This is a genomic window from Bartonella sp. PS7NMGDW, assembly GCF_042193585.1.
GTDB classification, from domain to species: Bacteria; Pseudomonadota; Alphaproteobacteria; order Rhizobiales; family Rhizobiaceae; genus Bartonella; species Bartonella grahamii.
Window position 1 is genome coordinate 1 of the sequence record NZ_JBHILX010000001.1, and the last position, 115,343, is coordinate 115,343.

At 38.0% G+C, this 115,343-nt stretch carries 96 protein-coding genes, 1 tRNA gene and 2 pseudogenes (1 of these 99 running past the window's edge); 37 read left to right on the top strand and 62 right to left on the bottom strand.

The genetic code is table 11. From position 1 onward, the window contains the following. Window positions 1-250: 250 nt before the first annotated feature. From ACFIKJ_RS00005 to virB11, 5 genes are read left to right on the top strand one after another with little or no spacing between them, the layout of a single operon-like run. Window positions 251-394 (top strand): TrwH protein, encoded by a 144-nt coding sequence (locus tag ACFIKJ_RS00005; protein ID WP_273791747.1) that lies wholly within the window; start codon window positions 251-253, stop codon window positions 392-394. Next, window positions 391-1,092 (top strand): virB8 family protein, encoded by a 702-nt coding sequence (locus ACFIKJ_RS00010; RefSeq protein WP_375651692.1) that lies wholly within the window; start codon window positions 391-393, stop codon window positions 1,090-1,092. The genes ACFIKJ_RS00005 and ACFIKJ_RS00010 overlap by 4 nt, the downstream gene beginning before the upstream one ends. A gap of 13 nt (window positions 1,093-1,105) precedes the next feature. Then, entirely contained in the window at window positions 1,106-1,912 is an 807-nt protein-coding gene (virB9, locus tag ACFIKJ_RS00015; RefSeq protein ID WP_375625983.1) for a P-type conjugative transfer protein VirB9, read from the top strand. Further along, the gene (virB10, locus tag ACFIKJ_RS00020) at window positions 1,912-3,069 is read left to right on the top strand and encodes a type IV secretion system protein VirB10 (RefSeq protein WP_375625985.1); all 1,158 of its coding nucleotides are present in this window, start codon (window positions 1,912-1,914) and stop codon (window positions 3,067-3,069) included. The genes virB9 and virB10 overlap by 1 nt, the downstream gene beginning before the upstream one ends. Then, window positions 3,044-4,105, top strand: a complete 1,062-nt coding sequence (gene virB11, locus ACFIKJ_RS00025) for a P-type DNA transfer ATPase VirB11 (protein ID WP_375625987.1) — start codon at window positions 3,044-3,046, stop codon at window positions 4,103-4,105. Before virB10 ends, virB11 begins: the two co-directional genes overlap by 26 nt. A gap of 3,152 nt (window positions 4,106-7,257) precedes the next feature. On the opposite strand, the gene ACFIKJ_RS00030 is transcribed toward virB11, so the two are convergent. The 7 genes from ACFIKJ_RS00030 to rimM all read right to left on the bottom strand — a co-directional run bounded on the left by ACFIKJ_RS00030 (window position 7,258) and on the right by rimM (window position 13,378). Further along, a complete protein-coding gene (locus ACFIKJ_RS00030; protein ID WP_273723297.1) occupies window positions 7,258-8,037 on the bottom strand; it encodes a succinate dehydrogenase iron-sulfur subunit in 780 nt (259 codons plus the stop codon). 15 nt (window positions 8,038-8,052) lie between these two features. Continuing rightward, complete coding sequence (sdhA, locus tag ACFIKJ_RS00035) at window positions 8,053-9,897, bottom strand: succinate dehydrogenase flavoprotein subunit (RefSeq protein WP_375670127.1); 1,845 nt, start codon at window positions 9,895-9,897, stop codon at window positions 8,053-8,055. A gap of 6 nt (window positions 9,898-9,903) precedes the next feature. Next, complete coding sequence (gene sdhD / locus ACFIKJ_RS00040) at window positions 9,904-10,290, bottom strand: succinate dehydrogenase, hydrophobic membrane anchor protein (protein ID WP_375625992.1); 387 nt, start codon at window positions 10,288-10,290, stop codon at window positions 9,904-9,906. Window positions 10,291-10,308: 18 nt separating this feature from the next. Further along, complete coding sequence (sdhC, locus tag ACFIKJ_RS00045; protein WP_375625994.1) at window positions 10,309-10,710, bottom strand: succinate dehydrogenase, cytochrome b556 subunit; 402 nt, start codon at window positions 10,708-10,710, stop codon at window positions 10,309-10,311. Window positions 10,711-11,186: 476 nt separating this feature from the next. Continuing rightward, complete coding sequence (rplS, locus tag ACFIKJ_RS00050) at window positions 11,187-11,627, bottom strand: 50S ribosomal protein L19 (RefSeq protein ID WP_375648235.1); 441 nt, start codon at window positions 11,625-11,627, stop codon at window positions 11,187-11,189. Window positions 11,628-11,836: 209 nt separating this feature from the next. Next, window positions 11,837-12,535, bottom strand: a complete 699-nt coding sequence (gene trmD / locus ACFIKJ_RS00055; RefSeq protein WP_375626287.1) for a tRNA (guanosine(37)-N1)-methyltransferase TrmD — start codon at window positions 12,533-12,535, stop codon at window positions 11,837-11,839. 285 nt (window positions 12,536-12,820) lie between these two features. Next, window positions 12,821-13,378: a ribosome maturation factor RimM gene (gene rimM, locus ACFIKJ_RS00060; protein WP_375625997.1), complete on the bottom strand. Its 558-nt coding sequence runs from the start codon at window positions 13,376-13,378 to the stop codon at window positions 12,821-12,823. A gap of 132 nt (window positions 13,379-13,510) precedes the next feature. Between rimM and ACFIKJ_RS00065 the strand changes: the two genes are divergently transcribed. Next, the gene (locus ACFIKJ_RS00065) at window positions 13,511-14,332 is read left to right on the top strand and encodes a SapC family protein (RefSeq protein ID WP_015857041.1); all 822 of its coding nucleotides are present in this window, start codon (window positions 13,511-13,513) and stop codon (window positions 14,330-14,332) included. Between the two features lie 3 nt (window positions 14,333-14,335). Next, on the top strand, window positions 14,336-15,304 hold the full coding sequence (locus tag ACFIKJ_RS00070; protein ID WP_375670128.1) for a tyrosine recombinase XerC: 969 nt from the start codon (window positions 14,336-14,338) through the stop codon (window positions 15,302-15,304). An 18-nt stretch (window positions 15,305-15,322) separates the two neighbouring features. Here ACFIKJ_RS00070 and ACFIKJ_RS00075 read toward each other — a convergent pair whose 3' ends face one another. Then, window positions 15,323-15,595 carry a BolA family transcriptional regulator gene (locus ACFIKJ_RS00075; RefSeq protein WP_015857043.1) on the bottom strand — a complete coding sequence of 91 codons (273 nt, stop codon included), beginning with the start codon at window positions 15,593-15,595 and terminating at the stop codon, window positions 15,323-15,325. 125 nt (window positions 15,596-15,720) lie between these two features. Between ACFIKJ_RS00075 and ACFIKJ_RS00080 the strand changes: the two genes are divergently transcribed. The 3 genes from ACFIKJ_RS00080 to cobT all read left to right on the top strand — a co-directional run bounded on the left by ACFIKJ_RS00080 (window position 15,721) and on the right by cobT (window position 19,432). Continuing rightward, entirely contained in the window at window positions 15,721-16,341 is a 621-nt protein-coding gene (locus ACFIKJ_RS00080; RefSeq protein WP_375626002.1) for a J domain-containing protein, read from the top strand. A 200-nt stretch (window positions 16,342-16,541) separates the two neighbouring features. Beyond that, window positions 16,542-17,522, top strand: a complete 981-nt coding sequence (cobS, locus tag ACFIKJ_RS00085) for a cobaltochelatase subunit CobS (protein ID WP_375670129.1) — start codon at window positions 16,542-16,544, stop codon at window positions 17,520-17,522. Between the two features lie 14 nt (window positions 17,523-17,536). Next, the gene (gene cobT / locus ACFIKJ_RS00090) at window positions 17,537-19,432 is read left to right on the top strand and encodes a cobaltochelatase subunit CobT (RefSeq protein WP_375653503.1); all 1,896 of its coding nucleotides are present in this window, start codon (window positions 17,537-17,539) and stop codon (window positions 19,430-19,432) included. Between the two features lie 64 nt (window positions 19,433-19,496). On the opposite strand, the pseudogene ACFIKJ_RS00095 reads toward cobT, so the two are convergent. The 6 genes and pseudogenes from ACFIKJ_RS00095 to rpmB all read right to left on the bottom strand — a co-directional run. Further along, window positions 19,497-20,150 (bottom strand): annotated as a pseudogene (locus ACFIKJ_RS00095) (HaeIII family restriction endonuclease); the annotation flags it as partial. 253 nt (window positions 20,151-20,403) lie between these two features. Beyond that, window positions 20,404-20,781 (bottom strand): DNA adenine methylase, encoded by a 378-nt coding sequence (locus ACFIKJ_RS00100; protein ID WP_375653501.1) that lies wholly within the window; start codon window positions 20,779-20,781, stop codon window positions 20,404-20,406. Window positions 20,782-20,818: 37 nt separating this feature from the next. Beyond that, window positions 20,819-21,256, bottom strand: coding sequence for a DNA adenine methylase (locus tag ACFIKJ_RS00105; protein WP_375626318.1), 438 nt, complete (start codon window positions 21,254-21,256; stop codon window positions 20,819-20,821). 41 nt (window positions 21,257-21,297) lie between these two features. Further along, the gene (locus ACFIKJ_RS00110) at window positions 21,298-21,477 is read right to left on the bottom strand and encodes a transposase (RefSeq protein ID WP_375626350.1); all 180 of its coding nucleotides are present in this window, start codon (window positions 21,475-21,477) and stop codon (window positions 21,298-21,300) included. Window positions 21,478-21,813: 336 nt separating this feature from the next. Further along, a complete protein-coding gene (locus ACFIKJ_RS00115; protein ID WP_375651684.1) occupies window positions 21,814-22,497 on the bottom strand; it encodes a VUT family protein in 684 nt (227 codons plus the stop codon). 119 nt (window positions 22,498-22,616) lie between these two features. Further along, window positions 22,617-22,934 carry a 50S ribosomal protein L28 gene (gene rpmB, locus ACFIKJ_RS00120; protein WP_273787609.1) on the bottom strand — a complete coding sequence of 106 codons (318 nt, stop codon included), beginning with the start codon at window positions 22,932-22,934 and terminating at the stop codon, window positions 22,617-22,619. A 298-nt stretch (window positions 22,935-23,232) separates the two neighbouring features. Here rpmB and ACFIKJ_RS00125 point away from each other — a divergent pair, with 298 nt between their 5' ends. From ACFIKJ_RS00125 to ACFIKJ_RS00135, 3 genes are all read left to right on the top strand, one after another. Beyond that, window positions 23,233-24,015 (top strand): SURF1 family protein, encoded by a 783-nt coding sequence (locus tag ACFIKJ_RS00125; protein ID WP_375653498.1) that lies wholly within the window; start codon window positions 23,233-23,235, stop codon window positions 24,013-24,015. A 689-nt stretch (window positions 24,016-24,704) separates the two neighbouring features. Beyond that, window positions 24,705-26,324, top strand: a complete 1,620-nt coding sequence (gene purH, locus ACFIKJ_RS00130) for a bifunctional phosphoribosylaminoimidazolecarboxamide formyltransferase/IMP cyclohydrolase (RefSeq protein WP_375653496.1) — start codon at window positions 24,705-24,707, stop codon at window positions 26,322-26,324. A 349-nt stretch (window positions 26,325-26,673) separates the two neighbouring features. Beyond that, window positions 26,674-26,826 (top strand): DUF1127 domain-containing protein, encoded by a 153-nt coding sequence (locus ACFIKJ_RS00135; protein ID WP_273787606.1) that lies wholly within the window; start codon window positions 26,674-26,676, stop codon window positions 26,824-26,826. 914 nt (window positions 26,827-27,740) lie between these two features. Here ACFIKJ_RS00135 and ACFIKJ_RS00140 read toward each other — a convergent pair. The 3 genes from ACFIKJ_RS00140 to htpX form a co-directional block, all read right to left on the bottom strand. After that, complete coding sequence (locus ACFIKJ_RS00140; RefSeq protein WP_375626324.1) at window positions 27,741-29,486, bottom strand: heparinase II/III family protein; 1,746 nt, start codon at window positions 29,484-29,486, stop codon at window positions 27,741-27,743. A gap of 64 nt (window positions 29,487-29,550) precedes the next feature. Next, window positions 29,551-30,915, bottom strand: coding sequence for an RsmB/NOP family class I SAM-dependent RNA methyltransferase (locus ACFIKJ_RS00145; RefSeq protein ID WP_375670130.1), 1,365 nt, complete (start codon window positions 30,913-30,915; stop codon window positions 29,551-29,553). A gap of 47 nt (window positions 30,916-30,962) precedes the next feature. Beyond that, window positions 30,963-32,009 (bottom strand): zinc metalloprotease HtpX, encoded by a 1,047-nt coding sequence (gene htpX / locus ACFIKJ_RS00150; protein WP_375626328.1) that lies wholly within the window; start codon window positions 32,007-32,009, stop codon window positions 30,963-30,965. Window positions 32,010-32,092: 83 nt separating this feature from the next. On the opposite strand from htpX, the gene ACFIKJ_RS00155 reads away from it, so the two are divergent. Next, entirely contained in the window at window positions 32,093-32,308 is a 216-nt protein-coding gene (locus ACFIKJ_RS00155) for a DUF1674 domain-containing protein (RefSeq protein WP_375651681.1), read from the top strand. Between the two features lie 135 nt (window positions 32,309-32,443). Here ACFIKJ_RS00155 and rpsP read toward each other — a convergent pair whose 3' ends face one another. The 4 genes and pseudogenes from rpsP to ACFIKJ_RS00175 all read right to left on the bottom strand — a co-directional run bounded on the left by rpsP (window position 32,444) and on the right by ACFIKJ_RS00175 (window position 35,643). Continuing rightward, complete coding sequence (rpsP, locus tag ACFIKJ_RS00160; protein ID WP_273787601.1) at window positions 32,444-32,818, bottom strand: 30S ribosomal protein S16; 375 nt, start codon at window positions 32,816-32,818, stop codon at window positions 32,444-32,446. A 16-nt stretch (window positions 32,819-32,834) separates the two neighbouring features. Then, a pseudogene (locus tag ACFIKJ_RS00165) lies at window positions 32,835-33,163 on the bottom strand (chorismate mutase). Window positions 33,164-33,187: 24 nt separating this feature from the next. Then, the gene (ffh, locus tag ACFIKJ_RS00170; protein ID WP_375626291.1) at window positions 33,188-34,756 is read right to left on the bottom strand and encodes a signal recognition particle protein; all 1,569 of its coding nucleotides are present in this window, start codon (window positions 34,754-34,756) and stop codon (window positions 33,188-33,190) included. Window positions 34,757-34,986: 230 nt separating this feature from the next. Next, entirely contained in the window at window positions 34,987-35,643 is a 657-nt protein-coding gene (locus ACFIKJ_RS00175; protein ID WP_375653489.1) for a carbonic anhydrase, read from the bottom strand. A 274-nt stretch (window positions 35,644-35,917) separates the two neighbouring features. Here ACFIKJ_RS00175 and ACFIKJ_RS00180 point away from each other — a divergent pair, with 274 nt between their 5' ends. Beyond that, the gene (locus tag ACFIKJ_RS00180; RefSeq protein ID WP_375653486.1) at window positions 35,918-40,627 is read left to right on the top strand and encodes an NAD-glutamate dehydrogenase; all 4,710 of its coding nucleotides are present in this window, start codon (window positions 35,918-35,920) and stop codon (window positions 40,625-40,627) included. A 1,039-nt stretch (window positions 40,628-41,666) separates the two neighbouring features. Here ACFIKJ_RS00180 and ACFIKJ_RS00185 read toward each other — a convergent pair. From ACFIKJ_RS00185 to ACFIKJ_RS00200, 4 genes are all read right to left on the bottom strand, one after another. After that, on the bottom strand, window positions 41,667-42,722 hold the full coding sequence (locus tag ACFIKJ_RS00185) for a DUF2125 domain-containing protein (protein WP_375626293.1): 1,056 nt from the start codon (window positions 42,720-42,722) through the stop codon (window positions 41,667-41,669). A gap of 422 nt (window positions 42,723-43,144) precedes the next feature. Then, on the bottom strand, window positions 43,145-43,891 hold the full coding sequence (locus tag ACFIKJ_RS00190) for a glutamine amidotransferase (protein ID WP_375626031.1): 747 nt from the start codon (window positions 43,889-43,891) through the stop codon (window positions 43,145-43,147). A gap of 146 nt (window positions 43,892-44,037) precedes the next feature. Continuing rightward, the gene (locus tag ACFIKJ_RS00195) at window positions 44,038-45,597 is read right to left on the bottom strand and encodes a heme biosynthesis protein HemY (RefSeq protein WP_375670131.1); all 1,560 of its coding nucleotides are present in this window, start codon (window positions 45,595-45,597) and stop codon (window positions 44,038-44,040) included. Between the two features lie 11 nt (window positions 45,598-45,608). Then, entirely contained in the window at window positions 45,609-46,793 is a 1,185-nt protein-coding gene (locus tag ACFIKJ_RS00200; protein WP_375670133.1) for a COG4223 family protein, read from the bottom strand. Window positions 46,794-47,177: 384 nt separating this feature from the next. Between ACFIKJ_RS00200 and tsaD the strand changes: the two genes are divergently transcribed. From tsaD to ACFIKJ_RS00215, 3 genes are all read left to right on the top strand, one after another. Then, on the top strand, window positions 47,178-48,272 hold the full coding sequence (gene tsaD / locus ACFIKJ_RS00205) for a tRNA (adenosine(37)-N6)-threonylcarbamoyltransferase complex transferase subunit TsaD (RefSeq protein ID WP_375626036.1): 1,095 nt from the start codon (window positions 47,178-47,180) through the stop codon (window positions 48,270-48,272). A 614-nt stretch (window positions 48,273-48,886) separates the two neighbouring features. Further along, window positions 48,887-49,321 (top strand): EVE domain-containing protein, encoded by a 435-nt coding sequence (locus ACFIKJ_RS00210; RefSeq protein ID WP_375626040.1) that lies wholly within the window; start codon window positions 48,887-48,889, stop codon window positions 49,319-49,321. A 457-nt stretch (window positions 49,322-49,778) separates the two neighbouring features. Beyond that, window positions 49,779-50,459 (top strand): response regulator transcription factor, encoded by a 681-nt coding sequence (locus ACFIKJ_RS00215; RefSeq protein WP_375626042.1) that lies wholly within the window; start codon window positions 49,779-49,781, stop codon window positions 50,457-50,459. Window positions 50,460-50,603: 144 nt separating this feature from the next. On the opposite strand, the gene ACFIKJ_RS00220 is transcribed toward ACFIKJ_RS00215, so the two are convergent. The 5 genes from ACFIKJ_RS00220 to argH all read right to left on the bottom strand — a co-directional run bounded on the left by ACFIKJ_RS00220 (window position 50,604) and on the right by argH (window position 57,057). After that, window positions 50,604-51,374, bottom strand: coding sequence for a class I SAM-dependent methyltransferase (locus tag ACFIKJ_RS00220; RefSeq protein WP_375626043.1), 771 nt, complete (start codon window positions 51,372-51,374; stop codon window positions 50,604-50,606). A 221-nt stretch (window positions 51,375-51,595) separates the two neighbouring features. Continuing rightward, window positions 51,596-54,025, bottom strand: coding sequence for a TIGR02302 family protein (locus tag ACFIKJ_RS00225; RefSeq protein WP_375626045.1), 2,430 nt, complete (start codon window positions 54,023-54,025; stop codon window positions 51,596-51,598). Between the two features lie 116 nt (window positions 54,026-54,141). Then, a complete protein-coding gene (gene lysA, locus ACFIKJ_RS00230; protein ID WP_375626342.1) occupies window positions 54,142-55,416 on the bottom strand; it encodes a diaminopimelate decarboxylase in 1,275 nt (424 codons plus the stop codon). A 9-nt stretch (window positions 55,417-55,425) separates the two neighbouring features. Continuing rightward, entirely contained in the window at window positions 55,426-55,605 is a 180-nt protein-coding gene (locus ACFIKJ_RS00235) for an LPS translocon maturation chaperone LptM (RefSeq protein ID WP_375626049.1), read from the bottom strand. Between the two features lie 51 nt (window positions 55,606-55,656). After that, window positions 55,657-57,057: an argininosuccinate lyase gene (gene argH / locus ACFIKJ_RS00240; RefSeq protein WP_375649207.1), complete on the bottom strand. Its 1,401-nt coding sequence runs from the start codon at window positions 57,055-57,057 to the stop codon at window positions 55,657-55,659. A 32-nt stretch (window positions 57,058-57,089) separates the two neighbouring features. Between argH and ACFIKJ_RS00245 the strand changes: the two genes are divergently transcribed. Then, window positions 57,090-57,785 (top strand): TlpA disulfide reductase family protein, encoded by a 696-nt coding sequence (locus ACFIKJ_RS00245; RefSeq protein WP_375626052.1) that lies wholly within the window; start codon window positions 57,090-57,092, stop codon window positions 57,783-57,785. A 1-nt stretch (window position 57,786) separates the two neighbouring features. Here ACFIKJ_RS00245 and ACFIKJ_RS00250 read toward each other — a convergent pair whose 3' ends face one another. The 7 genes from ACFIKJ_RS00250 to ACFIKJ_RS00280 form a co-directional block, all read right to left on the bottom strand. Then, a complete protein-coding gene (locus ACFIKJ_RS00250; RefSeq protein WP_375649209.1) occupies window positions 57,787-58,263 on the bottom strand; it encodes a YaiI/YqxD family protein in 477 nt (158 codons plus the stop codon). Between the two features lie 31 nt (window positions 58,264-58,294). Beyond that, the gene (locus tag ACFIKJ_RS00255) at window positions 58,295-59,149 is read right to left on the bottom strand and encodes a YihY/virulence factor BrkB family protein (RefSeq protein ID WP_375626054.1); all 855 of its coding nucleotides are present in this window, start codon (window positions 59,147-59,149) and stop codon (window positions 58,295-58,297) included. A gap of 410 nt (window positions 59,150-59,559) precedes the next feature. Then, the gene (locus ACFIKJ_RS00260; RefSeq protein WP_375626056.1) at window positions 59,560-60,489 is read right to left on the bottom strand and encodes a prephenate/arogenate dehydrogenase family protein; all 930 of its coding nucleotides are present in this window, start codon (window positions 60,487-60,489) and stop codon (window positions 59,560-59,562) included. Between the two features lie 1,934 nt (window positions 60,490-62,423). Continuing rightward, window positions 62,424-63,464 (bottom strand): DNA polymerase III subunit delta, encoded by a 1,041-nt coding sequence (gene holA, locus ACFIKJ_RS00265; RefSeq protein WP_375653474.1) that lies wholly within the window; start codon window positions 63,462-63,464, stop codon window positions 62,424-62,426. Between the two features lie 4 nt (window positions 63,465-63,468). Continuing rightward, window positions 63,469-64,263, bottom strand: coding sequence for an ABC transporter ATP-binding protein (locus tag ACFIKJ_RS00270; protein ID WP_015857078.1), 795 nt, complete (start codon window positions 64,261-64,263; stop codon window positions 63,469-63,471). Further along, window positions 64,256-65,152, bottom strand: a complete 897-nt coding sequence (locus ACFIKJ_RS00275; protein WP_375653472.1) for an ABC transporter permease — start codon at window positions 65,150-65,152, stop codon at window positions 64,256-64,258. Before ACFIKJ_RS00275 ends, ACFIKJ_RS00270 begins: the two co-directional genes overlap by 8 nt. Window positions 65,153-65,214: 62 nt before the next feature. Then, the gene (locus ACFIKJ_RS00280; protein ID WP_375626061.1) at window positions 65,215-66,192 is read right to left on the bottom strand and encodes an ABC transporter substrate-binding protein; all 978 of its coding nucleotides are present in this window, start codon (window positions 66,190-66,192) and stop codon (window positions 65,215-65,217) included. A gap of 185 nt (window positions 66,193-66,377) precedes the next feature. On the opposite strand from ACFIKJ_RS00280, the gene ACFIKJ_RS00285 reads away from it, so the two are divergent. Further along, window positions 66,378-66,452: transfer RNA gene (locus ACFIKJ_RS00285), tRNA-Gly, on the top strand. 373 nt (window positions 66,453-66,825) lie between these two features. Here ACFIKJ_RS00285 and ACFIKJ_RS00290 read toward each other — a convergent pair. After that, window positions 66,826-67,104, bottom strand: coding sequence for a hypothetical protein (locus ACFIKJ_RS00290; RefSeq protein ID WP_375648287.1), 279 nt, complete (start codon window positions 67,102-67,104; stop codon window positions 66,826-66,828). A gap of 125 nt (window positions 67,105-67,229) precedes the next feature. Here ACFIKJ_RS00290 and ACFIKJ_RS00295 point away from each other — a divergent pair, with 125 nt between their 5' ends. Then, the gene (locus ACFIKJ_RS00295; protein ID WP_375653469.1) at window positions 67,230-67,712 is read left to right on the top strand and encodes a GNAT family N-acetyltransferase; all 483 of its coding nucleotides are present in this window, start codon (window positions 67,230-67,232) and stop codon (window positions 67,710-67,712) included. A 1,966-nt stretch (window positions 67,713-69,678) separates the two neighbouring features. Here the strand turns inward: ACFIKJ_RS00295 and thiD are convergent. Beyond that, window positions 69,679-70,533, bottom strand: a complete 855-nt coding sequence (thiD, locus tag ACFIKJ_RS00300; RefSeq protein ID WP_375626066.1) for a bifunctional hydroxymethylpyrimidine kinase/phosphomethylpyrimidine kinase — start codon at window positions 70,531-70,533, stop codon at window positions 69,679-69,681. 129 nt (window positions 70,534-70,662) lie between these two features. Here thiD and ACFIKJ_RS00305 point away from each other — a divergent pair, with 129 nt between their 5' ends. From ACFIKJ_RS00305 to ACFIKJ_RS00315, 3 genes are all read left to right on the top strand, one after another. Beyond that, window positions 70,663-71,460 carry a lysophospholipid acyltransferase family protein gene (locus ACFIKJ_RS00305; protein ID WP_375626067.1) on the top strand — a complete coding sequence of 266 codons (798 nt, stop codon included), beginning with the start codon at window positions 70,663-70,665 and terminating at the stop codon, window positions 71,458-71,460. A gap of 719 nt (window positions 71,461-72,179) precedes the next feature. Then, a complete protein-coding gene (locus ACFIKJ_RS00310) occupies window positions 72,180-73,271 on the top strand; it encodes a D-alanyl-D-alanine carboxypeptidase family protein (protein ID WP_375653467.1) in 1,092 nt (363 codons plus the stop codon). Between the two features lie 411 nt (window positions 73,272-73,682). Then, window positions 73,683-74,744, top strand: a complete 1,062-nt coding sequence (locus ACFIKJ_RS00315) for a CobW family GTP-binding protein (RefSeq protein ID WP_375670134.1) — start codon at window positions 73,683-73,685, stop codon at window positions 74,742-74,744. Between the two features lie 1,569 nt (window positions 74,745-76,313). Here ACFIKJ_RS00315 and ACFIKJ_RS00320 read toward each other — a convergent pair. The 3 genes from ACFIKJ_RS00320 to ACFIKJ_RS00330 form a co-directional block, all read right to left on the bottom strand. Further along, window positions 76,314-77,063 (bottom strand): L,D-transpeptidase family protein, encoded by a 750-nt coding sequence (locus ACFIKJ_RS00320; protein WP_375651674.1) that lies wholly within the window; start codon window positions 77,061-77,063, stop codon window positions 76,314-76,316. Between the two features lie 40 nt (window positions 77,064-77,103). Next, complete coding sequence (locus tag ACFIKJ_RS00325) at window positions 77,104-78,060, bottom strand: acetyl-CoA carboxylase carboxyltransferase subunit alpha (protein ID WP_375651673.1); 957 nt, start codon at window positions 78,058-78,060, stop codon at window positions 77,104-77,106. A gap of 90 nt (window positions 78,061-78,150) precedes the next feature. Continuing rightward, window positions 78,151-79,077, bottom strand: coding sequence for a site-specific tyrosine recombinase XerD (locus ACFIKJ_RS00330; protein WP_375625547.1), 927 nt, complete (start codon window positions 79,075-79,077; stop codon window positions 78,151-78,153). Window positions 79,078-79,337: 260 nt separating this feature from the next. Here ACFIKJ_RS00330 and ACFIKJ_RS00335 point away from each other — a divergent pair, with 260 nt between their 5' ends. From ACFIKJ_RS00335 to ACFIKJ_RS00350, 4 genes are all read left to right on the top strand, one after another. Beyond that, window positions 79,338-79,970, top strand: a complete 633-nt coding sequence (locus tag ACFIKJ_RS00335; protein ID WP_375626296.1) for a shikimate kinase — start codon at window positions 79,338-79,340, stop codon at window positions 79,968-79,970. After that, the gene (aroB, locus tag ACFIKJ_RS00340) at window positions 79,945-81,078 is read left to right on the top strand and encodes a 3-dehydroquinate synthase (protein ID WP_375625546.1); all 1,134 of its coding nucleotides are present in this window, start codon (window positions 79,945-79,947) and stop codon (window positions 81,076-81,078) included. The genes ACFIKJ_RS00335 and aroB overlap by 26 nt, the downstream gene beginning before the upstream one ends. Before the next feature lie 417 nt (window positions 81,079-81,495). Next, window positions 81,496-81,891 (top strand): MliC family protein, encoded by a 396-nt coding sequence (locus tag ACFIKJ_RS00345; protein ID WP_375626078.1) that lies wholly within the window; start codon window positions 81,496-81,498, stop codon window positions 81,889-81,891. Window positions 81,892-81,908: 17 nt separating this feature from the next. Then, a complete protein-coding gene (locus tag ACFIKJ_RS00350) occupies window positions 81,909-82,301 on the top strand; it encodes an MliC family protein (RefSeq protein WP_375626080.1) in 393 nt (130 codons plus the stop codon). 16 nt (window positions 82,302-82,317) lie between these two features. On the opposite strand, the gene mnhG is transcribed toward ACFIKJ_RS00350, so the two are convergent. The 7 genes from mnhG to ACFIKJ_RS00385 all read right to left on the bottom strand — a co-directional run bounded on the left by mnhG (window position 82,318) and on the right by ACFIKJ_RS00385 (window position 89,096). Next, window positions 82,318-82,728, bottom strand: coding sequence for a monovalent cation/H(+) antiporter subunit G (gene mnhG, locus ACFIKJ_RS00355; RefSeq protein ID WP_375626082.1), 411 nt, complete (start codon window positions 82,726-82,728; stop codon window positions 82,318-82,320). Continuing rightward, the gene (locus ACFIKJ_RS00360) at window positions 82,725-83,006 is read right to left on the bottom strand and encodes a K+/H+ antiporter subunit F (RefSeq protein WP_375625542.1); all 282 of its coding nucleotides are present in this window, start codon (window positions 83,004-83,006) and stop codon (window positions 82,725-82,727) included. Before ACFIKJ_RS00360 ends, mnhG begins: the two co-directional genes overlap by 4 nt. Then, window positions 83,003-83,488: a Na+/H+ antiporter subunit E gene (locus ACFIKJ_RS00365; protein ID WP_375626084.1), complete on the bottom strand. Its 486-nt coding sequence runs from the start codon at window positions 83,486-83,488 to the stop codon at window positions 83,003-83,005. Before ACFIKJ_RS00365 ends, ACFIKJ_RS00360 begins: the two co-directional genes overlap by 4 nt. Beyond that, window positions 83,485-85,107 (bottom strand): monovalent cation/H+ antiporter subunit D, encoded by a 1,623-nt coding sequence (locus ACFIKJ_RS00370; RefSeq protein WP_375626086.1) that lies wholly within the window; start codon window positions 85,105-85,107, stop codon window positions 83,485-83,487. The genes ACFIKJ_RS00365 and ACFIKJ_RS00370 overlap by 4 nt, the downstream gene beginning before the upstream one ends. Continuing rightward, complete coding sequence (locus ACFIKJ_RS00375; protein WP_375626088.1) at window positions 85,107-85,448, bottom strand: Na+/H+ antiporter subunit C; 342 nt, start codon at window positions 85,446-85,448, stop codon at window positions 85,107-85,109. The genes ACFIKJ_RS00370 and ACFIKJ_RS00375 overlap by 1 nt, the downstream gene beginning before the upstream one ends. Then, complete coding sequence (locus tag ACFIKJ_RS00380; protein WP_375626090.1) at window positions 85,448-88,369, bottom strand: monovalent cation/H+ antiporter subunit A; 2,922 nt, start codon at window positions 88,367-88,369, stop codon at window positions 85,448-85,450. Before ACFIKJ_RS00380 ends, ACFIKJ_RS00375 begins: the two co-directional genes overlap by 1 nt. A gap of 229 nt (window positions 88,370-88,598) precedes the next feature. Continuing rightward, window positions 88,599-89,096 (bottom strand): BA14K family protein, encoded by a 498-nt coding sequence (locus ACFIKJ_RS00385; RefSeq protein WP_375625539.1) that lies wholly within the window; start codon window positions 89,094-89,096, stop codon window positions 88,599-88,601. A 167-nt stretch (window positions 89,097-89,263) separates the two neighbouring features. On the opposite strand from ACFIKJ_RS00385, the gene ACFIKJ_RS00390 reads away from it, so the two are divergent. After that, window positions 89,264-90,361 carry a carboxynorspermidine decarboxylase gene (locus ACFIKJ_RS00390; protein ID WP_375626298.1) on the top strand — a complete coding sequence of 366 codons (1,098 nt, stop codon included), beginning with the start codon at window positions 89,264-89,266 and terminating at the stop codon, window positions 90,359-90,361. A 53-nt stretch (window positions 90,362-90,414) separates the two neighbouring features. Further along, window positions 90,415-91,653: a saccharopine dehydrogenase NADP-binding domain-containing protein gene (locus tag ACFIKJ_RS00395; RefSeq protein ID WP_375653452.1), complete on the top strand. Its 1,239-nt coding sequence runs from the start codon at window positions 90,415-90,417 to the stop codon at window positions 91,651-91,653. A 1,057-nt stretch (window positions 91,654-92,710) separates the two neighbouring features. Here ACFIKJ_RS00395 and lpdA read toward each other — a convergent pair. From lpdA to ACFIKJ_RS00435, 8 genes are all read right to left on the bottom strand, one after another. Beyond that, window positions 92,711-94,117: a dihydrolipoyl dehydrogenase gene (gene lpdA / locus ACFIKJ_RS00400; RefSeq protein WP_375625538.1), complete on the bottom strand. Its 1,407-nt coding sequence runs from the start codon at window positions 94,115-94,117 to the stop codon at window positions 92,711-92,713. 31 nt (window positions 94,118-94,148) lie between these two features. Continuing rightward, on the bottom strand, window positions 94,149-95,360 hold the full coding sequence (odhB, locus tag ACFIKJ_RS00405; RefSeq protein WP_375625537.1) for a 2-oxoglutarate dehydrogenase complex dihydrolipoyllysine-residue succinyltransferase: 1,212 nt from the start codon (window positions 95,358-95,360) through the stop codon (window positions 94,149-94,151). 32 nt (window positions 95,361-95,392) lie between these two features. Then, complete coding sequence (locus tag ACFIKJ_RS00410; protein ID WP_375670135.1) at window positions 95,393-98,392, bottom strand: 2-oxoglutarate dehydrogenase E1 component; 3,000 nt, start codon at window positions 98,390-98,392, stop codon at window positions 95,393-95,395. Between the two features lie 164 nt (window positions 98,393-98,556). Then, window positions 98,557-99,459 (bottom strand): succinate--CoA ligase subunit alpha, encoded by a 903-nt coding sequence (gene sucD / locus ACFIKJ_RS00415; RefSeq protein WP_375625535.1) that lies wholly within the window; start codon window positions 99,457-99,459, stop codon window positions 98,557-98,559. 3 nt (window positions 99,460-99,462) lie between these two features. Beyond that, window positions 99,463-100,659, bottom strand: a complete 1,197-nt coding sequence (gene sucC, locus ACFIKJ_RS00420) for an ADP-forming succinate--CoA ligase subunit beta (RefSeq protein WP_375651668.1) — start codon at window positions 100,657-100,659, stop codon at window positions 99,463-99,465. 90 nt (window positions 100,660-100,749) lie between these two features. Further along, window positions 100,750-101,712, bottom strand: a complete 963-nt coding sequence (mdh, locus tag ACFIKJ_RS00425; protein WP_375651667.1) for a malate dehydrogenase — start codon at window positions 101,710-101,712, stop codon at window positions 100,750-100,752. A gap of 288 nt (window positions 101,713-102,000) precedes the next feature. Continuing rightward, complete coding sequence (zapE, locus tag ACFIKJ_RS00430; protein ID WP_375651666.1) at window positions 102,001-103,200, bottom strand: cell division protein ZapE; 1,200 nt, start codon at window positions 103,198-103,200, stop codon at window positions 102,001-102,003. Window positions 103,201-103,298: 98 nt separating this feature from the next. Further along, entirely contained in the window at window positions 103,299-103,844 is a 546-nt protein-coding gene (locus ACFIKJ_RS00435) for an AprI/Inh family metalloprotease inhibitor (protein WP_375670136.1), read from the bottom strand. Window positions 103,845-104,078: 234 nt separating this feature from the next. Between ACFIKJ_RS00435 and dapF the strand changes: the two genes are divergently transcribed. From dapF to ACFIKJ_RS00470, 7 genes are all read left to right on the top strand, one after another. Then, window positions 104,079-104,930: a diaminopimelate epimerase gene (gene dapF, locus ACFIKJ_RS00440; protein ID WP_375625532.1), complete on the top strand. Its 852-nt coding sequence runs from the start codon at window positions 104,079-104,081 to the stop codon at window positions 104,928-104,930. Beyond that, complete coding sequence (gene mtaB / locus ACFIKJ_RS00445) at window positions 104,930-106,213, top strand: tRNA (N(6)-L-threonylcarbamoyladenosine(37)-C(2))-methylthiotransferase MtaB (RefSeq protein ID WP_375670137.1); 1,284 nt, start codon at window positions 104,930-104,932, stop codon at window positions 106,211-106,213. Before dapF ends, mtaB begins: the two co-directional genes overlap by 1 nt. 14 nt (window positions 106,214-106,227) lie before the next feature. Next, the gene (ftsY, locus tag ACFIKJ_RS00450; protein ID WP_375626104.1) at window positions 106,228-107,481 is read left to right on the top strand and encodes a signal recognition particle-docking protein FtsY; all 1,254 of its coding nucleotides are present in this window, start codon (window positions 106,228-106,230) and stop codon (window positions 107,479-107,481) included. Beyond that, window positions 107,478-108,164, top strand: a complete 687-nt coding sequence (locus tag ACFIKJ_RS00455; protein ID WP_375626106.1) for a septation protein A — start codon at window positions 107,478-107,480, stop codon at window positions 108,162-108,164. Before ftsY ends, ACFIKJ_RS00455 begins: the two co-directional genes overlap by 4 nt. Before the next feature lie 62 nt (window positions 108,165-108,226). Beyond that, the gene (gene gloB, locus ACFIKJ_RS00460; RefSeq protein WP_375626108.1) at window positions 108,227-108,988 is read left to right on the top strand and encodes a hydroxyacylglutathione hydrolase; all 762 of its coding nucleotides are present in this window, start codon (window positions 108,227-108,229) and stop codon (window positions 108,986-108,988) included. A gap of 65 nt (window positions 108,989-109,053) precedes the next feature. After that, window positions 109,054-109,452, top strand: coding sequence for a hypothetical protein (locus tag ACFIKJ_RS00465; protein WP_375626110.1), 399 nt, complete (start codon window positions 109,054-109,056; stop codon window positions 109,450-109,452). Between the two features lie 74 nt (window positions 109,453-109,526). Next, window positions 109,527-110,039, top strand: coding sequence for a hypothetical protein (locus ACFIKJ_RS00470; RefSeq protein WP_375626112.1), 513 nt, complete (start codon window positions 109,527-109,529; stop codon window positions 110,037-110,039). A gap of 409 nt (window positions 110,040-110,448) precedes the next feature. Here the strand turns inward: ACFIKJ_RS00470 and ACFIKJ_RS00475 are convergent, their stop codons facing one another. The 5 genes from ACFIKJ_RS00475 to mnmE all read right to left on the bottom strand — a co-directional run. Further along, window positions 110,449-111,354, bottom strand: coding sequence for a ParB/RepB/Spo0J family partition protein (locus ACFIKJ_RS00475; RefSeq protein WP_375648197.1), 906 nt, complete (start codon window positions 111,352-111,354; stop codon window positions 110,449-110,451). Between the two features lie 32 nt (window positions 111,355-111,386). Beyond that, window positions 111,387-112,184 carry a ParA family protein gene (locus ACFIKJ_RS00480; RefSeq protein ID WP_273722360.1) on the bottom strand — a complete coding sequence of 266 codons (798 nt, stop codon included), beginning with the start codon at window positions 112,182-112,184 and terminating at the stop codon, window positions 111,387-111,389. A gap of 6 nt (window positions 112,185-112,190) precedes the next feature. Then, entirely contained in the window at window positions 112,191-112,838 is a 648-nt protein-coding gene (rsmG, locus tag ACFIKJ_RS00485) for a 16S rRNA (guanine(527)-N(7))-methyltransferase RsmG (protein WP_375625523.1), read from the bottom strand. Further along, complete coding sequence (gene mnmG, locus ACFIKJ_RS00490; protein ID WP_375670138.1) at window positions 112,838-114,706, bottom strand: tRNA uridine-5-carboxymethylaminomethyl(34) synthesis enzyme MnmG; 1,869 nt, start codon at window positions 114,704-114,706, stop codon at window positions 112,838-112,840. The genes rsmG and mnmG overlap by 1 nt, the downstream gene beginning before the upstream one ends. A gap of 106 nt (window positions 114,707-114,812) precedes the next feature. Then, a protein-coding gene (mnmE, locus tag ACFIKJ_RS00495; protein WP_375670139.1) for a tRNA uridine-5-carboxymethylaminomethyl(34) synthesis GTPase MnmE crosses the window boundary here: on the bottom strand, window positions 114,813-115,343 show its end. 777 nt of this gene lie beyond the right edge of the window; the window shows 531 of its 1,308 coding nt (coding positions 778-1,308); its start codon lies off the right edge, out of view; it ends in the stop codon at window positions 114,813-114,815.

Genomic DNA, 115,343 nt, shown 5'->3' on the forward strand with positions numbered 1-115,343 from the left:
GAGACATAGAAACTAGATGAGATAAAAAGCAATGGTTCCCGTAACAGACGCCCTTAATATCCATATGACAAAATAACAAGGATATCCAATCCTAAAGTAAAAAATATTCGCCGAAATTGAGCTGTTTTCATAAATTAAAATAGAATAAAAAAGTAAAATAATTACACACAACGTACTTTACTTTATGTTCAAAATAATAATAATGACAAAAAATATCAGGATGTATATAACAATAAAGAGTCATATTAAAATGAAGTCGATCATTCTTGTAATTTTGATTGCAAACCTTTTATCGGCTTGTGCATTAGCACCAAAGCTAAAACAGCCAAATGATAGGAACCGTGTGCCTATTAATAAAACAATCCCTGCCGAAATTAAGCGAGGAGACAGATGAAAACAAAACAAGTAAAACCAGTGAAAGCCGAAAAACTTAGCAGTTATTATGAAGAAAGCCGTGGCTTAGAACGTGATCTTATAAATGAATTTATAAGGTCGCGCAGAACGGCATGGCGTGTAGCGAGTACTGTTGGTCTTTTTGGCTTGTTCGGTATGATATGTGGAGTCGTTGGGTTTTCTCAACCAGCTCCAACTCCCTTAGTATTGCGCGTTGATAACACGACGGGTGCGGTTGATGTTATCTCAATCATGCGTGAACACGAGACCAGCTATGGTGAAGTTGTAGATAGATATTGGCTAAACCAATATGTGCTTAACCGTGAAAATTACGACTACGATACCATTCAACTGAACTATGACACAACAGCACTTTTAAGTGCGGCATCTGTTCAACAAGAATATTATAAAATCTATGATGGAGAAAATGCACGGGATAAAGTGCTTTCCAATAAAGCACGTATCACAGTCAAAGTACGATCAATCCAGCTTAATGGACTAGGTCAAGCAACTGTACGTTTTACGACTCAGCAACTTGACAGCAACGGTGCTGCTACTGGACCAAAACAGCACCAGATTGCAACAATTGGTTACACCTATGTCGGTGCACCCATGAAATCATCTGATCGATTGCTTAACCCCCTTGGTTTTCAAATAACAAGTTACCGTTCTGACCCAGAAATACTGTTAAATGATTAAGGAATTGATTGTTATGAAAAAACTTGCGTTCATTGTTCTATTGTCTTCGTTTTCTTCTCTTTATACAGTACCTGTGCAGGCGCTCAAAAGTCCATCAAATTCACAATATGACCACCGCATTCGCTATATAACATATAACGAAGCTGATGTGGTTCAAATTGAAACAGTTCTTGGTGTGGCAACACATATTATTCTTGAAGAAGGTGAACAGTATATCACTCATGCCTTTGGCGATTCTGAAGCCTATGCCTTTGCTCATAAAGGGCGGCATATTTTTATTAAACCAAAAGCAGAACTTGCTAATACCAATCTCATCGTTGTAACTGACAAACGGAGTTACAAATTCCGACTACAATTTCGAAATGACCGTGCGGGATCAACATATGAATTAGCTTTCCATTATCCCGATTCAAATGATGAAAAGTCAGAAGAAAACAACCGGCGCCTTGCGATTGAACGTGGTTTTCACCAAAGCGTCAATGGCTATAATCTCAGTTACACCATGAGCGGTCACCAAGATATTGCTCCGATAAATGCTTGGGACAATGGGCGTATTACTTACTTCAAATTTCCCGCTAACATGGATATGCCATCGATTTATGTCGTAGATGCTGAAGGCAATGAAAGCTTAATACCACGCACCGTTATCGGCAGTTCTAATGATATTATCGCCGTCCATAAGGTCAATCCTAAATGGCTCATACGGCTTGGTAAACGCGCTCTAGCTGTTTTTAATGAAGCCTATGACCCCAATGGCGTACCAAACACAACAGGGACAGTATCTTCGGTGGTTTATCGTATCAATAAAGGAGGAAAATGATGTTTGACAATAAGGAAGGAGAGGGAAAAGGTACAAAACTGGACAACGTCGAGCAAAAACATATTGAAGGTACTTATGGAGGATCGGAACTAGGTTCTGAACGTCGTCCGACAATTCCAGGTACCCGTGCATTGTTAGTGGTAGGACTTATTGTCATAGTAACGATACCGATTGCCTTGACTTGGAAAGCTTTTAAAATGCGTAATACCGTGGAAGTTGAGGAAGAAAACCCACAACAAATAGTACAGCAAATTATACCAAACTACGTCCCTCGGATTATAGAAGAGCCAAAGATTGTAGAAGAAGCAGAAAAACCAGCACAAATTGAAGATTCAAACCTAGATATTCCACCGGCCTTGAGTAAGCTTCTTCAAACAGCCATTCCTCCACACATGCTCCAAGATTCTGAAGAATTAGCACGCAAACGTATGCTCAGTTCTAGCCTTAACAGCGGTGGTAGCGAAGGATCTACAGATACCAATAGTAAAGCATCGAATAATGATAGAGGTAGTGGCGGATTATTTGATAACCTTCAGCCCGTGCGTTTAGGTCAATCACATGCGGCGCAACTTCGTAACCGTGACTTTTTGATTACGCAAGGAACACAAATAGATTGCACGTTAGAAACAAAGATCATTACATCACAACCCGGAATGACGACATGTCATTTAACACGCGATATTTATTCCACAAGTGGTCGTGTTGTTTTGCTTGACCGTGGTTCTAAAGTCGTTGGTTTTTACCAAAGTGGCATACAACAAGGACAAACGCGTGTGTTTGTGCAATGGTCACGCATCGAAACACCTTCTGGTGTTGTTGTCAATCTTGACTCACCTGGCACAGGTCCTCTGGGTGAAGCGGGTATTGGTGGCTGGGTTGACAGACGCTTTTGGGAGAGATTTGGTAGTGCAATTATGGTAAGCATTATCGGTGATTTAGGAGAATGGGTAAAAGGAAAAGTTAGTAAAATCAGCAAAGAAAATAAAGAGAACTCACAAAATAAAGGTAATCAGAATGCTGAATCTATAGCAATCGATGTCCTTCAAAATTCCATCAATATCACACCAACACTTTACAAAAACCAAGGCGAACGAGTAAATATTTTTGTTGCTCGTGATCTGGATTTCAGCGATGTCTACAGTCTTGTCACACGTTAACCCAATACAGAAAGATCAAGCAGTTTTTCAGCTTCTACAACCGCTTGATTGTTTCTTAGAAGATCCATCGATCACTGAATTATCGATTTGCCGCCCCTGCGAAGTATGGACGAAAAGCTTTAAGGGTTGGCAAGTACATAGCGTACCAGAGTTAACAACCAATTTTTTGCAAACGCTCATTACAGCTATTATCGTTTATAACGGTATGGCTCCCAGAAGTATTAATTATGTGCTATTACCTGGTGGACAACGTGGTACAATTATACAAACGCCAGCTGTCGTTGATGGTGCTCTTTCCTTTGTGATTCGTAAACATTCTCTTATAGTTAAGACGTTAGAAGAACTCAAAGAAGAAGGTGCATTTGATGATTTCTCTGATGTAAGTTTTAACAAACCTTCAAAAAAAGAAGCAAATGACTTGTTATCGAAGCAGGACTTCACAAGGTTGGAACCATTTGAAGTTGAACTCTTGCAACATAAACGTGATGGAAAAATTCTTGAATTTTTACAAGAATGTGTCCTTCATAAACGCAACATTATTATTGCAGGCAAGACAGGATCTGGTAAAACAACATTTGCTCGCTCTTTAATTGAAAAGGTCCCTGTAGAGGAGCGTATCATCACAATTGAAGATGTTCATGAGCTTTTTCTACCCAATCATCCCAATCATGTACATATGATTTATGGTAACAATGTAGGCCGTGTTTCAGCTGAAGAATGCCTAGATGCGTGTATGCGTCAGTCGCCCGACCGAATTTTTCTCGCTGAATTGCGAGGTAATGAAGCGTGGGAATATCTCAATTCACTCAACACTGGTCATCCCGGATCGATTACAACGACGCATGCCAACAGCGCTTTGCAGACATTTGAACGATGTGCCACTTTGATTAAAAGATCAGAAGTTGGCCGGCAACTCGAGTTAGAAATGATAAAAATCGTCCTCTATACAACAGTTGACGTCGTGTTGTTTTTTAAAGATAGAAAACTCTCTGAAGTCTTTTACGACCCGATTTTTGCTAAATCAAAAATCGCTTAAGGGGAGCTTCCTCTCTCGATAATATGATGCAAACAAAAAATAGCCGTAACTAATTGTTACGGCTATTTATTTAACTCTTCCTATTCTCTTTGCTTCTCCAATGGATTTTCTACACTCTTCATGAATAAAAGAAGAAAAAAGTTAATAGACAACAACTTTACAAGAAAACCAAATATACATAAGGCTCTCTCTATTCTCTTACCTTTGATCATTTTTTCCATTTATCTTTTGAAAAGGTATGTTTGATGAAAAAAAATAGCTGCGAAATAAATATTTCAAAAAAAGAAAAGAATAAATTTTGATTCGCCTATCAATGAAAGCTTCGTAAAATAGATACTTCGATCATCACAAATAATGATCGTCATCAAGACCAAAACTTATCGTTTAAAAATTCTAAGTGCTATTTTCAAGTGATTAATAAATATGTTTTTTAACCAAAAAATCTCCAGATACGGAAAAGCTTATACGAAATAAACTATCATTTCGATTTAGCATCTATAAACCACTTTCTATTTGGTAATAAAAAGTATAGTTGCATATCAACATCTTCTTCGGACGAAGAAAGATTTTTAACCTCCAGCTGTTCGTAAACAATCAAGTTTCTCTTAAACAAGCTTTGCTAACCATATCACGTGGTTTATATCCCTATCCTAAAGACGATATCCATAGATTACACAAGATAAGCTCTACTCTGAATATTCCTGTTCTCTTTTCTGCGCCTCAAAAAACAAAAACTCCTAAAAGCACAGATCTAAAATCCCACTTCTTAAGATGCATCACATTAATTTATAAAGAGTGTTCATTGTTTTGCATGTTGGATAAAAGATCTTAGTACCGTAAGATTCTCTCATTTTATGTCTCTTGCACATTACAAGTAAATAAAGCCGTATAGAATGAAACTCTATAAAAAAGAACTAAAAATGCCTCTTATAAACCGTCGCAAACGCCAAAAACTGTCGCAACATTGGGAGTTAGCAAAGTGTATAACGGCGCCCAGCTTGTTCTTTTATGAAGTGTGGATATATAGAGATACTCTATAAATTGTATATTGTTCATCGGGACTTTACCATTATACCATCTACAAGCACTGTCGCAAAATGAGCTTGGGAACCTTAAAGAAAGGTTTTTTCAAAACAAGCGCATAAATTGACAAGCCAAGTGTATTTGGTTTGGGGCGTTCTGTTTTGCATAAGGGTTGTGATCTTATTTGTGATCTTTTTAAAGAACGAGAGAAACAAAAGCGTGAAGCAATGCGTAATCTCTATTATTTAAAAGACATTACTCTAGACGCTTTTGAAAGTCATAAAACTGAACTAAAATGGAAACTGGTTTACACCTTTACAGCTTCATATTCCCCCAAAATTAGGAGACTGTATACCGGTTTCAGAGATTATGCCAACAGAGAGATAAGTAATACTCTTAACTCCCATCTGATAGGTAAAAGCTGCAACAGCAAAAGCTCTTTTAGAGAAACAACGCCATAAAGTCATTAATAAACCGACAATGAATTGGAGAAATGTTCTAGATTTTTATCAAGCACTCTGCAAAGCAAAAATAATGATACAACTGGCTTTGCGTCTGCTTATTCTTACAGGTGCTCGTACCCATCTCTTACATCAATTCGTGAAGATCAGATTGAAGAGGATATATAGACAATTCTTGGCTCGAGAATATGAAAGGTCTGCGTGATACTACAGGAGATTTCGCGTGCCCTTATGATCAGAAGCATTAAAAATTTTAAAACAAACACGCTTGTTTTTTCACAATGATTTCTTTTTTCTGTAACCGGTCATGGTCCTTATTAAGGTGAATTTCCTATCACAATATATAAGAGAGATTAGACTAAAAACCTGTCCACGTAGATTTCGCTCTCGTTTACGTAATTGGCTAACAGACTCCACCTATCACACCTCAAAGGACGAAGCCTCTTAACACACAAACTAATATGCAAACAATCCGCCCCTTCGCCTAGCAGATTTCAAACCACTTTAATTACCACATCCTAAATACGATAGTGTTTTATGGCACAACAGAATAAATACCAAAACATAATAAATAAGATCTAAACCTAGAAATCTCTATGTTTTTATAGATAAAAACATATAAAATCAAAACCTCCGAAACTCGTCAAAATATAACATATTTGCTTTGATGATTGAATTCATTCAACTCAAACTAACCTATAAACATCCCTTATTCTACATTCGCAACACGTGTTCTTAGAATTCTCACTACCGTTTTCTAAATTTTTAGAAAAAACTATAAATTTGATATTTTTTAAAACGTCTTATCTGCTCTTTAATGAATTTAAATCTATGATGTTACAATAGTTTTAAATTACTGCCCCTTTAACTGTATGCTCTATCTCTACAATAGATAGGGATTTTTCGTTCTCCATTTTGAGAACTATAAATTTTGTTTTTTAATGCGATTAACAATCCAATCTTTAAAAGAAAAAATATGACCTTTAAATATATAATGATGTTATCAAAAATTCCTAATCCCTGAATATTAGCAATGTTTTCGATATTATAATAAACGTATCGTAAAATGACGAACTGTCATAATGACTACTCCTTTGTATTTCATTTGAATAATTTACATGCGTTATAATATTTGTATCAGCATTTATTTTTTGTGCTCTATTTATACAGAGTTATCTTTTTTATAAAAAATGATTAATTGAATCTGCATTAAAGTGCAAATTCTGATACGAATTTAATAAAAATAAAAACACATGGCATATTGATTTTATTATTTTTATATAGAACGCTATTTAAAGTATCGTCTACCCGAAAGGCTAATGCCTTTATTAAAGGTGATAATAACTATGCTAACCGCCTCATAGAAGCCAATAAATTTTTAGAGATTAAGTTTCGAGAAGCACGAAAAACACGCACAATTTTCTATTTTTCTTTTTACTGTTCGTTAATCGGTCAATTTTCAAAGTAATATTCAACTATGAGTTTTCTGCTCAGCCATTGCAAGGATTGCTCCTACAAGGATTGGTTAGTTTTTAGAGATTACTGCGCTTTTAGAATGATTATAGCTACTGCGCCCCCATAAGCAGCCAATCTTCTTTTAGAGATTTAATTGCTAAAAGGAGATACAATTTTCTACCTTGCGCTTTATTTTCATCAATCAGTAAATTTTCAAAGGCGGCGTTCAACCATGAGTTTTTTAATTTCAGCAATCGCTTTCGCTGGATTTAATCCCTTTGGACAAGTTTGCGCACAATTCATAATCGTATGGCACCGATAAAGGCGGAAAGGATCTTCTAAATTATCAAGACGTTCACCACACATCTCATCACGTGAATCCGCAATCCAGCGATAAGCTTGAAGCAAAACAGCGGGGCCCAAATAACGATCACCGTTCCACCAATAACTTGGACATGAAGTCTGACAACACGCACACAAAATACACTCATAAAGGCCATCGATTTTTTGGCGATCGGAGTGACTTTGTAACCATTCTTTTGCAGGTTCAGGAGAAACTGTTTGCAACCAAGGCTCAATGACTCGATGTTGCGCATAAAAGCGCTTCAAGTCAGGAACCAAGTCTTTAACAACCGGCATGGAAGGCAAAGGATAGACTTTAATGGGGTGTTTTACATCATCCATTCCTTTGGTACAAGCCAATGTATTGGTTCCATCAATATTCATCGCACATGAACCACAGATGCCTTCACGGCAAGATCGACGAAGTGTCAAAGTTGGATCAATATGGTTTTTAATAAACAAAAGCCCATCAAGAATCATTGGACCACAAGCAGAACGATCCACATAATAAGTATCCAGACGAGGATTATTCTCATCATCAGGCGACCAACGGTAAACATGAAATTCTGTCAGTTTTGTCGCACCTTCAGGTTTAGGCCAAACCTTCCCCGGTTTTACTTGAGAGTTTTTGGGAAGCTTAATTTGTACCATAATTCGTGTCTCCCCTTAATAAACCCGTTTTTTAGGTGCAATGCGCTTTAAATCGATCCCACCATCAGCTTCAGATGTTAACGGATCCACATGGACAGGTCGATATGATAACGTCACCTTACCCTCTTTTGACAAATGTGAAAGCGTATGTTTACGCCAGTTTTTATCATCACGCTCTGGATAATCTTCACGAGCATGAGCGCCACGGCTTTCTAAACGGGCTTGTGCAGAATGAACAGTCGTGATTGCATTCGCCATGAGATTTTCAAGCTCTAATGTTTCAACCAAATCAGAATTCCATATCAGAGAACGATCTGTGACTTTGAGGTCAGACAATTCCCCCCAGATTTTATTCATCCGTTGACATCCTTGTTGCAAAGAATCTTCTGTACGGAACACTGCCGCATCTTCTTGCATCGTGCGTTGCATTTTTTCACGCAATAGAGCTGTCGGTATCGCCCCTTGTGCAAAACGTAAACGATCAAAACGCCCTATAATTTCGTCAACAGCTTCTTCATTGATGGGTGGAATTTCTGCATTCCGATCAATAACTTCACCCGCGCGAATGGCAGCAGCACGACCAAACACCACCAGATCAATTAATGAATTTGACCCTAAGCGATTAGCTCCATGAACAGAAGCACATCCTGCTTCTCCTACCGCCATCAGCCCTGGTTGAATACGATCAGGCGAATCAGCCGTTGGGTTGAGAACTTCCCCGTAGTAATTGGTAGGAATCCCACCCATATTATAATGAACCGTTGGCAAGATGGGGATAGGCTCTTTTGTTACATCCACACCTGCAAAAATCCGTGCTGATTCCGAAATTCCCGGTAAACGTTCGTGCAAGATTGCAGGATCAATATGATTGAGAACCAAATGAATATGGTCCTTCTTAGGTCCAACGCCACGTCCTTCACGAATTTCAAGTGTGATACAACGTGAAACCAAGTCACGTGAAGCCAAATCCTTAAAGGAGGGTGCATAGCGCTCCATAAAGCGTTCACCTTCAGAATTGATTAAATAGCCTCCTTCACCACGAGCTCCTTCTGTAATTAAGCAGCCAGAACCGTAAATCCCTGTAGGATGAAATTGTACAAACTCCATATCCTGAAGTGGCAATCTAGCGCGTGCGATCATTCCACCACCATCACCCGTACAGGTATGCGCCGATGTCGCGGAAAAATAAGCTCGTCCATAACCACCAGTTGCAAGAACAACCATTTTGGCAGAAAAACGATGTATTGTACCATCATCGAGATTCCATGCCACAACCCCCGTACAAACCCCATCCGTCATGATGAGATCGAGTGCAAAATATTCAATAAAAAATTGCGCATTATGCTTTAAGCTTTGTCCATAAAGCGTATGCAAAATGGCATGGCCTGTACGATCAGCTGCTGCACAAGTACGCTGAACAGGTGGACCTTCACCAAATTGTGTCGTATGTCCACCAAAAGGACGTTGATAAATTTTGCCTTCTTGCGTCCGCGAAAAAGGAACGCCATAATGTTCTAATTCGTAGACAGCAGCAGGTGCATTACGCACCAAATACTCCATTGCATCGGTATCACCCAACCAATCAGAACCTTTCACGGTATCATATAAATGCCACTGCCAATTGTCAGGTCCCATATTTGAAAGCGATGCAGCAATCCCCCCTTGTGCTGCAACCGTGTGCGAGCGAGTTGGAAAAACCTTCGTGATACAAGCTGTCTTTAATCCTTGTTCCGCCATACCAAGCGTTGCACGTAATCCTGCACCACCTGCCCCAACAACAACAACATCAAATTTATGATCTACAGTGCGATAAGGGGCGTTACCTGCTTTAGCGCCCAGAGATGATCCTGTACCCGCCATACTTGTTTAACCCCCTAATGCAATTTTCAAAAGAGAAAAAATAATGATACCACCTATGAGAAAACAAAATGAAATATTTAACGTCAAAAAGAATATCCGGAAACCTTCACGTGGAATATAATCTTCAATCACCACCTGCATACCAAGTTTCATATAATAAAGGACCGAAAAAGTCATCAATCCCATCAAAATAGCAACAATAGGATGTGCAAGTCTTGCACGCACAATGCTATAGTCCTTTCCCACAAGCGAAAGAATAAGAACAATAAAAAATATCAAAAGTGGTAGATTGATAAACCCTGTCAAACGTTCTAGCCAAAAATGCTCTGTTCCTTCATGAGCACTCCCACGCCCCCGTACTTTCCCAAGTTCCGTTCGAAAATCTTTTTTCATATCTCTTTTCACCCCCAGCTAAACAACGGTATATCCAATAATCCAAATCGCAAAAGTAACAATAAGAGAAATAAACACTGTCGCCCAAGCAGTGACTGTTGCCTTTTCTTTTGCCAAAAGGCAAGGCTTCAGATCCCAAACAATGTGGCGAACACCACCAACCATGTGATGAACCCCTGCCAAAGTATAAAGAAACAAGATACACAATCCAAACCAAGAACTATAAATCTCGTGAACCGTTCTGAATGCCTCTTCCCCACACGCAATAGCAATTAACCAAACAGCAAGAAAGACCATTCCAACATAAAGTACCATACCCGTAATGCGGTGTGCAATGGACATAGCCATAGTAATTGTCCAACGATAAATACTTATATGAGGGGAACGAGGGCGCTCTTTTATCCTAGTTGTCTCTGTCATAAAATATCCTGACCTGGTTTTTACTGCAACCGCAATGAACGAGAAAAACCGCATAAAACGACTAAATATATTATCTCGTTTTCACTTGTTTGGCATCTCAAGATACCAATATTACAGGTCGGTTGTCTCAAATAACGGATTAAAGGTCACGCATAAAAAAACCGATTACTCCACGGATATGATCCGCAAAACTTGCTTTAATCTAATACAATTTTATCTTCACGTCAAAGGTCTAACATCTTTTCTCAAATATAAAATAGGAATTTTTCCAGATTAAACTTATCTTTTTGAGGATCCACGATATATGCAATGATATCTTAAATTGACCCCATGATTAAGAATAAAAAGAGGCAAAAATTGATAGATTAAACATTTTTATGTCTCCTCCAAGCCTTTTAAAAGACAAAACGAATCACGAAAGACACAAATAAGCGGCATAAAAGCCGCTTTTGCATAAAGTTTAGCCGATATAATCTCTACTCAGCAACTTGCTTTTCAACATCTATGCTTACAGCTGCTGCTTCTACTTTCTCAACAACCTTTTCAGCTTTTTTCCGATAATCTCTCTTTTCAGCGATACGCGCAGCTTTACCTCTCAAACCACGAAGATAATAGAGTTTTGCACGGCGCACTTTACCACGGCGCACCAGCTCAACACCTTCGATCAACGGAGAATAAACAGGAAATACCCGTTCCACCCCTTCACCATAAGAAATCTTGCGTACTGTAAAGGTCTCATTCAACCCACCGCCGGAACGCGCAATACAAACACCTTCGTAAGCCTGAACACGCGTTCGCGTACCTTCCGTCACACGCACCATGACACGGACTGTATCTCCTGGCTGAAAGGCTGGAAATTGTCGCTTTTCTTCAATTTTTGCACATTGTTCAGCTTCAAGTTGTGCGATAATATTCATTTCTTTTATCCTTCATGTTCTTTATCGAACAGTCAGAGCGCTCAACTCTTACCAAAAAAGCCTTTATTAAGAATAAGAAGCTCTTTAGGCTATGCCTTACACAGGAGCGAATACACCATTCCTTCATTTTAATTTTGGAACTACAGAAAACCTTTTATAAAAAACTCTCTAAAAAGAGAGCCATGCAATACACCACCTTATCATATGAATCAAGTTTTCTGATGATTTTTATCATAACGCGCATAAAGATCAGGGCGACGTTGACGTGTTAACAATTCGGCTTGCCTTTGACGCCAATCTGCGATCGCTTTGTGATGACCTGAGAGCAACACAGGCGGGATACCCCGCCCTTCGAAAAGAGAAGGACGTGTATATTGCGGATGTTCCAGTAAGCCATTTTCAAAACTTTCACACTTTGCAGAAGCTGCATTCCCCATCACTCCAGGAAGAAGACGTATAACAGCATCTAAGATAACCAATGCGGCTGTTTCACCCCCTGAAAGAATATAATCACCAATAGAGACTTCTTCTAATTCTCGTGCTTCTATGACTCGCTCATCAACTCCTTCAAAACGTCCACAAACTAACGTTACACCCGTATCACGAGCCAAGCTATGCGCGTAAGCTTGGTCAAAAGGGCGCCCACGTGGACTCATCAACAATCTTGGCGAATCCTGTGGACAACAGTCAAGAGCAGCCGCCAATACATCCGCCCGCATTACCATACCAGCCCCCCCACCAGCAGGTGTATCATCAACGCTATGGTGTTTATCCATAGCAAAATCCCTAATCTGTACTGTCTCCAGTGACCAAATTCCGCGCTCTAAAGCTTGCCCTGCTAAAGAATACCCTAAAAAACCAGGAAACATTTCAGGATAAAGGGTTAAAACGCGCGCCTGAAACTTCATTTTATTTCTCATCCTTATTTTCTTAAACAGACTCTTAATAGCAAAAATAGCACAAACAAAATATTTAACGCTATAACGTTAAATTGAATCTCCTTGATATGCGCTTTATTCAATACGATCCTTCTAAATACTTGCACTAAAAAAAGACTCTAAAAATTCAGGACTGTCTCGAGATAAAGTGCTTACAATATCTGCTCAAAAGTGCATTTTTAATATTTCCACACTTTCCACTTTTTATTGACGAAATTAATCGGTTATTTTTTACCTTCATCTTTATTTTTAGATTCAAGCTATTTCCTTTTTATCATTGTCTCCCCCATCACTTAAACCAGCTGCCATGGGATCAACAACAAGAAAACCAGAATCCATACAAATTTCTGGTACCGCCACCTTACTAAAGGGAATAAGAACTCTTTTACCCGTATTCAAACGTATTTCAAGCAAATCACCAGCCCCGAAATTAAAGAAACCACACACTTCCCCCAAGACTTTTCCCCCACAGTCTTGAACACGAAAGCCTATTAAATCAACTTGATAAAACTCATCCTCATCCAGATCATCAATTAATTGATCACGCATCACATAAAGGCGAATACCTTTTAAAGACTCAGCAACATTACGATTTTCTACCCCTTTAAAACGTACAATCGCCTTATTTTTTTGTATGCGAAGAGTTACAATTTCATAAGAACGCCCCATATCATCATAAAGAGTGCTGTAAAACTTGAAACGCTGTGGCTCAGCACTTAGAATTTTAACAAAAACATCTCCTTTTATACCATGAGGCATACCAATAATGGCAAGATAGACTTTATTTTTAAGCTTTTCTTTATTATACTTCATGCGAAAATATTATCTCTCAAAAATGAACCCTTCAATCTTATAGTTTTCTATTCAATCTTGTTGCCATATGAGACAATCTTCTAAAAGACCTTTCTTGGTAACAAAAAACAAATTAATAAAGGAGAAAGTCTTATGGCAAATATTATGCTATTTTACAAAGATATCACACCAATCAACAAAGTTTCCCATAAAAATCTAAAATTTGCTCCTCCAAGTGATATGTCTTTTGCCAAGGATACTCACTGGGTTCCTTTAGCAAGTACTGAATATTTTCAAGCAGCACTAGACTATCCTATTTTATTTATGTGCGCCGAAGATGAACAAAAAAAACGGCACTACACATCCGCGGCTCTTGTCGGTCTTTCTAATGACGAAAATGACTATATCGCTTCTGATAAAAGTTGGAAAACCAATACTTATGTCCCTGCTTTTGTCCGTCGCTATCCTTTTGTTCTGGCGCAAATTAGCAATGAAAAAGAACTTTCTGTTTGCTTTGATCAACAGTCAGGTATGTTTAATGAAGTTGCAGGAACAGAACTTTTTAATTCCGACGGCTCTATTTCTCCTTTTATGGAAGAACGTATTCGTTTTCTTGAAAGTTTTAAAATAGCCATGGAAAAAACCTCTGAGTTTATTGATGCTCTTGTGGAAATGGATCTTCTAAGCCAAAAATCCATCAATGTGAAAAACGATAAAGGTCTCTCAGCGCAGTTAGAACATTTTTGGGTTGTTGATGAAGAAAAATTGAATAAATTATCAGCAAGCCAACTTGCCAAACTTCATAAAAATGGCTTTTTAGGATTAATTTTTGCGCATTTGATGTCAACACACAATCTCTTAAAAATACTCTCTCTCAAAGGTGAAAAGCAGCTTATCAATCGTGAAGAGCAACCCCAAAACAAGAATGGTCATTCTAACGATGAAAAATCTAAAAAGAAAGAAACTCTCAACTAGATAATGCCTATCAAAAACGACAAGAGAAAAGATAAAAATATTCCTCTCATTCCAGCAGACCATGCAATTTTAAACGCAAGGAAAAATTGGTTAGAGTGTCTCGTCCAAACACGTCGTATGTCGGCACAAACAGTGCAAGCCTATGAACGTGATACGCGGCAATTTTTGTCTTTTCTCTGTCAACACTTAAGCCATATACCAACCCTTACAGATCTTGCTCATTTACGCATCAGTGACTTGCGTGCTTATCTTGCTTATCGGCGTACAAACAATGTAAGTGCTCGCTCTTTAAGCCGCGGAGTGGCAGGCATCCGTTCTTTTTTCAAGTACCTATCACGCGAAGGTATAGTCAATGTTCCCTCGGCTCAACTTATCCGAAGCCCCAAACACCCAAGATCGCTCCCAAAACCTTTAGCGATCAAATCAGCACTTCACATAGTCAAACAAGAAAACCAGCTAGAAAATGAACCTTGGATTAGCGCTCGTAATGCGGCTGTCCTCATGCTTCTCTATGGCTGTGGAATGCGAATATCAGAAGCCTTAAGTCTCACACCAGAACAATTTTCTGATCCTAAAAAAACAAGTTTATTTATCACAGGAAAAGGCGGAAAAACACGCCTTGTTCCTCTCATCAAAATTGTTTACGAAGCTGTACAAGATTATCTCAAATGTTGCCCATATCCTTTAAGAGATAACCAACCCATATTTCGCGGAGCGCGAGGCGGTCCCCTACAACCGGCCATTATTCAGAAAACTGTACGCAACTTACGAGCAAGTCTTGGTTTACCAGAAACTGCAACGCCTCACACACTGCGCCATTCTTTTGCCACCCATCTTTTATCACGGGGAGGAGATTTGCGCACGATTCAAGAACTTCTTGGGCACGCTAGTCTTTCCACCACACAAATCTATACCCATGTCGATACAGACCATTTGTTAAAAATTTATCAAAAGGCCCATCCCCGTTCCTAAAAACGTCTCATCAAAAAATTAGAGTGTTTCAACCTCAAGTGCCAAAGCATGGACACAAGTAGCTAACTCTTCTTGTAAAACTTTATAAATCGCTCGATGTATTTCTACGCGTGTCATATTGGAAAAAGAAGAAGATAAAATTTTCACTCGAAAATGTGTTTCTCCTTTACCATCAAAAGCATGTTCATTATGAGGATGCCCCTCATGAAGATGACTTTCGTTAATCACTTCAAGCTTTTGCGGATGAAAAGCATCCTGAAGCTTTCTCTTGATTATTGTTTCTATAAACATTTTTCATTCCTCAAACAAAATGAACGTGCAAAAATACACCTTTTTCATAATAAAATTAAGTGTGAAAACAAATTTTTCAAAAGTCAATTCTTGTAAAATTAATCAATTTTGCATAAACCAAGAATATGACAATAACATCTAAATTATTCGATTCAATTCGCATAAGCTCAAATAAAAAACAAAAAGCTGAGCCAGAAGCGCAACAGTGCCAGTGGGAAGGTTGTGAAAAAACAGGATCCCATAAAGCACCAGCAGGTCGAAATCACGAAGGACAATATTTATATTTTTGTATTGAACACGTACGCGCCTATAATAAAAATTTTAATTACTTCTCTGGTCTTAGCAATAAAGATATCGCAAAATTTCAAAAGGATGCTCTTACAGGACATCGTCCGACATGGCCTACAGATCTAAGCAATGGTACAACGAAAAAAACAGCTGCTAATTATGCAAAGATTCGCTCTGGAACAGCTGCCTATCAAAATCGCATGCGCGATCCCTTCACGCTTTTTACGGAGCGGCATTCAAGCAATAACTTCTCACGAAAATTAAAGCCCTTAGAAGCAAAAGCTTTTGATACACTGGGACTACAGGCAAACGCTTCAGCAGAAGACATCAAAATGAAATATAAAGAGTTGGTAAAAAAGCACCATCCTGATTCCAATGGTGGTAATCGTGCCTCAGAAGAGCGCTTTCGTGATGTTTTACATGCTTATAATTTGCTAAAAAAGTCTGGTTTGTGCTAAAAATACGCGCTTATATGAGCCTATTTTCATTTAGACCACCATTATTTGCGCAAGATATTATTTTTTTTCAAAACATTATAGAATACGCAAAAAATCTTCCTTCAATATCTAAGGCTCTCATTATAGAGCATTGCATAAATACTCTAACTCTTGTATCGTTTCCAATGAATAAATAGCGTCCTCTCCCTTCCAGAAACACAATGACAAATCTTACCGTTGAAAATTTGCCCGATATTACACTTTTTGCTCGCGATCTATTTCATATTGAAACAGATCTGAAAGTTCCTGCTTTTAGCACAAAAACCCCCCATGTCCCTGATATTGATCCTGATTATCTTTTTGATCAGCAAACAACTTTAGCGATTCTCGCAGGTTTTACCTTTAACCGTCGTGTAATGGTTTCTGGCTATCACGGTACAGGGAAATCAACACATATTGAACAAGTTGCTGCACGCCTCAACTGGCCTTGTGTCCGAATTAATCTCGATAGTCATGTAAGTCGTATCGATCTTGTAGGAAAAGACGCTATCGTTTTAAAAGATGGCTTACAAATCACTGAATTTAAAGAAGGCATTTTGCCATGGGCTTATCAAAATAATGTTGCTCTTGTTTTCGACGAATATGACGCGGGGCGTCCCGATGTTATGTTTGTCATCCAACGCGTTCTTGAAACCTCTGGAAAATTAAGCTTACTTGATCAAAGCCGTGTCATCTCTCCACATCCAGCCTTTCGTCTTTTTGCAACAGCAAACACCATTGGTCTTGGTGATACAACCGGTCTCTATCATGGTACCCAACAGATCAATCAAGCTCAAATGGACCGTTGGTCTATTGTTACAATACTCAATTATTTACCCCATGATAAAGAAGTTAATATCATTTGTTCAAAGGTCAAATCCTTTCAAACGACTGAAGGAAAAAAGATAATTTCACAAATGGTTCATGTTGCTGATATGGTACGCCAATCTTTTATCAATGGAGATCTTTCAACTGTCATGAGTCCACGTACCGTCATTACTTGGGCAGAAAATACAACAATTTTTCAAGATGTCGGCTTTGCCTTCCGATTAACCTTTCTCAATAAATGTGATGAACTCGAACGTGCCACTGTTGCAGAATTTTATCAACGCGCCTTTGGACAAGAGCTTCCCGAATCACTCATTCATGGTGTTTCGCCTTAAGGAATCTGTCACTCATGGCTACCGATATTGGCGACAACAAAAATCTGGCAAAGGACTCTTCCAACAACACTCTTAATGCTGAAGCGTTTAAAAAAGCACTTTCCACCTGTATGCGTGCAATTGCAGGCACAAAAAACCTTGAAGTTTCCTTTAGTCATAACCGACCATCTTTAAGCGAAAGTTGTGCGCGTTTACCAGAATTATCTCAATACGCAACGAATAAAGACATCACCATTACCCGCGGATTAGGTGATTCCATGGCTCTACGCAAAGCATGGCATGATAACCGCATTCACATGCAATTTTCTCCACTAGAATCAGAAGCACGTGCTGTCTTTGATGCCTTAGAACAAACACGTGTTGAAGCAATTGGTACTTTAGCCATGGAGGGGCTTGCAAAAAATCTTGATGTCATGCTCGCCGATAAATACAAAAGAGCCCATTATCATAAGATTAGCAACCAAAGTGAAGCCCCCATCCAAGAAGCGATTGCACTTTTATTGCGTGAAAAAATAACAAAGCGCACAGCTCCAAGAGAAGCAGGTCCTGTCTTAGAATTGTGGCGTCAAGAACTCGAACAAAAAGCAGCAGCAGAACTCGATGAACTCACTCATCATATTTACAACCAACAAACTTTTGCACAGATTGTTCGCCAAATGCTTGCTACACTCAAAATGACAGTGCAACAAGCTGAAGCTTCTAACAGTGAAAACAATAAAAAATTAAAAAACGAATGTGAACCTCAAGACCAAGAAGAAGAAGAGAGTAAAAACAAAAAACACGCTCAAAGTGAAGAACAAACCAGCACTGAACAAGAAAGTGATGTGCAAGACGACGGAAAAACACAAGCGACACAATCAAACAACAATGATCAAGCTGACGGCGAACAAAAAAATGAACCTTGGCAAGAAAAGCCAAGAAGAGCCAAACGCCTTTTTTCCGATTCGGAACAAATGGAAAGACTTGGTGATTATAAAATCTTCACCCGTCAATTTGATGAAATTTTGGAAGCAACAGATTTTTGTTCTGAAAACGAGTTAGATCACTTACGCCGTTATCTTGATAAGCAAATCAATCATCTTCAAAACATCGTTGGCCGTTTAGCAAACCGTCTCCAGCGCCGCTTGATGGCGCAACAAAATCGCAACTGGAGCTTTGACCTTGAAGAAGGGTATCTTGATACAGCACGGCTTCCACGTCTAATTATTGATCCCATGCAACCCCTTTCTTTTAAAATGGAAAGCAACACCAAATTTCGGGACACGGTTGTTTCACTTCTCATTGATAATTCTGGCTCAATGCGCGGACGCCCCATTAGCGTTGCCGCAAGCTGTGCTGATATTTTGGCACAAACTCTTGAACGTTGTGCTGTCAAAGTTGAAATTTTAGGTTTTACCACTAAAACGTGGAAAGGAGGAAAATCGCGAGAACAATGGCTTACCCAAAACAAATCCCACAATCCTGGACGCCTCAATGATTTATGCCATATCATCTATAAAAGTGCTGATACCCCATGGCGTCGCGCACGACGCAATTTAGGTTTGATGATGCAAGAAGGATTATTAAAAGAAAATATCGACGGAGAAGCTTTAATTTGGGCTCATCAACGTCTTTTATCGCGGCGTGAACAACGTCGTATCCTCATGGTCATTTCTGATGGTGCTCCTGTTGATGATTCGACACTATCGGTCAACTCCAGCAATTATCTAGAAAAACACTTACGCGCAGTGATTCAAGAAATCCAAACACACTCCCCCATCGAACTCATTGCCATTGGAATTGGTCATGACGTCACACGTTATTATCAACGTGCTGTAACAATTATGAATGCTGAAGAACTCGCCGACGCCATAACAAAACAATTAGAAATACTTTTTAGTGATAAAAAGCCTCATATTCATAAGAAATAAACTTACCTTGAAACAGCCAACAATTACATCTTAAAAAATTATCTCCATCATTAAACCATCGGCATTAAACCATCGGAATTTGATGACTAACAACCTGAGAAGATAATCCCACAAACTGAATATCGAACTTTAAAGAAGCTTCTACTTTACTGGATGCATTATGAATTCTAAAAGAAATGCTCCAACCATCTTCAAAAATTATAATAAGTTTGTTTTTACTTTCTGGTTTTAGTGCAACTGATAAAATTTTGCTTGGAATTTTCCATTTACGACCATATCCCAGAGTGCCATTCAAATTAAAAGACTGAATAATAACCCGTTTTTGTTTAGATCTTGTATCTATCATAATCTTATAAAAATCATAAGAACCTATAACATACTGAAACAATAGCTTCACAAATTTATCTTGATAATCTAAACAAAGCCTTTGAAGTTCTTTAGAAAAAGCTTCTAGGATTGGAAGATAAACTCTGCTGTCTTTATCCTCTATATCTCTAAAGAACATCTTCTTATCTCTAAGCTCTGCTAAATAATCAAAAATAGGCCTAACTTCATTGAAATAAACGCTGCTACAAGAATAACCCGTCCATTCTTTACCAAAATCTATTTTACCAGAAAGGCGAGGATGTTTGATAGCGCTATGATTATGTTTTGCAGAAATACCAATAGGATTTTCAGGAACTTTTAAAATAATATCACGGACATCTCCTTTGATCCCAACAAAATCTTCCTAAAGAACAAAAGTTTTCGTGTTTCTAATATTTTTATCATGTAACTGTAAAAAAACGGCTGCTTCAATAGAAGCAAGATTTAAAAGCCTTTTTTTCAGTATTATTAAATAAATTATAAAAAGACACCGCTATTTGAAAAGACGAGTTAAACTCTATAGAAGCCTTTGTTGCTTTTTTAAAACCCATAGCCAAAGCATATTCAAAGGCTTTTCCATTTTCTTACCTGTTTCATGCAATTTCCTAAAGATCCTTACTCAAAATTACGAGTTCATTTGATTTTTTATTGTTTCCCATACCGTCAGTCCATTCAGGATTAAGTATTGTATGTCCTTTATAAAGTTCTCTAATTTCCAGACAATCATTATAAGATAAAACCCATCTGTGATGCTTTCTCAAAAGTTCAGCAAGAGCTTGATGATCAAAAGGATGATGTTTATCGCCTTTGTGACCGTAAAGTTTTTGATTAATAAGGTACGGAGGATCACAATAAAGAAAATCGTTAGAGTGTTTAGGAATACTTTCTGTAAAATCTCTGTGTTCCACTATGAAGTTTTCAATCTTAAAATCTTTAAGTCGTTCAATAGAACGATAATTGAATCGGGGGTGTCCTGGAGACATACCGCCAGAAAGTATTGTTCCGGAAAAAGAAGAACGATTAAGAGTAAGAAAAAACAGCAGTAATCTCTAATTGATTTTTAATATTCCCAAAAGTTTTTTGGAGATTATAAAACATTACGGGAGTCATATCTTCATATTCTCTTACTTTTTCTGCAAGAGCTGAAGCAGCTTTCAAAAGCATCTGCCAAAAAATAACAAGCGGCTTAAAAGCATCATAAGCATAAACCCTTGTTCCTCTTTTTGCTAAGGTTAATTCAATTGAACCGCCTCCTACAAAAGGAGAACATAAAGTTTTCTGTTTCCTTATATAGTTATTAATAATCATAGGAACAGCACGACTTTTCCCTCCCGGATAACGAAGAGGTGATTTTACAATAGGCAACTCCCTAGTCTCTCTCTGTTTTTTCAAGGAATTTAATACAAAATTATCAAATAAAGCCTCTGTATGATCTGTTTGATTTATCATTTTATTCATACTATCAGCTCCAAGTATCGCATTTTCTAACCTACAATTGTCTAAAATAAATACTCGAAGCGTTTGCCAAATTCTACAGAGATCGCATTATAACAAATTGTAAATTCATTAACATATCTGCACAAACATTTGTTACTAAAATAATGATAAATACCAGTATAACCCAATTTTAAAACTGTCAAAAAGGACTTGATACCATTGGTATTTATTTTTCTATTTATATACTACCCAAATGTATATCGAAATGTTTTTTCCTTTATAAGAACCAAGTTTCTTATAACTCAAATAATCATAAGTAAGAAATCACAATTCTTAACAAGACATTTTTGATCCTTTATAAGAGCTTGATTATCTGTTTTTAATACTGATAAGATGCTCTTATCTCATACTGAATCAGTCAAAAGCACTTCCTTACACATCATAAGCATAAATGATGTATGGATAAATACAACTTGAGAAAAGAATCAAAATCCCTTTTTTGAATCTACTCAAATTCTGTTCGCAGAAGCATAACGCACAACCTTCTCTTCTTTAGCAAAACAAAAAAACAAAGATCATTATTTGTTACAAACAAAAGAAGAATCATTCTTTGAATGACTTTGATAAAGAGGAAGCTTTACAATATTAAGAATTGTTCCATAGGGAATCAACATAAACAGGCTCATAATAATTTTTACCGAAAAATCACCAAAAGCAAGCGAGAGCCAAACTGGCATGCCTACTCCTCCCAAAACAGTACTCTCCACCAGTGAACTATCAGCGTACCCTGTTATCTTATCAAGAACAGCAAAAGAGCTAGAAAAAGCAAGAGCAAAAAACAGCATTGTATCCAAAGCCGAACCAACCAACGCTGCTGCTAAAGGGGCTTTCCACCATGTTTTACGTCGTAAAGGAGTAAAAACAACAATATCAAGGAGCTGTCCAAATAAAAATGCAAAACTAGAAGCAAGGGCAAGCCGTGGCGTCGCCAATATCCAAGAAACAAAGACCCCCGCAAAAAAACCAGCATAAACCACACGCCGCGCAGCAGATGGACCATAAAAACGATTGGTCAAATCATTGATCAGAAAAGCAAATGGATAGGTAAAAGCCCCATAAGTCAACAGCTCATTTAAATCAAACCAATAAACAGGATATTGAACAAAAATATTAGAAGCAGTGACAGCAAGGCACATTGCTAAAATAGAAAAAACAATATACCTTTTCTTTTGCTGTTCTCGTAAAAGACTGCTTGAGGGCATTTTTTAAACCTAGGATACGGAACCAATAAAATAAAACGATCAACCTGCAAAAAACTTAACGTCTAGAACAGAAAACCGGAATAAAAGCGTCAATAAACAAAAAAGAATGACGATAGCAATTACGCTGCTTGTTCAGCCTTTTGCTCACCTTCTTGCTCAGCTTTTTTCTTAATGATTTGTCGTTTTAGCAAACGCGCACGTTGCGACAACTCTTTATCGTCTGCTTTGACCAAAAAACCATCAAGTCCACCACGATGCTCAACAGAACGCAACGCACTTGCTGAAATGCGCAAGCGGTAACTTTGCTGTAACACTTCTGAAATCAATGTCACATTGCAAAGATTTGGTAAAAAACGACGCCGAGTCTTATTATTTGCATGGCTAACATTATTACCATACAGAACCGTCTTCCCTGTCAATTCACATGCACGAGACATAAACTTCACCCTTAAACTCTAAGAAACTTTCAAATTCCCATACCCAAAAGACACAATGAACGCAAAACACGCACAATGCAACCTTGAACGGGCATCATTGGGAAGTTTCTTTCTAATAGGGGGTCGACAACAAAAGGTCAAGTCTTTTATAAAACCTTTTTCATCTCTTACGGGCTCATTCTTCATCTTTTTTCTCAATTAAGGCGTGCAAATTCTGCCAAAAAGCGTACAAAATGTTTTTTTTAAATACATACCATGTTAGAATAAAAGCCTATTGTCCCGAAAGGAAGCATAAATCATGAGCAAAAAAGAGCCCCCCATGACAAAGCTTCAGGGAAATTCTTGCTGTTTTTCTTCTTTTTTGTTTGGGACTTTATGTATTTGTTTTTTTCTTCTCTTTAGCGCATTAGGTATATGGCAAGTACAACGGTTAAACTGGAAAACAAATCTTATCACCAGTGCCAATCAGCGCATTCATTTGCCCCCCATAAAAGCCCCCCTAAAAAATCAATGGTCAGATATTACTTTTGAAAAAAATGAATATCAACCTGTTGTTATAACAGGAAAATTTTTAACAGACAAAAATATTTTAGTCACTGCAGCCGCTCAAAATACTACAGGCTATTGGGTTTTGACTCCTTTACAGACTACTGATAATGCACTAATCTTTATCAACCGTGGCTTTATCCCCATGGATGAACGTAACAATTTTCAAAACCCAGAGCAATCGCATAAAAATGCCTCATCTCAGCAAAATTCTACCACGGACACAGAACAAACAACGATTATAGGTTTATTACGCATGAGTGAAAAAAATGGTTTTTTCCCGCGTAAAAATAATCCGGACAAAAATTTATGGTATACGCGCGATCTCCCCGCTATGGCACAAAAACTTGGTTTGTCCACTGTTGCCCCTTATTTCATTGATGCCAGAAAAACATCTCCACAAGCAAACCTTCCCGTCGTTGGTCTTACGATTATCCATTTTCGAAATAATCATCTCGTTTATGCAATCACGTGGTTTATTTTAGCTGCTGGTGTGTTAGGAGCTTTTCTTTTTCTGCTACGGCAAGAAAACTAAAAAAGATCTCTTCTATCTCAAGTGATAAAGAGAATAGAATCTACTAACTTGCGCCTTTGTTAAATAAAGATCATAGGCATACAATGGATCTTTATACCATCCACAAAAGATTTACGCGACACTCTTTAAAAAACCATCGTAAAACGAGGGATGATTCATTAAAAATGTAATGCCCAAAAATGTGAAACAACGCATTATCTCCACTCTTAAAAAAATTCATTCTAAAAAAACATTGTCATAAAAGCTTTTGAAAAACATAAAGCCAAATTTAAAAATGATAGGAAAGATAGGCACTCATTTTTGCTTTTATAATTTTATATTCTTGCTTCATTAGATTGTTTCCCATCTCAGAGATTACTCCAACTGATATACGCAATACTTTCGCCTTCATCTAGTATAAAAGCTAATATAGCAGAGAATATACGGATGCATTTTTTGTTTCAAAACTGCTATGAAGATGAGATGTTGAGTTATAAGCAACAAAAAAACATTTAATGTCTCAATGAGACTTTACACCCACCACCACACCTCAAATGAGAGTGTTTTTACAGGATAATAAAAAAGATGAGTCATCCTATATTCTAAAAAGACAGTTTATCCTTTCAGTGTATTTTGCTAAAGGCTTATGCTATAAATGTATAAGCGTGTTTTACTAGAATTTTAACTCTTTAATTTTTAAGGCTTCTGTTATGGGTGTTGTTGCCAAAAATTTTCCCATACCTGATCTTCATCGGGTTCGTCGTGTTCTCTTTTCTGTGTCTGATAAAACGGGTGTGGTTGCTTTTGCACAAACCCTCCATGCTACTTACAATGTTGAATTAATCTCAACAGGAGGAACAGCCAAAACCCTCATAGCGGCTGGTTTACCCGTAAAAGATGTTGCTGAAGTTACTGGATTTCCTGAAATAATGGATGGGCGTGTAAAAACACTCCATCCTTTGATTCATGGTGCTTTGTTAGGGGTAAGAGAAGATCCTAGCCATAGAGAAGCTATGGAAAAGAACAGCATTCATGGAATTGATCTTTTGGTGGTGAATCTTTATCCTTTTGAAGAGACGATCCTATCGGGAGCCGATGGACAAACGATTCTTGAAAATATTGATATCGGTGGACCGGCGATGATTCGCGCCGCGGCAAAAAATTATGCTTATACCGGTGTTGTAACAGCGATAAAAGATTATGATTCGATTCTAGCTGAATTAAAGCAGCATAATGGGTGTTTAAGCTTATCTGTGCGTCATCAGCTAGCAATGCGCGCTTATGCACACACGGCTGCTTATGATACGGCAATAGCATCGTGGTTTGCACGGGATTTAAAAATTGAAACTCCATCGTGGCAGAGTTTTTCTGGTCATCTTGAAAGTGTTATGCGCTATGGAGAAAATCCACATCAACAGGCAGCATTTTATCGCAATAATGAAAAACGTTTTGGTATTGCAACAGCAAAACTTTTACAAGGCAAAGCGCTTTCTTATAACAATCTGAATGATACAGACGCAGCCTTTGAACTTGTGGCAGAATTTGATCCGCAAAAAACCGCTGCTGTCGCTCTTATTAAACATGCCAATCCTTGTGGTGTTGCGGAAGGAGAAAATTTGAAAGAAGCTTATTTGAAAGCTCTTATGTGTGATAATGTATCGGCATTTGGTGGAATTGTTGCTTTAAATCAACCCCTTGATGAGGAATGTGCTGAAGAGATTGTTAAAATTTTCACAGAAGTGATTATTGCTCCTGATGCCACAATGGCGGCACGTGAAATTATTGCCAAGAAAAAAAATCTTCGTTTGCTCATTACAGGTGGAGTTCCTGATCCACGCTGTGCAGGACTTCTTGCGAAAACACTTGCAGGAGGCATTTTAGTGCAATCGCGTGATAACGTAGTGGTTGATGATCTTAAATTGCAAGTAGTGACAAAGCGGGCACCAACTCAAGATGAAATGCGTGATCTTCAATTTGCTTTTCGTGTAGCAAAACACGTTAAATCAAATGCTATTGTATACGCGAAAAATAGCGCAACAGTTGGAATTGGAGCCGGACAAATGAGCCGCATCGATTCAGCAAAAATTGCTGCAAGTAAAGCAGCAGAAAGTGCCCAAAGAGCAGGCTTAACAGAAACTCTCACAAAAGGATCGGTTGTTGCATCAGATGCATTTTTTCCTTTTGCAGATGGTTTATTAGCAGCAGCTGAAGCAGGAGCAACAGCAGTTATTCAACCAGGAGGCTCCATGCGTGATGAAGAAGTTATCACGGCTGCTGATGCGCAGGGTTTAGCGATGGTTTTTACAGGAACACGACACTTCCGCCATTAATAATTTTACTAATTTCCTCTTCATATGAGACAAATGTTTCAAGGAACTGTTCATAATCATCATATGACTATTGATAACTGTTGAAATGGAAGCAGTTATTCAATCCAAAGAATCTACTCGTGAAGAAGTTTATCACCACAGAAAATGCACATAATTTAATCATTATTTAGGGATAGGATATTGTCGTTGTTAATATTTTTAATGGTTTCCCTTTCACATGAGCAAAATGTTAAAAGGGTATTATTTTGTATGTAGATGCATACCTGTTATGATATTATAACACAACTCTTTTTAGTAATATGCTCTATTCTTAAACTAAAGAGTGTAATGAAAAGTTTGAGTAGAGGATATGAATATTCTACGTTTTTATAGTAATTGGCGCCGTTATCGTCGAACCGTTAATGCATTAAGTTGTCTTTCAACATATGAACTCAGCGATCTTGGAATTTGTCGAGGTGATATTGATTCGATTGCACGGCGTTATTCGCGTAAATCTTTATAAAAGTTATTTGAAGCATTTGAGAGAGTGCTTTGCTATGAAAGAACACGCATTTTGTGGTTTGTTATTATGACTTCATTTTTAGTATAATAACAAAGAGCGGAGGGGCTGTCTTTTTCGGGCGCTGCTATGTATTGTTTCTTGAATTTTCAGTGCTTCTGTGATGTATAATATTTGATTAATAATTTAGCGTTATTCATATTGAATTAGAACCCCGAATACCGAAGATTCTCCCATTCAAAATCTATGTGTGTTGAATCAACCAAAACCATTCGCTTGCACGTTACAAGCGGGGGGTCCTGTGTGGATAAAAACTATTAAGAAAATTCTAAAAATGCCTCTTATGAACCATCTCTAATGCTAAGAGCTTGTTACAAATATTGGGCACTATAAATAGTGTGATAGTGCCGAATTGCTCCTTGCGTAAAGATGAGGTGCTTCATGGATTTACCGTTATACCCATCACAGACATCGTCGCGAAATAGGCTTGGAAGTATTAAGGGATTTTTCTTTAATATAAGTCCGTGAATATGCAATAAATAGCGCTCTGTTTTTTGTGAGGAACGTAACCCTATTAATGCAACTCTCTCAGAGAGAAATATTGATCCCAACAGCACACTTAAGAACTTATCGAAGATAAGCAACAGCTTTATTTTCTCTCCGCATCTTTAAAGAATGAAGATCCTTAACCAGTACTCATCTGTCAACAATGGTCTGTTAAAAACTCTTTTTTCGGGAGCCAATCCCTCTCTCTTAGCATCACCTCATGAGATTCTATGAGCAAACCTTGCCTAAAAACATCCAACCTATACTCTAACAAAATGCTTCATGTATAAAATTTATATGATCTTCAAATTTTGAGAATATTACCACAATAAACGATGATGTTTTGCGACACGAAGATAAAACGCAATATACTATGGGTTGGAACAATGTTCTGATTTTTTATCAAACGCTTTACGGATAAAACGCCAACGAACTTTTTCCTGAAATGCAGGACGAAAATATAAAACAATCTGTTGTGTCCGTTGTGGACCTGTTAATTCTGCAAAATCAATCGAATCTTCAAGAAAAATATCTGCATCAGGCGATATAAAATACCATACTTGTTCGCTCTTCACGTTCTCGTTCTTTACGGCTAAACAGACACGTTTGCCATCATAGTTAACTTCAACTTGTGGATGAAGATGAAACCGAACAGCAACATGATTTTGTTCATTTTGCACACTCTTGTGTCTCTTTCCCCCTTTATTTGGCATAAAAAAGCGATCAAAACCTTCGATCATATCTCCATTTGTCGCCAAAATAACACCACGCTCATGAATAAGATTAAAAGGTCGCACATAACCATTATGACTCGCAATAAAACCCGTCTTCTCTGAATCCTCTATACGGCGCACTTGAACTTCCCTGGGTCCATCAAACAAAAATGGCGCGCCATTTTTCTTTTTATGATAAAAAGCACCCACTGAACAATCATTAAGCGTAGCTGTTGAATGTGCTGCAGTAACACGCCCTAAATGTCGATAATCTTCCCGACCATCAGGATTAACACCAGTATTGATAATAAAACGGTGCCCTTGTGAAGACATTTCAAAAGACAAACACCCCGAACAAGCCTGCTGTGCTACAAAGCGGGGTGGAAACTTTCCTGTATCTGCAAGCACTGTTGTTTGATTGGCTTTTAAGCGCTGAAATCCTGAATAACGGGCATAACTAAAAGGATGCCCTCCTGTTTCATCAAGCTTCAAAAGGGACGATAACCGTTCCGACACAAGGGGACCAACCCCATTAAAATGAGCCAACGTTTGATCCTCATGGATAAAGAATCGTAAAGCTGGCAACATACGCTCAACAGAATCAATCAAAATACGTGGTGCTGTTTCATTGCTACGCATAAAAAGATGCCGTAACGACAATAAATCCGATAACAAATTCAGCAAAATAACAGGACTACGAGAAATATGCCCACCATCAACTAGGATTTGACGGGAAAGCTCTTTTATAAGTGTGGTTTGTACCTTTTTTTTCACTGCCACAGAAACAGGCAAAGCAAGAGATGCGAACGTCAAAGCCGCTGCTGCTTGTAAACGTCGGTCATCATGCTCCATACTGCAAATTGTTACGCGCAAATAACGAAATTGCAAACCAAGCGCACGTAAAAAGCGTTTTTCAAACCGTTCACTTGCCCCTTCTAACAACATTTTCGAATGACAAATCCATGAAATCAAGCGCCGCGCCACAACAGGACCACTCCAAGCAAGCCCTTTTACCTTCTTTCCAGCATGGTCAAACCAATCTTCTAAAAGAGAGCGTGCATGTGCAGAAGCTAAATCACTTCCTGCTGCCTCCATATGGCGCAACCAATGAAAATCATGTAGAGCTGCTTCCCATTCTAGCGTTGGTGGAACCAATGCAAACGGCGAAACAGCACCAGAATGAACAATGTGACCAGCAAAAGCAAAACGACCATGATAAAATTCATGCGCCATCATAGGGTCTGCTACATGCAAATCCATGGGATGCGCTAAAATTTTATGAGGACGAAACCCTGAAAACCGCCAACGAAACAATGGTCCAACCCATAAACGCCGCATAATATTCTGTATCGTATCGATACAGGCTGCCACTTTTACCTGAGGAGCTTTTACCGCAACCGCCAAAATTTCATCTCCATTTATGCTGAATCAAATACAATTTCGACCATTTTTGTAAATGAAGCGTTAATTAAGCAATTTTTCGTAAGCGCGCAGCAAAAAAACCATCCATTCCTAAAAATGCGGTTTTCTCAGCATCAAAATTTTTATGACAAAAATCCGCAGGCGTTGTACGTAACATCCCCCCACAAAGCAAATGTGCCAGTGCTCCCATTTCCCCTGGATAAATAGGTTCTAAAACAATGTCATTGCGTGTCGATAAAATTTTTTCAATAAGATCTTCACCTTCTTCTCTTGCCAATGAACAATTGGAAAAAATAATCCGTCCCCCCACCTTTACCAAGGAAATTGCTGCGACAAGTAAATCATTTTGCAACGCCGCTAACTTGACGATATCATCCCTCGATTTCGTCCATAAAATATCTGGATGACGACGGATCGTTCCAGTAGAAGAACAAGGAGCATCGAGAAGAACCGCATCAAAAAGCTGTGTGGGATGGAAATTTCTCACATCACCCTGCCAAATGTGAACTGAAAAACGAAGCCGTTCCATATTTTCTTTTAAACGCTTTACGCGGTTAGCAGAAAGCTCAATTGCTGTCACCTCTGCCCCTTGTAAAGCCAATTGTGCTGTTTTTCCCCCAGGGCTTGCACAAAGGTCAGCAACTCGTTTACCCCGAAGTGTTCCTAGTAAACAAGCAGGCAACGCTGCAGCGAAATCTTGAACCCACCAAGTTCCTTCACTATAGCCTGGTAAATCAGAAACAGAACTCTCTAGACGATTTAATCGAACAGAACCATTGGGCAACACCACACCGCCAAGCCTTTTAGCCCATCCAACACTGTCAGATTTCACTGTCAAATCGAAAGGGGGTTCCACACTTTGAATTGCTATAATCTGATGCGCCTTTTCTGTTCCATAAGCTGATATTAAAAGCTGTCCAAACCACGCTGGCACACCTTCAATGGTAGGAACTTGTTGACGTAAAGGCTCTGCCTCACGTGCAACATTGCGCAAAAGAGCATTCACCACCCCTGAAAAACGGCGCATTCGAGGATCAAGTTTCGCCACACGCACAGCTAAATCAATAGCCGCATGATCGGGAATATCAAGATAAAGAATTTGTGCAACACTGATATGCAAAAGATGCTGAAGTGAAAGTGCTTGTGAAGGCAAAGGACGCGCCAAAAAGCGTGAAAGAGCCGCCATAATCTGCCCTCGATGACGCAATGAAGCTGTTAAAATAGCCCGACATAACAAACGATCTCGCTGTGAAAGCTTTAAATATTGTGGATGTCCGTGTTCATTATCCGTCAAACCAGACAGAGGCGTGTACTTATCAACTACCGCCCCCAAAAGACGCACACACACCTGTCGAACAGCTAACCCTGGAACATTTTTTTCAGACACATGCCCCGCTTTTTTGTGTTTCAAAACACCACCTTTATATCACTATTTCCTTAAAAAATCCCTCAATAACTCTATGAACGAGATCTTTTTGAATTTTCATAACGAAGCCAAGAAGGACGCTTTGTAACACGCTGAAAAGGACTGTTTTCTTGCTCACCTAATGTATGAGCCTGACCACTATGAAAATCCGCATAGCTCATCCCGCTGCTTTTTTCATGTATAGCGTCTTCTTTATTCCATCCCACACTTTTGGCAAGAGCCCCTTTCATCTCTTCTGCTTGCTGATAAAGAGCAGCAATACGATTTGCAGTTGCTGGATGTGTCGAAAAAAGACTATCCGCTCCCTCACCGCTCAAAGGATTAATAATAAACAGATGCGCGGTTGCTGGATTATGCTCTGCTTCTTCATTATATACCCCACGTCCCCCATCAGCAATCTTACGCAATGCCGAAGCCAACCATAAAGGATTACCACATATTTCAGCCCCTCTCCGATCCGCAGCATATTCCCGCGTACGGCTAATCGCCATTTGCACCAGCATCGCTGCAAAAGGTGCCACGAGCAATGCAATAAATCCTCCAATTGCCCCAGCGCCATGAGAATCTTCTGAAGAGTTCCGCGGTCCTCCCATAAAGAAAGCAAAATTACCAAGCATTGAAATTGCCCCTGCAATCGTCGCGGTTAGAGTCATTGTTAAGGTATCACGATGCTCAATGTGTGCAAGCTCATGCGCCATAACGCCGGCAATTTCCTCTGAACTCAACCGCTCTAACAACCCAGTACTTGCAGCAACAGCAGCATTTTGCGGATTACGTCCCGTCGCGAAAGCATTTGGCTGTGCATTCTCAATAACATAAACCTTTGGTTGAGGAAGAGAAGCCCTTTGTGCTAAATCGCTTACAATCTTATAATAAACTGGTGCTGAATGCTGATCAACTTCACGCGCCCCGTACATGCGTAAAACGATTTTATCCGAATTCCAATAAGAAAAAAAGTTTAAACCACTTGCCATCAAAAGAGCAATGACCATGCCACCGCCCCCTCCAACAAGATAACCAACTCCCATAAAAAGAGCAGTTAAAAAAGCCAAAAGCATGGCTGTACGCATTATATTCATTACTCAAAAAACTCCATGATAAAAGTCAATCAATATTATATGATGGTGTTTTCTTTCTGCTTCTTCAATGGAATAGGTGTAAAATGAATAAAAAAGATGAGAATACAAGCAAAAAAAACGCAAATGTCGTTAAACAGCAATCTCTTTCTCCCGCAGCACAACGCGCCCTTAAAGAAGCTGAAGAAAGGCGAAAAAGCGCAGCAAAAAAAGAACAACCTTTAGAAAACGGCGGACGCGGCGGAAAAGACCCTTCCCGCTATGGAGACTGGGAAATTAAAGGCCGCGCTATTGACTTTTAAAACCATTGATTTTTAAAAAACCAGCGCTGTTTAAACAAGCCACTTTTTAAAGAAAATCCGTTTTTGATAAACAAAAACGGATAATATTTATTTTTCTAAAGCTTTTAAAGACACGTTGATAAACAACCATGCTTCTTATGCTGAAGCAGATTCTGCTTCAGCCGCTGCCGCTGCTTCTTCTGCCGCTTGCTTTGCTGCTGCTATACGTTCTTGTGCTTTTTTACCCGGTTCACCTTTATGTGGATTATTACGAGTTGGACGCTTTTTCAAGCCAGCTGCATCTAAAAACCGTAAAACGCGATCTGTTGGTTGAGCCCCTTGCCCAAGCCAATATTGGATACGTTCTTCATTAAGTTTTACCCTCGGTCCATCTTTAGGCAACATTGGATCCCATGCACCAACACGCTCAAGAAACCGCCCATCGCGCGGACTACGAACATCTGCAACGACGATATGATAATAAGGACGTTTTTTTGAACCTCCACGGGACAAACGAATTTTCAATGCCATATTTTATCTCCTATTGTCAGCTCTGGCTTTCGTTTAAATTGACTTTTTTGTTTTTTGCTCTTCAGCAATAACTTCATGATGACTCACAACTTCTTTAATAATAAATTTTAAAAATCTTTCAGCAAAATCAGGATCAAGATCACTATCCATAGCCAATTGCCGCAAACGCTCTACCTGATATTGCTCACGCAGAGGATCTACTTTAGGCAAATCATAACGCGCTTTTAAGCGCCCAACAGCTTTCGTACAACGAAAACGCTCTGCTAAGATATGAATCAAAGTTGCATCAAAATTATCAATAGATGCTCGTAAATGTGCTAATTCTTTTAATACTGTTTCCTGCATCATATTCCTTTCCCTCTTCACATCTTATTTTTTCTTAGGATGCTGAGGAAATTTTCCCCTATCGGCAATGCCATTGGAAAGACCAGGAAATATAGGTCCACGCTTGGGAAGTCCGGGCAAGAACTTCTCTCCATTACCATTTTCAATTTGCTTTTGAAGCGTTGAGAATTGCTTTGGATCCAATCCTGACAAATCAGGCATAGCTGGAGAATCCCCCCCCAAATTTCCCATACCACCAAAACCCATTTTGGAACCAAGTCCTCCCAACATTTTTCCCATCAAACCACTTTTTCCTTTACCACCCATGGCTTTCATCATATCAGCCATTTGGCGATACATCTTTAAAAGTTTATTAATATCAGCTGCCGTTGTACCAGATCCCTTAGCAATTCTCTGTTTGCGGCTATGTTTTAAAAGCTCTGGATTCGCCCGCTCTTGCAGTGTCATAGATGAAATAATGGCCAATTGACGATCAAACAAACGATCATCAAACCCCGCAGCCGCAATCTGCTCTTTGACCTTCCCCATTCCTGGCAACATGCCCATAATACCGCCCATTCCACCCAGTTTTTTCATTTTCTGCAACTGTTCTGCAAGATCATTCAGATCAAATTTTCCGGCTTGCATTTTTTTTGCAAAAGCAGCAGCTTTCTCATGATCCATTGTTTCAGCAGCTTTTTCAACCAAAGAAACAATATCCCCCATTCCCAGAATACGATCAGCAATACGACTGGGATGAAATTCTTCTAAGGCATCTATTTTTTCACCAGTTCCAATTGCTTTAATTGGTTTACCTGTAACAGCACGCATAGAAAGAGCAGCGCCACCACGCCCATCACTATCCATCCGTGTTAAAATAATCCCTGTAATCCCTACACGCTCATCAAAAGAACGAGCAAGATGAACGGCATCTTGCCCCGTCAAACTATCAGCCACCAACATAATCTCATGAGGAAGGGCACATGCTTTAATTTCAGCCAATTCAAGCATCAAAGCTTCATCAATATGATTACGTCCTGCTGTGTCAAGAAGAAGCACGTCATAACCACCTAATTTAGCAGCCTGCACGGCACGTGATGCAATATCAACAGGCAGCTGACCCGCAATAATAGGCAAGCTTGCAAGTTTTGCCTGTTCTCCCAATTGGCGCAATTGCTCCTGTGCAGCGGGACGGCGTGTATCTAATGACGCCATGAGAACTTTTTTATTATGCTTATCAGTAAAACGTTTTGCAAGCTTTGCTGTTGTAGTTGTTTTTCCGGAACCTTGCAAACCAGTCATCATGATAACAACTGGAGCTGGTGCATTTAAATCACTCAGAACGCTTTCATTTCCAAGAATATGAACCAATTCATCATGAACAATTTTAACCACCATTTGGCCTGGTTTAATTGATTTAACGATTTCGGCCCCAACAGCTTTTTCCCGAACCCTATCGGTAAAAGAGCGTACAACATCAAGAGCAACATCAGCTTCCAATAAAGCGCGACGAATTTCACGCAGCGCCTCTACAACATCCTGATCCGATAAAGCGCCACGTCCCGTCAAATGAGACAGAATAGAACCAAGTCGCTCTTGCAAGGATTCAAACATCATTTACCTCATTGTTGCATAACAAACAAACCAAAATAACATCCGAGAACGCATCGCGCCGTCGGATGTTGACCTCTGAGATCTCTTTATACCCTTAAACTGGGGTCTCAGTCGGTGGCTCCAAGTTAATTTTGTCACTGAAAGCTTGCTCCTTCAAACAATAAAACCCCAGCTTTGTCAAGTTTTATCATAAAATGTCTTTTTATACGAAGAAATAAAAACAGCAAATACTATACTTCAAAACTTTCAACTTCAACACGCATAAAACAACCTGTTTCCTGTTCTATACTCCATAATTTTCCGCTAGAGATATCAAACCAAACCCCATGCAATGTCAAAAAACCTTGATCTTTGCGAAGCTTTATCCACGGAAACGTCTCTAAATTTCTCAACGAATGGCGAATAGAAAGCTGCTCTAATGCCGTCTGTTTTTCTGGCCACGACAGCGACTTATTATTCAAAACGATTTCTGCTGCTGGTGCTAAGAGACTTATCCATTGACCAATAAAATCATTTGATGATAAAGATTTATATGTCTCATTAAGAGCAGTACGAATGCCTCCACAATGGGCATGACCAAAAACGACAATATGTCTCACCTTAAGCAATTGCACAGCATATTCAAGAGCTGCTGATGTTGCGTGATATTGGTCATCAGGAGAAAAAGGAGGAACCACATTCGCCACGTTGCGCATGGTGAAAATTTCCCCTGGCTTAGCATCAAAAATCATTTCTGGTACTGCACGCGAATCACAACAAGCAATGACCAAAACTTCAGGTTTCTGCCCCTCAATCGCCAATTGCTGATAATCTGCTATTTTATATAAAAAATGATTGTTTATAAAGTTTTGGTAACCACTTAAAAGTCTTTCTGGTAAACGCGCCATTCTCTCTTTACTTTTGCTTCTTTTTTTACTTTCATTTTGTATATTTTAAAAAACAAACTATTAACATACAAAAATACTAAAAGTGCCCTTTCTTTGACGCAAAATATTTCTTTAGAGTACAAACTATTACTAAAAAATAGCAAAAACAAACTCATTCTTTCCAAATAAAGAGCTATTTTCTTCAAGAAGAAGGTGTTAGAGTATACAAAAATATAATGGTCTGCTTTTAAAAAGATGAAGAGAAGACCCCTAAGAGCAAAAAGGGAGAGTGAATGTGTTGCAACAAAAAAAAACAGAAACAAAAAACACCCAAGATAAAATAGAAGAAATCCTTTTTGCTCAAACAGATGAAGAAGATATTGTTTATTACGAAAATAAAGAACTTCAAAAAGCCGCAGCCATCGCAGTAAAAGCTTTTAATCTCCATCAGACGGGAAAAAATACTATCTACTTTGACCAAAATTTGACCCGTAATAACAAGCCTATAACCGCTATCACGCTTGTCAATGATAACAAACCCTTCCTTCTCGATTCTATTTTAAATGTTTTCAATCAACACAAAAACCATATCTATTTAATTGCGCACCCTATTCTTGATTGTACTTCTGGAAAACGCATCAGTCTGATGCAAATTCACATCGAGTCATTAAACAAACAGCAAATACAAAAACTTGAAAATGAACTCATCTTAGTTCTTGAACAGGTTAATGCTGCTGTACAAGACTGGAAACCTATGCTTGAAGAAGTTAAAAAGCATATTCATGCCTACCAAATAAGCCTTCCCCCGCACTACAAACAAGAAGGTGAAAAGGCTATTGAATTTCTTCACTGGCTAATGGACGATAATTTCATTTTCCTTGGTATGCGCACTTACAACTTCATCAAAGACCAAAAACCCCTAAAATCCTTTACAGCGAGTAATATTGAACTTGGTATACTCACGGATGCTTCTATTCATATTGTTGACGATGAAAGTATGAAAGAACCTCCTCAAGAAGTTTTATCCTTCATGGAAAGCGATAATCTGTTTATCGTGACAAAAGCTAACAGTCGCTCCAAAATTCACCGTTCTGTCTGGCTCGATTATATTGGTCTTAAAATATTTGATAAAGAAAAACAACTCTGTGGAGAATTACGCATTGTAGGGCTTTTTACCTCCTCAGCTTATACACGTTCTATTTTGCAAATTCCTTTCTTAAAAGAAAAAGCCCAAACTATTATTCAACGTCTTGGACACAATCACGCCGATTATTCAGGAAAAGCACTCGTCAGTGCTTTAGAAACCTATCCAAGAGATGAAATGTTTCGCTCTGATGTTGATACATTGACAGAAAACACTAAACTTATTCTACAATTAGATGAGCGCCCACGTTTACGGGTTCTTGCCCACACTGATTCTTTTGGGCGCTTTGTTTCTATCCTTGTCTACGTACCGCGTGACCAATATAGCAGCAGCCTGCGTGAAAAAGTTGGCGAACATTTTGTTGAGCTCTATAAAGGCGACTTTTTTGAATCTTATCCGCTATTTTTGGAAAGCACCCTTATACGTGTCTATTATATCATCCATCGCAAAGGAAACGAGACTGTTCCCCTTCACGAGCGCTCCACACTTGAACAACATGTACGTTCGATTGCACGAAGTTGGGAAGACAGCGTTCAAGCCATCGCTCTTACTCAGAAAACAACAGAGCAACAAACACGTCTAGCCAGCGAATTTCCCAACAGCTATCGTGATTTATTTTCAGCTGAAGACGCTATTAACGATGCAGGACATATTTTAAATCTTCATGATGAGAAGCCCCTTTTCGTGAACTTTTATCACACACAAAATAAAGAAAAACGTACTATTTCTCTTCGGCTTTTTCACCGCCATGAAGCTCTTGCCCTTTCCAAACGCGTACCACTCCTTGAAAACATGGGGTTTCGCGTTATTGCCGAACAAACCCTTGAATTACCAGATGGCTATGGGCACTCTGTGTATCTTCATGATATGCAGCTGGAAAGTACTTTCCAGCTCTATATCGATTTTGAAAAAAACGGTCAAAAACACGCCGAAACCTTTGAGGCAATTTGGGCACAAAATGCTGATAATGACGCTTTTAATGCACTCACCCAAACAGCTGAACTTGATTGGCATGAAATTGTTATTTTGCGCCATTATGGGCGCTATCTCCAGCAAGCTGGTATTCCTTATTCGCAAGATCGCGTTGCCCAAACTTTAAATGCTTATCCTGACATTACCCAAGATCTTTATGCTTTATTTCATTTAAAGTTTCACCAAAGCCATACAGAAAAAGAACGGGAAAAAAGCCAACAGGTTATTCAAAAGCGTATTGGAGAAAAATTACGGAAAGTGTCTGGTTTAGATGATGATCTCATCTTACGCCGTTATTGCAACCTTATCGATGCGAGTTTACGAACGAATGCCTTTACGCCTCTTGACGATGGAAGTCCACGGCGTATTTTAGCCACCAAATTAAATCCGCGCCAAATTGAGGATTTGCCTGAACCACGCCCTTACCGAGAAATTTTTGTTTATGGACCGGAAGTTGAAGGGGTACATTTGCGTTTTGGACCTATCGCTCGTGGTGGCATTCGTTGGTCTGACCGCGCATTAGATTATCGTACCGAAGTCCTCAGCTTAGTCAAAGCCCAACAAGTTAAAAATGCAGTTATCGTTCCTGCAGGTGCAAAAGGGGGTTTTTATCCCCATCGGCTTCCCCAAACAAATGACCGTGCTCTCATTATAGAAGCAGCACAACAAGCTTATACAGACTTTATCACAGCTTTGCTCTCAATCACAGACAATCTAATTAACGGCAAAATAAGTTCTCCCCCCAATGTCATCTGTCATGATGACCCTGACCCCTATTTTGTTGTCGCAGCAGACAAAGGAACAGCAACTTTTTCTGATACCGCCAACGCCATCAGCCAAGCAAATCACTTTTGGCTCGATGATGCTTTTGCCTCTGGAGGCTCAGCAGGTTACGACCACAAAGCCATTGGTATTACAGCCAAAGGTGCATGGGAAGCTGTCAAAAGACATTTTAGAGAAACATTTGATCAGGATATTCAAACAACGCCCTTCACCTGTGTCGGTGTTGGAGACATGTCTGGCGATGTCTTTGGTAATGGGATGCTACTTTCCAAACAAACAAAATTGATTGCCGCTTTTGATCACCGCGATATCTTTATTGATCCAGATCCAAGCATAGACGAAAGCTATGCAGAGCGTATGCGCCTTTTTAAACTTCCTCGCTCCAGCTGGCAAGATTACGATCAAAGCAAATTATCAAAGGGCGGTGGTATCTTCTCACGAAAAGAAAAAACCATTACTCTCTCACCTGAAGCAGCACAAGCCATTGGTTTCGAAAAACAAACAGGAACACCCTTTGAAATTATATCTGCTCTTCTCAAAGCCCCTGTTGATCTTTTATGGTTCGGCGGCATTGGTACTTATATCCGCGCAGCAACAGAAAATGATGCCCAAGTAGGTGATCGTGCGAATGATGCGATACGCATTACCGGAGAGCAAGTGCGTGCAAAAATTATTGGCGAAGGGGCTAATCTTGGTGTTACACAACGCGGACGGATTGAATATGTCTTAAATGGTGGTCGATGCAATACGGATGCCATTGACAATTCTGCTGGTGTGAATTGTTCTGATATTGAGGTCAATCTCAAAATTGTTCTTGCATCAGCACTACGTGCCAAAACGTTAACCCGCGAAGATCGCAATAAGCTCTTGAAAAAAATGACACCTCAAGTCGAGCAACTCGTTTTGCGCAACAATTATCTACAACCCCTTGCTCTTTCTTTGGCGGAAAATCAAAGCACTACTGATTTGCCCTATCAAATACGCTTTATGCACGATTTGGAACAAAAAAAGCTTCTAGATCGTAGAGTTGAAATACTCCCTGATGAGCAAATTTTACGACAAAGAACAACCCAAGGCAAAGGTCTTCTCCGTCCAGAACTCGCTGTTATTTTTGCATATGCTAAATTAACCTTAAAAGAAGAAATTGCTAATAACCCCATTGTTGATGATCACTATTTCAATACAACCTTGCTGAACTATTTTCCAACACAAATTCAAGAAAATTTTAAGAAGGAAGTCATTAACCATCAATTGCGTCGTAATATTATAGCAACGCTGATTGCCAACGATATTGTAAATCGTGGAGGCCCCACTTTTGTTAATAGACTACACGATGCAACAGAACAAAAAGCTGAAAATATTATTCGCGTTTTCATTGCCATTCGCGATGGTTTTGAAATTCCTCAATTGTCTGAGCAAATTGATAAGCTTGATAATAAAATACCCGGTCTTGTCCAAAACAAATTCTACGCAGCAATGACCCCAATGCTCTTTGAAACAACCAGTTGGGGTTTACACAACATAGATCTCTCACGTCCATTAGAAGAAATCGTAAAAACAATAAAGCAAGCCCGTAGCATTATTGAAAAAGAGCTTATGCATTCTCACGACAACGATATTAAGCAAAAGATTGAGGAAAAAGCATTACACTACAGCGAAGAGGGAGCACCAAAAGCATTAGCGAAGCAATTAGCTCTCTTAGAAGCTGCTTCAACAATCTGTGATATTTCTTTAATTGCAAAAAAAAGCAACAGTGATCTTATTAAAACCGCAGAGATCTATTTTTCACTTGCACAAATCATTCGTATAAACCGCATTAACGAAGCAAGTCGTATAATTCCTGTAGTAGATTATTATGATAGTATGGCTTTAAGCCAAGCCAAAGAAAATGTTTCTGAAAGCTTACGGCAAATCGTTATGAAAATCCTCAAAAATTATGGAAAGAAAAAAGATCCTTTTGACACTTGGAAAAAAACAGAAGAAAATCATATTCACAACATTACAAACCGCATTAGTGCCCTTATTGAAAATGATCTCAATATTTCTCGTTTTACTTTTGCAGCAGGATTGATTTCTCAACTTCAAAATACTGGCTTTAAAACCTAAAGCAGATACAAAACAACCCATTCAATCTCCCGTTCTATCCATACATGACTAATTAGTAAGGGAAGAACGGAAGCGCTATCCCGCATTTTGAGACAAAGCGCTTAAAATAAAAAATAAATTCAAATTTTACTGTCAAATATCCTTCAACATAAAAATATAATATATTGATTTACAATCATAGTTTTATTATTTTTATGTTGAAGGAGAAGCTGATATTCTAAGTTTTTCTTATTTCAAGTCTGTTTATATTCAATCAATTAAACGCATTGCCCCTTGCATATTGCAAATGAGAAAAGCGTATAGATAAAAAACATTAAAGAAAGAACTAAATGCCCCCTTCTAGCTTCTTACTCCATAAACGAAAAGATGGTGGTGCTTAATGGCTTTATCATTATACCATTCATAGGCAACATCGTGAAATAGAAAGCACTGAGAAATATTTTTTTAACAAATGCGTAAATATGCAATACAAATATATTCTGTTTTACGTGGAAGACATATGGCTGCATTAAAAAACATCAGAAACAAAAGGATATGCTTAATCCATTATTTAAAAGATATGACTGTAACTGCTTTTGAAATACGTGAAATCGAATAAAAAACGACAGTAAAAACGGACGTCCATTCTCCTCTTTACAACTTCATATTCTCATCCAACTAAGCTGTTTTACCTATTTCAAAGGTCACTCTAAACAGACATCTGCAATATGCTCAAAATTCCATACATAAAGAAAAAAGGTTCCTAACACGGCACCACACTACCTGTATAAAAAGGCAATTCAGCATACTTTAAAATGCCACTTTTTCCACACAAACACTGTTGCTATATGTAGTTTGACATAAGATTTTGTACTAAGTGAAAAGAGGTGGGATTAGTTAGGAGTAAGTGGTAATTTTTTATTTTTACAGCTATTTTTTTACCATTAAATACGCATTTTGTTAAAATAGATTTTGACACTCTAAAATTGCAAAAAAAGTGTAAAAATCAGAAAAAATCGAAATTTGGTGGTAAAAATGAAAAAAGGCTTGGGTACAAAACCTAAAGTGGAGCGAGACGACCAAGTTTTAAAAAACCTAATTTTACCCACCCATTATTAATGAGCAAGGGGAGAACGGGAGCGCCATCGGCATTTTTAGGCAGTGCACCCAAAATAAAAAATAACGCTTGAAGATTATTGTCCTGCGCGGGAAATAAGCGCTGCAAAGTGTTAAGAAGCTTCATGGGCTGAATATGGACAAGTTCGAATTCTGCTGTCAAATATCCTTCTTCATCAAAAGAAAAAGGTCCACTAATACGTAACCCACCACCTGTATGAAAAGTCAATTCACCTTGCTTTAAAAGCCCACTTTTTCCATACAGTCGCTGTTGCCAATTTTTCCCTTCATCTTCAGACAAAAAAGAGATGTCATTTAAAATCACTTTCAAGTTACCATCAATTTTTGGGACATCAACAAAAGAAGATGTAAAAACTAGAGAAACATCAAAACCGTCAAAAGTTATATTTCCCAACAAATCATTCTTTTCATGTTTCAGATCAAAGCGCAAAAATTCTGCCGTTATTTTTTGAGGCATATCTTTTGTCTCTAACGGCTGAGTAATCATGTCATGCGTATTTTGCAAAGATGCTTGATCTTCTACATTTTCCTGTGTCGTTTTTTTATCTGTTGTTTGTTCTCCTAATGCTTCTTGAGGCTTTTGATCTTCAAGGGAAGAGGAAAGAGGTGAAATTTCAAGCCCTTCAGCTATAAACTTCAATGTTTTACCCGTTTTCCAATAAGGTTCTGTTTCAATAACCAAATTGCGCCAACGCGATACTATGGAAGTTTGTCCGGAAAAAACAATTGATGCAGGAGAATGAACATTAAACTCGACCAAATGAGGTGCATAAATTGGTGCACCAGCTGTCAAACGCCCCGTCGATACAGAAACCCCATGTAAAGGCCAAGAAAATTGAAAATTGTCGCAAACAACACCGATACGTAAAGGATAACCATCCTTGCGCACATTCTCACATACCGCCGCCATATTATAGGAAGACGCTTTTGCAAATATATCAGAAACTTGCTCTTCTATTTTACGTGAAAAAAAAACCAGAGTGCGCTATAAATAAATATCAGAGCAAGACAAAGGAGCCCACAAATTAAATAGCTCAAAGAAAATCTCTTTTGTGATGACGGTATTTGAAAGGATTTAGACAACATTAAAACTTTCTTTATCTCTTAACTTCCTCCCCACCCTAAAAAGGACAAAGATTCTTAACCACAGTCAGTTTATAAACAATCCAACTTCTTAATCGACCGGATTTTATCTACTGATCACTTCAAGGAGTTCCTATACATCGTTCTAAAGTACAGTATCTCATAAGTCCACCCACCAAGATCTTTTTAAGAAAATCCATTACACTTTCTAACAAAAAATACCTCATGTGTAAAGTTTTACATGAGTTTTCTATCTCTGCCTTAAACGATACTGTTTTACAGCACAACAAGAACGATAATAAATAGTGTTTCTAACACTCACACAAATGCGGTCGGTACACAAAAAATCTGGTGTAATGCACCTTCAAACCATTGGCTTAAAGCTTGATCATAAATTAAACGACCTTTCAAATGTGCACAAGCAGGTTGAGCACCTTTTTCAGTCAATTTATGTGCCGAACGCACGACTAACCGTCGCATCATAGCACGTGTAAACTCAGCATGAAATTGCAAACCCCATGCATTGTTTCCATAACGAAAAGCTTGTGTAGGATATGTATGCCCTGTTGCCAAAAGCATTGCCTCTTTCGGTAAATCATAAATACCTTCATCATGAAAATGATAGACCATTTCTGGCCAATTCATCAATTCCTTCCCTTGAGGGGTTGCTTCTAGTGGATACCAGCCGACTTCAACAGTCCCATCACTTCTTGTACCAACGCGCCCCCCTAGATTTCGCGCTAACATTTGCGCTCCAAGACAAATACCCAAAAAAGGCTTATTTTCCTTTAGTGATAACGAAATCCAATCAATTTCCTCACCAATATAGGCTTCGCTGTCATTCACACTCATCGGCCCCCCTAAAATAACAACACCGGCATAATGCTCTAATGTATCAGGGAGTTTTTGTCCAAAAATAGGACGATAAATATCAAGAACAAAACCATTTTGTTGTAAAAATTTTCCTAAACGACCAGTATAGGTAGACCGCCGATGAATAACAACAGCAATCCTTGGTTTGTTATTTTTTTGTTTTTTATCAAGACATCTCTGATGTAAAAACATTTTTTAACCAATCACCTCTGCAACCAAGCAAAACTTCATTTTTAAAGCATAAGAGAATAATTTTATTGGACAAGACTAACGATATTTTTTCTTCTAGGTCAATTGTTTCTTCTGAGAAAACATTCGTATTATCACATTGGTGCAATTTAAAATAAACGAAATTTTTTCCTCGATAAAAATGTTTCTTCTTCTGTTTTCACCCCTGGATCATCAACATTTAAGTGAGTTTGACTGAACATTTTTACATCTTGTTCTTTTATATCTTGTTTCTCCACCTGCGCATTATGCAAAAGAGAATCGTCTATAGGTGTTAATTTTTCAAGCTTCTTATCTTCAACACCATCACTTTTTCCCATAACATACTCTTTGTCTTGCTTTTTCGGCACAATATTGTCCGCCTCTAATGTGAGAGAAGGCATACAGGGAGGCGCCTTCCATTCAAAACAGCCCAAACGTCCACTGATTGGAGAAACCGCTGACCAAGAAGAAAAAATGGACCCATCACACATCCATACTGGATCACGTTCAGCACGAAGTGCTAAAGAAAGCCATTGACGCACAGCACCTTGATTGTTTCCCTGTGCCTCTTCAATATCTGCCAACAATAAATAAACACTTTCCCGTGGATGATACTGTAATGCTTTTTTTGCCTGCTCTCTCGCTAATGCTGTTTCACCAGCATCTAAAGCTGCTTTAGCAATAAGGAAAGCCGATTCAAATGCATCTTTATTATAAGAAGCAAGTGTCTTAGCCCTTTTTAATCGCCCAATGGCTCCTTCTTCTCTTTCAAGATAAAGCGTCCCCAAATCAGGATGAGGATTCTTTTGCCAAGCCGCTATAATCATTTTATCCGCTTTACGCGTTTCATTTAACTTATAAAGAATATCAGCAGCAATAACTATTACTGGAACAAAATCAGGCGCCAATTTATGGGCTTTCAAAATGGCTTCACGTGCTTGTACAGGATGTGTATCAAACAAAGAAAGTGCCTGCCCACTTAATAGTAAAACCTGTATATGCTGCCGCTCTGGAGTCGCGCGAACAGAACGCGGGAGAGCTTTTTGCGTTCTCTCAAAAATAGTAAGTGCCTTATCCCATTTACCCTCAGTACTTAACCGATCAAGCACCGCCTGATGCGCCCATAAAAGTGCTGGCGATAAAGTCAGTGCCTCTTCGGCATATTGTTGCGCTGCCTCATAAGCTTTACTCTTCATCGCTTCACGAAACAAACCATAAAGTCCAACCAGTTTTGTTGGATCTTCCTTTCTCATCTCCTCATAAAGACCGATGGCCCGAACAGAGTTATTTTGTAAAGACAAGGTTTGCGCTTGTAAGAATTTTACCAATGGCTCTTGTTTTCCTGCAAGATATTTAGCAACCCGTGCTTCCATTTTTTGCGCAACCATACTATCACCAGCAAAAGTTGCAAGAATCCCCTTTGAAAGAGCTTCATAACCGCGCTTTTTATGGCGTTTATACAAATAATTGGAAAGAGTACTTGGTATAGAAAAAAAGAAAGACAATAACCACCATAAAAGCACCAGCGTTACAAAAAACAAAATAAGCACACTTAACACTGTAAGAAATGAAGCAGAAAATCTGAAATGCAAAAATGTGAGAACAAAAATACCATTGTGATTAGCAACCCACGTGAAAGCTAAACCGAGGATACAAACAACAAAAATATAAATAAAAACACGTATCATCTTGGGCCTATTTACATCTTTGTTGCTTTAAAAGATCCTTGTTGCACAGACAATAACAATTGCTGCAACAACTGTTGAATAGCAATATGTCTTTCAAGCTGCTTAACAAAATCCATTGAAACATCTTTTGCACTTTGAGGCAATGATTGCCATTCGCTCAAAGCCTTTTCGTAATCACCAGCTTGAATGGCAACTTCCATGCGTGCCGCAATAGCCCCAAGCGTCATCCCTTCAACATTTCCAATCGGTCGCGAAACAATGAGCCCTTTTATCCATGCTAAAATTCGGTCAAAAAAACCAGCATCTGACGCAACAAGATTTTGCGTACCAACAATTGCATCGGCAACATGAGCAAAATCAACTGAAAGTTGTGCTGAACTTGGAAGACCCACAGTAGCTGTCTTTTGCAACACATCAAGTCCATCAATCGAAGGCGATAATTGCTGTAACAGCTTTAATTCATTATTATAAGATCCACCACGCTCTACAGCATTTTTTAATGAACTAATTGCGGTAAAGAGCGCGGTATCTATTTCTTTTTTCTCACTATTTTTAACAGCAGTTTCTTCCTGTAGTGTTTCTAACTTTTGTTTTAACGCAGCAAGATCATTTGCATTGCTCTGCCCAACAGACAAAGCCGTCTCTATTTCTTTCGACTCTCTAACAAAAGTTTGTACAGTTTCTTCAAGAGCTTTTACTTTTTCCTCTAAAATTGCAAAAGCTTTTTTGCTTTCTTCTTTCGATAGTTCATCATTTTTCGTTGTTTTAAACTGTTGTGATGAAAAAGAAGAAAACTCTGTTTTTAACATATCAATTTCTTTAAAGACCCGGCTCAATTGTTCCTTTGTGTCTTTACCTTGACTTTTTGCGGCTTCAGCAATCTGCAAAGCTTTTCCCCCCCCAGCAGAATTTTCCACAAAAGGAGAAGGAAAAAAACCAGCCCATTGAAGCCCCATAAAAATTCCCAAAGCAATGAATCCCCCCAAAATCCCAGAAAGGGACAAAAAAAGCCAAGTTGTACTAGAGGTACTTTTATCCTGACCTTGCATATTCTGTTTTTCTCGCGCATGAGATTCTACAGAATTGTGGATTTTTTCCTCTGAATCATGGAGAACAGCTTCATGTTCAATAACTGGTTTCTTACGGCGCGTACCAGCATAATGTGGTTTAACTTTTGGTTTTGAAGAATCGACCATCTCTGTCACTTTTTGTGCACACTTTTTTTAATGATAAAATAATAAAATGAAAAAAGTTTTAAAAATGAAGCTTTTCTCAAATATCTTCGTTTGCTTTACATTCTTTTTATAAAGAGTATAACTTTATAAAAATTTTCCAAATCTCATTTTTCTCAATAATATTTACAATTATAGACTTTAATAGACAAGTTTTTAAAAACACATTTGCATTTTATACTCAAAAATACAGCTTTATTTTTTAATCAACAATATCATGAAATTCAAAGAAAATACCAAAACACATATTTTTCATAGAAAAATCAATTCTAAGAGAAATACTTTGCATCTTTTTCTGTTCATGATACGCACACAGGAAAGAAGCTTCAATATAAGGTTTTGTTTAAAATGCGTCTTCTAGGAATAGAAACAAGTTGTGATGAAACGGCAGCGGCTGTCATTGAATATAACAATGAATCAAACAGCCGAATTCTTTCCAATGTTGTTTGGAGCCAAATTGATCACCATGCACCTTACGGTGGTGTTGTTCCTGAAATTGCTGCTCGTGCCCATGTTGAAGTTCTTGATCATTTAATTCTGCAAGCACTAACAGAAGCAAACACAAAATTAAAAGATATTGATGGCATTGCAGCCACCAGTGGACCTGGTTTGATAGGAGGATTGTTGGTAGGCGTTATGAGCGCAAAAGCACTCTCTCTTGCCACTGGCAAACCATTTATTGCGGTAAATCACTTAGAGGGACATGCTTTAACAGCTGTCTTAACGCACAGCGTCAGCTTTCCTTATTTATTACTTTTAGTTTCAGGGGGTCATACACAAACAATCATTGTTCATGGAGTAGGCAACTACCAACGTTTAGGAACCACCATTGATGATGCATTAGGAGAAGCCTTTGATAAAACTGCAAAACTTTTAGGTCTTCCTTATCCTGGTGGACCAGCACTTGAAAAAGCAGCTTTATTTGGTGATAAAAATCGCTTTCCCCTTCCACGACCTTTAAAAGGTGAAAAACGGTTAGATTTTTCTTTTTCCGGACTAAAAACTGCTGTTCGACAAGCCGCAACAGCCATAGCTCCTCTTACAGAAAATGATATTGCTGACATTGCCGCAAGTTTTCAAGCCGCCGTAACCGATACGATACATGATCGTATTCACCTAGCCCTACAACACTTTACCCACCAATATCCTCTCTCTCATAATCAAGGAAAGCGTTCTCCTGCTTTGGTTGTCGCGGGCGGTGTTGCCGCAAACCAAGCCATTCGTTCTACGTTGCAAGAACTTGCCCATCAACATGGTTTTGAATTTATAGCCCCTCCTCTTTCCTTGTGTACCGATAATGCTGCAATGATTGCTTTTGCCGGTGCACAAAAACTCGCACGAGGAGAAACAAGCTCTCTCGACATTGCACCCCGCTCACGCTGGCCATTAGATGAAAAAGCCACGCCCTTGATCGGAATGGGACGCCGTGGAACAAAAGCATAATAAAATTGACGTCCCCCCCCACACACATCTTAAAAAACGAAGATTTCTACTCAATTCGGTCTATAGATAGTCCGAACTTTCTATCGAGCGGATTCCACCTGCTTCCCACTCACACAATTCACTTAACCCAAAGCTCGACACGCAAACCTAAATATTCACCACACATTCTAAAAAACTTTATGTTTCAAAAAACTGCCTTATATCATTACACTTCAAATGACGGTATTTTACGGCATAATAAGATCTACTCTCTCCCACAAAGCATAGATATGAAAGCCATTCTTTGACCTCATTATCTTTGATCATCTATTCGTTTCATTGCCGTTGTAATCTTAAAACTTTTTAGAATCAATTTTCTTAATTTTCTCCAAAAAACTCTTATAGTGAACGCATTTCAAGCCATAGCTGAAAAGATAAGCAAAGAGCAAAATACCTTTATACAACGTGAAATATCAATGGATCGCGTTTCTCTGCTACACGTTATTTTGAAACAAGAAAAAACAGATTATGCCCGTTCTTTACCCCATTTTAAAAATCATCGTTGATGGTGTTACAAAGATGCTTATAAAAATACACATGATGAATGCATAACAGTCTATGAAAAAGGAGAACTCATGGCTTATTGGCTTTTTAAATCTGAACCCCACAAATGGTCATGGGAGATGCAAAAGAAAAAAGGAGTTAATGGCGAACAATGGGATGGTGTACGAAATTATCAAGCCCGTAATAATATGCGCGCCATGAAATATGGCGATAAAGGTTTTTTTTATCACTCAAATAAAGGTTTAGAAATTGTAGGTATTGTAGAAATATGTGCTGAAGCACACCCTGATTCTACAAGCTCTGATCCACGCTGGGAATGTGTGGATATCCGTGCACTTTGTGACATGCCAACATCTGTTTCATTAAAACAAATTAAAGCCAATCCCAAACTAGCAAATATGGTGCTGGTTAAAGCCAGCCGCTTATCAGTGCAACCCGTGACAGAAGATGAATGGAAAGAAGTCTGTTTGATGGGCAACCTTAAGAGGGAAATGCTTGTATCTTGAAACAATAATTTTTATTCATTAACTCATATAAAAAGATGCTTCATAGCATTGCACAAAAAACCTCTTTATGATGCATCTTTTCGGTATTGCTAAAGGCAAAGCTTACTCAACGATTATAATAAGCAACACCACGAACATCACACACAAAACCCCCTCGCACACAAATGCAACGAAAAAACAAAAATAACCGTGAAATTCTCCTAAACAGTGTATATGTGTTAAGTGTTGCACAGTTCTCTTCACGCTTAAAACACGCATCATATTGAGTGTTCATTGCTTTACATGTTGGATGAGACCCCTCATACCCCAGGATTATCTCATTCCCAACCTGTTTATATTGAATCAATCAAACGCTCTTTTTTTAATTTTCCTCTTTTAATTTTTCTTGCATGAAATCTCATTTTTCACGAAACTACTCTTTACCAATCAGTGCATCAACATGCCTATAAGGAAAAACATGAACCACTATACTCTTTTAATTGTTGAAGACGATGATCTACGCCCCGTTTTAGTAGAACAATTGCAAATGCATCAAGAGTTTGAAATTTTCCAAGCAAAAACAGCAGAAGAGGGAATGAAAATAATCCAAGAAGAAAATATTGATCTCGCTATTTTGGGACTTAAATTTCCTGATCTTGATGGTTTCAAAGCCGTGAAAAAATTACGCATCCAAGGATTTCGTGCCCCCATTATCATGATAACAAATCATGATACAGACAGCGATAATATTTTAGATCTTGAAACAGGCGCCAATGATTATGTGACAAAACCCTTTCGCTTTGCGGTGTTATTAGCGAGAATTCGAGCACAGTTGCGCCAATATGAACAAAATGAAGACACAACCTTTCATCTTGGCCCCTATACTTTTAAACTGAGACAAAAACTTCTTCTTGATCAATGCAACACTAAAATCTGTCTCACAGAAAAAGAAGCAGCAATTCTTAAGTGTCTCTATTATGCCAATGATAAAATTGTTAGCCGTGAAACATTGTTAGAACAAGTTTGGGGTTATAATGAAAATATTGTCACCCATACTTTAGAAACCCATATCTATCGTTTGCGACAAAAAATCGAAAAAGATCCCTCCAATGCACAAATTCTCATAACAGATCAAAATGGTTATCGTTTAAATCTTTAATTCGAGATTTACTGTTTCAAAAATAATTTTAATATCTTAAATGAAAACAAAAACGAGATGAAAAAAACCTTCACATATAATGTGCAAAAATTAAAATAAGAAAATCCTTCTATATTTGCGGTTCTTATGCCAATGGCAAAATGATTAATTATCTTTATAAATTAAAATATTTCGCACTTGTGGTGATAACGCAGGAATAAAAACACGTCGCGATTGACGACGCTGTACCAGCAACCCCTGATAAACACGTTTTTGTGCCTGACACATTAAGAGTCCGCCAAAATAAGGCAAAAGATAGCGTGCAAATGGCTCATAAAAAAATGAGAACAACCGCGAAACATAACCCGTAGAGGGCATATAATGTACAATTTCTTGTATTGGCCCAGAAACAAAATTTGTTTTTTCGAACAAACGAGTAATTTGTTGCCGACTATAAGGCTCGCCATAACCAAAGGGCGTAGTAATATTGCGCGCCCAAAAGCCAGAGCGATTAGGTACAATAACGATCAAGTGGCCATTGGGTGCTAAAACACGCCATATTTCATTCAATGTTTCAAATGAATTTTCTGTATATTCTAATGCATGTACCAATAAAATACAATCAACTGACGCATCAGGAAGCGGCAAATCTTCTTCAAAAACAAGCGCTGTAGCAACTTGCTCAGCACAAGGCCAAGGGAAAGCACCCTGAGCAGATGGCATAAAAGCAAAACATTGTTGGGCACGTTCACGCAATGTAGAAAGATAAGGAAGTGCATAACCCAACCCCATAATCCGTTTATCCGTAAGATCAGGCCACCATAAATTCAATTGGTCACACAGCGTCTTTTGCACACGCAGCCCAAGTGCAGAAGCATAAAAATCTTTCAGCGCAACGATATCCAACTCAACATACCATGTAGAAACAAATTTCAAACATTACAGATTTTCATATACCAAACTTATATGGACTTCTGCTCTTTTTCCGCAATAGCGAACATTTCAATATTTCATATTTTAAACTTAAATGATCAAAAAATCAGTACAGCAGGATGATTTTGCGTTACAAGCGCTTTAATCATTTTCTTGGAGATGAACCCCATAGAGATTCTTCATACACTATTTCTGACATCAATTAAGAAAAAAGCCAACACTGGTTAATTAAAATGAAGCAATCTTTCAAGATAGTTTTTTTCTTCTTCTGGAATATGCTCTTTACCAAGACGTTTGCGAATTTCATCCAAAATCTGCCGCGTACGCATTTGATCACTTTTTTGTGGTAGTGCCTCACCTTCTTGTTCTTCATCTGTTTTTGAAGAAAGTGGACGTCCTAACGGATCTTTAGGACCAGAATCAGCATTTTGATCATTTCCCGTTTCTTTGAGTGTTTCGCGCATTTTTTTCAAAACATTTTGTGCACCTTGCCTCAAAGATTCCAAAGCATCAGACTGATTTTGTATAGATACCTGATGATTTCCATTATCAAGAGCATTCTCCGCAGAATTCATTTTTTCTTCTGCCCTTTTCAATGCGCCCCCTGTTTCAAATCCTTGTTCTGATAATTCTTTTTCTAATGTTGATAATTCAGACTGCAATTCAGCTTGACGTTTTTTTAAAGATTTTTTCTGTGTTTCCGGCACATTTTCTCCGCGTTTTTGTTCCATCTCTAACTGATGTGTTTCATTGAGAATTTCTTGCTGACGACGCATTAAATCTCCAAGCTGGTCCATCTTTTCTTTCATTTGTGCAGATTGGCTTTTTTCTCCCTCATTTTGATTGCCTTTTTGCACATGCAAATGATCAAGCGTCTGTTCAACTTCCGCTAAGAGTTGTTCAGCTGCTAAAGAAGAGCCCGTTTTAGCCATTTCCTCAATTAAATTTAGCTTTTCTTGTAATGTAGCTTCAGAAAGATTAGGACTTTTTGAGCTTTTAGAATTTTTAGAAACTTGACTATCTTGTGCTTTTTCAGCCAAAGCACGAATATACTCATCCATAGCTTGACGTAAATCTGCCATAAGCCGTTCAATTTCTGCCGCTGAAGCACCGTAACGCAATGCATCACGTAAAGCAGCTTGAGCTTGTTTTAAATTTTTTTGCACGGATTCAAGCTGATTATCTTCAATACCCAAAGCAATTTGCCATAAATAATCCACCACACCACGCAAATCATCTTCTGTTTGTGCTAAAGAAAGTCTTGTCCACGCACTTTGTAGAACAAGAAAATGCTTTACATTTTGCAAACCTTTTTCTGGACGCACAAGCAAAGCAGAAAGCATATCCAATACACGCTCTCTCGCAGAAGCATCAAGCGCTAATAAACGACGCAATTCACTCACCGCACGCGCGACAGGATTTGAAAAAACGTGTTGCGGTAATGTCATAACAAAAGTTTTGCTACGCCCTTTCTGCCCCGCACCATCTTCTGCCACCAAAGTAATTTTGACTTGCGAACCTGCCCATGGATGCGCTGATATATCTTGCACCATCCGCATTTTTCCCTTTCCACCACGCGGAAGAAGAAGCTCTATTTCCGGAGCATTATAAAGAGAGGAAGCACTTTTATTCTGAGAAAGAAAAGGCTCTATTTCAACAAAAGCCTTTGTCACACCATAATCATCATCCACCACATATCGTAACTCTAATGATCCCGTTAAAATCCTCCCTGGTTTTTCCAGCCAATGAATTGTCGGAAGCGTGTCCTTAATCATCTGCAAATGCCACTGCTGTTTTTTACGACGTGATGATACAAATAAATTCATTGAATGCTTTAAATGTGTTTCAAAATGAGCGATTGGATCATTCAAAGCTGTTTGTTCCGTTTTCTCTGAAAACGAAACTTCCCTCCCATCTTCTACAGACTTTGCTTTTACTGTAACGCCAGCCCCATTGACAACACGCACAACAACATTACTCCCTTCAGGGATTTCTAGTTGTGTTTTCTCATCTTTTGTCAAATAAATCGGTGCCACACCGGTATAAGCAGGTGGTGTTACCCAAGCATCAATCCGCATGAATTTTTCATCAACAACAGGACGAAAATCAAAGGCATCAGCCAAACGCCCCCCTTGTGAACCAAAAGAAAAACTAAAAGCGCACACAAAAAGAAGAACACACAAAGCCCTCAAAGCCAAAGGATCATAATCCGCACTATTAAGAGAGATAAATCCAGTTTTTAAATGGTATAATTGTTTTGCCATTCGGCGTTGATGTTCACGCCAAATAACAGCACTAAAATCTTCATCATTTTCAGAACATAAACGATCTGTCTGAATATTCAAAGGCTGATGTCTAAGATCATTGACGCGTTCAAGACGGCAATTCACTTCCCGTATTGTGGGAAACCGAAAACGAACAAGAAAAAATAAACTCGCCCCAGCACAAACAAGTATAACCCCAAGTAAGAGCAAATGTGACCAATAGCCCAAAATGCCAAAAAGTCCCAACCAGCTAAACGAACAAAAGAGACTAACAACGAGGAAAAATGGCAACAACCGTACCCACATCCGTTCAAATGAAAGGATTCCCCACATCAAAATGCGCACACACAAAAGCTTCATTGCAAAGCCTTTGATGTTTTTATTTTTCATAAACAAGCATTTATCCCCTTTTATCGTGGTGCATTAAGATCATAAACCCCATACAAGACAATTTCTAGAAAATAAATTGTTTCATCAAAGTTTAGTAAAAATAAGACCAAAAACACTTAAGAATTCTCAACCCAATCAGGAATATGATCACATCCCATCAATTGAGCATAATCAAGACGTGGACGAATAACCGCATAACACGTATCTTGAACAAGAACTTCTGGGATCAAAAGTCGGCTATTATAAGTACTCGCCATCACAGCACCATAAGCTCCAGCTTGCGTAATTGCTAAAAGATCACCGGGTGCCAAAATCGGCAAGTAACGATCTAGTGCTAAATAATCGCCAGTCTCACAAACAGAACCAACAATATCTGCACGAATAAGGGGAGCATCTTTTGCTGCTTGTTTCACAAGGACGACATTCTGCCAAGCATCATAAAGCGTTGGACGCATCAGATCATTCATCGCCGCATCTACAATAACAAAATTCCGCCCTTGTCCCCTTTTTAAATAGAGAACAGATGTCATCAGTACACCAGCTTGTCCCACAATGCTCCGCCCCGGCTCCACAACAATATTAATCCCTAAAGGAGCAATATATTTCTTTACCAGCGCAGCATAATCAAAAGGAGAAGGTACAGTATGTTGTTCACAACCATAGGCAATACCAAGCCCACCACCAATATCTATATGCGTTATTGCATAGCCATCGCTCCACAATTGACGCACACAATCTGCAATAAGAAGGAATGCTTCTTCAAATGGCTTTAAATCACAAATCTGACTGCCAATATGCATATCAATACCGCAAACCTGCAATCCAGGTAAAGAGTCCGCTTTTTTATAAGCCTCTCTTGCCAACAACAATGGAATACCAAATTTATTTTCAGATTTTCCTGTTGTAATTTTCTTATGGGTCTTTGCATCAACATCTGGATTAATGCGCAATGAAACACGTGCTATCTTTGAAAGCGCAACAGCACGTTGAGATAACTGTTCAAGTTCCGGCTCTGATTCAACGTTAAAACAATAAATATCCTGTGCAAGAGCAAAATCTATCTCTCTCATGGTTTTACCAACACCAGAATAAACAATACGATGTGCCGGAATACCAACAGCAAGGGCACGCCGTAATTCCCCTTCTGAGACCACATCAGCTCCCGCTCCATTGTTCGCTAAAAGCCGTAAAACTGCTTGATTAGAATTGGCTTTAACCGCATAAGCAAGCAGACTAGGCATCCCTTGAAAAGCCTTTTTATAGTCTTTAAAACGTGTAACCAATGCATTGGCGGAATAACAATAAAAAGGAGTCCCCACCTCCTGCGCAAGAACAGCAAGTGAACAACCCTCAGCATGAAGCATACCTTGATAGTAAGAGAAAAAATCCACACTTTCCTCCTACTTTATCAAACGATCAAGAATAAAAGGTTTATCATCTTCACTTTGAGCAACAGATGTTCCTTGCACAGACTTTTCCACACTTGTAAGAGGCATTTCCAATGACCCTTTACGCCCACACCCAGCAACACAAACGCCTCCTAAAAGGACAATCATCAACCCCTTTAATATAATTTTCATCTGTCCTCTTTCCTCATCTCGATCTCTTTTTTACCTTTAAAATACAATCACTCAAGCGTTCACAAGACACTTTTTCCAATACGCAATTTGCCGAAGAACCTCTGAAGGTGCTGTTCCCCCAAAGCTTTTGCGACTTTCAACAGATTTTTCAACGGTCAAAACATCAAAAAGTGTCGCATTGATATCAGGACAAATTGCTTGAAGTTCATCTAATGATAAATCCTGAAGGCGACACTGTTTTTTTTCTGCCAATGCCACAGCACACCCTGTGATATGATGTGCTTCGCGAAAAGGAATCCCTAAATTGCGTACAAGCCAATCAGCAAAATCTGTAGCTGTTGCATAGCCAGAATCAGCGGCTTGTTTCATAACTTCTTTATTAACTTTCAAATCAGCAATCATCCCTGTCATTGCTGCTAGTGATAATTCCAAACTCAAAGCCCCATCAAACACATATTCCTTATCTTCTTGCATATCCTTTGAATAAGCAAGGGGTAACCCTTTCATCACCGTTAACAACCCCATCAATGCGCCATTCAACCGTCCCACTTTAGCCCGCACAAGTTCGGCAGCATCAGGATTTCGCTTTTGCGGCATAATAGACGAACCCGTTGAAAAAGCATCTGATAAACGAATAAAATAAAACTGTTCACTTGACCAAAGAATTATTTCTTCTGCTAAACGTGAAAGATGCGTTGCACAAAGAGCGCCAGCGCTTAAAAATTCTAAGGCAAAATCACGATCCGAAACACTATCAATCGAATTGCGTGTAGGTTCTCGAAAGCCTAACGCTTTTGCTGTCATAAAACGGTCAATTGGAAAGCCTGTACCTGCTAAAGCAGCCGCCCCTAAAGGCGATTCATTCATGCGCTCAATCGCATCACGCATCCGCGATAAATCGCGACCAAACATTTCAACATAAGCCATCATATAATGGCCAAATGTTACCGGTTGTGCTGATTGTAAATGCGTAAAGCCTGGCATAAAGGTATCAACATGTTGTTCTGCTCGAATAAGCAATTGCTCTATCAATCCTTTTAAAGCTTGTGCTATCTTTTGCGTTGCTTCACGCACCCACAAGCGAAAATCAACAGCAACTTGATCATTGCGTGAGCGAGCCGTATGCAAACGCCCTGCTACAGGACCAATCAATTCGCTCAGCCGCGCTTCAATATTCATATGAATATCTTCAAGCTTTCGTGAAAAAACAAATTTACCGTCTTCAATTTCTTGGCGAATAAGTTTCAAACCATGAACAATTTTTTCATAATCTGATTGTGAAATGATTTTCGTTTGCGCTAACATAGCCGCATGAGAAAGGGAACCTTCAATATCTTGTCGATAAAGTTTTTGATCAAAATCAATAGAGGCATTAATTTCTTCCATAATTGCAGCAGGACCTGCCGCAAACCGACCACCCCATATTTGGTTCTTTAACTTCTCATCTGTCATATTCTGAAAACACCTATTTAAAGGACAAAATTATGATTTTTCAAATTTTCATCAGCGAAAAAAACAATAAAAAAAGGCAATTCTCCCTTGCTTTCTTTATCATTGCATTGAGTTTATACGCAACCATAAACTACGATACCAAAAGAGAGTCTTTTCTTTTCAATTTCATTTCAGCAGCACAAGCACAAAAAATAAACATTGATAAAGCACGAGCAGAAAAAATGATGGCGATCCGAAAAGCAGCAAAAGGCTTTTTTAGCCACATAAGATTTGCTGATACGCCCTCAGATATGAAGAAACTCTCTTTCAAGGACATTCGAGGAAAAGAGCGCACACTCAGCGAATTTACTGGAAAACCGATGCTGGTCAATCTATGGGCTATTTGGTGTGCACCTTGCCGCACAGAAATGCCAGAACTTGCGCAATTAAAACATGAATTAGGTGGAGAAAACTTTGATGTCATAGCTATTAATATCGATAAAACTGCTTCTCCTGAAAAAATTCAGCAATTTTTACAGAATATTCATGCGGATAATTTGCTTTACTATCGCGATGAAACAATGGATATTTTCAACAATGTTAGAAAACAGGGGCTTGCTTTAGGACTCCCCATTACATTTCTCATCGATAAAGAGGGATATCTCATTGCTTCCTTCAATGGTGCAGCTCCATGGGCCAATGACGATGCCAAAGCACTTATAAAAGCTGTTATAAAAGAAGCCCTATAACCTAATAACCGCTTCTTTTTAAACGTTGTATAACAAGATCCAGTGCTGACAAAAAGGCAGAACGGTCTTTACGAGAAAAAGGACGGGGACCACCTATTATACTGCCCTGTCCACGCAAATCTTCCATCAAATTGCGCATCGCCAAAGCCTGACCAATTGAATTTACATCAAAAATACGCCCCGTTGGCGAAAGACAAAAACCCCCAGCTTGCACAACCCGTGCTGCTAAAGGAATATCACTGGTAATAACGATACTTGCCTCATGCACATGTTCTACGATCCAATCATCAGCACAATTGAATTCACCAGCAACGACCACTCTTTCAATGAGTGCTTCATCTGGAAGGGAAAAAAAACGATTTGCCACAACAAATGTCTTAAGCTGATAACGATTCATCACACGATAAACTTCATCTTTTACAGGACAAGCATCCGCATCAATCAACAAAGTAATAGCAGGCTTTATTGGGATATTCATACCTTGGCTTTCACGCAATAGTTAAGTTCTTTCATCCATCTGAATGTTGCAAATGCTTGCGATAAAACATTATCGCCGCGTTTATTTCTCCTCCCAAAATAAAAATTGCACTCAAGATGTAAAGAAAAATAATAGCAACCATAATAGATGCTAACCCTGCATAGGTAGAAATATAATCAAACATTGTCAAATATTGTGCAAAAGCAATTGAAGCCATAAACCATACAAACATTGTCAGTACAATTCCTGGTAAAATATCTATAAACTTCCGCCGCTCTGCTGGTAGCCATTTATGCACAATCAAAAGACTTACAAAGAGAACAACCGCTGCGATTATGTAACGCCATAGACGAATGACACCGATATATTCTGTAATGAAAAAAGAATGATTTTGCATAATCTTGATCAGCAGAGGTGTTAAAATCAACAAAACGCTGATCACAATAAGACCAACAGCTCCAAGAATCACAAAAAACAAACTTTGAAAACGACAAAACAACAAGCTACGCCGATCAACAACACGATAAGCTCTATTTAAAGCTGTACGTAACGCCTCTACCCCATTAGAGGCAAAATAAGCCGCTCCAATGACAGAAACTGTCAACACTCCCCCCCGCTGTATGGTTAAAACATTGATAATTTCCTGAGATAAAGGCTCTGCAATGACATCTGGTAATAACTGCACCAAAGCTTTGATTTTTTGCGGTGTATATGTAAAAGCACCAAGAAAACTGGCAAGAGAAGTTCCAAAAATAAAAAAAGGAAAAAATGCTAAAAGCCCAGAGAGCGCGACATGGCTTGCAAAAGCACTCCCATTATCACGCCAATAATGGCTTACTGCGTCAACAAGGATACGATAGCTATACCTAAAGATATTTCTTAACAAATCTCTATACTTTCTGGTAAAACTCTTCCTCTGTCTATTTCAAGCTTTATAAAAATCATCAAAACTCTGCAAACAAACATCTTCCGATGTTGTAATATAAAGGGCAATAATCAACACGGTCAAGCCTGACTTTATACTAAAACAAAAACAACAACCCACTATATGAAATTCTACAACGACTTCATTTTTTTGTCTCTTCTATAGATCAGTAACCTCTTCTGTACATCATATGCCCTATAGAGAGTTAAGCACGATAATCTTGCACACATAAAACCTTTTGAAGTCATAGTTATCTGTATCGAAGCAATCGCCACTCTTTTTTATTGCCATCTATGACTGAATAAAGAAAAAACTTCTTATCGATTTCTAGAAAAAACCAATGAAATTCAACAAAAAAACCTTGCTTTTATTCACCCTTTTTTAGAAACACTCTGACGTCCAAAATCAGGAGCATCAATTTCCTGTCCAGCATCAATAATATTGCGACGTACAGCACGCGTACGTGTAAAAAAGTTAAACAATGTCTCACCATCTCCTAAACGAATTGCCTGCTCTAAAAAAGCAAGCCCCTCACTAAAACGGCTCAACATTTCTAAAATAGCATCCTTATTATGCAAACAAATATCGCGCCACATAACGGGATCAGAAGATGCTAAACGTGTAAAATCACGAAAACCGGAAGCGGAATAAGCAATGACTTCTGAATTTGTTACTTTTTCTAAATCACTCGCTGTCCCAACAGTATTATAAGCAATCAAATGCGGCAAATGCGAAACAATAGCCAAAACAAGATCATGATGTTTAGGATCCATCTTTTCGACACGTGCACCACAAGCTTCCCAAAACGCTGTTAATTGTGCGACAGCAGCAGCATCACTCTCAGCAAAAGGCGTTAAAATACACCAACGATTCATAAATAAATCAGCAAAACCAGCATCTGGTCCTGAATATTCCGTTCCAGCAATTGGATGCCCTGGAATAAAATGAACTGTTTTTGGCAATAAAGGTGCCATTTCCGCAATAACCAACGCTTTCGTAGAACCAACATCACTCACAATCGCTCCAGGTTTTAAATGATCACGAATGTTTTTTGCTACTTCTGCACTAGCCCCAACAGGAACAGAAAGAATAACCAAATCTGCTCCTTCAACAGCTTTTGCATTATCTGTCGTATAAAAGTCCCCAAGCTCCAATTCGCGCGCTCTTTTCAAGGTTTCTGAACGACGTGTTGCAATAGAAATTTGAGCCGCAAGATTTTTCTTTTTAATAACTCTTGCTAAAGAAGATCCAATCAGACCGATTCCAATGAGTGCTATTTTTTCAAATTGAATATGGCGCATCTTTCACCTTCAAAGATTCTTTGCAAATGGCAATAAAAACAATTGTAAAATCATAATTTTCCTGTCTGTTTGTTCAAGAGTTATGCGTAAAACATTAAAAAACGACAACTAGGAAATAAAGAATAACGCAGTTTACCAATCATCACCTGCGCAAGCTGACAACAGATCATTTTACCTAGAAAATAAATAAAAAATAAATGACGAGAAATCTAACATCACGCTCTAAAACTCCCACTTAATTACTGATCAAAGCGCATCACTGAAACAAAAATTAAATGCACTCTCAATTAAGATAACAACGACTCTACATAAAATCTCATCAATTTACTTTATCTTACTAAATCTTACTAATTTACTCACAAAAAACACATCAAAAGCGTAAGCAGACACCAACTCTTTCCAAATTATCCCAATACGTTCATTAATTTGTACATCAGACCTATATAAGAATGTATTACGCCTCCACCTACAACATCAACACAAGTTTTATGAATATTGAAAACACCGTAAAATAACGCATACAAAAAATACCATTAAAAACATTTTCCTCTCCCGATTCCTGATACCGTAAATCAAACAAATATGAGAAAAACACGCTCTCTCAATAAAGAAAAAGTTTGATAACAAAACACCGAATATCCCTTTAATGGAGCCATACCCCTCACGTAAAACAAAGCGCCCTAAACAGGATAGATTTGGATTGCAAATTCATGCGTTTGTTTTAAAAAGACATCTCTCTCCCCAGCCTATCTCACGACAGTGTTTGTAAATGTTATAACTATAAATCCATTAAGCACGACCCTCTTCACACTTAATAAAACACTATCATTATATTTGCCTACCTCCAATGTTGCAAAAACCCTTGGAATTTGAGAGCATTCATAAGAGGCATTTTTAGTGCTTTCTTGCACAGTTTTTATCCACACGCCCCCACTTATGACGTGCAAAAGACATCGTTTTGATTGACTCAATATGAAAAATGATGAGTTATAATAATAAACAATGGCTTGCTCTGTTTATGAGACACATTCATTGCTAAGATAATCATCTCTGTATCAAAAATAAAAATCTCCTCATAGGTACTGTCGTTTTCATCATAATCTATTTTGACTTTCTCCTCATCCCACGAAGATTCTTAGTTCATACCGATCTGCAAACAATTCATTTTCTTGTCTAAAAGATTCCACTAATTCACTATTTTAAGTGATTCAATTAATCTATAATATATTGATTTATAAATATAATAATTGTTTTTCAATTTGAATCATAACTTCAAATACGGTAAAATTCTTCCATCACAAACTCTCTTGTCTGCACGTCACAAGAAGACATGTGAGAAAAAAATGATGCAAAACGCTCTCTAATGCCAAAAACTGTAGCAAATTAGAGACTAGACAAATATATGATGATGCTCTGGCTTGCACTTTTATTAAGCGTAAAAATAGTGATGCTCTATGGATTTTATATTCTTCAAGGAGCACTTTACCATTATACCATTCATAAACACCGCCGCGAAATAGATATGCGCGCATTGAGAAATATTTCTAAGAAAGCGTATGAATCTACCATACAAGTGTCTTCTGTTGTTTGAGATGCTCTGTTTTGCATGAGGGATGTTACTCCATTAAGGCGCTATGAACTAGCCTAATATTCACCCCATACTCACACAAAAAACACCGAATACGTAAATTTTGCCTGAGCCCTATATCACGAACCAACAGTGTTTTACGACACAACAAGATAATAAAACCGTGTAAAAACTGCCTTTCAAAGATAAATAATTTTTCTGAAGAAAAGTTTCTATAAAAATTTCAAGCTCTTCAAATGCAACTTCAAAACTACAACTAACCTCTACTTGATAACACAACAGTTTTAATTGCTGAAAACACCTCTGTGGCGTACTAAAAATAAAAAATCATCATATTTCTAAACTGTTAAGCTGCCATCTGGCGTCGTGCAATAATTGTAAGCCCTAACAAAACTTGACGAATGATAGCTTCACCCAAAAGTGGATTTTTACGACTGTCTAAAACAGCACTCTGAATTTTTTCCATTGCATAAGAAATCTGTTCTAACTTCCAATATTTTAAAGCTTGTTCAACGATCTTTTTCCGTTGAAAAAAAATGGGAGGCCGTGCTTGAGAAACCACCGTAAAAGGCGATTTTCCTTCAACCTCTACTTGATAACGCAATAGCTGTAATTGCTGAAAATGCCTTTGTGCTGCACTCAAAATAAAAAAAAGCGCCCCATGCAATGCTGCATGTCGGTTAAAATGCACTTCAAAGCCTGATATATCGCCCAATAAAAGAGCATCAATGACTTCATCTTGAGAAAGAGCACTGACATCGCTTACAACAGCTTTGACATCTTCAAGAGTAATATGAACATTTGCAGCGTAAAGACAAAGCTTTTCTAATTCACCTCGTGATACAAGGCGATCCGCCCCTAAACTTTCATGTAACCATCTACGTGCATCCAAAGAAATAGTCTTCTTAAACTGCCCTAAAACCTCATCAATCAAACCGTCAAGAGAACGCATATCATCTGCAAAACAGGGCAAAGCCATTGCTTTTGATGCTGTTTCAACAGCATTGCGCAACCCTGTTCCTTTTTTTAAATCCCCTGCCTCAATGAGAATAAAACAGGCTTCTGGTGGATTCTCAATTAAACGTTTCAAGGCAGCAAGAAAACCCTTTTGGTTAGCAGCATTAGAGATCCATATCAAACGGTCTCCCCCAAAAAGCGATAACGTACGCGCTTCATTTTCCAAACGTGCAGGATCTTTATCAATTTCAGCAGCATCCAAACGAATTGTCGAAAATGGATCTTCTATTGCTACCTTTGTAAGTTTTGCAAAACATTGTGCACGCTCACAAATAAGACCACGATCTGGCCCATAAATGAGAACAATAGGAAAAGCACGTGAAAAACGCGTTAAAAACTGATCAACTTCATGTGCTTTTTTCTGAGCCACATTATTAATCCATTAACAGTTCATCATCATCAAGAACTTCCCCGCGAACTTTCTGAAACATGCCAATTAAATCATTGACATCCAAGCCCTTACGCTCTTCATGACAGACATCCAAAATCACTTTTCCACCATGCAACATCAAGGTGCGATCGCCATAATCAAGAGCCTGGCGCATAGAATGAGTCACCATGATAGTCGTTAATTTTTTCTCTTCAACAATTTTTTCAGTCAACCGCATCACAAAATCAGCCATTCCAGGATCAAGCGCTGAGGTATGTTCATCAAGCAATAAAACATCTGCATGAGCTAATGTTGCCATCACAAGGCAAACAGCTTGGCGTTGCCCACCTGATAAACTATCCATAGGATTATGAATATATGCTTCAAGACCAATGCCTAATTGAGCAATTTTCTCTCGAAAAAATTGCCGTTTCTCATGGTTTAAAGCCGACCGCAAACCACGACGACTTCCTCGAAGAGCAGCAAGAGCCAAATTTTCTTCAATTGTTAAAGAACCACAACTGCCTATTAAAGAATCTTGAAAAACACAAGCAACCTTTCCAGCGCGTTCACTGACTGACTGCCTAGAAACATTTTGCCCATTGATAACCACTTTCCCTGTTGAGGGAAGCGTTGCACCCGCTAAAACACTGAGCAAGGTTGATTTACCAGCGCCATTTGAACCAATAACCGTAACAAAACTACCCTGATCGATTTTAAGGTTAATATCAATCAAAGCCTGTTTTTCCAAAGGTGTTTGAGGTTTAAATGTAACCCCAACATGAGAAAACTCAATCACGTTTACGCCTCCTCCAATAGCGTGGCACAATAAGGGTTAAAATAACCAACAATGAAGTAATCAACTGAAGATCTGTCGACGTATCAATACCAATTCCATTTGCTTCAAATGCAAATTGTACCGCCACACGATAAAGCACAGATCCCACAATACAGCTGATTATAATCCAAAAAATATTACGCGTACGAAATAAAGTTTCACCGATAATCACAGCTGCCAACCCAAAAACAATTGTTCCAATTCCACCGGTAATATCCGTTGCAATCGCAGTTTGAATATAAAGAGAACCACCAAGTGCAACACAGGCATTTGAAAGCCCCATACCAAAATAAATTAACGCCGACGTATGGACCCCTTGAGCTGTAGCCATCCGTGGATTAGCTCCCATTGCACGCATAGCAAGACCTATTTCGCTTTCCAAAAAACGCCAAATCAAAAACGCTACAACCAGCAATACAGTCCCAATGAAAAGAGGACGCACAAAAATATCAGACAAACCAAACAGATTATAAAAGGGCGTTAACGCCGTATCAGCAAGCGCTAAATTAACATTAGATCCTCCCATAATTCCCATAATACGAAGATTAACCGTATAGAGTGCTGACATTGTTAAAATGGAAGCCAAAAGATTCAAAATACCAAAACGCAAATTCAACATAGCTGTTAATAAACCAGCTACCATGCCTGCACAAAAAGCACATGCCATAGCTGCCCATGCATTAAAACCTAAAAGAATCAAGACACCACAGACACAAGACCCAAGAAGAAATGAACCATCAACTGTTAAATCAGGAAAGTCCAAAACGCGAAAAGAGAGATAAACCCCTATAGCCACAAAAGCATAAATAAGACCTAATTCCACAGCGCCAGAAAACGCAAATATATTCATGTAAAGACAATCCCCATGAAAACTTAACGTATTTTATTGTATCAACATCCTATCAATGAAAGTCATTGAATCACTTTTGTCGCGCGATCAATAACTGCCTGCGGAATAACAATCCCCGCTTTTTTTGCTGCTTTCATATCAATTCGAATGTCATTATTAGCCGCCTGCACAACGTCAATATCACCAGGCTTTTCACCCTTTAGAATACGCACAACCAACTTCCCAGCATCACCCCCTACATCATAGAAATTCACACCTTGCGTCATAAAAGGACCGCGTCCAATAGAATTAGCATCAACAGTAAATATAGGAACATTTGCTTCCTGTGTGACCTTTACTGCACCCTCTAAAACAGAAAGAACAGTATTATCAGCAGGAATAAAAATGATATCTACCTTACCGATTAAAGCCCGTGTTGCTGCCTGAACATCTGAAGGTTTTGGTGCCGATGAAGGAACGATTTCAATTCCAACTTTTTTTGCCGCATCCTTTAACACCTTAAGTGTTGAAACAGAATTTGCTTCAGAAGCATTATAAAGATAACCAATTTTTTTCAAATCTGGTTTTACTTCTTGTAAAAGTTTAACACTTTCTGCAACATCTATACGATCAGAACTCCCCGTCACATTACCGCCAGGTTTGGTAAGCGAAGAAACGATTTTAGCTCCGATAGGATCAGAAATCGCCGCAAAGACGATAGGAATTGTTTTTGTTGCCGCAAGCATTGTTTGTGCTGAAGGCGTGGTAATCGCTACAATAACATCAGGTTTATCACCAACAAATTTACGTGCAATTTGCGTTGCTGTTGAAATATTGCCTTGCGCTGATAAAAAGGTGAGCTGAAAATTTTCACCTTGCTTATAACCATTTTCTGCAAGAACATCTTCCACACCTTTACGAACGGCATCCGCAGCAGGATGGACCATAATTTGTGTGAGTGCAACTTTAATGTGTTTAACTTGGTCATCCGCTTTTGCAACACTGTTCATCATAAAAACAGCTGCAATGATAATCCCCAATATATTTATTCTCTTCAACATTATATTCCACCCCTCTCTATGCAAAATTAAAAAAGGAATAATCTATTACTGAAGAATCTTATAAAATCAATCTTTATTTCATTTTATTAAAACATGGACAAAATAAATCAAACTAAAATGATATTTTTTTGTTGCAATTCGTAGAAGCCTACGCCATACAGGCAAGATATATATCGAATCGGTAAGCGGGTGTAGCTCAGGGGTAGAGCACAACCTTGCCAAGGTTGGGGTCGTGGGTTCGAATCCCATCGCCCGCTCCATTGAATTTTGTATTTATTCGTTCTTGCGTGGAGCTGTAGCTTGCCACTAGTTTTTTTTACAAATTTATTTTTTCAAAGTTTTTTTAAGATTCATAATTTCTTATGAAGCATCTATTGGTTTGGTGTCTTAGATTATCAGATAACAATTTTTAACTTAGACGGATTTTTTCTGGAAGGTTGCTGTTGTCTGTTAAGTCGTTAAAGCCGTGTAAAATAAGCTTGAAAAGCGAAATGAACAATTCCCATTGGTTCATGACGCTGCTTAGCAACAATAACTTTATTTCTTGCCATCCCGAGAATAATTTTTTCACTATTGGCAGCAGATCTTTTGCGGCTTTGCAGATTATAGAAGCTTATGTAAAAGAATTTGGGATTACTTTTGAGCTAACGGATTTTTTACAGCCCCAGTATTAAAAAATGATGAGCAATTACAAAGAGAGCAAATATTAAACAAATCAAAAATTGACTTATCGTTAGAGAATAACTTTTTTTCAAAGGTACGTTTTTTACCGAAATTATGCCCTAAAATGAAGGTTGTTGATTTTCCAAATGGAGTATCTTCTGTTAATTCAACATTTGCTTCAGACACATTCAATATTGTCTCTGCTAAAAGTTTACAAAAAACTATACCTACAAACCAAGCAAAATCCATAATCCATTCCTTTAATGCACAAAAACTACCTTTAGCTTGGTGGGTTGGACCTCATTCGTCTCATTATAAAGTTGATGAAGTTCTCTTAATCTATTGGTTTAGAGCTTGTTGAAACAGAGGTAGGAATGGCAGCTTTAGCACAAAATATAGACTCACATGTTACTTCTATGCCGGATAACTTCAAAATCAAGGAAGTTGAATCTCTTCAAGATTTTAGAGATTACAGAAATGTTATGGCATCAGTATTCGAGCCTTTTGATGAAGAAGCGGTTATATTTTATGAAACAATAGGCCGTTGTTATAAAAAAGACTCTGATGTAGAGATGTTTGTTGGTTATATAAATAACAATCCTGTAGCAATATGTTTTTGTATTAAAGCCGATGGAGTTGGTGGAGTGTATGATATTGTCACCAATCCAGATTTTCAGAAAAGAGGTGTTGGGACATTCATGACAAAAATTGCTATTAAGCATTTAAAAAGAAAGAAATGCCATGTTATTGGTATGCAAGCATTTCACGAGGGAATTGGCATTTATAAAAAATTGGGTTTTATAAACTTTAGTGAATTTAAAGTTTATTCCAATAAACACATGATCATTGAGCGATGAATTCTTTTCATCGATAAGCGAATTTATTAGATAAGCGAATTTATTATTTTCAGCAAAACTCAAATACAGAAAACCAATCTATACAACCAAGAAAGTTTAGCCAATCTCCTTTAATACTGATAATGAAAAGCTAAAAAAGTTATTACAGATATAATTGTTTCAAATGACTCACTCAATTTTTCTTACTTTTATGATTTTCAGGATCATTGTCTTAAAAAAGATATCTATAAAAGATCTAAGTTGAACAAGTGAAAATTTTATTTGATATGATTGATAATTTACTATCTGTTACTGATAATTATAAAAAACTCGAAAGCAAATATTTAAAACTACAGTTACATCATAGTTTGTTAGATGGTTAATCTGTTAGTCAATTAATAGAAAAAATCTTCGCTTTATACAATAACCAAAGGAGCTTCAAAACCCTTTTAAAGGTCCTTTATGTATATTGTTTCTTTTTTATATCACAGTTGATAATGAGAAATATCTCACGCTAATTGTATTATTTTTACACGAAATAAACTGTTTTCACCTACTATTTGAATAAATTAAGTTTTTGAGATTTCTGGCACATCATTTGAAATGACAAAAGAAATTTTCCCTTGTACTTGTGCAAACAGCGTAGACATCCTTCGATAACCCTCTTGCTTGAACAAATTCTTATCCAGAATAATCTTCAACACGAAAATAAATCAATAATTTGATTCATAAAGGTAATTTATTATTATTCATATTGAGCAATCATCTCAAATATCATAGGATTATCTCATTTCAAATCTCTATATATTAAATCACTCACAATCATCTGCTTACACATCACAAGCGGAATTGATGTATCAATGAAATTCACTTGAAGAAAGGAATAAAAGTTCTTCTTATAAACGCTCTAAAATACCAAAGCTTATCGCAACATTGGGAGCTAAAAATAGTATAGGGGGCCCCTTTCACCTTAAAAACATAAAAATGGGAAGCATAATAGCTTTATACACTTCATAGGAGCTTTAGAGCATTCACGGACGTTATTATAAATGATGGATGTGACACACCTTGAGAGAAATCTCTTTAAAATAAACATGTGAATTAACAATGTAAGTGCATTCTACTTGAAGCATACTATTTTACATGAGGAACATAACTTCAATCAACGTAAAATAAGGTGTTGAACAGTCATAGCGCACAATAAAATCAGATCGTTTTAAATACTTAATGATGAAATCCGTTAAATGACAGAATAAAAATTCAAGTTTGAAAAGATTAAACCACACGCTACAGATCTATTGAAACTCCGATTGAGCGATCAACTACTTTCTCGCTAAAACTTAATCACTATAAATATAAAAACCTTAAAACCCGCTCTAAATCCGTGAAAGTTTCTAGATCTTGCTGTATTAAATGTTGAAACTCCTCACAGCTGCTCATCTGAAATGTCAGCAATTTCATAAAGCAGTTCCATAAAAAGAGGATAATGACGTTGTAATATCCGAAAAAATTCACCACATCGCCTGAAAAATCATTGATAATTCCATCAGGACGTATCAATTACCATTTAGAAAACCCTACCCATGCCGACAAAAACTCTGTAAATGTTAGATATATTCAATAATTTTGATAACGATTTTGGCTCATCCTGTTTTGCAACCAATATAATAAACAGCAAATATAGTGGGATCAGCCAGTTTCAATATCGCCTTGTAAAAGGCCTTTCCCCCTACCCTTTTTTCTATCAAATCCTGATTTTACAATTCCTTGCTCTCTTTTTTATACTCAAAATTGCCTCTGAAACAGGATACATTAATCTTAAAAAATATATAAAAGAAACAAATTATAACATTTTTTTCTCATCCTTCTTAATACGAAATAACTGTTAAACTACAATGCACTAACACTTACCAGTCATAAATCCAAAACAGCATATAATGACGAAACAAATTCATAGAGTGAAGATTTTTCACAATCAATTGTTGTATTAATCTTTCCATAATGCATAAAAATGATGAAGCGGCCCTCGCCCTTTCCCTACTTTTAAAGCATTTGAGGCAGTTAAAGCGCCATGCAAATAATCTTTTGCTTGTTTAACAGCGCAATCCAAGGGTTGGGTAGGTAACAGAGCTGCAATAGCGGCAGAAATGGTACACCCTGTCCCATGATCATGAGTGGTTGAAAGACGAGAAGCTTCAAGCATAAAAAGGTTTTCACAATCACAATAAAGATCTGGACTAGAACAATCGTAATTTTCTGTACTATTTCTGCTAAGCGTATTCAAATGTCCCCCTTTTAACAAAACTGCATGACACCCTAGCGCCAAAAGTCGTGGAGCATATTGATACATAGTCTCTAAAGACCATTGCACTTCACCTCCCAATAACAGTGCAGCTTCAGGCAAATTTGGCGTGATCAAAGTTGACATCGGCACAAGAACGTCACGCATAATTTCAATTGCATCAGACTTTAAAAGAACATCACCACTTTTTGCAACCATAACCGGATCAAAAACAATGAAACGCGCTTTATGATAAGCAAGACGTTGTGCAATAACCTGTGCAATCTGAGCATTTGCAACCATACCAATTTTAACGGCATCAACATGGATATCCTCAAAAACAGAATCAATTTGATCTGCAACAAAAGAAGCATCTAATGCCTGAAAAGAACGCACACCTTGAGTATTTTGTGCAACAACAGCTGTAACCACACTCATACCATAAGTTTTCATAGCTGAAAAAACCTTCAAATCCGCCTGCATTCCAGCGCCACCAGAAGGATCTGTTCCCGCAATAGATAAAATCCGTGGAATAAAAAGTTTATCTTTTTGTAATTCCATCAACCTCTTTCCTTCTGTTTTTAAATATCGGAAAATAAGTTACCGAAAAAATAGATGTTTGAAAAAACATAAAGAAGATGTTTTCTCATGTGAGTTATATTATATATGAAGTCTTCTTATAGATATAAAATGGAAAATGTAGTGCTTATCCTTCGTTCTATTCTTTTTACGTTCGCTTTTTATACAACAACTCTCATACAAATGATTCTTTACGCTCCCGTTTATTTTTTAATGCCCCGCAAAAAGGCATGGATTGTCCCTAAAACATGGGCGCGCGTTACACTCTTTTTGCAAAAATACATCGCAGGCACAAGTTATGAGATTGAAGGATTAGAAAATCTTCCCAAAGGACCCTATATCATTGCTCCAAAGCATCAATCGGCTTGGGAAACTTTCAGTCTTGTTCCCTATTTTGATGACCCCACTCTCATTTTAAAACGTGAATTGATGTGGATTCCATTGTTTGGCTGGTATATGGCAAAAACACAAATTATCCCCATTAACCGCACAACGCCCATCAAAGCCTTAAAAATGGTTATACAAAAAGCAAAAGAGAAAGTAAAACAAGGGCGCCAAATCTTGATTTTTCCCGAAGGAACACGCCGACAACCCGGTCAAGAACCAGATTATAAGTCAGGAATTGTCGCGCTCTATAATGAATTAGGGCTTCAAGTTGTGCCTATTGCACACAATGCGGGTTTATATTGGCCACGCAATAATTTTCGCCGCTATCCCGGAACAATTCGTGTCCGTATTCTTCCCCCGATAGAAGCTGGTTTAAGCAAACGTGATTTTCTAGATCAACTTGTCCAAAAAACTGAAAAAGCATGTGATGAACTGCTTCTCTTAGCAGCTCAAGATCCTACCCCTCCTCCTATGCCACCATACGCTGTTCAGAAACTTCAAAAACTAAATCATTCATCATGAAACAATGTGCTGATTGATTAGAATAATGCATCACTTTGTATATTGGTATATTGAGCAGAGTATATGGAACAAAAATATAAGAAAGATACTTCAAACTTTCTAATTCAAAATTATAAAACACATGTACATTACAAGAAATGATTGATGTGTGAATTTTTTTGAGAAAGAATTCTTTCTCTCTTTAAAATCGTTTAAAAAACATACATCATATTGATTTATAAGGATATTTTATCTTTATTCAACTTGAATGAGAACCATGAATACCTTAATATTCTCTCATTTCAAATCTATTCCATTTTGAATTAATTAGAATCGTTTGCTTGCACATTACAAGCGAGGATATCTGTGTGAATAAAACGATACAAGAAAAGATTAAAATGCTTTTTACGAACCATCTTAATCTCAAGTGCCGAGGGCTATCCTACCAGGAGGACAAGAAAAATGTATGATTATGCCGATTCGTTCCTTCCTGAGAAACATCAATCCCCCAAGAACCTGAAATCTTGTGCAAGCTTCATTATTTAAAAAGTATTTCTTGAGATACTTAAGCCATCAAAACAAATTCAAGGGAAAAATAAAAATGAGTATTGGTTTTTATCTCCGAGACACAACGAATACAGCAATTAACCATCTTTCCTCCCTAACCTAGACTTAAAAGCTTTGTGTGCTACATTAAAACAATTCTAAATAACGAATAAGAAGGAACTAGATTTAAATTAATGCAACGTCTCTTCTATAATTTATTTTTTTCTGTGATTTTGAGTTTATCGAGCGCTGTTGCTCTAGCGCAGCCTTTTATTTCTGTTGATGTTACAACGGGGCATATCTTAAAACATAATCAAGCTTTTGAGCGTTGGTATCCTGCTTCCTTGACAAAATTAATGACCGCTTATGTTATTTTTCGTGCCATGAGCCGAGGAGAAATTTCACCAGACAAACATATCACCATCAGCGAATACGCCGTAAAAGCTCCTTCATATCGTTCAGGCTATAAAGCTGGTTCCGTACTCACACTTGATACAGCCTTAAGTATCACCATGGTTAAATCTGCCAATGATTTAGCCATTGCCATGAGTGAAGCTGTTGCAGGTTCACAGAAAAATTTTGTACGTAAAATGAATAGCGAAGCTAAACGTTTAGGCATGTTTGGAACGCATTTTGCGAACGCAAGTGGTTTACCAGACTCTCAAAACTACTCCACGGCACGCGATATTGCTCTTTTAGCCGTTCAGATACGTCGAGAATTTCCACAATATGCTCATTATTTTTCTATTCCAGCAATTGATTTTGGTAATAATCGAAAAATCCAGCATAACTCAAACAACCTCATTGGCCGTTTTTATGGAATAGACGGTATGAAAACAGGCTTTATTTGTGCCTCTGGTTTTAATCTTGTTGCCTCAGCCACCCGTAATAAACGTACAATTATTACTGTCATTCTAGGTGCTAACAACATAACTGAAAGAGAAGAAAAAGCTGCACAACTTCTTGAAACAGGATTTTTGCACCAAGGAAGCCCCCGATTAACACTAGCAACATTAAAACCTTATGGGAGAAATATAACACAAGCCAACAATATGAGACAACAAACATGCACACCGGAAGCCATAAAAATGCATACAAATTCATATGATGATCAAGGAAATATTATCCTCACCTCACCTTTTATCACTGCTCCACCTCCTTTTTCTCATCCTTTACCAGTACACCTCATTCGTACGCCACAAACACCTAAAATAACAGTAAAGCCACTAAGAAAGCCCCATAGTTCGTATAAAAGACGCGCAAACCATTCTATAAAAAAGCCATAAATCATAATCTACGATTAATTATAAATACTTTGATTTATAATGATAATTAATTATTTGTATCTTATGTCAGAACCACAAATGTTGTAAGATTCTCTCATTTCAAATCTGTATTTGTTGAATCAATAAAAAACCAGTTTCTTGCACGTCACGAGGTAGAGGAACATGTAGATAAAATAATTAAAACAAGGAATAAAAATTCCTCCTATAAGTTCTTTCAAGAACCAAGAATTATCATAACATTGACGCTAAAAAAGTGTATGATATACCCCGAATACACCTACCTTTATAAGTGTAAAGATAGTGATACAATGGATTTCATAGGGTATTAACCATTATATCGGACACCATTATAAATTGGTTAGACGTACTGAAATATGTTTTTTTAAAACAAAACCATGATTGATGATTAACATGAAAATAAAGCGCATCCCTCTCACGCTTATTACTGGTTTTTTAGGCTCTGGCAAAACAACTTTGCTCAACCGTATGTTACAAGACCCTCTTTTAACAGAATGCGCTATTATCATCAATGAATTCGGTGAAATCAGTATTGACCACCTTCTGGTTGAAAAAACGACAGAAGGAATTATTGAGCTTGCCAATGGTTGCTTATGCTGCAATTTACGCAGTGATCTCATCGATACATTAATTGATTTAATAAATCGCGTTCAGACAGGACAGATCAAACAACTCCATCATATTATCATTGAAACCACAGGGATGGCTGATCCCGCCCCTATTTTACAAATACTTTTAAGCCACCCGTTGTTTATTCAAACATTGTCTATAAATGCTGTTCTTGCAACATTCGATACATTAAGCACACTTTCCATATGTGAGCGCTATCCTGAAATATATAAACAATTAATATTTGCTGATAAAATTATTCTCACCAAAACAGACCTTATGGCTCAACAAACGCTTTCAGATACGCTCCTTAACACACTTAAAACGATTAATCCTACAGCACAAATCATTGACGCCCATTCTGAAGATTTCTGTTCAAAGCTATTAATAAATAACACATTATGGGATGAAAAAGTAGAAAATACAAAACTTAAACAAAATCTTACGAATACCCCACATGATCATACCCCCCATAAAACCATTCGTACCTTTTCACTCAACTGTGAGGGTCCTGTTGATTACGCCACAATTGAAGCTTTTTTAGATATCCTACAAGAGCGTTATGGTACAAAATTATTACGTATTAAAGCAATTATCGCATTGCGTGATGACCCTTATCGCCCACTTATATTACATGGCGTACAAACATTTTTTCATCCTCCCATAAGATTGCCAGAATGGCCAAAAGGAATAAAACAAACACGTTTTGTCATCATTGCCGATGGTGTTGAAAAAGAAGCAATACAAAAGCTCCTCAATGCTTTCTTTAATAAACCAGCAATAGATACTGCAGACAAAACAGCTCTCTTAGAAAATCCTCTAGTCATTCCAGGAATAAAATTTTAATTTTTTCCCCCCTTCAATGATACACCATTAAATTCATTGGCACCACCATCTTTATGCTTTTAAAGGAGCAAACCGGCATCATCACACACTTTGCTAATCCCCAATGTTGAAACAAAAGCTCTTGGCACTTGAAACGGTTCGTAAAAAGCATTTTAGTCTTTTCTTACACAGCTTTACCCACACGGCTATCCCCGTTTGTAATGCGCAAGCAAATGGTTTTAATTGATTCAACATGGAGAAACTTTGAAACGGGAGAATCCTACGGTATCCAAGATTCTAATTCAAGTTGAATAACACTAAAGTATCCTTATAAATCAATATGTTATAAATTTATAAACACTCCTATTCAAGTTTATTCACATAATGGAATAAAAAATAAGAAAATACACATTTTTAACAATGCTTTCTACACAATAATGTCTCCTATAAAATTATCCGTACCTTTTCACTGGACGGCAAAATCACTATAGACTACCACAATTGAAATTTTTTAGCTCTCTTACAAAACCGCATGATGCAAAATGACCACGTATAAAAACACTCCAACGCTAACATATTACCCTTATCTGTAAAATAGTCACCCTCACACAAAATAGAACATCATTGTATCGCGAACTCACGCATTCGTTAAAAAAACCGTCTCTCAATACGCATCATCCCTATTTCAAAACGCTACCTACAAATAATATAATACAAAATTCTCCATAAAATGTATAAGCCCCATTCTCCATCTTTACTCCATAAATATGCAAGCTGGTAGCCTCATGCTCTTGCCAGTTGAAAATGCTTTGGAAAACCTTGGTACTTTAGAGTACTCATGAGAAATATCTGTACTCCTTTCTTTAAGAGTTTTATTCACATGCCAATTCAATTTTATGACGTGCAAAAAATGGTTTCGATTAATTCATCATAAACAGATTTTAAGATAAAAGAATCTGATGATATTGAGTCCCTCAACTCAAATTGCAAAATGATAAATTATTATAAATCAAATTGTTATGATGAAAAATTTAATATCCATCAATCTGTAATCAGATTGTTTTCTCTCTAAATGCGCTTCATCTGCAAACCACTTCATGTGATTCATTTCACAAACCGATTGGACAAATTCTTGGTTCTAAAATATTCTGCTCAACTCTATATTTACTCCAGCTAATTGAAATCAAAATCCCTGTTGAGGCAAAAAACAAAAATCAGACAGAGGCAATATCGGATTTTAAAATATGTGAATGTATCTTATATAACAGCATGATAAGACAATATTTTACAGCATGAAAGAATAAAACTCTTTGAAAGAAATAAAAAGAGAGGCGAATTTTATGTTAACTTACTCTTTATTAAAAACGACGATTAACACCACTACCGATGTGCAAACAATCCAACTTCTTTGAGAAAATTCCTCCTGGCTTTCCACTTCATCTAATTTACTTACGCAAAGCTCTATGAAAAAACTCTGCGCTTTAAAATATTAACTACTCACTTAGACACCTTATGCGTAAAGTTTTTGCATATCCTGTATCGCCATTTATAAGTGATCGTATTTACGGGTGCAGCAGGATACAATAATACTCACTGCATTAGAGAAACTGAAGTTTTATCAATATCGCGATTAAAAACGTAACGTTTTCCATAAACTTCAACAGTTGGAGGCTGACGATTTTTTTCAAAAAAATCATAACCTTTCTTAAGCATAACCCAGAATTGATAATGAGGATCATTGCTATGACGTAACATATTATCCTCGGTCATGCGGAAAGGAAAAGCCTGCAACTGAAACTCTCTTTGTCCTCCTTTAAAAGCATCCCGTGCAAACGCATAAATCTGAGCCATATTCTTATCACTCATAGAATAACAACCTGCGGAAAAGCAAGAACCATGCACCATAAGATTGCTTCCTGTACGACCATTTTCCTGATCATAAAGGTTAGGAAATCCTATATTAAAAGAAAGATAATATTTTGAATAAGGATTCATTTGGTTTGCGCTAATAGTGTAAAACCCCTCTGGTGTCTGAAAATCTCCTTCTTTATATTTAGGTCCAAGCTTACCAGACCATTTGCAAATGCCATAGCGAGCAACCAAGATAAAAGGCCCTGAACGAGACTGCTTCCAAACTTCAGCAAGATTTTCTTCCTTGAAAAATCGCATTACAATTGGTGCATAAGGATCAATATCGTATAAAGCCATTCTGTTCTGGATTTCTTGTGGCAACGGCTGCTCAACTTTGGCACGAATAGAAGCTGGCAATCTTCCCCCACATGCCGTCAATATTCCCATTACAAACAACACACACACAGCGAGGAATCTGCTAAACGTCATCGAATAAAACTCCAATCCAACACCCCTCACAAAAAATAACCTATGTTAGAGATCGACCAATTTGAAGGTATTTTTCCCTTCGCTCTTGTTTAAGAGCTTCACCATCTTTTCCAACCATAGCTTTTAAAGCCTCTGAAATAACATCACCCGTTGCATCAATGACAATCTCTTTACCACGATGCGCTCCTCCTAAAGGTTCCGAAATAATGCCATCAATAATCTTTAAGCGATACAAATCTTGAGCAGTAATACGCATATTCATTGCAGCATCTTTTGCACGAGCTGGATCACGCCATAAGATAGAAGCTGCTCCTTCTGGTGAAATAACAGAGTAAATTGCGTGCTCCAACATATAAACTTTGTTGGCTGCAGCAATTGCTATCGCCCCTCCAGAACCGCCTTCTCCAATAACAACGGAAACCACAGGAACTTTCAAACGCAAAGTTGCAGCTGTTGATTGAGCGATTGCTTCCGCTTGCCCACGTTCTTCAGCGCTTACCCCAGGATAAGCACCTGCAGTATCAATAAAAGTGAGGAGTGGCAAACCAAAGCGGTCAGCCATTTCCATAATACGTACAGCTTTACGATATCCTTCTGGGCGTGCAGAACCAAAATTATAGCGCAAACGTGTTTGTGTATCGTGACCTTTCTCTTGACCGATATAAGCAACTGCTTCTCCCCTAAAACGTGCAAACCCAGCTTGAATAGCCTCATCTTCAGCAAACTTGCGATCTCCTGCCAAAGGCGTAACATCACTCAATAGGCGTTTAGAATAGTCCATAAAATGGGGACGATCAGGATGACGAGCCACTTGTGTTTTTTGCCATGGCGATAATTTTTTATAAATATCGCGCAATGCTGTTTGAGATCGCGCTTCAAGACGAGCAATCTCATCACTCATATCAAGACTGCCTTTTTCCTGAGAAATTTTTTTTAATTCAAGAATTTTCCCATCAAGATCAGCAACTGGTTTTTCAAAATCAAGATAATTATACATTTGTACCAACTCATTCAGTGTCACTTATACACTTATAATTTGCTTTATAAAGTCTTTTTCAAAAACATCACCTTTTCTTTAACGAGCCTTTTACTCATCGGCAAGTGGATGATGCTCATTAACTAAACGATAAAGTCCCTCTTCCAACACATGGGTATAAATCTGAGTGGTAGCAATATCAGAATGACCTAACAAATGTTGAACTGCACGCAAATCGGCACCATTTTGCAAAAGATGACTAGCAAAAGCATGGCGCAACACATGGGGAGAAAAGTGTTTACTTTCTATTCCTGCTCTTCTAGCGAGATTTTTCAACTCCCGCGCAACAACTTGACGAGCAATATATCCTGTCTCGGAATTCGCAGGAAAAAGATAAGGACTTGCGACATCCTTTCCCTGATCACGTAAATTTAACCACTGCAAAAGAACTTGATATGCTTTTTTTGATAACAGCACCATTCGTTCTTTTTTGCCCTTACCACGAACCAAAATGCTGTATGCTTTCCCCCGAACAGCCTGCACAGGCAAACTCACCAATTCACTAATACGTAATCCTGTTGCATAAAGCATTTCACTCAATAGCTGAAGACGCAATGCACGCAGATAATCCTTAGACCCATAATCTGCTTGATTGACTTCTAACTGTGCTAAATCAAGCAATTTTATCACTGCATCTTCACTCATGATTTTGGGCAAAGGGCGCCCCTGACGAGGTGCATCAATATCATGAGAGGGATCATCTGCTCTCAACCCTTCAGCATAAAGGAATTGATAAAACTGACGCAAAGTCGATAAACGGCGTGCTTGTGACGATGCTGCAAAACCAAAAGTATGCATAAGCGACAAAAGGGCAATTAAATCTTCTTTTTGTGCTGAAAAAAGCGAAACAGAGTGTGAAGACAATTCGTCTTGTGCCCACTGCAAATCATGCTGATAAGCCGCAAGCGTATGAGGTGAAGCTCCTCTCTCCGCGCTCATCATCTCAAGAAAATGATCTATCACAGCACCACTTTTCATTTCATTGATTCGCTTCCGTAGAAAGATTCCATGAATCCAAGGGAACATCGATGTACATATCCACAGTTACTGGTTCAACCCAAACCACAAGAGCACCCATTATAATGAAAAGAACAGAAAGCAAAATGAAAAGAATCATCAAAAATCTAGTCAATGTTGGCATAAGATAATAACCTACCCAAAAATATTCTATCTCGTATTATGCCTCACAAAGATTAACAGGAATTGACTTTAAGATGGATAAATGCCGAAATAAAGTTATGAAAAGCAATCGACCAAAACGCGTCCCTATAACACAAATAAAGAATCAGCTCTTATCGTCCCTTGATAAAAAAGCACTTGTCCTTGTTGGTCTTATGGGAGCAGGCAAATCAGTGATCGGAAAACGCGTCGCCACCATGCTCCGTTTACCCTTTTATGATTCTGACCAAGAAATTGAAAAAGCTGCGCAAATGACAATCACTGAACTCTTTGAAATTTATGGTGAATCAGAATTTCGTGCTCTTGAACAGCGTGTTATTCTGAACCTAATGAAAAAAAGTCCCCTTGTTTTAGCAACAGGTGGTGGTGCCTACATAAACGAAAATATCCGAAAAACCATTCATCAAAATGGTATATCCATATGGCTAAAAGTCGATCTTGATATCCTCATGCAACGTGTCTCAAAGCACCCAACACGCCCCCTGCTTCAAACAGCCAATCCTAAAGAAACCATGCAAAAACTCATGGAACAGCGTTATCCTATCTATGCAAAGGCAAACTTAACAATTAACAGTCATAAAGAAAGCCGTCATACCGTAGCACAAAATGTTATACGATCTGTAGAGCACTACCTATACACAGAAATTAACAATAGGGAAAATCAGCATGCAAACAAAGACCGTCACTGTTAAACTGGACAAACACTGTTATGATATCATCATTGGTCCGAGTCTGATTGCCCAAGCTGCTTCACAGATTAAACATGCTCTTAACAAAAAAGATCCTCATCCAACGCGCTTGGCACTTGTTACAGATACAAATGTTGCTTCCCTTCATTTGGAGATATTACAAGCAGAGTTAACAAAAAATAAAATTCATACTGTCCCTATTATTGTAGAAGCGGGAGAACAATCAAAATCATTTTCAACCCTGCAAGTTGTCATCGATCAAATTCTTGCTGCGCGTTTAGAAAGAGGCGACTGTGTTATTGCTTTTGGCGGTGGTGTCATTGGCGATCTAGCAGGATTTGCGGCAAGTATAATCCGCCGTGGTATGAACTTCATTCAAATGCCCACAACGCTTCTTGCACAAATTGATTCCTCCGTTGGTGGAAAAACTGGAATCAATAGCCAATATGGTAAAAATCTTATTGGTACTTTTTATCAACCGCAATGCGTTATTGCTGACACATGTCTTCTTGATACCCTACCACCGCGCGAATTTCGTGCTGGTTACGCAGAAATGGTCAAATATGGACTCATTAACCAGCCTAATTTCTTTGAATGGCTTGAAAAAAATGGACAAGAAGTCTTTTCTAATGGCCCTATGCGAACAGAAGCCATTGTCCGCTCATGCCAATTTAAAACCGCCATTGTAGCACGTGACGAACAAGAAACAGGAGAGCGCGCGCTCTTAAATCTCGGCCATACATTTGGACACATGCTTGAAACAGCAACGGCTTATGAATCAAAGCGTTTAATTCACGGTGAAGCTGTAGCAATTGGAATGATTCTAGCGCATCAATTTTCTGCTCAACTAAATTTGATAAACCCCACACTTACACAACGCATTGAAGCACACTTCAAATCTATAGGTTTGCCTACACAATTAAAGGATATCCCAGGGAAGTTACCAGATGCTGAAAGTTTAATAACTCTCATTGCTCAAGATAAAAAAGTTTCGCAAAACAATTTGACCTTCATCTTAACACGCGGACTTGGTCAATCATTTATTGCAAAAAATGTCTCTCCGGAAGCAGTTTTGACTTTTCTGGAACAAAAATTAGCAGAAATTCGTTAATTCATATTGAATATAATTGATTCGTTTTTATACTTCTATTAAAGGAATAAGTATGATGATGTCTGCGTAGCTCAGTAGGATAGAGCACAGGATTCCTAAAGAAATTGGGCATTTTGAGGAGAAATCCTCAAAGTGAATCTGCTCAAATTCGGGGAAAGCTTCATGGGAGACTATATGCCAATCCCGAGCCAAGTCTCTCTTCAAATGAGAGAAAGGTGTAGAGACTGAACGGGCAGCACCTAAAGAGCAAAAGCTTCAAGGTGAAGAGACAGTCCAGACCACAAACAGCCGTGAAAAGCTGGCGGTGAAAATCGAAGTGGTATGAATCCTGGGGTCGCAGGTTCGAATCCTGCCGTAGACACCATCGTATCAATCAAATTATTCTTTGTGCGCAATATAGGAATATAGGGAAGCATCATGAAAAAAACTTTACATATTTTAGGATTTTTCACCGCTTTAAGTTTATCAATCTTCAGCTCAAACAATAGCTTAGCTGGTTCTTTTATCATTGAGGTACCAGACAATCCAGAGCCAAAAACAGAGACCATTACCTACCAGTGTGATACTGGAACAGGTAAAGAGCGCGTTGAGGCAGTCTATCTTAATGCTGACAATATTTCGTTGGTTGATTTCAAATGGAACGGTGATCGTGTCATTGCTGCTAATGTCATCGCGGCGACAGGAGCAAAATTTGCAGGAGCTCAGTATATCTGGTGGGAGAAGAACAAAGAAGTCATGCTTTATGACCTTTCTCAGGATCCAGAAGAAAAAAAACCTATCCTCTGTAAAGATGAGTCAACATTATTATTTTAAATAACACGGGAAATATTATGAAAAAAATTTCTTTTACTAAACAATTTTTCATTACTTTAAGTGTGTTCCTCCTAGGTTCAATTAATGCATTAGCAAGTTCTTTAGTCATTGAAGTACCAGATGATCCAGAACCAACAACAGAGACCGTCTCCTATCAATGCGATATGGGAACAAGCAAAGAGCATGTTGAGGCAACTTATCATAATGCTGGCAATATTGCGCTTGTTGATTTAAAATGGAACGGTAAGCGCATCATTGGTTCTAATGTAATTGCCGCTTCTGGAGGAAAATATGTAGGTGGTCAATACATTTGGTGGATAACTAAAAATGAAGCCATATTTTACGATCTTATTGATGATCCAAAAGAAGAAAAGCCCATCCACTGTGTAGAAGAAAAAAGCATAGAATAAGGAAGGTTCTTACATTTCAAGAACCGCGCTGGCTCTCATCGCTTGATGTTCCTTCTGACGTGGGTAACTTTTCCTCCGTCTGGTTTAATAAAAGAGCCAGCGGTTTTTCTGACTGTTCTTCTGAATGATGTCGATAAGCTGCTGTATGTGAGAGCAACATAGAAGCTACCGGTGCTGTTAAAAACAAAAAAAACATCAGCAACACTTCATGAAAAACAAAATAATGGTCCACAAATATTGAATAAAGAAATGAAGAAATAAGAATGCTACCAACGCCCCAACTCGTACATACTGAAAGCATATGCAAACGCTGATAAAAACTGGAAAAACGCACCAAACCTATCGTTGCGATCAGTGTCAATCCAGACCCTAATATTAAGAAAACCGTGATAGCAATAGCCACCACAAGCGATACGTCATCTTTCATTCAATAATCTCCCCCCGCATAAGAAACTTCGCTAAAGCGATGCTTGATACACACCCCAACAACCCAATAATGAGAGCAGCAACAAAATAAATGGTTGTTCCTGAACGGATATCGAATGTAAGAAACAAAAGAACAGTGGTTATATAAAGAGCATCCAAACCAACAATTCTATCCTGTGCCCGTGGACCACGAATCAACCGAAACAATGCGAAGATCACCGCCAAACTTAAAAAAAACTGTGAAAAGAAAAGCCCCCAATAAAGGATCACCATACTCATAAGAAAATCTCCAAAAGTAATTGCTCATACCGTTGTTTTATCAATCGTTGATAATTATATCCTTTTTTTAAATTTAAGACATGGAGCAAAAGCTCACCCTTTTTACTATTATAGGCAACCCAAGCCGTTCCAGGAGTTGCCGAAAGGATGCACGCTAAAATAGCCAAAGCAGTGCGATTATGAAGCAGAAGAGGCACTACAATAAAGCCAGATCGCTGTTTTCGAGACCTTTTTGTTAAAACAAACCAAGCGACCGAGATATTTGAGGATATAGAATCTATTAAGACTCGAAAAATAAGACGAAAAACCGCACTCCAACTTTTAATAGCAACCTTCTCCGGTTCAAGGAGCCGTATCATCCAACCACAAAACAAAGCGGTTATAATGGCTAAAAGCAATTGCCCTAAACTAAAACCATTTAAAATAAGCCACATAAGGACAATGACACCACTGAAAAAAGGAGAAGGACAAAAACGATTCATTTATTCATCTCCCTCTTTTCGAGAGAAAAATCCGTTAAAACGCTCCCAATATAATTCTGAGGTTCATACAAAGTCTTAGCAGTTTCAGACATATAATGACTAACAGGACCGGCTACAATTGTTATAAGAAAACACAAAGCAAGAAGAACAGCAATAGGTGCAAATTCTATCACCTGCACACGGGGAACGCGACCTTCAAGAGAAACCCAAAAAGTTCGAATCCCCGTTCGTGTCAGTGCAATCAAAGCTGCAAAACCAGAGAGGGTAACAAAAACCACAAAAAGCCAATCGTGATAAACCGGAAGAGAGGCAAAAAAATCCTCTCTACTATGGTTTAAAACTGCCATGAACATCATAAGTTTAGCAACAAAACCAGAAAAAGGTGGCAATCCAATAATCAAAATGGCACAAATACCAAAACAAGCCCCAAGAATTGCCAAGGTTACAGGGAAATATGTGCCAACTTCATCTTCTTCCTCCTCTTCATCATCACCATAAACCTCCATTGTGACAGCCAGAACATTAGCAGCCACATCTTGACAGCGTTCAACCAACTCTACCAAAAGAAAAAAAGCTCCCAGTGCTAAAGTTGAAGAAACAATATAAAAAAGAGCACCTGCTGTCAGTGCTGCATTGCCGATCCCTATTGCTGCCAACAATGTACCAGAAGAGACAAGAACACTATAAGCTACCAAACGCACTAAAACTTGACTCGCCAATACCCCAATAAAACCAAAAATCATAGTGGCCAACCCACCATAAAACAAAACGGTATGACCAAAATGGTTAAAATATTCACTTTCAGGACCAAACCACAGCAGCGTTAAACGTAAAATAATATAAATACCCACCTTGCTCAAAAGCGCAAAAGAAGCTCCAACAGGCGCTACTGCTGCACTATAAGTTGGCACCAACCAAAAATTAAGCGGCCACATACCAGCCTTAAGCAAAAAAGCAATACCTAGAAGTGCAACACCTATTTCGAACAAAACAATATCTGTAGAAGATATATATTTTATTTTAACAGCCAAATCGGCCATATTAAGAGTACCAGCGACTCCATAAATGAGTGCTGTACCAACTAAAAAAAGTAATGAAGCAACAAGATTAACCACGACATAATGCAACCCTGCGCGTACGCGTGCCTGACCAGAACCATGCAAAGCAAGCCCATAGGAAGCCGTTAACATAACTTCAAAAAATACAAATAAATTAAATAAATCACCGGTCAAAAAAGCGCCATTTATCCCCACCATAAAAAATTGCATCAGTGACTGAAAATGAGAACCCGCTTTGTACCAATAAGCCCGCGCAAAAACCAGTACGCTAGTCACCAACAAGCTTGAAAGTAAAAGCATCATGGCGCTTAAACGATCAAGGACCAAAACAATTCCGAAGGAAGAGGGCCAATTGCCAAGCCGATAAACATCACAAGCCGGCGCTATTTCAAGAGTACGTATAATTAATAAAACAGCAATAACGACCGACAATCCCGCCGAAAAAAGACTAATCAATGATTTAAATTTCGAACGCCGTTCATCATAGAAAAGTAGAGCAGCTCCAGTGATTAACGGCAAAAGAATAGGCAAAATAAGGAGATGATGCACCCCTACTTCCATCACTGCACCTCACGTCCATCAACGTGATCTGAACCCGTTAAACCGCGTGAAACCAAGAGAATAACTAAAAATAAAGCTGTCGTTGCAAAACCAATCACAATCGCAGTTAAAACTAAAGCTTGAGGGAGAGGATCGACATAATTAGCTGGATTAATAACAGCAGTAGGATCAACAATTGGCGCAGCATTACTACGCGGTCTACTCATTGAAAACATAAAAAGATTGACACCATAGGAAATCAAAGACAAACCAAGAATGACTTGAAAAGTGCGTGGACGTAAAATAAGCCAAATTCCTGATCCAACAAGAATACCAATACCTAAAGAAAGAACAATTTCCATTAATTTTCCTTCTCTTTCAAAACAGGTTTCTTCCCGATTCGGTAACTCCGAATTGACTGGTGTGCAAGTGCAATTAAAATGAGAACAGTTGCTCCTAACACAAGAGAAAGCACACCAAAATCAAACAAAAAAGCAGATGCCATGGGAACTTTTCCAATTAACGGAAAATGAATATATCGAAAAAAGGATGTTAAAAAAGGATATCCAAAAAACCAAGAGCCCATCCCCGTTACGACTGACAACAATAAGCCAAAGCCCATCCAACGCAAAGGTAAAACTCTCAAATGCGTTTCCACCCACCGAATATCGCGTGCAAGATATTGTAAAATAAATCCTATCGCCAAAGTAATACCACCAACAAATCCACCTCCTGGCAGATCATGCCCTCGCATGAATAAATAAACAGCAAAAGCGATAATAATCGGAAAGAGCCAACCCATAATAACAGCAGGAACAGCTAAATAATTCAAAACTGTATCTCCCACATTTCGATTAGGCTGTGCCATATCAAAGGCTTTTTGAACACGTTGTTGAAAAGGTGCATCAATACTTTCAGGGGCAGGACGAAACCGCCGTAAAAGGGCAAAAACAGTGAGAGAAACAACACCCAAAACGACAATTTCTCCCATAGTATCAAAACCACGGAAATCAACCAACAACACATTCACAACATTGCGACCACCAGCATCAGAGTAAGCCTTGGTGAGAAAAAAATCAGAAATCGTCGTGCCTTGAGGACGTGTCATCACTGCAAAAGAGAGCCATGCTACACCAGCACCTCCCACAAGGGCTATGATGAAATCACGGATACGACGCAAGCGCACGAAAAAACGAACAGGCGTTGGTGTAGGATTATGCAAACGTTTAGGCAACCACCGTAAACCAAGCAATAATAAGACGACTGTAACAACCTCAACAACTAATTGTGTTATTGCTAAATCAGGAGCAGAAAGCCATAAAAAGGTTGCACAAGTCATCAAACCAGCTCCCCCCGACAACATGAGTGATGCAAGACGATGAAACTTTGCTTGCCAAGCAACTAAAAGCGCACATAATCCGCCGACTAACCAAAGAGCAAGAAAAGGAATATCAACTGGAAAAAGCGGTAACGCCCCCGCTGAAATGAAACCATCGCACCAAAGTAAAAGACCAACAAATGCAAAACACACCCAAAAAATCCAGTGCAACTGTATCTGCAAACGGCGTGTTGATAAAATAGATTCCACCGCACGTGCCCATTTCCAAGAAATAATCACGAGAATACGTTCAAAAATACGCGGTCCATTTAAGTGACGAAAAAAAGGTGCTCCATCATCACAGGATAAAAAATAACGGTGCCCGACAGCGTAGAGCAATCCGCCTCCTAATAACGCAACAAAACTCATCACTAATGGAGTATTCAACCCATGCCAAACGGCTAAACTATAAGGGATTGTCATTGATCCTAAAACAGACACGACCGCGTTATCTAAAATAGGTCCTATAGTTAAATTAGGAAAAATACCAACGGCTAAACAAATAAACACCAAAAGCTCCATTGGTAAACGCATGAAATGCGGTGGTTCATGGGGAGTTTTGGGTAAATTGACAGGTTTTGGACCCAAAAAAACGCCATGAATAAAGCGTATAGAATAGGTTACACTAAACAAACTAGCCAGCGTTGCTACATAAGGTGCAATCCAATCGAGCCATGATTCCATATGCGTTTCAACAGCTTCAGCAAAAAACATCTCTTTCGATAAAAAACCATTCAACAAGGGAACTCCAGCCATCGCTGCACTTGCAACTAAAGCGAGAGTTGCTGTAATAGGCATAGAGCGATAAAGCCCTGACAATTTACGCATATCACGTGTTCCCGTCTCGTGATCAATAATACCAGCAGCCATAAATAAAGAAGCTTTAAAAGTAGCATGATTGGCCATATGGAAGATCGCTGCAACACAAGCAAGTGGACTACCAAGGCTTAAAAGCGTGGTAATCAATCCAAGATGACTAATAGTCGAGTAAGCAAGCAGTCCTTTCAAGTCTTGCTGAAACATGGAAAAATAAGCACCAAGAAGCAATGTCGAGAGTCCTGAAAAGCCAACTAGCCAAAACCAAGATTCTGTCCCAGAAAGCACAGGCCATAAACGAACAAGTAAAAACAATCCCGCTTTTACCATGGTTGCTGAATGCAAATAAGCCGATACGGGGGTTGGAGCAGCCATCGCATTGGGCAGCCAAAAATGAAAGGGAAACTGCGCACTTTTTGTTAATCCCCCCAATAAAATACAAATAAGGACAGGACTATAAAGAGAACTTGACCGAATCATATCTCCAGACTGAAGCACCTTATCCAAATCAAAACTGCCAACAATATACCCAATCAATAAAACCCCAATAAAAAGAGCAAAACCGCCAAAACCTGTGATCGTTAGAGCCATACGCGCACCCTCACGCGCACTTGCATTATGGTACCAATAGCCGATCAACAAAAAAGAAAAAATGCTGGTGAGTTCCCAAAAAATAACCAAAAAGACGAGATTGCCTGATAAGACTATTCCCGTCATTGATCCCATAAAGGCCAAAAAAAAGGAAAAAAATCGCGGTACAGAATCTGCTGGATCCATGTAATAACGTGAATAAATGACAACAAGCAGCCCAATTCCTGTAATGAGCAAGCAAAAAAGCCACGACAAACCATCTATACGGAGAATCAAATCGCTCCCACATTCTGGAAGCCAAGAAATATCTAAACGCACTATGTGGTTTTCGCAAACTTCTGGATAAAGCATTATTGTAAAAATAAGACAGAAAAGTGCAACAATCCCAGCAAACCATGCTTCATTATTTTTTGCTGTCGAGCGAAAAAAGCCAATGACAGCACTTCCACCAAAGGGAAGCAAAACGAGCAATATCAACATTGCTTCCCGTGTTGTCATTCTTTCAACTCCATCCTGTCCTTAATATTTTGTCATCGACAAAACAAAAACTTATATCCTCCCCCCATTCCACACTTAATGATAATAAGATTTAATAAAACTTAAAAGTATTTAAATTTTTCAAAAAAAACGCTTGCATGAAAATGCTACGCACCACGCAAGTTCTCTCTTTATTGTAAGAACAATAACGCCCACGACAAGAAGCAATTAAAAATTTATTTAATAATTTCTATCCTTTAAAAAAGCGTGATAAACACTGTTTACGCCCCCCGTGAAAAGGCTGAAAACTATTATCATTTTTATTATAAGAGCGATAACGCGCACGGCAAGATTCAATATGTTGTTTAAGCATCCATGGCTCTTTTTTTTCTAATTTTTCCGAAGAAGACGTTAAAAACACTTTTTTAGCATCTGGTACAACTTTTAATGATGCGCCTTTTGTGCTTAAGTGCCGTGATGTAACAAATGCCACTTCAGGATACCACCAATTATCACTATATTTACGATAACCACGCCGATAATGACGATAACCTTTAAAACCATTAAGTTCTCTACGCCCCGTAAAAATCAAAGGCACCGAACTATCTTGGACAGAAGTCTGAGTAACCAGTTTGGCTTTAGCATAACTCCTATTTTTCCCCCAATTAACAAGAGTAGTTGTTATAATGAAAAAACTGCTAACCAATACAAAAGCTAAAGCATAATATAATTTTTTTTTCATACTCATAACGCAAAACTCAAAATAATAAACAACAGTAATTACAGAAAGCCTTTCTCTTGCTAGACAGAAACAGATTCTTTTCTTAAGACTCTTTTTTCTTGAGACATTCTGTTACTCTTTGTACTAAACGTTGATCTTGGTAATAAGATCCTTCAAAAAAGAATGAATAAATGATGATAAAAACCCCCTACTATCTTATAGACAAATCGAAACTCATCAAAAACATGCAAACAATTTCTCGTTTACGGGAAATGTCTGGAGCTAAAATTTTACTTGCTTTGAAATGTTTTGCCACATGGAGTGTTTTTGATTTAATGTCTGAGTTCATGGATGGAACCACATCATCATCCCTTTATGAGCTGCGTTTAGGAAGAGAAAAATTTGGCAAAGAAACACATGCTTATTCGGTTGCTTGGGCCGATCATGAAATTGATGAAGCCTGTGGCTATGCAGACAAAATTATCTTTAACTCAATCCAACAACTTCAACGTTTTTCTAAAGCTAGCAAAACCATCCAACGGGGTTTGAGGTTAAATCCAGGAATCAGCGCATCCAATTTTGATCTTGCCAATCCCTCCCGCCCTTTTAGCCGCTTAGGCGAAACCAATCAAAGCGCTATAAAAGAAGTTCTACCCCTCATCAATGGCCTAATGATCCACAACAATTGCGAAAATGCTGATTTTAATCTTTTTAATCAAATGCTGAATCACATGGAAGAAAAATTTGCAGAACTTTTTTCTGCTGTTGACTGGATAAGCCTTGGTGGCGGAATCCATTTTACCGCTGAAAATTATCCTTTAGAATCTTTCGCAAAACGTTTAAAACAATTTTCTAAAACCCATGGTGTTACTATTTTTCTAGAACCAGGAGAAGCTGCTATCACCAAAAGCACCACATTAGAAGTCAGTGTTCTTGACACATTGTATAATGAAAAGAATCTTGCCATCGTTGACAGCTCAATTGAAGCACATATGCTTGATCTTCTCATTTATCGTGAAAATGCCAAATTAGAACCCAATCAAGGTCCCCATGAAATCATGGTTTGTGGAAAATCTTGTCTTGCTGGTGATATTTTTGGAACATTTCAATTTCAACAACCTCTTAAAATAGGCGATCGGCTGTCTTTTCAGGATGCAGCAGGTTATACAATGGTCAAGAAAAACTGGTTTAATGGCGTTACAATGCCTGCTATTGTTCTCAAAGAATGCGATGGTACACTAACACTTCAACGCCAATTCAGCTATAACGACTATCAGAAAAGCCTTTCATAAAGATCAACCATAAAAACGTCATACAACAGTATTAAAAAGGAGATGAACCTACAATGAAAAAAAATGTTCTCATTATTGGTGCTGGAGGTGTTGCACAAGTTGTTGCACACAAATGTGCTCAAAACAACGATATTTTTGGTGAAATTCACATTGCTTCACGAACACTCAAAAAATGTGAAGCCATCATTGCTTCCATTAAAGAAAAAAACACAATGAAAGAACAGGGTGTTCTCAAAAGCCATTCGCTCAATGCCATGAATGTAGAAGAAACTATAAAGCTCATCCAAAAGACCAAATGCGAAATTGTCATTAATGTTGGTTCTGCCTTTCTTAATATGTCTGTTCTTTCAGCTTGTATTGAAACCAAATGCGCTTATATCGATACAGCGATTCATGAAGACCCGTTGAAAATCTGTGAAACACCTCCTTGGTATGGCAATTATGAATGGCCTCGGCGTCAAGAATGTGAAAAAGCTGGTATAACCGCTATTTTAGGAGCAGGTTTTGACCCAGGTGTAGTGAATGCTTACGCAGCATTAGCGCGTGATAATTATTTTGATAAAATCACAGATATTGATATTATTGATATTAATGCCGGAAATCATGGGCGTTGGTTTGCTACAAATTTTGATCCAGAAATTAACTTCCGTGAGTTTACAGGACAAGTATGGTCATGGCAAAATAAAAAATGGACTTCCAATAAAATGTTTGAAGTCAGCCATGAATGGGATCTTCCCGTTGTTGGAAAACAAAAAGCCTATATGACGGGACATGATGAAATTCATTCATTATCAAAAAATCTCGATGTGGAGAATGTCCGTTTCTGGATGGGATTTGGTGAACGTTATATCACTGTTTTTACGGTTCTAAAAAACCTCGGACTCTTATCCGAACAACCGATTAAAACAGCAGAAGGTCAAGAAGTCGTGCCCTTGAAAGTCGTGAAAGCCGTCTTACCCGACCCTTCCTCTCTCGCCCCAGACTACACAGGAAAAACCTGTATCGGAGATCTTATTAAAGGCGAAAAAGATGGGCACCTGCGAGAAATTTTTATCTATAATATAGCCGATCACAAACAAGCTTTTCATGAAACTGGAGCACAAGGCATTTCCTATACCGCTGGCGTACCAGCCGCTGCTACAGCCCTTCTCATTGCTACAGGCGAATGGGATGTTAAGACTATGGTCAATGTAGAGGAATTACCACCCCGCCCTTTCCTTAAATATCTTGATCGTATGGGGCTTCCCACTTTTATAAGAGAACAACAAGAGGATAAAAAATTAGAATTTTAAATTTATACCTATAGAAAGCATATGCTTGATTTTTTAAGTTATCAGAAAACTGCCCAATGAAAACAAACTTAATATTCTCATGTAATTATGGTTTTCAAAAAAATTTTAGCTATTCGTTATATTTTGGCAACATTACGATTTCTTAACAACCTTAAAGAAGAGACATATCATCTTTCTAAGACATAACAAGCAATGATCAAGAAAAACAGAGAAGCAAAAACTAATTTAATCACACTGTATAACTTGTCATTATCATCAAAAAGATAGTGTCATAAACAAAGATAATAAAAATACCGCTCTTTTAAAAAAGGGTGGTATTTTGTAGAATATTCAATCCCTCCCCTCTTTATCTTAAATGACAAAGATCCTTAACCCACTCCAATCATTAAACAATTAAATTTCTTTGAGCGAATTCCTCTTGGCTTCCCTCTTCACATGATTCATTTTCATATATAAAACATTGATTTATAACAATAAATATCATTTTCAACTTGATTAATAACGCTGAAAACTGTAATATTCTCTTATAAAAACTCTCAAATAATAAAGAGCTTTAGCAATATTGAGAACTGAAAAAGTGCATTATAACGTCAGCGTATACGTTTACTAAACATAAAGATGATGATGCACAAATAGGTATTATAACAATTTGAATGAATTTTATATATTTCAAGAGGAACTTTACAGCTATACCATTCACGAGCACCATCGTGAAGTAGGTTTGCGCATTTTGAGAGATGTGTTCTTAAAACAAAGCACGCAAATAGGCTCAGAACCCTATCCTAAATATTTTATAATAGTATAAAAAACCACCCCATATGTAAAACTTTACATAAACCAAACAAACACCACCGCTCTAAACGATAATGCACAACAGGATAATCAATAAAAACTACACAACTGAATTTTAAAACAGTAATTATCGAAAAGCATACAACAAACGGAATATTTCAATATAATTGGTTGTATTCCTTTTTAAAGTTTTAAAATGTTGTTGTATGCTTCACAAATATTTTCTGCCTCCTATGCCTTTTAAAATGTACTTTTTAAAAGCTTTTTAAATATGAAGTGGTTTAGCAAATGTTGCCAAAGCTGCCTCACGCACGGCTTCTGATAAAGTAGGATGTGCGTGGCAACAACGCCCCAGATCTTCTGATGAACCACCAAATTCCATTAAAACTGCAATTTCATGGATCATTTCACCAGCACCAAATCCAAGAATATGCCCCCCTAATACCCGATCTGTTTTTTTATCAGAAAGGATTTTAACGAACCCATCACTCTTTTGCATTGCACGTGCACGACCATTAGCCATAAAAGGAAATTTGCCAACATTATATTCAATACCAGCAGTTTTTAGCTCTTCTTCTGTCCTTCCTACACTCGCAATTTCCGGCTGCGTATAAACAACACTAGGAATGACATCAAAATTAACATGCCCTTTTTGACCTGCCAAAATTTCTGCCACAGCAACGCCTTCTTCCTCTGCTTTATGCGCTAACATTGGCCCTTTTACGACATCACCAATCGCATAAATTCCTGGAACATTCGTCTGCCAATGAGCATCAATTGCAATAAATCCGCGTTCATCTAACTGAACACCAGCCTCTTGTAAGCCAAGCCCCTCCGTATACGGAGAACGTCCAGTAGCAATAAGCACAACATCAGCCTCTAAAGTTTCAGCTGCGCCACCTTTGACGGCTTCAAAAGTCACCTGAGCAGTTGAGCCGGATTGTGTAACAGCTGTTACTTTTGTTCCCGTTTTATATTCTATCCCCTGTTTTTCCATTAATTTCTGAAATTGCCGTGAAACTTCACCATCCATTGAGCCCAAAATTTTATTAAGATACTCAATAATGGTAACTTTAGCACCTAAACGGCTCCAAACTGATCCAAGTTCTGAACCAATAACACCAGCACCCACTACAATCATATGCTCTGGTACTTTTTCAAGTGAAAGAGCTCCCGTAGAAGAAACAATAGTCTTTTCATCAATTTCAACATTCACCCCTGGAATGCCTGAACTCTCTGAACCGGTAGCAATAATAATATTTTTTGTTTCAATTGTTTGTTTATTACCATCTCTGGCAACAACCTCCACATGACCCGCACTCAAAATTTTGGCTGTCCCAAAAAAAGTATCAACTTTATTTTTTTTCATCAAAAAAGAAACACCACTTGTATTGGCTGTCACCACAGCTTTCTTATGAACCATCATTTGTTCAAGATTAAGCTTAGATTTACCAATAGAAATACCAAGCGTTTCAAAACCATGCTGGGTTTCAGAAAACACTTCTGAAGCATGCAACAATGCTTTAGAAGGAATACAACCAACATTGAGACATGTTCCTCCTAATGTTGTACGCTTTTCAATAATCGCTACTTTAAGCCCCAGTTGTGCAGCCTTTATTGCTGCTACATAACCTCCTGGACCTGCTCCGATCACAGCCACATCATAAGACATCCGTTTCTCCTTTCATCCTGAAAACTGTATTTTACAAATCAAGAACAAGGCGTTCCGGATCCTCTAAGCTTTCCTTAACACGTACAAGGAAAGTTACAGCTTCTTGCCCATCCACAATACGGTGATCGTAAGAAAGCGCTAAATACATCATGGGGCGGATCACAACTTGGCCCTCAACAACCATTGCTCGCTCTTTAATCGCATGCATTCCCAAAATACCAGATTGTGGTGCATTCAAAATCGGTGTTGACATCAACGATCCATACACACCACCATTGGTAATGGTAAAAGTTCCGCCCTGCATATCAGAAACGGCTAATTTTCCATCACGCGCAAGACGCCCCAAACGCCCAATCTCTTTTTCAATCTCTGCCAATGACATTTGATCTGCATCTCGCACCACTGGAACAACAAGCCCTTTATCCGTTCCAACAGCAATTCCGACATTGACATAGTTTTTGTAAACAATATCTGTCCCATCAATCTCGGCATTAACAGCGGGAAGTTCTTTTAATGCATGACAAACAGCCTTGGTAAAAAAACCCATAAAACCAAGTTTAACACCATGTTTCTTTTCAAAAAGATCCTTATAACGCTTGCGCAAATCCATCACCGCTGACATATCAACCTCATTAAATGTGGTTAACATTGCTGCTATATTTTGTGCATCTTTAAGACGGCGAGCAATTGTTTGACGCAATTTCGTCATACGAACCCGCTCTTCACGTGTTTCTTGAACAGGAGTTGCCGAAGAACTCGTCGCAGAAGAAGAGGGTGTAGGAGCATTTGTACTTTGTTTTAATCCACCAAGAACATCTTCTTTAAGAATTTGTCCACGTTTTCCAGAACCTGAAATATCGCTTTTTGCAACATTATTTTCAGCCATCAATTTTGCTGCTGAAGGAGAAGGAGGCATTGTACTGCTCGAAGCAGGCTTCTCCGATTCAGATGAAGCTGCTGGAACAAGTGTAGCAGAAGGTGAAGATGATTGGGAGACACCAGCTTCTCCAGCTTCCACCACTCCTAAAAGAGCATTTACTTCAACCGTATCGCCTTCTTTTGCAATGATTTCAGATAATTTTCCCGCAACAGGAGAAGGAACTTCAACGGTTACCTTATCAGTTTCTAATTCAACCAAAGGCTCATCCATAGCGACAGCTTCGCCAAGTTTTTTAAACCATTTGCCAATCGTTGCTTCGGTAACCGATTCGCCCAAAGTAGGAACACGAATTTCAGTAGTCATAATATTTTTCCATACATCAGAGTAGTAATAAATTAAGAACCTAACGCGTCTTTAAGAAACGCAGCCAGTTGTTCAAGGTGTTTCACCATTAACCCAGAGGCCGGTGACGCACTCGCAGGACGTCCTGCATAACGAGCACGTGAATATTGCGCATTAATATGCGTCAAAACCCATTCCAAATAAGGCTCAATAAATGACCAAGCCCCCATGTTTTTTGGTTCCTCTTGGCACCAAAAAACTTCCGCCTGCAAAAAGCGCGACAACACATTCACCAAAACTTTAGCAGGGAAAGGATAAAGTTGTTCAACACGAAGGAGGTAAACATCATCAATACCCTTTTTTTCACGTTCTTCATAAAGGTCGTAATAAACCTTACCAGTACAAAGAACGACACGGCGAATTTTATTATCTTTTTGCAACTTAATGACAGAATCTTTGAGACATTCTGCATCATCAAGCAAAACACGACAGAAACTTGTTTCTGGCCCCATTTCATTGAGAAGAGAAACGGCTCGCTTATGACGTAAAAGTGATTTCGGTGTCATCAAAATCAATGGCTTACGGAAATCACGCTTAATTTGTCGACGCAAAATATGAAAATAATTTGCAGGGGTTGTACAATTAGCAACCTGCATATTATCTTCCGCACAAAGTTGAAGAAACCGTTCTAAACGTGCAGAAGAATGCTCCGGCCCTTGCCCTTCAAAACCATGAGGCAATAAACACACAAGACCAGACATACGAAGCCACTTACGCTCCGCAGAAGAAATAAATTGGTCAAAAATGACCTGTGCACCATTGGAGAAATCACCAAATTGCGCTTCCCAAAGCGTTAAACCACGTGGTTCAGCAAGAGAATATCCATATTCAAAACCAAGAACAGCTTCTTCAGAAAGCATAGAATTAACAACTTCATAAAGCGCTTGCCCCTTTTGTAAATGATTCAAAGGAATATAACGCGCCTCATTTTCTTGGTCATAAAGAACTGAATGACGTTGCGAAAAAGTTCCCCGTTCAACATCCTCACCGGAAAGACGAACCGGTGCTCCTTCCAAACAAAGCGAACCAAAAGCTAGAGCTTCAGCGGTTGCCCAGTCAACACCCTCACCGGTTTCAAAAATTTTAGCACGATTATTTAAAAAACGTTGAATGGTTTTGTGAACGCGAAAATCTGCCGGAATTTCGACAATTTTTTGACCAATTTCCTTTAAAATTTTTAATTCAACACCGGTTGTTCTAGAATGTTGCTCATCAGAACTACTAAAAGCTTTGAGTCCCGTCCAGCTTCCATCAAGCCAATCAGCCTTATTAGGCTTATAAGAAGCACTTGCTTCAAATTCACCTTCAAGCTTATCGCGCCATAATTTTTTTTGTTGCTCAATCTCTTCTAGAGAAATCACCCCTTCTGCTACCAATTGGTCACTATAAAGTTGAAGTGTTGTTTTATGATTACGAATTGCCTTGTACATAAGTGGCTGCGTAAAGGAAGGCTCATCACCTTCATTATGCCCATAACGGCGATAACAAAACATATCAATAACCACTGGTTTATGGAAAATTTGGCGAAACTCTGTTGCTATTTTTGCAACAAAAACAACTGCCTCAGGATCATCACCATTCACATGGAAAATTGGTGCATCAATCATTTTTGCAACATCTGATGGATAAGGCGAAGAACGTGAAAAACGCGGAGATGTTGTAAAACCAATCTGATTATTGATAATCACATGAAGTGAGCCTGCAACACGATAACCTTTAAGACCTGAAAGACCAAAAGTTTCTTGGATAACGCCTTGTCCTGCAAAAGCAGCATCACCATGAATAAGCAATGGCATCACTTTTGAACGCTCACTTAATGAGAGTAAATCAGTATACGCAGGTCCCATAAGTTGATCTTGTTTAGCACGTGCTTTTCCTATAACAACCGGATCAACAATCTCAAGATGAGATGGATTGGCCAACAGCGATAAATGAACTTTTTTACCATCAAATTCAAGATCAGCTGAAGTTCCCAAATGATATTTGACATCACCGGATCCCTCCACATCATCAGGCTTATAAGATCCCCCTTTGAACTCATGAAAAATAGCCCTATGCGGCTTGGCAAGAACTTGTGAAAGAACATTTAAACGACCACGATGTGCCATTCCTAAAATAACTTCCCTAACCCCTAAAGCACTACCACATTTGATAATCTGTTCAAGAGCGGGAATCAGCGCTTCACCACCATCGAGTCCAAAACGCTTTGTACCTTTATATTTAGTGTCTAAAAACTGTTCGAAACCTTCCGCCTGAATAAGCTTATTAAGGATAGCTTTCTTGTCTTGTTGTGTGAAAGAAATTTTTTCATCTCGCCCTTCAATGCGTTCTTGAAGCCATGCTTTCTGAACCGGATCAGAAACATGCATATATTCCACACCGATTGTTGAACAATAAGTACGGTTGAGAATTTCAAGCATTTGTGGAATAGTTGCATATTCCAACCCTAAAACATTATCAATAAAAATGGGACGCTCATAATCAGCTGGAGTAAAACCATAAGCTTCTGGAGAAAGTTCCTTATAATCTTCTTGTTTTTCGGCCAATTGAAGAGGGTCAAGCTTTGCCCGAAGATGCCCCCGTGCTCGAAAAGCACGAATCATCATAATTGCATGAACGGAATCACGTGTTGCACGAATAACATCTTGCTCACTGGAAGTTTTTCCCTTTTGTGCAGCACCTGTTATTGCTTTTTCCTTTAATTTATCACCAAGATATTTTTCAAGAGAAGACCAATCACCATCAAGAGCAGAAACCAATTCTCCATTTGCCTTTACTGGCCAATGATCACTTTGCCATGTTGCCCCTTCAGCATTTCTGAGAACATCTTCTTTATTATCATGAAGTCCTTCAAAAAAAGCACGCCACTGTGAATCAACACTGGTAGGATCTTTTTCATATTGAGCATAAAGTTGATCTATATAATCCGCATTGCCACCATAAAGAAATGATGTCTGTGCAAAAAGGCTATTTATTTCGTCCTGCCTTGCCATATACCTCTCCGGAACATCTATTCCGTCTCCTTATATCTCTTTTCAACCTTTAAATGCTTACAAAACAAGCAATGATTCAAACATTCAAAAAAGTTTTACCTTTTTATACTCAAGTTTTTTCACCTGAATCTAAGAACTTTTTCTTATTCAGATGAAATTTTCTTTTAGCCCTTCAAAACTGACATCAAAGTCTTACCTATCTGTGATGGTGAAGGAGACACTCGAATCCCTGCTGATTCCATTGCCGCAATTTTATCTTCTGCTCCACCTTTACCACCAGAAATAACAGCACCAGCATGTCCCATTGTACGTCCTGGAGGAGCTGTACGGCCAGCAATAAAGCCAACAACTGGTTTTTTACGACCTTTTTTTGCTTCATCTTGCAGAAACTGTGCTGCTTCTTCTTCAGCAGAACCACCAATCTCCCCAATCATAACAATAGACTGAGTTTCATCATCCGCTAAAAACATTTCCAACACATCAATAAATTCAGTGCCCTTAACAGGGTCGCCACCAATCCCTATCGCAGTTGTTTGCCCGAGACCTTCCTGACTCGTTTGAAAAACGGCTTCATAAGTTAAAGTTCCCGACCTCGAAACAACCCCAACAGAACCTTTTCTAAAAATAGAACCAGGCATAATACCAATTTTACATTCATTTGGTGTAAGAATACCAGGACAATTAGGACCAATAAGACGAGACTTTGAGTTTTCTAACCGCGCCTTCACTTTAACCATATCCATAACGGGAATACCTTCCGTAATACAGATAATTAAACGAACTTCAGCTTCAATAGCCTCTATAATAGCTGCCGCAGCCCCTGCAGGCGGAACATAAATAACAGAAGCATCCGCGCCTGTTTTTTCCTTTGCTTCTGCAACATTAGCAAAGATAGGAAGAGTTTCGCCTTTTGAACCTTCCCATGTTTCTCCACCCTTTTTAGGATTAACACCCCCAACCATTTGCGTACCATGATAAGCAAGCGCCTGTTCTGTATGAAATGTTCCTGTTTTTCCTGTAAGCCCTTGAACTAGAACTTTTGTCTCTTTATTCACAAGAATCGACATAGCTTAAGCTCCCTTCACGGCTGCAACAATTTTTTGAGCAGCATCATCTAAATCATCAGCAGGAATAACATTCAAACCACTTTCATTGATAATTGCTTTACCCTGCTCAACATTAGTGCCTTCAAGACGAACAACTAAGGGAACCTTTAAACCAACCTCACGAACAGCAGCAACCACACCTTCAGCAATGACATCACAACGCATAATACCACCAAAAATGTTAACCAAAATGCCCTTAACATTTGGATCGGCCGTAATAATTTTAAAAGCAGCTGTCACCTTTTCTTTTGACGCTCCACCACCAACGTCAAGAAAATTTGCAGGCTCAGCTCCATAGAGTTTGATAATATCCATTGTTGCCATAGCAAGACCCGCACCATTAACCATGCAGCCAATTGTACCCTCAAGAGCAACATAAGCAAGATCATGCTTTGATGCTTCAATTTCTTTTGGATCCTCTTCTGAAAGATCGCGTAATTCTAAAATATCTGGATGACGAAATAGAGCATTATTATCAAAAGAAACTTTTGCATCAAGAACACGTAAACGACCATCTTTCATCACAATAAGCGGATTGATTTCTAAAAGGCTCATATCTTTTTCACAAAATGCCTTATAGAGAATCGGAAAAAGCTTTTCACCATCTTCTCGCGCACTACTTTGTAGTTTCAATGCATCACAAAGTCTCGCACAATCAGCAGAAGTAACACCCTCTACAGCATCAATGGGAAGCGTGAATATTTTTTCTGGTGTCTCTTCAGCAACCGTTTCAATATCCATTCCACCTTCTGTTGAAACAACAAAAGCAATTCGACCAACGCCACGATCAACCAAAAGTGAAAGATAAAGCTCCCTTTCAATATCGGCACCATCCTCAATGTAAAGACGATTGACCTGCTTACCCTCTGGACCCGTTTGTTTGGTTACCAAAGTTTTACCAAGCATTTCTTGAACATTTGCAACAACTTCTTCAACAGATTTTGCAAGCCGAACACCACCCTTTGCATCAGGACCAAGTTCTTTAAACTTACCCTTACCACGACCACCAGCGTGTATCTGACTTTTAACCACATAGAGAGGTCCGGGCAATTTTTCCGCCCATTTTTCAGCTTGCTCTATAGAATAAACAGCGACACCATTTGCAATTGGTGCTCCATATTCATGAAGCAGACGTTTGGCCTGATACTCATGGATATTCATGCATTTGTCCTTTTCTTTTATGGATCATTATTAATCCTAAAGTTTTAATATTCTAAATACTTAGTTTTAATGAATTAAATCTTGTTCAATTTACTTGAGACTAGGCACAAGAGCAATACAAGCTTCACAAAGCTTTTTAACTGCATTTACTGAATGATCAAAAGCATCTCTTTCTTCTTTATCAAGATCAATTTCAATGACTCGCTCAACACCACCTGCACCAACTACAACAGGAACACCAACGTAGGTATCATTAACCCCATATTCTCCTGAAAGATAAGCTGCAACAGGCACAACACGCTTAGTGTCCTTTAAATAGGCCTCAGCCATAGAAACAGCAGAAGCTGCTGGTGCATAATAAGCAGAACCTGTTTTTAACAAACCAACAATTTCTGCACCACCATCACGGGTACGCTGGATAATTTGATCAATTCTTTCCTGTGTCGTCCAGCCCATCTTTACAAGATCAGGCAAAGAAATACCACCAACCGTTGAATAACGCACGAGAGGAACCATTGAATCACCGTGCCCTCCTAAAACAAACGCTGTCACATCTTTAACAGAGACCTTAAATTCCTCAGATAAGAAATGACGAAAACGTGCTGAATCAAGAACACCAGCCATACCAACCACTTTATGTGTAGGGAGACCTGAAAATTTCTGCAATGCCCACACCATCGCATCAAGGGGATTGGTAATACAAATAACAAATGCTGAAGACGCGTATTTTTTAATTCCAGCTCCAACTTGTTCCATCACCTTTAAATTAATGCCCAAAAGATCATCCCGGCTCATACCAGGTTTTCGCGCAACGCCTGCTGTTACAATAACAACATCAGATCCTTCAATTGCTTCATAAGCATTAGCACCTTTTAAACTGATATCAAAACCGTCGACGGGAGAAGATTCGGCGATATCTAGAGCCTTACCTTGTGGCACACCTTCCGCAATATCAAATAAAACAACATCACCAAGTTCTTTAAGCCCAATAATATGTGCTAAAGTACCACCAATCATACCTGAACCAATGAGAGCTATTTTTTTTCGTGCCATTTTATTTTTTCCTAACTTTTAGATAATTCAGCGCACACCCATCAGCGTCCCTATACTGAATATTTTTGACTTCAACCATATTCAAACAATATCATAAAAAGGAGTAAAGAAATGAAATTTACAAATTTTTCTCCTTACAGAAACAACAAACCTCCGCTGAAACAACTATTAGAAAATTATCACGATGTATCGATAAAGTGAATTTAAAAAAAATACAACAGAATTATTACGTTTCTTTAATTTCAAAGAGTTATTGTTTTTACAGTTTACGTAAAGGTAAAAGTATAATCAATGCTTCTTCTTCAAAAGAAAATGTTCTTCCCAAAGTTTTAAATAATCGTGGCTTTGCATTTCAAAAAGACGTGACTGTGTTCTTTGAAATTCAAATGTTTCCGTAATCTGTGCATTCCCTTTATACAAATCCCCCACCTCTGCCGCTGCCGACATAAATAACCGTATGTGGCGCTCATAAAGAATATCAATAAGCAAAATAAACCGTTTTGTTTCATTGCGACATGTATCATCCATGACCGGTACATTATCAATAAAAATCGTATGATAACGCTCCCCTAATACCAAATACTCAGCCGCTGCCAAAGGCTTTGCACATAAATCTCCATAATCAAAGCGTGCACATCCTGCACCAACGCGCGGAATAGGAATAAGGCGCCCTTTTATAGAAAGCTCATCAGATATCTCCTTATGTCCTTGCAATACAAGTGCCCATGCTTGATCCATGCATTCATCTGCTTTTTTTCCTAAAGGTGCTACATACACAGGCTGTAGATTTGATTTTTCAAGACGATAATCTGTTTTTGCATCAAGATTAACAACACGAACATATGCTTTCAAAACTTGAATAAAAGGCAAAAAGAGTTCACGATTTAAACCGTTACAATAAAGGTTATCCGGCGCCACATTTGAAGTCGCAACAAAGAAAATTCCTTTATCAAACAAAGCAGAAATAAGCCGCCCCAACACCATAGCATCAGCAATATCTGTTACACTAAACTCATCAAAACAAAGTACCTTTGCTTCTCGTGCAAGATCTTCAGCAACAGCTAAAATAGGATTATCTTGTTTAAATTTTTTACCCCCAGATGCTTGACGATAAAAATTAATACGCTCATGCACATCAGTCATAAAATCATTAAAATGAGCACGCTTTTTATGACCTTTAGGCAAACAAGAAAAGAACAAATCCATCAGCATAGTTTTGCCCCGTCCTACTTCACCAAAAACATATAATCCCTGAAAAGAACCCTTTTCATCCCCTTGTTTTACAACACAAGAAATATTTTGTTTTTTTCTTTTAAATATTCTATTAAAGAAAGAGCAAAATTTCCAAGTCCAAGGACGAGAGATGTTTTGTTCCGCAATTTTTTTTAATAAATGATCAAAATATTCTGTTACAGCTAATTGAGCGGGGTCAAAACAAACCTCTCCTTTAGAGACAAGCTCTTTATAACGTGTTGAAACGAGAATCATCCAAACAACCTTTTTCAAACCGTTCTCAATGAAAAATATAAATACTTTTCACGAATCTGTCCGTCTAGCTTAGTTTTTCATAAACGATCAAAAATGATTTAACGACTTAAAACAACGGGATGATCATCAAGTGTACGTCCCTCAAAATGATCAACATTTGAAGAGTAGAGAGCAAGGATAACACGTCCAGAGTTATTATAAAAATATAATCTTTTTCCTTTAACAGCCCACGATCTCACTTGAGAAGCAATTCCTGGACAGTGTAAAGGACCAGCACGGTACCCTTGTCCAAACTTTGTTTGCGGCGTTGCGATCCGGCAAACTTTACCCCCCATAGAAAGATTCCATACACCAGCAACACTTGCAGGAAATAAATCAGTAGCATTACTTGGCAATTCGAGACTAGCCATTCGTCCATCACTCTGAGAATCTCCCTTCTCATACATCGAAGCGTTTGCTGCCTCAGATATCGACGAAGAAGTAGATGACAGATCAGACACTTCCAATGTTGTCATTTGTTGAGATGGATAAAAAACTTCTAATGCGTTACTACCGTCATTACTGTCAAACCGTGTTGTTGAACATCCCCCTAAAAGCATTACAGTTGATAGTGCAACGAAAAACGAAATTTTTGAAAACGACATATCTGTACTCTCTCCCACGACAATAAATAAGTTCACAAAGAAATTAAAAGAAATTAAGTGAATATTTGTTATAGTTACAAAGATAAATTAACAAATTAAAAAAATAGGTTAAAATCATTTATTTTAAACGAAATAATTTATGTACCCAATTTTATATTTACTAAACACTAGAAATTTATAAGATTTTCAGTCATATATCTCTTTATAAGTAATCATTAGAAATAGAGAAGTTTCATGAAAACGCCATTTAGCAAAATGGACGGTCTTGGAAATCAAATTATTGTTGTTGATATGCGTGAAAGCACTCATACTCTTACATCGCAAGCAATCCTCGCTTTGTCGGCAGATCCCGAAATGCATTTTGATCAAATCATGGCTATCCACACACCAACCCAGAAAAAAGCCGACTTCCGCATAGAAATATGGAATGCCGACGGATCAATGGCTAAAGCTTGTGGCAATGGTACCCGCTGTGTTGTTGCATGGCTTAAAAATCACAATTTTGGTGAAAAATTTCGTTTAGAAACTCCCGCTGGAATTATTGAAGGGAAATATCAAACCGATAATCTCATTTCTGTTGATATGGGATGCCCAAATTTCAATGCAAAAGAGATGCCTGTTTCACGTGAAATAGTTGATACCAATCACGTAGAAATTACGGCTGGTCCCCTAAAAGATGCTTGTCTCATATCCATTGGCAATCTCCATGCTATCTTTTTTGTTGAAAATGATATTCAACATATTCCATTAGAAAAATATGGGCCGAAACTTGAACATGATCCCCTATTTCCCGAACAGTGCAATATTTCCATTGCTTGCATAACGTCAAAGAAAAGTCTAAATTTACGGACATGGGAGCGAGGAGCAGGATTAACACAAGCATGTGGGAGTGCTGCCTGTGCAAGTGCAGTGGCTGCTTATCGTCGTGGTCTCACACAACGCCATATTGATGTAAACTTACCAAAAGGAACACTTAATATTTTTTACCGAGAAGACGATCACGTTATTATGATAGGACCAATAAAATATCAATTTAGTGGTTTTTTAAGCCCTCTAACAGGGTGCTACAAAAAGGATCACTCCTGATGGCAATAGAAATTGTAACTTTTGGTTGTCGACTTAATAGCTACGAATCGGAAATCATTCGCAAAGAAAGTACTTCTTCAGGGCTAGATCAGCTTAAAGATGGTGCTATTATCTTTAATACCTGTGCTGTCACTGCCGAAGCCGTACGACAAGCAAAACAAGCTATCCGCAAAGCACGACGTGAAAATCCTCATGCACGTATCATTGTAACAGGGTGTGCAGCCCAAACAGAAGGGCAAAATTTTGCCTCAATGACAGAAGTGGATCTCGTTTTAGGAAACGAAGATAAACTTCACGCCCATTCTTATCGTCAACTTCCTGATTTTGGTATTAACCATTCGGAAAAAGTGCGTATCAATGACATTATGGAAGTACAAAAAATTGCTCCACATATGGTCAGTGCAATGCAAGAGCGCACCCGCGCTTTTGTACAGGTACAAAATGGATGTGATCATCGCTGTACATTTTGCATTATTCCTTATGGACGAGGACCATCTCGCTCAGTTCCCATGGGTGCTATCATAGAACAAATTAAAAAGCTGGTAGGTGAGGGTATCCAAGAAGTGGTCCTTACAGGTGTTGATCTTACAAGTTATGGTCACGATCTTCCTGGAAAAGCTACTCTAGGAAAATTAACTTCAGCAATTTTGCATCATGTCCCTGACTTAGCGCGATTACGCCTCTCATCTATTGACTCAATTGAAGCAGACGAAGAACTCATCAATCTTTTAGCTTATGAAACAAGGATCATGCCCCATTTGCATTTATCTTTGCAAGCAGGTGATAATATGATTTTAAAACGGATGAAACGGCGACACTTACGCGAACATGCTATTCAATTTTGCCAAGAATTGCGTGCCAAACGTCCTACAATGGTTTATGGTGCCGACTTAATTGCTGGTTTTCCTACAGAAACAGAAGAGATGTTTCAAAACAGTCTTATTTTAATCAAAGATTGTAATTTAACCCATCTCCATGTCTTCCCCTTTAGTCCAAGAGAAGGAACACCTGCCGCACGTATGCCACAAATCAACCGTAAAATAGTTAAGATGCGTGCTGAAAAATTACGTAAAGCAGGTGAGGAGGCTTACCAAAAGCATCTTGCTCATTTACAAAACAGTCTACAAACAATTCTCGTTGAAAAAGATGAAATCGGACGAACGGAAGATTATACTCTTGTACAAGTTAAAGGTGCAAAAGCAGGAACAATTGTTCAAGCCCTTATCGTTGATCATGATGGCGATAAATTGATTGCTATCCTTCCAAAATTAAACGCTGCTTGAGCAGGAAAATTCTTATGACGAAATCTTTTATAAAAAAAATATTCTCTTTTAACAAATCTCAAGAGCAGGAAATGGAACAACAGATTTCTATTCCTGATAAAAGCGATGTAATGGAAAAAAATAAAGACAAAAATGAAAGGACAAAAAATAACCAAATCTCTATAGACACAGAAAAAGAAGAACAAACAAAAAATCGAGAGTCAACACTTACAAAATATGATGAAAAATCTCCATTTCTAGAATCTCATTCTGATAAAATTCCTCTTTCTGGTAAAATTATTGTCACAGACAACGTCCGTGAAAAAAAGAATGAAGAAATTTTATCTGAACTTTCTGTTGAACAAAAAAGGATAGCGTGGTTTGAGCGCCTTAAAAAAAGTCTATCCCTTTCTTCACAACGCCTAAGCGGATCAATTGGCGACCTCTTTGTTAAAAGAAAACTTGATGAAGATACATTGCAAGAGCTCGAAGATATCCTTATCCAAGCTGATCTTGGAGTAGAAACGGCGACACGCATCACAAATACTTTAGCTTCCAGTCGTTACGGAAAAGATCTTTCCCCAGACGATATTCATACTATTGTAGCTGATGAGGTCAAAAAAGTTCTGGAACCTGTTGCAATTCCATTAGAGCTTGATCTCAGCTATAAACCTCATGTTATTTTGCTGGTAGGTGTAAATGGAACTGGAAAAACGACAACAATCGGAAAACTTGCAGCAAAATTAACAGCAGGGGGATTAAAAGTTATGCTTGCAGCTGGTGATACTTTCCGAGCCGCAGCTATTGAGCAATTGCATATTTGGGGTAAACGTACTGATTCTCCTGTTATTTCGACAAAATTGGGTGCAGATGCCGCCAGCTTAGCCTTTGATGCTTATGAAAAAGCAAAAAAAGCAAACAGTGATGTATTAATTATTGATACAGCAGGGCGTTTACAAAATAAATCTGAATTGATGGATGAGTTAGCAAAAATTATTCGTGTTTTAAAGAAACACACACCCCAAGCACCCCATACAATCCTTCAAACGCTTGATGCAACTACCGGACAAAATGCACTCAACCAAGTGGAAATTTTCCGTGAAATTGCTGGTGTTAATGGTTTAGTCATGACAAAGCTGGATGGGACCGCACGAGGAGGAATTCTTGTCGCTATAGCAGCAAAATATAAATTACCCGTTTATTTTATCGGTATAGGAGAAAATATTGAAGACCTTCAACCTTTTTCTGCTTCTGACTTTGCCGAAACTATCGCAGGAAAACATACATGAAACAGCCTTTATCTAACTCTAATTCACAGAATAATTCTGAAAAAAATATGAATAACAATAAGAAACCCCCTCTCTCACCAACCATAAAATTTTTCTTGGAAATGGGGCCGTTAGTCGCCTTTTTTCTGGCTAATTATAAGGGCGAATGGTTGATAAAAAACATTGGATTTTTTCAAAATTTTAGTAAACCTATTTTCCCTGCAACAGCTATTTTTATGATAGCTATTATTATTTCTCTAAGCTTATCATGGATCCTTGCACGACAAATTCCTATTATGCCCCTTATTTCAGGAATCTTTGTTCTATTCTTTGGATTTTTAACTCTTTGGCTTCATAATGATACTTTCATCAAAATGAAACCAACAATTATTAATAGCTTATTTGCGCTCATCCTCTTTAGTGGTATGTTTTTTAAAAAACCACTTTTACGTTATGCTCTTGATTCTACATTAAAACTTGATGATTTAGGCTGGCAAAAACTTACCTATCGTTGGGCATTCTTTTTCGTTTTTCTTGCCCTTTTGAATGAAATCATTTGGCGCAATTTTAGCGATAATTTTTGGACAAGTTTTAAAGTATTTGGCGTTATGCCCCTAACAATCCTCTTTATGCTTACCCAAATGCCTATCATTCTGAAACATTCAAAAGGACTTTTCACAGAAGAGGACAAATCTGATTCTTAAAAAAATCCACCACTATATATTATTTTATAGATTCATTACCAAACACTGTTCAGGAGAAAAACATGTTGATTGAACAGTTTATTTGTCGAAAAGATAACTTTGGTGTACTCATTCATGATGAAAAAAGTGGCTACACAGCTGCAATTGATGCACCTGAAAGTGAAGCTATTCATAACACCTTAAAACGCCGTAACTGGACACTTCAGACTATTTTTGTAACTCATCATCATCACGACCATGTAGAAGCATTGGAAGAATTAAAACAAGTATACAACGCTATGATTATCGGACCAGAAGCAGAAAAAGAAAAGATTCATCATCTTGATCAAACACTTCAACCTGATGAAAAACTTCTCTTTGGTTCTCACCCACTTTTAGCTCTTTCAACACCTGGTCACACTTTGGGCGCATTATCTTATTATTTTCCTGAAAAAGGTTTGCTCTTTGCTGGAGATACACTTTTCTCACTTGGTTGTGGACGCCTTTTCGAAGGAACACCTGCTCAAATGCTGAACTCTTTAAAAAAGCTTCGTCAACTTCCCGATAAGACACTTCTTTATTGTGGTCATGAATATACCAAAACCAATGCTCTTTTCGCATTAACACTTGATCCACATAATCAAAAACTTCGTCAAAGAGTGGAAGAAGTTTCTTTGCTACGTGCAAAAAACGCTATGACTTTACCAGTAACCTTAGGGCAAGAAAAAGCCACCAATCCCTTTCTCCGATGGGATGATAGTGTGTTGCGAAGAAACCTCGCAATGGAAGAAGAAACAGATGAAGAAGTCTTTGCTGAAATTCGAAGAAGAAAGGATAACTTTTAAACATGCTTAAGTTCGTATTACGTTTGTTCCTCCTTTTTCTTTTCGTGATACATACTCAACTAACAATGGCAGAGGAAAAGAAAACAGACTATCGATTTGAGTTCCCGTATATTATTGCAAATTATACCTTAACAGAAGATTTTCTCTTGAAAATGGAACAAATTGGAAAAGAATATGAAAATTTACTGCCAGAGTTAAAAGCATCTAATACCCCATGTAACAATACTATTAAAGAATTTACCACTTACATTTCTGATCAGCCAAAATTAATGAATATTTTAAAAAACAATAACATCACGCCTAGAGATTTTTTTCTTGGTTGCAATGCGCTTACGGGAACGTTATTGATACTTACCTCGGCTGAATTTGATGAAAAAAACACCGTATTTTTAAGCAATTTGGAATTTGGTAAAAAGCATATGTATAGAGTATATACTGTTGTAGAAAAAATTTGTGGCTGTTAACTTTAAAAATTAATTGACTTAACAAACGGAGAAGTCTTTGCTGAAATTCGAAGAAGAAAGGATAACTTTTAAACATGCTTAAGTTCGTATTACGTTTGTTCCTCCTTTTTCTTTTCGTGATACATACTCAACTAACAATGGCAGAGGAAAAGAAAACAGACTATCGATTTGAGTTCCCGTATATTATTGCAAATTATACCTTAACAGAAGATTTGCTTTTAAAAATGGAACAAATTAATAAAGAAGAGTGTGAAAGTTCACCATCAGAATCAAAAGTATCCGATACCGAAAAAGAACCTGATATTGAAATTGAACACGACAACAGTATTGAAGGATTCGTAGCTTCTATTTCTAATCAACCAAAATTAATGAATATTTTAAGAAAAAATAATATAACACCTAAAGATTTTGCTATAGGAACCATCGCCCTTCAAGCAACATTAACAATGCTTTTAGCTCCTCTTGAACTTCTTAAAAAAGAGGGGATTTCTTTTGATGAAAAAAATACTGTAGTTTCAAACAATTTAGAGTTTGGTAAAAAATATACGTATAGAATACTTGCTATTTTAAAAAGTCGTTGTAAATAGAATTCGTGCTATTTTGAACAGACTATCAATTTGTTTTCTCCCTAGCAGCAACCCAAATATCATTGTAAATTATCCTTTAACAGAATATTTTCTCTCAAAAATAGAATAACTAAAACAAATAAATTGAGGATTTACCCCCAGAGCCAGAGGCATCCAATACCGGAAATGATAACAGCATTGAAGGGTTAATTGCTTCTATTTCTGCTAGATCAAAACTAACAGATCTTTTAAGAAAATATAATTTCTCACCTAAAGATTATGTTATTGGTCTCATGGCCCTTCAAACAACTTTAGCTGCAATAATAGCCTTTGAAGATAAAAAATTCTCTTCAAAAATACTATACCTTCAGATAATTTTAATTTCAGTCAAAAATATGTAGATAGAATTCGTGCTATTTTAGATAATTAATTAGTTTTGCAAACGCCGGCAAATATCATCTAATTGTTCTAGTGAAGAGTAGCGTATTTTTAAATCACCACCTTTTTTGCCATGCCGAATAGTCACTTTCATTCCGATCACGTCTGCAAGTAATTTTTCTAAAGATTTTGTTTCTGTATCTTTCTCAACAGCAGTTCGTTTTTTGACTTTTGGATTTGCCTGTTCATACGCAAGTATTTCTGTTTGGCGCACAGAAAGCCCTTCGCGAATAATTTTTTCAGCTAAATCCTGTGGATTCTCAACAGTGATAAGACAGCGTGCATGACCAGCGGAGAGTTGCCCATCGGTTAAGAATTGTTGTACTTTTGGTGGAAGTTTTAACAAACGAAGCGTATTAGCAACATGACTGCGACTTTTTCCAATAACTTGCGCTAAATCTGCCTGCGTATATCCATGTTCATTCAGCAAAATTTCATATCCCATTGCTTCTTCGATAGGATTAAGATCAGCACGTTGAACATTTTCAATAATTGCCAATTCCAAAGCCGTTTTATCATCTACATCGCGAACAATAACCGGTAATTTATTTAAATTGGCTCGCTGTGCAGCACGCCAGCGCCGTTCGCCAGCAATTAATTCAAACCGATGAGGATGATCACGTGATGGTCTTACAATAACAGGTTGAACAACACCGTGCTGGCGAATTGATTGTGCTAAATTATCAAGTTCTGAATCGGTAAAATGGCGTCGCGGATTATGTGGATTGCACGAAATAGATTCAAGTGGAACAAATCGTTCAGAAACAGAAGAAACTGTATTGGACTCTGTAAATTTGTCAGTATTTGATGAACGTGTAAGATCGCTGTTTAAACTGATATCCCCAATTAATGCCGCTAATCCACGACCCAGTCTTTTTTTTGATTGATCATCATTCATAATTTTGCTCTTTAAATTTTTAGTTTATTTTTTTAAGCAGCAGCACGTGCTTGTTTTTCACGTTGAATCATTTCTGATGCTAGACGCAAATAAGCTTGGCTCCCAGCACATTTGAGATCATAAAGCAATACAGGTTTTCCAAAAGAGGGCGCTTCTGATACTCTTACATTTCGTGGAATAACAGTGCGATAAACCTTATCTCCCATAAAAGAACGTACATCTTCAACAACTTGATTTGAAAGATTATTACGTCCATCATACATTGTTAGAACAATACCTTGGATTTCTAAAGATGGATTAAGTACGGATCGCACTTGTTTTACTGTTTCAAGTAATTGACTTAAACCTTCAAGTGCTAAAAATTCACACTGCATAGGCACTAAAACAGAATCCGCAGCCCCCATAGCATTAAGTGTTAAAAGATTAAGGGAGGGGGGACAATCAATTAAAATATAATTGAATTTTTTTTCCATTTCCGGATCATCATAGAGTGCTTTACGTAAGCGTTGTATGCGATCTTGTGATGAAGAAATTTCCATTTCCACACCTAAAAGATCAAGTGTAGAGGGAACTATATAAAGATTGGGTACTGCTGTTTTTAAAGCCGCCTGTGTAATTGAAACTCCCGAAACTAAAACATCATAAGAAGACAAAGGACGGTTATTACGATCAATCCCTAAACCTGTACTAGCATTACCTTGTGGATCAACATCCATAATAAGGACATTTTCACCTATAGCCGCTAAAGCTGTTGCAAGATTAATTGCTGTGGTTGTTTTTCCGACTCCACCCTTTTGGTTTGCAATAGCGATAATTCGTGTTTCGCTCATTTTGCTCTACCCTCTATATGATCGAATATGAGAAATTTCCAAAATAACAGAATTTTCATCAACTTTACTTTTATGTTTTAACAGATCAAAGTGCCAATTGGCAGAGGCATTTTTTATTTCTGTAGCGTAATCCCGACCTTTTTGCAAAAGAGCGATTGTTTTTTCTGTTAATAAAGGAAAAATAAGTTGTAGAAGACTATTGAGCGGCGCTAATCCCCGTGCCGTTATAATATCAGATACGGGAATTTTTTGATATACATCTTCAATTCTAGCGTGATAAACCGTTGCTGGAAGATTAAGTTGAGAAATAACTGTTCGCAAAAAAGCAACTTTTTTCCCATTACTTTCAACAAGATTAATATGTCCTACTTTTTTTTCTTTCAAAAAGATAGCAATCACAATTGCAGGAAAACCTCCTCCTGATCCTAAATCACACCAATGTAAAGAATGAGCATACAAAGGAAAAATTTGTGCTGAATCTAGAATATGCCGTGTCCATAGATCTGGTATTGTTGTAGCAGATATCAAATTAATATGTGCATTCCATTGAAGTATTAAAGACTCAAACTGAATTAAATTTTCCATCGTTTCACGTGAAACAGAAGGAACAATATTTAATAATTGTTGATATTTTTTTTCTGTAGAAAAATCCATTAAGCTGTTTTAGCCTTTTCACGTCGTTGACGTTGAATACATGTAATAATAAGCGATAACGCGGCGGGTGTCATGCCATCAATTTTTTGTGCATCAGCAATTGAACGCGGCGACACTTCTTGAATTTTTGATTTAAGTTCATTTGAAAGACCTGAAATTGCCTGAATATCAAGAGAAGAAGGAATTTCTAAACGCTCATCTCTCTGAAGAGAAGCAATATCTTGTGCTTGTTTATCTAAATAAACCGCATATTGTGCCTCAATTTCTAAAGATTCTGCTGTTTTAGAATCAACCGTTTGTAATTGTGGCCAAAAATCTGAAAGACGCTCTAAAGTCATATGAGGATACGCAAGAAAATCATAAGCGGAACGCCGAATTCCATCATGATTAACGTGTAATCCATGAGCAGAAGCTTCATTGGGTGTTAAAAAAAGATTTTGACATATTGATCGTGCTTGATCAAGGCGTTCTTGTTTTTTCTGATAACATTCCCAACGTATTTCACTCACAATACCCCATTTTTGTGCCAAAGGTGTTAAACGCGTATCAGCATTATCAGATCGTAAAGATAAACGAAATTCAGCACGTGATGTAAACATCCTATAAGGTTCACAAACACCACGTGAAACCAAATCATCAACCATAACACCAATATAAGCGGTAGAACGACTTATAAGTATTTCATCTAATTTACCTACTTTACGTGCCGCATTTAACCCAGCTAAAAGTCCTTGTGCTGCTGCTTCCTCATATCCTGTTGTACCATTAATTTGGCCTGCTAAAAACAAACCCGGTAAAGAACGTAATTCTAAGCTTCTCGTTAATTGTTGTGGATTAACAAAATCATATTCAATAGCATAACCAGGTTGCAAAACTACAGCATTTTCCAACCCTTCAATGGTTTTCAATAGAGAAATTTGTACATCTTCAGGAAGAGAAGTAGAAAGACCATTTGGATAAACAGTATCATCATTTAATCCTTCTGGTTCTAGAAAGATCTGATGTCCATCACGTTCTCCAAATTTCACAATTTTATCTTCAACAGAAGGACAATAACGTGGTCCTAACCCTTCAATATTTCCAGAATATAAAGCAGAACGATAAATATTCTCGCGAATAATTTGATGTGTTTTCTCATTTGTACGTGTTATTGCACATTCAATTTGTGGTTGTTCAATTTTCTCTGTTAAAAGAGAAAAGGGAATGGGATTTTCATCTGCTTGTTGTTTTGGAAGATGATCCCAAGCAATTGTTTTTTTACTCAAACGAGCAGGGGTTCCTGTTTTTAATCGACCAAATTTTATATGATAATTTTTTAAACGTTTAGCAAGTTGCACACTTGACTGATCTCCCATACGTCCAGCAGCCCATGTTTTATCACCAATATGAATAAAGCCATTTAAAAATGTCCCTGTTGTTAAAACAACAGCACCAGATAAAATTGTTCCTTGTTTTTTTAAAATAACACCTGATACACAATTATCTTTAACGACCAGATCAATAACTTCATCCTCAATAAGAGTAAGATTTTCTTGTTCTTTTAATAATTTTTGAATTGCTTTTTTATAAAGTTGTCGATCCGCTTGCGTCCGTGGTCCTCTTACTGCCGGTCCTTTACGTCTATTAAGTAGTCTAAACTGAATTCCAGCAGCATCTGCTGCTCTTCCCATGAGACCATCTAATGCATCTATTTCACGAACTAGATGCCCTTTTCCAAGACCACCAATAGCAGGATTACACGACATTGTTCCCAGTGCTGATATTTTATGTGTAACAAGCGCTGTTTTGGCTCCTACACGCGCTGAAGCTGAAGCCGCTTCACAGCCAGCATGACCACCACCAACAATAACAACATCATATGATTGCATTTAATTCATTCCGTAGAAAATATTCTAAGGTTTCACGTGAAACAGTATATAAATTACATAATCTTTATAATCTGTCTATTAAATAATCAATGTTTCACGTGAATCATTATTTACCAACACAAAACTCTGAAAAAATAATATCAAGCAAATCTTCAACATCAATATCTCCTGTAATTTTTCCAATAAAATCACTTGCACAACGGAGATGTTCTGCACGTAAACTGAGATCAAGAGAATGATAATTAAGAGAATATTCAATCTCTTTAACAGCCTCCTTTAATAATTGAAGTTGTCTTTTACGCGCCGGAACAATATTTCCAATTTCAGAAGCACGATGATGACAAAATGATTCAAGTTCTTTGATAAAATAATCAAAATTAAAACCAGTTAATGCGGAAAATTGTATAGACCAATGCTGATCATTTTTTTCATAAAGATCAAGCTTATTGCCAACACACCATATTTCAGCCGATGTTTCTGGTAAATCAACTTGCTCAGGATTTCCTATATCATAAACCAAAATAACTAAATCAGCTTCCCTAACATGCTGTTTAGCAACTTCTATTCCCATTTGTTCTATTTTATTTTCTGTTTTTCTAAAACCAGCAGTATCCGTTAAAAAAATAGGTAAACCACC

Bases quoted from the DNA above. Each gene is read 5' to 3' on its own strand.
- ACFIKJ_RS00005 (WP_273791747.1), top strand. From the start codon at position 251: ATGAAGTCGATCATTCTTGTAATTTTGATTGCAAACCTTTTATCGGCT.
- ACFIKJ_RS00010 (WP_375651692.1), top strand. From the start codon at position 391: ATGAAAACAAAACAAGTAAAACCAGTGAAAGCCGAAAAACTTAGCAGT.
- virB9 (WP_375625983.1), top strand. From the start codon at position 1,106: ATGAAAAAACTTGCGTTCATTGTTCTATTGTCTTCGTTTTCTTCTCTT.
- virB10 (WP_375625985.1), top strand. From the start codon at position 1,912: ATGTTTGACAATAAGGAAGGAGAGGGAAAAGGTACAAAACTGGACAAC.
- virB11 (WP_375625987.1), top strand. From the start codon at position 3,044: ATGTCTACAGTCTTGTCACACGTTAACCCAATACAGAAAGATCAAGCA.
- ACFIKJ_RS00030 (WP_273723297.1), bottom strand. From the start codon at position 8,037: ATGGTACAAATTAAGCTTCCCAAAAACTCTCAAGTAAAACCGGGGAAG.
- sdhA (WP_375670127.1), bottom strand. From the start codon at position 9,897: ATGGCGGGTACAGGATCATCTCTGGGCGCTAAAGCAGGTAACGCCCCT.
- sdhD (WP_375625992.1), bottom strand. From the start codon at position 10,290: ATGAAAAAAGATTTTCGAACGGAACTTGGGAAAGTACGGGGGCGTGGG.
- sdhC (WP_375625994.1), bottom strand. From the start codon at position 10,710: ATGACAGAGACAACTAGGATAAAAGAGCGCCCTCGTTCCCCTCATATA.
- rplS (WP_375648235.1), bottom strand. From the start codon at position 11,627: ATGAATATTATCGCACAACTTGAAGCTGAACAATGTGCAAAAATTGAA.
- trmD (WP_375626287.1), bottom strand. From the start codon at position 12,535: ATGAAGTTTCAGGCGCGCGTTTTAACCCTTTATCCTGAAATGTTTCCT.
- rimM (WP_375625997.1), bottom strand. From the start codon at position 13,378: ATGAAGTATAATAAAGAAAAGCTTAAAAATAAAGTCTATCTTGCCATT.
- ACFIKJ_RS00065 (WP_015857041.1), top strand. From the start codon at position 13,511: ATGGCAAATATTATGCTATTTTACAAAGATATCACACCAATCAACAAA.
- ACFIKJ_RS00070 (WP_375670128.1), top strand. From the start codon at position 14,336: ATGCCTATCAAAAACGACAAGAGAAAAGATAAAAATATTCCTCTCATT.
- ACFIKJ_RS00075 (WP_015857043.1), bottom strand. From the start codon at position 15,595: ATGTTTATAGAAACAATAATCAAGAGAAAGCTTCAGGATGCTTTTCAT.
- ACFIKJ_RS00080 (WP_375626002.1), top strand. From the start codon at position 15,721: ATGACAATAACATCTAAATTATTCGATTCAATTCGCATAAGCTCAAAT.
- cobS (WP_375670129.1), top strand. From the start codon at position 16,542: ATGACAAATCTTACCGTTGAAAATTTGCCCGATATTACACTTTTTGCT.
- cobT (WP_375653503.1), top strand. From the start codon at position 17,537: ATGGCTACCGATATTGGCGACAACAAAAATCTGGCAAAGGACTCTTCC.
- ACFIKJ_RS00100 (WP_375653501.1), bottom strand. From the start codon at position 20,781: ATGTCTCCAGGACACCCCCGATTCAATTATCGTTCTATTGAACGACTT.
- ACFIKJ_RS00105 (WP_375626318.1), bottom strand. From the start codon at position 21,256: ATGAATAAAATGATAAATCAAACAGATCATACAGAGGCTTTATTTGAT.
- ACFIKJ_RS00115 (WP_375651684.1), bottom strand. From the start codon at position 22,497: ATGCCCTCAAGCAGTCTTTTACGAGAACAGCAAAAGAAAAGGTATATT.
- rpmB (WP_273787609.1), bottom strand. From the start codon at position 22,934: ATGTCTCGTGCATGTGAATTGACAGGGAAGACGGTTCTGTATGGTAAT.
- ACFIKJ_RS00125 (WP_375653498.1), top strand. From the start codon at position 23,233: ATGAGCAAAAAAGAGCCCCCCATGACAAAGCTTCAGGGAAATTCTTGC.
- purH (WP_375653496.1), top strand. From the start codon at position 24,705: ATGGGTGTTGTTGCCAAAAATTTTCCCATACCTGATCTTCATCGGGTT.
- ACFIKJ_RS00135 (WP_273787606.1), top strand. From the start codon at position 26,674: ATGAATATTCTACGTTTTTATAGTAATTGGCGCCGTTATCGTCGAACC.
- htpX (WP_375626328.1), bottom strand. From the start codon at position 32,009: ATGAATATAATGCGTACAGCCATGCTTTTGGCTTTTTTAACTGCTCTT.
- ACFIKJ_RS00155 (WP_375651681.1), top strand. From the start codon at position 32,093: ATGAATAAAAAAGATGAGAATACAAGCAAAAAAAACGCAAATGTCGTT.
- rpsP (WP_273787601.1), bottom strand. From the start codon at position 32,818: ATGGCATTGAAAATTCGTTTGTCCCGTGGAGGTTCAAAAAAACGTCCT.
- ffh (WP_375626291.1), bottom strand. From the start codon at position 34,756: ATGTTTGAATCCTTGCAAGAGCGACTTGGTTCTATTCTGTCTCATTTG.
- ACFIKJ_RS00175 (WP_375653489.1), bottom strand. From the start codon at position 35,643: ATGGCGCGTTTACCAGAAAGACTTTTAAGTGGTTACCAAAACTTTATA.
- ACFIKJ_RS00190 (WP_375626031.1), bottom strand. From the start codon at position 43,891: ATGTTTTTACATCAGAGATGTCTTGATAAAAAACAAAAAAATAACAAA.
- ACFIKJ_RS00195 (WP_375670131.1), bottom strand. From the start codon at position 45,597: ATGATACGTGTTTTTATTTATATTTTTGTTGTTTGTATCCTCGGTTTA.
- ACFIKJ_RS00200 (WP_375670133.1), bottom strand. From the start codon at position 46,793: ATGGTCGATTCTTCAAAACCAAAAGTTAAACCACATTATGCTGGTACG.
- tsaD (WP_375626036.1), top strand. From the start codon at position 47,178: ATGCGTCTTCTAGGAATAGAAACAAGTTGTGATGAAACGGCAGCGGCT.
- ACFIKJ_RS00210 (WP_375626040.1), top strand. From the start codon at position 48,887: ATGGCTTATTGGCTTTTTAAATCTGAACCCCACAAATGGTCATGGGAG.
- ACFIKJ_RS00215 (WP_375626042.1), top strand. From the start codon at position 49,779: ATGAACCACTATACTCTTTTAATTGTTGAAGACGATGATCTACGCCCC.
- ACFIKJ_RS00225 (WP_375626045.1), bottom strand. From the start codon at position 54,025: ATGAAAAATAAAAACATCAAAGGCTTTGCAATGAAGCTTTTGTGTGTG.
- ACFIKJ_RS00235 (WP_375626049.1), bottom strand. From the start codon at position 55,605: ATGAAAATTATATTAAAGGGGTTGATGATTGTCCTTTTAGGAGGCGTT.
- argH (WP_375649207.1), bottom strand. From the start codon at position 57,057: ATGACAGATGAGAAGTTAAAGAACCAAATATGGGGTGGTCGGTTTGCG.
- ACFIKJ_RS00245 (WP_375626052.1), top strand. From the start codon at position 57,090: ATGATTTTTCAAATTTTCATCAGCGAAAAAAACAATAAAAAAAGGCAA.
- ACFIKJ_RS00250 (WP_375649209.1), bottom strand. From the start codon at position 58,263: ATGAATATCCCAATAAAGCCTGCTATTACTTTGTTGATTGATGCGGAT.
- ACFIKJ_RS00260 (WP_375626056.1), bottom strand. From the start codon at position 60,489: ATGCGCCATATTCAATTTGAAAAAATAGCACTCATTGGAATCGGTCTG.
- ACFIKJ_RS00275 (WP_375653472.1), bottom strand. From the start codon at position 65,152: ATGAATATATTTGCGTTTTCTGGCGCTGTGGAATTAGGTCTTATTTAT.
- ACFIKJ_RS00280 (WP_375626061.1), bottom strand. From the start codon at position 66,192: ATGTTGAAGAGAATAAATATATTGGGGATTATCATTGCAGCTGTTTTT.
- ACFIKJ_RS00290 (WP_375648287.1), bottom strand. From the start codon at position 67,104: ATGGATTTTGCTTGGTTTGTAGGTATAGTTTTTTGTAAACTTTTAGCA.
- ACFIKJ_RS00295 (WP_375653469.1), top strand. From the start codon at position 67,230: ATGGCAGCTTTAGCACAAAATATAGACTCACATGTTACTTCTATGCCG.
- thiD (WP_375626066.1), bottom strand. From the start codon at position 70,533: ATGGAATTACAAAAAGATAAACTTTTTATTCCACGGATTTTATCTATT.
- ACFIKJ_RS00305 (WP_375626067.1), top strand. From the start codon at position 70,663: ATGGAAAATGTAGTGCTTATCCTTCGTTCTATTCTTTTTACGTTCGCT.
- ACFIKJ_RS00310 (WP_375653467.1), top strand. From the start codon at position 72,180: ATGCAACGTCTCTTCTATAATTTATTTTTTTCTGTGATTTTGAGTTTA.
- ACFIKJ_RS00315 (WP_375670134.1), top strand. From the start codon at position 73,683: ATGAAAATAAAGCGCATCCCTCTCACGCTTATTACTGGTTTTTTAGGC.
- ACFIKJ_RS00320 (WP_375651674.1), bottom strand. From the start codon at position 77,063: ATGACGTTTAGCAGATTCCTCGCTGTGTGTGTGTTGTTTGTAATGGGA.
- ACFIKJ_RS00325 (WP_375651673.1), bottom strand. From the start codon at position 78,060: ATGTATAATTATCTTGATTTTGAAAAACCAGTTGCTGATCTTGATGGG.
- ACFIKJ_RS00330 (WP_375625547.1), bottom strand. From the start codon at position 79,077: ATGAAAAGTGGTGCTGTGATAGATCATTTTCTTGAGATGATGAGCGCG.
- ACFIKJ_RS00335 (WP_375626296.1), top strand. From the start codon at position 79,338: ATGAAAAGCAATCGACCAAAACGCGTCCCTATAACACAAATAAAGAAT.
- aroB (WP_375625546.1), top strand. From the start codon at position 79,945: ATGCAAACAAAGACCGTCACTGTTAAACTGGACAAACACTGTTATGAT.
- ACFIKJ_RS00345 (WP_375626078.1), top strand. From the start codon at position 81,496: ATGAAAAAAACTTTACATATTTTAGGATTTTTCACCGCTTTAAGTTTA.
- ACFIKJ_RS00350 (WP_375626080.1), top strand. From the start codon at position 81,909: ATGAAAAAAATTTCTTTTACTAAACAATTTTTCATTACTTTAAGTGTG.
- mnhG (WP_375626082.1), bottom strand. From the start codon at position 82,728: ATGAAAGATGACGTATCGCTTGTGGTGGCTATTGCTATCACGGTTTTC.
- ACFIKJ_RS00360 (WP_375625542.1), bottom strand. From the start codon at position 83,006: ATGAGTATGGTGATCCTTTATTGGGGGCTTTTCTTTTCACAGTTTTTT.
- ACFIKJ_RS00365 (WP_375626084.1), bottom strand. From the start codon at position 83,488: ATGAATCGTTTTTGTCCTTCTCCTTTTTTCAGTGGTGTCATTGTCCTT.
- ACFIKJ_RS00370 (WP_375626086.1), bottom strand. From the start codon at position 85,107: ATGGAAGTAGGGGTGCATCATCTCCTTATTTTGCCTATTCTTTTGCCG.
- ACFIKJ_RS00375 (WP_375626088.1), bottom strand. From the start codon at position 85,448: ATGGAAATTGTTCTTTCTTTAGGTATTGGTATTCTTGTTGGATCAGGA.
- ACFIKJ_RS00380 (WP_375626090.1), bottom strand. From the start codon at position 88,369: ATGACAACACGGGAAGCAATGTTGATATTGCTCGTTTTGCTTCCCTTT.
- ACFIKJ_RS00385 (WP_375625539.1), bottom strand. From the start codon at position 89,096: ATGAGTATGAAAAAAAAATTATATTATGCTTTAGCTTTTGTATTGGTT.
- ACFIKJ_RS00390 (WP_375626298.1), top strand. From the start codon at position 89,264: ATGATAAAAACCCCCTACTATCTTATAGACAAATCGAAACTCATCAAA.
- ACFIKJ_RS00395 (WP_375653452.1), top strand. From the start codon at position 90,415: ATGAAAAAAAATGTTCTCATTATTGGTGCTGGAGGTGTTGCACAAGTT.
- lpdA (WP_375625538.1), bottom strand. From the start codon at position 94,117: ATGTCTTATGATGTGGCTGTGATCGGAGCAGGTCCAGGAGGTTATGTA.
- odhB (WP_375625537.1), bottom strand. From the start codon at position 95,360: ATGACTACTGAAATTCGTGTTCCTACTTTGGGCGAATCGGTTACCGAA.
- ACFIKJ_RS00410 (WP_375670135.1), bottom strand. From the start codon at position 98,392: ATGGCAAGGCAGGACGAAATAAATAGCCTTTTTGCACAGACATCATTT.
- sucD (WP_375625535.1), bottom strand. From the start codon at position 99,459: ATGTCGATTCTTGTGAATAAAGAGACAAAAGTTCTAGTTCAAGGGCTT.
- sucC (WP_375651668.1), bottom strand. From the start codon at position 100,659: ATGAATATCCATGAGTATCAGGCCAAACGTCTGCTTCATGAATATGGA.
- mdh (WP_375651667.1), bottom strand. From the start codon at position 101,712: ATGGCACGAAAAAAAATAGCTCTCATTGGTTCAGGTATGATTGGTGGT.
- zapE (WP_375651666.1), bottom strand. From the start codon at position 103,200: ATGATTCTCGTTTCAACACGTTATAAAGAGCTTGTCTCTAAAGGAGAG.
- ACFIKJ_RS00435 (WP_375670136.1), bottom strand. From the start codon at position 103,844: ATGTCGTTTTCAAAAATTTCGTTTTTCGTTGCACTATCAACTGTAATG.
- dapF (WP_375625532.1), top strand. From the start codon at position 104,079: ATGAAAACGCCATTTAGCAAAATGGACGGTCTTGGAAATCAAATTATT.
- mtaB (WP_375670137.1), top strand. From the start codon at position 104,930: ATGGCAATAGAAATTGTAACTTTTGGTTGTCGACTTAATAGCTACGAA.
- ftsY (WP_375626104.1), top strand. From the start codon at position 106,228: ATGACGAAATCTTTTATAAAAAAAATATTCTCTTTTAACAAATCTCAA.
- ACFIKJ_RS00455 (WP_375626106.1), top strand. From the start codon at position 107,478: ATGAAACAGCCTTTATCTAACTCTAATTCACAGAATAATTCTGAAAAA.
- gloB (WP_375626108.1), top strand. From the start codon at position 108,227: ATGTTGATTGAACAGTTTATTTGTCGAAAAGATAACTTTGGTGTACTC.
- ACFIKJ_RS00465 (WP_375626110.1), top strand. From the start codon at position 109,054: ATGGCAGAGGAAAAGAAAACAGACTATCGATTTGAGTTCCCGTATATT.
- ACFIKJ_RS00470 (WP_375626112.1), top strand. From the start codon at position 109,527: ATGCTTAAGTTCGTATTACGTTTGTTCCTCCTTTTTCTTTTCGTGATA.
- ACFIKJ_RS00475 (WP_375648197.1), bottom strand. From the start codon at position 111,354: ATGAATGATGATCAATCAAAAAAAAGACTGGGTCGTGGATTAGCGGCA.
- ACFIKJ_RS00480 (WP_273722360.1), bottom strand. From the start codon at position 112,184: ATGAGCGAAACACGAATTATCGCTATTGCAAACCAAAAGGGTGGAGTC.
- rsmG (WP_375625523.1), bottom strand. From the start codon at position 112,838: ATGGATTTTTCTACAGAAAAAAAATATCAACAATTATTAAATATTGTT.
- mnmG (WP_375670138.1), bottom strand. From the start codon at position 114,706: ATGCAATCATATGATGTTGTTATTGTTGGTGGTGGTCATGCTGGCTGT.